The 115,343-nt window shown below is 42.4% G+C and carries 94 protein-coding genes and 1 pseudogene (2 of these 95 only partly in view); 58 read left to right on the plus strand and 37 right to left on the minus strand.

The annotated features are described in order from the left end of the window. The 3 genes from OCW38_RS17510 to OCW38_RS17520 all read left to right on the plus strand — a co-directional run. Positions 1-994: the 3' portion of a methyl-accepting chemotaxis protein gene (locus OCW38_RS17510; RefSeq protein ID WP_016788221.1), read on the plus strand. The gene continues 620 nt to the left of window position 1, outside the view; only the last 994 of its 1,614 coding nucleotides appear in the window; its start codon lies off the left edge, out of view; the stop codon is at positions 992-994. A gap of 130 nt (positions 995-1,124) precedes the next feature. Beyond that, positions 1,125-2,273 carry a hypothetical protein gene (locus tag OCW38_RS17515; protein WP_016797994.1) on the plus strand — a complete coding sequence of 383 codons (1,149 nt, stop codon included), beginning with the start codon at positions 1,125-1,127 and terminating at the stop codon, positions 2,271-2,273. A gap of 9 nt (positions 2,274-2,282) precedes the next feature. Beyond that, positions 2,283-2,693 carry a type 2 periplasmic-binding domain-containing protein gene (locus tag OCW38_RS17520; RefSeq protein ID WP_010429368.1) on the plus strand — a complete coding sequence of 137 codons (411 nt, stop codon included), beginning with the start codon at positions 2,283-2,285 and terminating at the stop codon, positions 2,691-2,693. A 113-nt stretch (positions 2,694-2,806) separates the two neighbouring features. Here OCW38_RS17520 and OCW38_RS17525 read toward each other — a convergent pair whose 3' ends face one another. Together OCW38_RS17525 and OCW38_RS17530 are read right to left on the minus strand one after the other, a co-directional pair. Beyond that, positions 2,807-4,357, minus strand: a complete 1,551-nt coding sequence (locus OCW38_RS17525; protein ID WP_010429371.1) for a DHA2 family efflux MFS transporter permease subunit — start codon at positions 4,355-4,357, stop codon at positions 2,807-2,809. A 3-nt stretch (positions 4,358-4,360) separates the two neighbouring features. Continuing rightward, the gene (locus OCW38_RS17530) at positions 4,361-5,425 is read right to left on the minus strand and encodes an HlyD family secretion protein (protein ID WP_010429374.1); all 1,065 of its coding nucleotides are present in this window, start codon (positions 5,423-5,425) and stop codon (positions 4,361-4,363) included. 127 nt (positions 5,426-5,552) lie between these two features. Between OCW38_RS17530 and OCW38_RS17535 the strand changes: the two genes are divergently transcribed. Then, on the plus strand, positions 5,553-6,464 hold the full coding sequence (locus OCW38_RS17535; protein WP_010429377.1) for a LysR family transcriptional regulator: 912 nt from the start codon (positions 5,553-5,555) through the stop codon (positions 6,462-6,464). A gap of 172 nt (positions 6,465-6,636) precedes the next feature. Here the strand turns inward: OCW38_RS17535 and OCW38_RS17540 are convergent, their stop codons facing one another. Further along, positions 6,637-7,494 (minus strand): polysaccharide lyase family 7 protein, encoded by an 858-nt coding sequence (locus tag OCW38_RS17540; RefSeq protein WP_010429379.1) that lies wholly within the window; start codon positions 7,492-7,494, stop codon positions 6,637-6,639. Positions 7,495-7,859: 365 nt separating this feature from the next. On the opposite strand from OCW38_RS17540, the gene OCW38_RS17545 reads away from it, so the two are divergent. Together OCW38_RS17545 and OCW38_RS17550 are read left to right on the plus strand one after the other, a co-directional pair. Next, positions 7,860-8,393: a YbhB/YbcL family Raf kinase inhibitor-like protein gene (locus OCW38_RS17545; protein WP_016792793.1), complete on the plus strand. Its 534-nt coding sequence runs from the start codon at positions 7,860-7,862 to the stop codon at positions 8,391-8,393. 97 nt (positions 8,394-8,490) lie between these two features. After that, the gene (locus tag OCW38_RS17550) at positions 8,491-9,303 is read left to right on the plus strand and encodes a helix-turn-helix transcriptional regulator (protein WP_016768831.1); all 813 of its coding nucleotides are present in this window, start codon (positions 8,491-8,493) and stop codon (positions 9,301-9,303) included. A gap of 14 nt (positions 9,304-9,317) precedes the next feature. Here OCW38_RS17550 and OCW38_RS17555 read toward each other — a convergent pair whose 3' ends face one another. Continuing rightward, positions 9,318-10,511 (minus strand): MFS transporter, encoded by a 1,194-nt coding sequence (locus tag OCW38_RS17555; RefSeq protein ID WP_010429385.1) that lies wholly within the window; start codon positions 10,509-10,511, stop codon positions 9,318-9,320. Positions 10,512-10,644: 133 nt separating this feature from the next. Here OCW38_RS17555 and OCW38_RS17560 point away from each other — a divergent pair, with 133 nt between their 5' ends. The 7 genes from OCW38_RS17560 (at position 10,645) to OCW38_RS17590 (ending at position 17,659) form a co-directional block, all read left to right on the plus strand. After that, positions 10,645-11,976, plus strand: a complete 1,332-nt coding sequence (locus OCW38_RS17560) for a D-serine ammonia-lyase (RefSeq protein WP_016768833.1) — start codon at positions 10,645-10,647, stop codon at positions 11,974-11,976. A 254-nt stretch (positions 11,977-12,230) separates the two neighbouring features. Then, on the plus strand, positions 12,231-13,031 hold the full coding sequence (locus OCW38_RS17565) for a hypothetical protein (protein WP_016768834.1): 801 nt from the start codon (positions 12,231-12,233) through the stop codon (positions 13,029-13,031). Between the two features lie 257 nt (positions 13,032-13,288). Continuing rightward, positions 13,289-14,353 (plus strand): tryptophan--tRNA ligase, encoded by a 1,065-nt coding sequence (trpS, locus tag OCW38_RS17570; protein ID WP_010429395.1) that lies wholly within the window; start codon positions 13,289-13,291, stop codon positions 14,351-14,353. 199 nt (positions 14,354-14,552) lie between these two features. After that, a complete protein-coding gene (locus OCW38_RS17575; RefSeq protein ID WP_016768835.1) occupies positions 14,553-14,954 on the plus strand; it encodes a YbbD family protein in 402 nt (133 codons plus the stop codon). 133 nt (positions 14,955-15,087) lie between these two features. Then, positions 15,088-15,567 (plus strand): hypothetical protein, encoded by a 480-nt coding sequence (locus OCW38_RS17580; RefSeq protein ID WP_016768836.1) that lies wholly within the window; start codon positions 15,088-15,090, stop codon positions 15,565-15,567. 358 nt (positions 15,568-15,925) lie between these two features. Further along, entirely contained in the window at positions 15,926-16,786 is an 861-nt protein-coding gene (locus OCW38_RS17585; RefSeq protein ID WP_016797995.1) for a delta-class carbonic anhydrase, read from the plus strand. Between the two features lie 246 nt (positions 16,787-17,032). After that, positions 17,033-17,659, plus strand: a complete 627-nt coding sequence (locus OCW38_RS17590) for a LysE family translocator (RefSeq protein ID WP_016784203.1) — start codon at positions 17,033-17,035, stop codon at positions 17,657-17,659. 144 nt (positions 17,660-17,803) lie between these two features. On the opposite strand, the gene OCW38_RS17595 is transcribed toward OCW38_RS17590, so the two are convergent. Further along, the gene (locus tag OCW38_RS17595; RefSeq protein ID WP_010429409.1) at positions 17,804-18,409 is read right to left on the minus strand and encodes a short chain dehydrogenase; all 606 of its coding nucleotides are present in this window, start codon (positions 18,407-18,409) and stop codon (positions 17,804-17,806) included. A gap of 153 nt (positions 18,410-18,562) precedes the next feature. Between OCW38_RS17595 and OCW38_RS17600 the strand changes: the two genes are divergently transcribed. The 3 genes from OCW38_RS17600 (at position 18,563) to OCW38_RS17610 (ending at position 22,312) form a co-directional block, all read left to right on the plus strand. Then, positions 18,563-19,447, plus strand: a complete 885-nt coding sequence (locus OCW38_RS17600) for a LysR family transcriptional regulator (protein ID WP_010429411.1) — start codon at positions 18,563-18,565, stop codon at positions 19,445-19,447. Between the two features lie 411 nt (positions 19,448-19,858). Then, the gene (locus tag OCW38_RS17605) at positions 19,859-21,385 is read left to right on the plus strand and encodes a methyl-accepting chemotaxis protein (RefSeq protein ID WP_016768838.1); all 1,527 of its coding nucleotides are present in this window, start codon (positions 19,859-19,861) and stop codon (positions 21,383-21,385) included. Positions 21,386-21,769: 384 nt separating this feature from the next. After that, positions 21,770-22,312, plus strand: coding sequence for a type II secretion system protein (locus OCW38_RS17610; RefSeq protein WP_261896359.1), 543 nt, complete (start codon positions 21,770-21,772; stop codon positions 22,310-22,312). A gap of 97 nt (positions 22,313-22,409) precedes the next feature. Here OCW38_RS17610 and OCW38_RS17615 read toward each other — a convergent pair whose 3' ends face one another. Next, positions 22,410-23,792, minus strand: coding sequence for an MATE family efflux transporter (locus OCW38_RS17615; RefSeq protein ID WP_261896361.1), 1,383 nt, complete (start codon positions 23,790-23,792; stop codon positions 22,410-22,412). 389 nt (positions 23,793-24,181) lie between these two features. Between OCW38_RS17615 and OCW38_RS17620 the strand changes: the two genes are divergently transcribed. Together OCW38_RS17620 and OCW38_RS17625 are read left to right on the plus strand one after the other, a co-directional pair. Further along, a complete protein-coding gene (locus OCW38_RS17620) occupies positions 24,182-24,838 on the plus strand; it encodes a hypothetical protein (protein WP_261896363.1) in 657 nt (218 codons plus the stop codon). Between the two features lie 60 nt (positions 24,839-24,898). Beyond that, entirely contained in the window at positions 24,899-25,852 is a 954-nt protein-coding gene (locus OCW38_RS17625; protein WP_261896365.1) for a PIN domain-containing protein, read from the plus strand. 351 nt (positions 25,853-26,203) lie between these two features. Here OCW38_RS17625 and gcvP read toward each other — a convergent pair whose 3' ends face one another. From gcvP to OCW38_RS17640, 3 genes are all read right to left on the minus strand, one after another. After that, on the minus strand, positions 26,204-29,083 hold the full coding sequence (gcvP, locus tag OCW38_RS17630) for an aminomethyl-transferring glycine dehydrogenase (protein ID WP_016789847.1): 2,880 nt from the start codon (positions 29,081-29,083) through the stop codon (positions 26,204-26,206). 89 nt (positions 29,084-29,172) lie between these two features. Beyond that, the gene (gene gcvH / locus OCW38_RS17635) at positions 29,173-29,553 is read right to left on the minus strand and encodes a glycine cleavage system protein GcvH (RefSeq protein WP_004730871.1); all 381 of its coding nucleotides are present in this window, start codon (positions 29,551-29,553) and stop codon (positions 29,173-29,175) included. A 51-nt stretch (positions 29,554-29,604) separates the two neighbouring features. Then, entirely contained in the window at positions 29,605-30,897 is a 1,293-nt protein-coding gene (locus OCW38_RS17640; RefSeq protein WP_261896368.1) for a serine hydroxymethyltransferase, read from the minus strand. Between the two features lie 441 nt (positions 30,898-31,338). Here OCW38_RS17640 and OCW38_RS17645 point away from each other — a divergent pair, with 441 nt between their 5' ends. The 3 genes from OCW38_RS17645 to OCW38_RS17655 all read left to right on the plus strand — a co-directional run bounded on the left by OCW38_RS17645 (position 31,339) and on the right by OCW38_RS17655 (position 34,871). Next, the gene (locus tag OCW38_RS17645) at positions 31,339-31,962 is read left to right on the plus strand and encodes a helix-turn-helix domain-containing protein (RefSeq protein WP_010429452.1); all 624 of its coding nucleotides are present in this window, start codon (positions 31,339-31,341) and stop codon (positions 31,960-31,962) included. A 447-nt stretch (positions 31,963-32,409) separates the two neighbouring features. Continuing rightward, the gene (gcvT, locus tag OCW38_RS17650; protein WP_016797999.1) at positions 32,410-33,543 is read left to right on the plus strand and encodes a glycine cleavage system aminomethyltransferase GcvT; all 1,134 of its coding nucleotides are present in this window, start codon (positions 32,410-32,412) and stop codon (positions 33,541-33,543) included. A gap of 251 nt (positions 33,544-33,794) precedes the next feature. Next, positions 33,795-34,871, plus strand: coding sequence for a S1 family peptidase (locus tag OCW38_RS17655; RefSeq protein WP_016798000.1), 1,077 nt, complete (start codon positions 33,795-33,797; stop codon positions 34,869-34,871). Between the two features lie 108 nt (positions 34,872-34,979). Here OCW38_RS17655 and OCW38_RS17660 read toward each other — a convergent pair whose 3' ends face one another. Continuing rightward, positions 34,980-35,303, minus strand: coding sequence for a hypothetical protein (locus OCW38_RS17660; protein WP_016798001.1), 324 nt, complete (start codon positions 35,301-35,303; stop codon positions 34,980-34,982). Between the two features lie 199 nt (positions 35,304-35,502). Here OCW38_RS17660 and OCW38_RS17665 point away from each other — a divergent pair, with 199 nt between their 5' ends. Beyond that, the gene (locus tag OCW38_RS17665; protein ID WP_010429462.1) at positions 35,503-35,820 is read left to right on the plus strand and encodes a helix-turn-helix transcriptional regulator; all 318 of its coding nucleotides are present in this window, start codon (positions 35,503-35,505) and stop codon (positions 35,818-35,820) included. Positions 35,821-35,962: 142 nt separating this feature from the next. On the opposite strand, the gene arfB is transcribed toward OCW38_RS17665, so the two are convergent. Continuing rightward, positions 35,963-36,373, minus strand: coding sequence for an alternative ribosome rescue aminoacyl-tRNA hydrolase ArfB (gene arfB / locus OCW38_RS17670; RefSeq protein WP_016768716.1), 411 nt, complete (start codon positions 36,371-36,373; stop codon positions 35,963-35,965). Positions 36,374-36,460: 87 nt separating this feature from the next. Between arfB and OCW38_RS17675 the strand changes: the two genes are divergently transcribed. Continuing rightward, positions 36,461-37,066, plus strand: coding sequence for a beta-phosphoglucomutase family hydrolase (locus OCW38_RS17675; RefSeq protein ID WP_010429466.1), 606 nt, complete (start codon positions 36,461-36,463; stop codon positions 37,064-37,066). A 65-nt stretch (positions 37,067-37,131) separates the two neighbouring features. Here the strand turns inward: OCW38_RS17675 and OCW38_RS17680 are convergent, their stop codons facing one another. The 4 genes from OCW38_RS17680 to OCW38_RS17695 all read right to left on the minus strand — a co-directional run bounded on the left by OCW38_RS17680 (position 37,132) and on the right by OCW38_RS17695 (position 43,248). Next, complete coding sequence (locus OCW38_RS17680) at positions 37,132-39,036, minus strand: sensor domain-containing diguanylate cyclase (RefSeq protein WP_010429468.1); 1,905 nt, start codon at positions 39,034-39,036, stop codon at positions 37,132-37,134. Positions 39,037-39,290: 254 nt separating this feature from the next. After that, a complete protein-coding gene (locus tag OCW38_RS17685; RefSeq protein WP_016796507.1) occupies positions 39,291-41,039 on the minus strand; it encodes a formate--tetrahydrofolate ligase in 1,749 nt (582 codons plus the stop codon). Positions 41,040-41,323: 284 nt separating this feature from the next. Beyond that, on the minus strand, positions 41,324-42,628 hold the full coding sequence (locus OCW38_RS17690; protein ID WP_010429474.1) for an inosine/guanosine kinase: 1,305 nt from the start codon (positions 42,626-42,628) through the stop codon (positions 41,324-41,326). Positions 42,629-42,771: 143 nt separating this feature from the next. After that, on the minus strand, positions 42,772-43,248 hold the full coding sequence (locus tag OCW38_RS17695; RefSeq protein WP_010429477.1) for a CreA family protein: 477 nt from the start codon (positions 43,246-43,248) through the stop codon (positions 42,772-42,774). A 248-nt stretch (positions 43,249-43,496) separates the two neighbouring features. Between OCW38_RS17695 and OCW38_RS17700 the strand changes: the two genes are divergently transcribed. The 3 genes from OCW38_RS17700 (at position 43,497) to OCW38_RS17710 (ending at position 46,983) form a co-directional block, all read left to right on the plus strand. Next, positions 43,497-43,991 (plus strand): hypothetical protein, encoded by a 495-nt coding sequence (locus OCW38_RS17700; RefSeq protein ID WP_010429480.1) that lies wholly within the window; start codon positions 43,497-43,499, stop codon positions 43,989-43,991. A gap of 60 nt (positions 43,992-44,051) precedes the next feature. Beyond that, positions 44,052-45,932: an HD domain-containing phosphohydrolase gene (locus OCW38_RS17705; protein WP_016788236.1), complete on the plus strand. Its 1,881-nt coding sequence runs from the start codon at positions 44,052-44,054 to the stop codon at positions 45,930-45,932. A gap of 325 nt (positions 45,933-46,257) precedes the next feature. Continuing rightward, on the plus strand, positions 46,258-46,983 hold the full coding sequence (locus OCW38_RS17710; RefSeq protein WP_016768765.1) for an HAD-IA family hydrolase: 726 nt from the start codon (positions 46,258-46,260) through the stop codon (positions 46,981-46,983). 595 nt (positions 46,984-47,578) lie between these two features. On the opposite strand, the gene OCW38_RS17715 is transcribed toward OCW38_RS17710, so the two are convergent. Both OCW38_RS17715 and OCW38_RS17720 read right to left on the minus strand, forming a co-directional pair. Then, the gene (locus tag OCW38_RS17715; RefSeq protein WP_261896374.1) at positions 47,579-49,003 is read right to left on the minus strand and encodes a methyl-accepting chemotaxis protein; all 1,425 of its coding nucleotides are present in this window, start codon (positions 49,001-49,003) and stop codon (positions 47,579-47,581) included. 148 nt (positions 49,004-49,151) lie between these two features. Further along, complete coding sequence (locus OCW38_RS17720; RefSeq protein WP_016793676.1) at positions 49,152-50,375, minus strand: aromatic amino acid transport family protein; 1,224 nt, start codon at positions 50,373-50,375, stop codon at positions 49,152-49,154. Positions 50,376-50,822: 447 nt separating this feature from the next. On the opposite strand from OCW38_RS17720, the gene OCW38_RS17725 reads away from it, so the two are divergent. From OCW38_RS17725 to OCW38_RS17735, 3 genes are all read left to right on the plus strand, one after another. Beyond that, the gene (locus OCW38_RS17725; RefSeq protein WP_010429500.1) at positions 50,823-50,951 is read left to right on the plus strand and encodes a hypothetical protein; all 129 of its coding nucleotides are present in this window, start codon (positions 50,823-50,825) and stop codon (positions 50,949-50,951) included. A gap of 191 nt (positions 50,952-51,142) precedes the next feature. After that, positions 51,143-51,754 (plus strand): acyl carrier protein phosphodiesterase, encoded by a 612-nt coding sequence (locus OCW38_RS17730; RefSeq protein ID WP_010429502.1) that lies wholly within the window; start codon positions 51,143-51,145, stop codon positions 51,752-51,754. Between the two features lie 57 nt (positions 51,755-51,811). After that, positions 51,812-53,083, plus strand: a complete 1,272-nt coding sequence (locus OCW38_RS17735) for a DEAD/DEAH box helicase (protein WP_010429504.1) — start codon at positions 51,812-51,814, stop codon at positions 53,081-53,083. A 146-nt stretch (positions 53,084-53,229) separates the two neighbouring features. On the opposite strand, the gene OCW38_RS17740 is transcribed toward OCW38_RS17735, so the two are convergent. After that, positions 53,230-53,958 carry a TetR/AcrR family transcriptional regulator gene (locus tag OCW38_RS17740; protein WP_016785211.1) on the minus strand — a complete coding sequence of 243 codons (729 nt, stop codon included), beginning with the start codon at positions 53,956-53,958 and terminating at the stop codon, positions 53,230-53,232. 156 nt (positions 53,959-54,114) lie between these two features. Between OCW38_RS17740 and OCW38_RS17745 the strand changes: the two genes are divergently transcribed. The 3 genes from OCW38_RS17745 to OCW38_RS17755 are packed head-to-tail and all read left to right on the plus strand — an operon-like array spanning position 54,115 to position 59,314. Beyond that, complete coding sequence (locus OCW38_RS17745) at positions 54,115-55,203, plus strand: efflux RND transporter periplasmic adaptor subunit (RefSeq protein ID WP_016768768.1); 1,089 nt, start codon at positions 54,115-54,117, stop codon at positions 55,201-55,203. After that, complete coding sequence (locus OCW38_RS17750; protein WP_010429514.1) at positions 55,203-56,258, plus strand: efflux RND transporter periplasmic adaptor subunit; 1,056 nt, start codon at positions 55,203-55,205, stop codon at positions 56,256-56,258. Before OCW38_RS17745 ends, OCW38_RS17750 begins: the two co-directional genes overlap by 1 nt. After that, positions 56,255-59,314 (plus strand): efflux RND transporter permease subunit, encoded by a 3,060-nt coding sequence (locus tag OCW38_RS17755; protein WP_261896378.1) that lies wholly within the window; start codon positions 56,255-56,257, stop codon positions 59,312-59,314. Before OCW38_RS17750 ends, OCW38_RS17755 begins: the two co-directional genes overlap by 4 nt. Before the next feature lie 189 nt (positions 59,315-59,503). Here the strand turns inward: OCW38_RS17755 and OCW38_RS17760 are convergent, their stop codons facing one another. Then, positions 59,504-60,241, minus strand: a complete 738-nt coding sequence (locus OCW38_RS17760; RefSeq protein ID WP_010429519.1) for an EAL domain-containing protein — start codon at positions 60,239-60,241, stop codon at positions 59,504-59,506. 574 nt (positions 60,242-60,815) lie between these two features. Then, positions 60,816-61,451, minus strand: a complete 636-nt coding sequence (locus OCW38_RS17765) for a hypothetical protein (protein ID WP_010429523.1) — start codon at positions 61,449-61,451, stop codon at positions 60,816-60,818. A gap of 307 nt (positions 61,452-61,758) precedes the next feature. On the opposite strand from OCW38_RS17765, the gene OCW38_RS17770 reads away from it, so the two are divergent. From OCW38_RS17770 to OCW38_RS17780, 3 genes are all read left to right on the plus strand, one after another. Next, on the plus strand, positions 61,759-62,004 hold the full coding sequence (locus OCW38_RS17770; RefSeq protein ID WP_010429527.1) for a DUF2164 domain-containing protein: 246 nt from the start codon (positions 61,759-61,761) through the stop codon (positions 62,002-62,004). Between the two features lie 192 nt (positions 62,005-62,196). Continuing rightward, on the plus strand, positions 62,197-62,736 hold the full coding sequence (locus OCW38_RS17775) for a cytochrome b (RefSeq protein ID WP_010429530.1): 540 nt from the start codon (positions 62,197-62,199) through the stop codon (positions 62,734-62,736). Beyond that, positions 62,733-63,302, plus strand: coding sequence for a YceI family protein (locus OCW38_RS17780; protein WP_010429532.1), 570 nt, complete (start codon positions 62,733-62,735; stop codon positions 63,300-63,302). The genes OCW38_RS17775 and OCW38_RS17780 overlap by 4 nt, the downstream gene beginning before the upstream one ends. A gap of 307 nt (positions 63,303-63,609) precedes the next feature. On the opposite strand, the gene focA is transcribed toward OCW38_RS17780, so the two are convergent. Further along, a complete protein-coding gene (focA, locus tag OCW38_RS17785; RefSeq protein WP_016798003.1) occupies positions 63,610-65,061 on the minus strand; it encodes a formate transporter FocA in 1,452 nt (483 codons plus the stop codon). A 259-nt stretch (positions 65,062-65,320) separates the two neighbouring features. Between focA and OCW38_RS17790 the strand changes: the two genes are divergently transcribed. After that, positions 65,321-66,226 carry a LysR substrate-binding domain-containing protein gene (locus OCW38_RS17790; protein ID WP_010429535.1) on the plus strand — a complete coding sequence of 302 codons (906 nt, stop codon included), beginning with the start codon at positions 65,321-65,323 and terminating at the stop codon, positions 66,224-66,226. 203 nt (positions 66,227-66,429) lie between these two features. Beyond that, a complete protein-coding gene (locus tag OCW38_RS17795; protein ID WP_010429538.1) occupies positions 66,430-66,924 on the plus strand; it encodes a DUF1097 domain-containing protein in 495 nt (164 codons plus the stop codon). 229 nt (positions 66,925-67,153) lie between these two features. Here OCW38_RS17795 and OCW38_RS17800 read toward each other — a convergent pair whose 3' ends face one another. Further along, complete coding sequence (locus OCW38_RS17800; RefSeq protein ID WP_016767453.1) at positions 67,154-68,899, minus strand: ATP-dependent endonuclease; 1,746 nt, start codon at positions 68,897-68,899, stop codon at positions 67,154-67,156. Between the two features lie 238 nt (positions 68,900-69,137). Between OCW38_RS17800 and OCW38_RS17805 the strand changes: the two genes are divergently transcribed. The 6 genes from OCW38_RS17805 to OCW38_RS17830 all read left to right on the plus strand — a co-directional run bounded on the left by OCW38_RS17805 (position 69,138) and on the right by OCW38_RS17830 (position 77,286). After that, positions 69,138-70,877, plus strand: coding sequence for a bifunctional metallophosphatase/5'-nucleotidase (locus OCW38_RS17805; RefSeq protein ID WP_016767452.1), 1,740 nt, complete (start codon positions 69,138-69,140; stop codon positions 70,875-70,877). A gap of 648 nt (positions 70,878-71,525) precedes the next feature. Further along, the gene (locus OCW38_RS17810) at positions 71,526-72,527 is read left to right on the plus strand and encodes a TerC/Alx family metal homeostasis membrane protein (protein WP_016794776.1); all 1,002 of its coding nucleotides are present in this window, start codon (positions 71,526-71,528) and stop codon (positions 72,525-72,527) included. A 312-nt stretch (positions 72,528-72,839) separates the two neighbouring features. After that, entirely contained in the window at positions 72,840-73,028 is a 189-nt protein-coding gene (locus tag OCW38_RS17815; protein ID WP_010429554.1) for a hypothetical protein, read from the plus strand. Positions 73,029-73,210: 182 nt separating this feature from the next. Next, the gene (locus tag OCW38_RS17820; RefSeq protein WP_261896384.1) at positions 73,211-73,951 is read left to right on the plus strand and encodes a DUF1223 domain-containing protein; all 741 of its coding nucleotides are present in this window, start codon (positions 73,211-73,213) and stop codon (positions 73,949-73,951) included. Between the two features lie 143 nt (positions 73,952-74,094). Beyond that, complete coding sequence (locus OCW38_RS17825) at positions 74,095-75,381, plus strand: DEAD/DEAH box helicase (protein WP_016785217.1); 1,287 nt, start codon at positions 74,095-74,097, stop codon at positions 75,379-75,381. A gap of 186 nt (positions 75,382-75,567) precedes the next feature. Further along, entirely contained in the window at positions 75,568-77,286 is a 1,719-nt protein-coding gene (locus OCW38_RS17830) for an autotransporter assembly complex protein TamA (RefSeq protein WP_016798004.1), read from the plus strand. Positions 77,287-77,586: 300 nt separating this feature from the next. Here OCW38_RS17830 and OCW38_RS17835 read toward each other — a convergent pair whose 3' ends face one another. The 6 genes from OCW38_RS17835 to OCW38_RS17860 form a co-directional block, all read right to left on the minus strand. Continuing rightward, positions 77,587-79,038: a phospholipase D family protein gene (locus OCW38_RS17835; RefSeq protein WP_261896387.1), complete on the minus strand. Its 1,452-nt coding sequence runs from the start codon at positions 79,036-79,038 to the stop codon at positions 77,587-77,589. Between the two features lie 81 nt (positions 79,039-79,119). After that, positions 79,120-81,216 (minus strand): carboxylesterase family protein, encoded by a 2,097-nt coding sequence (locus tag OCW38_RS17840; protein ID WP_016798007.1) that lies wholly within the window; start codon positions 81,214-81,216, stop codon positions 79,120-79,122. Positions 81,217-81,345: 129 nt separating this feature from the next. Continuing rightward, the gene (locus OCW38_RS17845; protein WP_261896390.1) at positions 81,346-83,004 is read right to left on the minus strand and encodes a hypothetical protein; all 1,659 of its coding nucleotides are present in this window, start codon (positions 83,002-83,004) and stop codon (positions 81,346-81,348) included. A gap of 321 nt (positions 83,005-83,325) precedes the next feature. Then, complete coding sequence (locus OCW38_RS17850) at positions 83,326-84,681, minus strand: FUSC family protein (RefSeq protein ID WP_010429570.1); 1,356 nt, start codon at positions 84,679-84,681, stop codon at positions 83,326-83,328. 9 nt (positions 84,682-84,690) lie between these two features. Further along, positions 84,691-85,557, minus strand: coding sequence for an HlyD family secretion protein (locus OCW38_RS17855; RefSeq protein WP_016785222.1), 867 nt, complete (start codon positions 85,555-85,557; stop codon positions 84,691-84,693). Between the two features lie 10 nt (positions 85,558-85,567). Then, complete coding sequence (locus OCW38_RS17860) at positions 85,568-85,780, minus strand: DUF1656 domain-containing protein (RefSeq protein WP_010429574.1); 213 nt, start codon at positions 85,778-85,780, stop codon at positions 85,568-85,570. A gap of 472 nt (positions 85,781-86,252) precedes the next feature. Between OCW38_RS17860 and aspT the strand changes: the two genes are divergently transcribed. From aspT to OCW38_RS17895, 7 genes and pseudogenes are all read left to right on the plus strand, one after another. Then, positions 86,253-87,968 carry an aspartate-alanine antiporter gene (aspT, locus tag OCW38_RS17865; RefSeq protein WP_010429578.1) on the plus strand — a complete coding sequence of 572 codons (1,716 nt, stop codon included), beginning with the start codon at positions 86,253-86,255 and terminating at the stop codon, positions 87,966-87,968. 163 nt (positions 87,969-88,131) lie between these two features. Further along, positions 88,132-89,730, plus strand: coding sequence for a bifunctional aspartate transaminase/aspartate 4-decarboxylase (locus OCW38_RS17870; protein WP_016793687.1), 1,599 nt, complete (start codon positions 88,132-88,134; stop codon positions 89,728-89,730). 211 nt (positions 89,731-89,941) lie between these two features. After that, a complete protein-coding gene (pdxY, locus tag OCW38_RS17875) occupies positions 89,942-90,799 on the plus strand; it encodes a pyridoxal kinase PdxY (protein ID WP_016788242.1) in 858 nt (285 codons plus the stop codon). A 218-nt stretch (positions 90,800-91,017) separates the two neighbouring features. After that, positions 91,018-92,190 (plus strand): patatin-like phospholipase family protein, encoded by a 1,173-nt coding sequence (locus OCW38_RS17880; protein WP_016798008.1) that lies wholly within the window; start codon positions 91,018-91,020, stop codon positions 92,188-92,190. A 16-nt stretch (positions 92,191-92,206) separates the two neighbouring features. Then, a pseudogene (locus OCW38_RS17885) lies at positions 92,207-92,633 on the plus strand (hypothetical protein). 155 nt (positions 92,634-92,788) lie between these two features. Beyond that, positions 92,789-93,694 (plus strand): LysR family transcriptional regulator, encoded by a 906-nt coding sequence (locus OCW38_RS17890; RefSeq protein WP_016798010.1) that lies wholly within the window; start codon positions 92,789-92,791, stop codon positions 93,692-93,694. A 260-nt stretch (positions 93,695-93,954) separates the two neighbouring features. After that, positions 93,955-95,115 carry a BamA/TamA family outer membrane protein gene (locus tag OCW38_RS17895; RefSeq protein ID WP_016798011.1) on the plus strand — a complete coding sequence of 387 codons (1,161 nt, stop codon included), beginning with the start codon at positions 93,955-93,957 and terminating at the stop codon, positions 95,113-95,115. Between the two features lie 89 nt (positions 95,116-95,204). Here OCW38_RS17895 and OCW38_RS17900 read toward each other — a convergent pair whose 3' ends face one another. The 3 genes from OCW38_RS17900 to OCW38_RS17910 all read right to left on the minus strand — a co-directional run bounded on the left by OCW38_RS17900 (position 95,205) and on the right by OCW38_RS17910 (position 99,781). Next, positions 95,205-95,762: a PhnA domain-containing protein gene (locus OCW38_RS17900; protein WP_004730927.1), complete on the minus strand. Its 558-nt coding sequence runs from the start codon at positions 95,760-95,762 to the stop codon at positions 95,205-95,207. A 227-nt stretch (positions 95,763-95,989) separates the two neighbouring features. Next, entirely contained in the window at positions 95,990-98,509 is a 2,520-nt protein-coding gene (locus tag OCW38_RS17905; protein WP_261896396.1) for a VolA/Pla-1 family phospholipase, read from the minus strand. An 18-nt stretch (positions 98,510-98,527) separates the two neighbouring features. After that, positions 98,528-99,781 carry an outer membrane protein transport protein gene (locus tag OCW38_RS17910; RefSeq protein WP_102265335.1) on the minus strand — a complete coding sequence of 418 codons (1,254 nt, stop codon included), beginning with the start codon at positions 99,779-99,781 and terminating at the stop codon, positions 98,528-98,530. A 356-nt stretch (positions 99,782-100,137) separates the two neighbouring features. Here OCW38_RS17910 and OCW38_RS17915 point away from each other — a divergent pair, with 356 nt between their 5' ends. Further along, on the plus strand, positions 100,138-101,220 hold the full coding sequence (locus OCW38_RS17915; protein ID WP_010429606.1) for a site-2 protease family protein: 1,083 nt from the start codon (positions 100,138-100,140) through the stop codon (positions 101,218-101,220). Between the two features lie 103 nt (positions 101,221-101,323). On the opposite strand, the gene OCW38_RS17920 is transcribed toward OCW38_RS17915, so the two are convergent. Further along, positions 101,324-102,112, minus strand: a complete 789-nt coding sequence (locus tag OCW38_RS17920; protein WP_016767433.1) for a M48 family metallopeptidase — start codon at positions 102,110-102,112, stop codon at positions 101,324-101,326. A 138-nt stretch (positions 102,113-102,250) separates the two neighbouring features. Here OCW38_RS17920 and OCW38_RS17925 point away from each other — a divergent pair, with 138 nt between their 5' ends. From OCW38_RS17925 to OCW38_RS17945, 5 genes are all read left to right on the plus strand, one after another. Further along, positions 102,251-102,676 (plus strand): hotdog fold thioesterase, encoded by a 426-nt coding sequence (locus OCW38_RS17925; protein WP_010429610.1) that lies wholly within the window; start codon positions 102,251-102,253, stop codon positions 102,674-102,676. 86 nt (positions 102,677-102,762) lie between these two features. Further along, on the plus strand, positions 102,763-102,996 hold the full coding sequence (locus tag OCW38_RS17930; protein WP_016798013.1) for a DUF3389 domain-containing protein: 234 nt from the start codon (positions 102,763-102,765) through the stop codon (positions 102,994-102,996). 163 nt (positions 102,997-103,159) lie between these two features. Then, positions 103,160-104,851, plus strand: a complete 1,692-nt coding sequence (locus OCW38_RS17935) for an SgrR family transcriptional regulator (protein WP_016798014.1) — start codon at positions 103,160-103,162, stop codon at positions 104,849-104,851. Between the two features lie 30 nt (positions 104,852-104,881). Further along, complete coding sequence (locus OCW38_RS17940; RefSeq protein WP_010429614.1) at positions 104,882-105,802, plus strand: DMT family transporter; 921 nt, start codon at positions 104,882-104,884, stop codon at positions 105,800-105,802. A 21-nt stretch (positions 105,803-105,823) separates the two neighbouring features. Further along, positions 105,824-106,075, plus strand: a complete 252-nt coding sequence (locus OCW38_RS17945) for a hypothetical protein (protein WP_010429617.1) — start codon at positions 105,824-105,826, stop codon at positions 106,073-106,075. A gap of 107 nt (positions 106,076-106,182) precedes the next feature. On the opposite strand, the gene OCW38_RS17950 is transcribed toward OCW38_RS17945, so the two are convergent. Next, entirely contained in the window at positions 106,183-106,791 is a 609-nt protein-coding gene (locus OCW38_RS17950; RefSeq protein WP_016785230.1) for a DUF2238 domain-containing protein, read from the minus strand. 201 nt (positions 106,792-106,992) lie between these two features. Here OCW38_RS17950 and OCW38_RS17955 point away from each other — a divergent pair, with 201 nt between their 5' ends. Continuing rightward, positions 106,993-107,832 (plus strand): isopenicillin N synthase family dioxygenase, encoded by an 840-nt coding sequence (locus OCW38_RS17955; RefSeq protein ID WP_010429622.1) that lies wholly within the window; start codon positions 106,993-106,995, stop codon positions 107,830-107,832. Between the two features lie 157 nt (positions 107,833-107,989). Further along, on the plus strand, positions 107,990-108,628 hold the full coding sequence (locus tag OCW38_RS17960) for a DNA-J related domain-containing protein (protein ID WP_016767430.1): 639 nt from the start codon (positions 107,990-107,992) through the stop codon (positions 108,626-108,628). A gap of 145 nt (positions 108,629-108,773) precedes the next feature. Here OCW38_RS17960 and mrdA read toward each other — a convergent pair whose 3' ends face one another. The 4 genes from mrdA to fabV form a co-directional block, all read right to left on the minus strand. Next, positions 108,774-110,672, minus strand: coding sequence for a penicillin-binding protein 2 (gene mrdA / locus OCW38_RS17965; RefSeq protein WP_016767429.1), 1,899 nt, complete (start codon positions 110,670-110,672; stop codon positions 108,774-108,776). A 235-nt stretch (positions 110,673-110,907) separates the two neighbouring features. Further along, complete coding sequence (locus tag OCW38_RS17970; protein WP_010429631.1) at positions 110,908-112,563, minus strand: ABC-ATPase domain-containing protein; 1,656 nt, start codon at positions 112,561-112,563, stop codon at positions 110,908-110,910. Positions 112,564-112,682: 119 nt separating this feature from the next. Further along, complete coding sequence (locus OCW38_RS17975) at positions 112,683-114,590, minus strand: sensor domain-containing phosphodiesterase (protein ID WP_016767428.1); 1,908 nt, start codon at positions 114,588-114,590, stop codon at positions 112,683-112,685. A gap of 176 nt (positions 114,591-114,766) precedes the next feature. Next, positions 114,767-115,343, minus strand: partial view of an enoyl-ACP reductase FabV gene (gene fabV, locus OCW38_RS17980; protein WP_016785951.1) — the final stretch only. It continues 623 nt past the right edge of the window; only the last 577 of its 1,200 coding nucleotides appear in the window; its start codon lies off the right edge, out of view; its stop codon occupies positions 114,767-114,769.

Genomic DNA, 115,343 nt, shown 5'->3' on the forward strand with positions numbered 1-115,343 from the left:
ACGTAAAGACTTAGCCAATATCAGTGACAAAATGAGAGACATAGCAGAAGGCGAAGGTGATCTAACAGTTAGGCTGAAGCATGAGAAAAACGATGAACTTAAACCACTAGTTGATTCGTTTAATTCATTTGTTTCTCACTTACAACGTAATGTGACAGACACCATTGAAAACGTGGTGGCGTTGGATTCTATTTCGCGTTCTTTAGTGAGCACAAGCCAAAACACGCGCACTTTGTCCAAGAATCAACACTTGGCTATTGAAGAAGTATCCCAATCGTTACAGCAGCTATTTAGCGCGGCTAAAGATATTGCTCACAATGCAAGTGATGCATCTTTGTCTGCTACAAGTGCGAGCGAGCAAGCGTCTATGGGCGAAGTGCAAGTCAAGAGTACTATTCTTGCGGTACAAGAACTCACCACAGATGTACGTCAAGCTTCTCAAGTGGTTGGGCAACTCGATACCAATACGCAAAGTGCAGGATCGATACTAGATTCAATTAGCGCGATCGCAGAGCAAACTAACCTACTTGCATTAAACGCGGCTATCGAAGCGGCCAGAGCGGGTGAGCAGGGCAGAGGCTTTGCTGTTGTGGCTGATGAAGTTCGTACATTAGCATCAAGAACACAAAGCTCTACGCAAGAGATCCAGTCCGTGCTGTCTCAGCTGCAAGAGCAAGCTAAAATGGCGTCAAAAATTATCTCGGAAAGTGCAATCAAAGCTGAGAATTGTGTTGAACAGTCGTTGGTGGCGGAGAAATCTCTTATTCAGATCACCAATGATGTGATGGAAATTAGTCAACGTAACGATAGCATTGCATCGGCAACTGAAGAGCAAGAACAAACCTCTTCTCGTATTGAAATGTTTGTAACGGATATCCGTGATATGGCTGAAGGTACTACTGACAGTGTTCAACAAGTGGATTCAGTCGCTCAGGATATTCAAAAAATCACACGAAACCTATCTGAACTAACGGGTCACTTTAAGATCCGTTAGCTTTCCTCAATTCTTCCTGCTGTTTTTTTAAGTGACGTTTTTCTTGATTTTCACCAAGAAGAACAGCGGAGTTTGCCTCGAATTTGGGGCTGAAAATAATAAAAACTAAAACATAACTGTGGAGTTCGTTATGAAAAAGACACTAATTGCTGCTTTGGTGAGTGTTGCTTGTGGTGCAAATGCTGCAAGTATGGAAGATATTAATATTAGTGGTTTTGGTTCGGTTGGAATCGGTAAAGCGAACAATGATGTCAATTATGCGGGATACACCAGCGATAATCTGCAATGGGAGCAAGAGACGCTTGCTGGACTTCAGTTTGACTTTAATGTGAATGAGAAAGCTAAATTTGTAACGCAGATTGTTGCGAATAGTCGTTATGAATACGAACCAAAGATCGAGATGGCGTATGCATCATACGACTTTGAACGTTTTACTGCTCGTGCTGGTAAGCTACGCCTACCGCTGTTTTTCTACTCAGATTACACGGATCTTGGTTACGCTTATCCGATGATTCGTCCTTCGCAAGAGCTGTACGAAAATATCGTTTTAAAAAGCTATACCGGTGCTGATCTCTTGATCCCAGTAGAATTCGATAATTCAAGTTTATTGATTCAACCCGTTATTGGTGTTGGCACCATTGACGAAGACGACTCTATTGTTGGCGAAGTTAAATTAGACAAATTGATGGGTGTGAGTGCGAACTGGAACGTAGGGGATATGACGTTCCGTGGTTCTTACTTTGTTGCTGAATCGAACCCATCTTGTAACTTTAACGACGATAGTTTGTTTGCTGACCCATATTGTCGAATGGGCAAAATGTTAGACAGTAAAGACGGTCAGTTTATTTCACTTGGTGCACAGTATGACAACGGTGATTTAATCGCTAACATCGAAGGTGCGGATGTGCAGCTAGATGGTGAGTTCTATGACTATCAATCTATTTCTGCTTTAGTTGGCTATAGAGTCAATGAGTTTACTCCTTATTTATCAATCAACTGGGTAGAAACGACTGACAATGAAGAGCGTACTAATATGACAGGCGTTCAGTCTGCTCTTAGAGAGGCTTTAAACTACGAGCGTCTATCTTACTCTGTTGGTTCACGTTGGGATTTTGCTAAGAATATGTCACTTAAAGTTGATGTTACTTACGTTGACTACAAAGGTACTAGCGGCGGCTTCCAAGAGAATATCGAAACAGTCGGTACATATTTCGCAACAGGCAATTTCTTTGAAGATGACTCAATCTTGTATTCAGCTAAGTTAGACTTCGTATTCTAAGGTATCAGTATGAAAAAGTTACTAACGCTTATGGCAGCAACGTTTATTTCGTTTAATACTGCTGCGGGTATGGTTGTTATCGGCAATAGCGCAGGTGTTGATGCGTTAACCAATGCTGATGTGAAAAAATTATTCATGGGTAAATCAAACCAACTGGGTAATGGCAGTAAAGTTCAAATTGTTGAGCTTGTTGATGGCGCTGAAGGTCGTATTGCTTTTCATGAAGTAGCAACGGGTCGTTCAGAGTCCCAACTGCAATCCGCTTGGGCTCGCTTAGTGTTCACTGGTAAAGCTGAAGCGCCGGTCCAAGTTGCTGATTACAGTGCCGTAATCAATCAAGTCGCTTCAAACACGAACGCGATTGGTTATGTTGATGAAGCTGCACTTACTGGCGATGTCAAAGTACTTCTTAAGTACTAATTTCTGGCGATACAACATAGCTCAATAAAGATCTACAAAGCCCGATAACGAGTGCGGTATCGGGCTTTCGTGTTTCTATGCTAGGTAAACCTGAATGATGGGCCAGTTTACTTTTAATCGCGCATGTTCAAAATTAGAACCGCAGCTAATGCCAAAAACGCTGTCATCATTAGGAATACGTCGTTGTAGGCCATGATTGCGGCGTCACGTTGCATGGTTCCTAACAGGCTAGCCTGAGCTTGTTGCATTGCTGTTGCGGCATCGCTTCCTGATTGGATAAAGAACGCTTGTTGATCTTTGAGTGTTTGCCAACCTAATTGACTAACAGAAGGCAGTGATTCCTTAATATGAGCCAAATGCTCACGTGTTTTATTATCAAGTAGCGTCGCAATAATCGCGATACTAAAAGCACCACCTAAGTTACGCATCACATTGGTTAAGGTCGAAGCATCAGGTGTATCCATTTTACTGATGTTCTTCATCGCAACCAAAGACAGTGGAACCATAATAAATGGGCTGCCAATCGCGCGTAGAACCATCGATAGAATCAGCTGCTGACCACCAAAATCGATTGTCATGTGTGTGTTTACGTAACAACTTAAACCAAACATTGCGAAACCGAAGGTCACTAGGTATTTAGGTTTAATTATCTGTGTGAGCTTAGGTACAATCGGGAAAATCAGTAGCTGTGGAAACCCCATCCACATGAGCACCTGACCAATTTCCATCGCGTTATACTGTTGTATTTGTGTTAAGTACAATGGCAAAACATAAATGGACCCGAGTAACGCCATTCCTAAAATCAGGTAGGCGATACACGACATGGCAAATTGAGCATCCCGCAATAGCCGCAAATTAACCAAGGGCTTTTTGTGTTGGAGTTCGTTTATCACGAAGTAAACCAGACTCACCGCCGACACAATACTCAAGCCAATGATGAAACTTGAGCTGAACCACTCCTCGCGGTTACCTTCTTCCAGCACCACTTCTAAGCAACCCAATCCGAGTGCCATGGTGGCGATACCAAACCAATCGGCCTTTTTAAGGGTACCAAGATCGAGTTTTTCATCGTCTAAGCCATAGCGGATCATGGTGATCACGAGTAGGGCTGGCGGAATGTTGATGTAGAAAATATAGTGCCAAGAGAAGTTCTCCGTCAGCCAACCACCAAATGTCGGGCCGATCGATGGAGCAAAGGTCGCGGTTACACCAAACAATGCCATACCCACAGCCCGTTTGTTAACCGGCAGTAACTGAATCACCAATGAGAATGCGAGCGGGATTAAAGCACCACCACTGAAGCCTTGCATCGCACGGAACACGATCATCGAGGTCATATTCCAAGAAAATGAACACAGCAAAGATGAAATGGTGAAGATAGCCGTCGTCCACGTTATGTAACGGCGTTTACCGAGCGCTTTAGAAAGCCAACCACTGAGTGGGATAGCGATCATCTCTGCAACTAGGTAAGACGTAGAGATCCAAGAGCTTTCATCCAAAGTGGCAGATAGTGCGCCTTGAATGTCTTTAAGAGACGAGTTGGTGATCTGAATATCTAAGATCGCCATGAACGCGCCAACTAGCCCGCCAAATAGGGCAATCCAATGGCGAGTGGATACCTCGTGATCATCATTAGTTTGGGTGACAACACCAGCGTTGCTCATGGTCTAGCCTCGTTTGTCTATGGTCGCTACCACAGATAAACCAGGAAGAAGACGACCTTTTAACCCTTGCTGATCTGGAATCGTAATTTTTACTGGGACACGTTGAACAATCTTGGTGAAGTTACCCGTTGCATTCTCTGGTGGAAGCAGCGCGAATTTAGCACCAGTAGCAGGGGAGAAGCTATCGACCACGCCCTCAAGCGGCTGACCCGGAAAAGCGTCTAGCTCTACTTCAACTGTTTGACCTTTGTGTATACCACTGAGTTGTGTCTCTTTGAAGTTGGCTTCAATCCACACTTGATTATTTGGCACTAAACTCATCAACGGTGCTCCAGCTTGAATCAACAAACCTTCACGCACACTGCGTTTACCAATAACACCGTCGGTAGGAGCGTACACTTTAGTATAATCAAGGTTTAACTGTGCTTGTTCTCTTTGTGCTTGAGCTTCTGTTACCGATGCATTGGCTTGCTCTATCTCACTCGCAATTACAATTAACTGATCATTGGTCGCAACGAGATTAGCTTTTGCTTCTTCCAAATCGGCTTGGGTCACTTTTTGTTGTGCTACCATGCTGTCGACTTCATCTTGAGAGGCGTAATTGCGTTTTAATAGGCTACGAGAACGAACTACTTGTTGAGTCGCACGTTCGTATTCAGCTTGTGCGGAATCAACACGGCTTTCAGCTTGGTTTATTTTGCTACGTTGTAACGTCTGTTGTGCTACAAGGTTTTTCACATCGGATTGAACGACAGATAAATGGGCACTGGCCTGAGCAAGAGCCGATTGGTAATCACGGTCATCAATTTGCACCAACAAATCACCAGCTTTTACCGATTGGTTGTCACTCACGTAAGACTTTACAATATAGCCTGAGACTTTAGGGCTAATGTTAGTAATGTCGCCTTGAAGGTAGGCATTGTCGGTTGATTCAAAGTACTGACCATAACCGTACCAATATCCCGCGCCTGCTAAACCCAATGACAGCATGATCGCAGTGGCAATAAGCGGAGCTTTTTTACGTCTTGTTTTGCTTACTGTGTGCGAAGCGTTGTTTTTCTCTGTCATTTCTTTTTCTCATTTTGTTTTTATTTAGATGTAACGAATTGTAAATGAATATCATTAATTGATAAGATAGGAAAAAAGAGAAACACTGTTGCAAAAATTTTACTAATGATAGTTTTAGGAATACGTGATGGACTTAAATGCTGTAACTGTTTTTACACAAGTTGTTGATTGTGGGAGTTTTACGCAGGCTGCTGAAACACTTAACATGACTAAGTCGACCGTAAGCCGAAAATTGGCAGAGTTAGAACAGCATTTAGGTGTGAGGTTGATCACTCGATCGACCAGAAGTTTGCTGCTAACACCAGAGGGAGAACGATTTTATCAATCAAGTATTCAAATGCATGAAATCATGAGCCAAGCCGAACTCGAAGTATCCGCAAATCAAGATCTGATTCGTGGCCCTTTAAATGTGGTACTCCCCGTCGAACTAGGTCACCAAGTGTTGGCTAAATATATACACAGTTTCTTGAAAGAACATCCAAATGTCACATTGAATTTAGAGCTGACGAATCGCGAAGTTGATATCATTTCGGAAGGTATCGACCTTTACGCGCAAATTGGTGAGCTAGTGGATTCAAGTTTGGTTTCTCGATATCTGACAACATCAAAACGTGTACTGGTAGCGAGTCCTGAATATTTAGAACAGTTTGGTGATATCAAAACTCCTACAGATCTAAAATCACCATTTAGGTTGATTGAAGTCGTTAACAAAGCAGCACGCTTACCTAAATGGCATTTGCAGCTGGAGGATGGAGAGTCGATTTTGATAGAGTTGCCGTGTCAGTTGAGGGTAAACACGATTACAGCCTGCCTTACTGCTTGTGTCGATGGGTTGGGGATAGCCGTTTTACCGGAGTTCATCTGTCGAGATCACTTTCAAACAGGCAAATTAGTACGACTATTGCCTGAGTATGACATGCCTGAGGTATCCGTGAGTTTGGTGTATGCAGACAGGCAGTTGATGCCAAAACGCAAGAAAGTCTTTATCGATTACCTATTAACAGCCTTTCAAAATAGAGTTAACGAAAGAACTGAATAAAGGCATATTGTATTGGAAGCAACAAAAGTAATCGGCTGCTTAACTCTAGCTATCTAGATATTCGGGTTAACTCATTAACAATGCTCAACAGCGCTCACAGAAAAACGAACTTTCTAACAAGTCCGTTTTTCTGTTTCTGATGACTCAATGTGGTTGTAAGCCAAATTTTAAATTAGCTCTTTTTCTCTGTGTACTCTAGCTTGTAGAAGTGAGCTTCACTTTGTCCATTTGTAAATTGGTTATATACGCCAGCTTTGAAGTAGCTTAATAGGTGGCGCCAATAATCAATATCCTGCTCAACTTTACGTTCACCGTTTACGTCAACAATGAGTTTCTTATCACCAACGATTAGGTCAAATGCTGTTGGTTTGCCTTCTGGCGCTTTACCTAAGTCGAACTGAGAATATGCTACGTCTGATTTGCACATTTCCTTATCTTTGTTCTTCTTACCAAACGTTCCTTTACAAATGACAGCGTTGTTTTTAACGATTGCCCAGAAATGCCCTTCAATACCATTATTGTCACGTTTCCACACAACACGCAGCAAAGGGTGAGGGACATTGTGAGTACCGAGGTTATCTAGGCCTTTGTTGTGTACTTGTAGAAAAGTAATCTCGTCTTGTTTAGAGTCTGAGTTCTTCATCGACTCTTCAGGGTTTATGATCTCCACTTCCGAACTCAATATGTATGTTTCATTTGCTAAGTCTGTGCGGAAGTTCTCCTGAACGCGTAGCTCGTTACGCAGGTGGTCATTTTTCATGGTAAAGACTAGCGCTTCACTTTCTTTGTCGACATAGAAATTGTTGTTCACTATGCCGTCGTAGTTATTATCGAGTGCAAAATAGCCTTTGTTGCCTTTCTTTCCGTTAGGATCTGAAATTTGAAGTTCAGATTCTGACAAAACATTTTGGTATTGAGAGTAATTAGAAGGTTCGCCTAAAGCTCCTTCTGGGTTCGAAAACTGAACATTAGCCGTTGCCGCAGAAGAAAAAGCAAGAAGGGCGTAGCAAGCGAGTAGGGTCTTATTCATCAAAAATATCTCTTTTGTATTATTATCGGTCAATATTGATATTGATATCACTTTTGAGGTTTATGTGAAAATATCTGTGTTTGAAATTGTGGTCGGTATCCAATTTTCTTGCACAAAAATAGAGAGAATTAGGTCTCGATAGGGATTGATGCTTGAAAGCCAAAAGGTGGATTTTTGCTTTAGTTAAATCGTGGTTGAGATAAGCGAGGTTATAGAGCCTGTTAAACGGAATATTTTCCAAAGAAAACTGGAATATACAGTAAGTATCATCTTAATGAATTAAACTAGATAATTGTGTACTTACTGTCATTATCTAACGGATGGAGGGGACTATACTGGGATCATACCTAATCAGAGGAACCACCATGAAAACACTCAACAAATCAGTATTGGCACTTAGTATCTTAACAGCTGGCTCGGCTCAGGCATTTGAATTAACGAGTAATGATATTCAAGAAGGTCACCCAATGGCGAAGACGTTTGAATATTCAAGTTGGGGTTGTAACGGCGAGAACTTGTCACCGCAGTTGATGTGGAAAGATGCTCCAGCAGGAACCAAAAGCTTTGCAATCACGGCTTATGATCCAGATGCTCCGACTGAAAGTGGTTTCTGGCACTGGGTCGTGTTTGATATTCCAGCAACAGTGAGCGAGCTCCCTCGTGGTGTCGACATCTCTAAAGTGGGTGGCAAAGAAGGCCGCATAGATTATGGAACGGTAGATTTCGGTGGCGCTTGTCCTCCTGAAAAAGATGGCATGCACCGCTACCAGTTCACGGTTTGGGCATTGCCAACGGATAAGCTCAACTTAGACGAAAACACGCCGTCGGCTGTGGTTGGATTCACGTTGAACAGCATGGCTCTAGACAAAGCGAAACTGACGGCAACTTATACACGTTAATAGCTTTATACACGTTGATAATTTACACACGCTAATAAAGCGACCAGTTATTGATGCGATAGCTGGTCGTTGATAATAAGTAAACAAGGGGGATGAGATGAATCATCAATATCAAGTGACGATCTTTCGTGCAGAGCAGTTACAAAAGCTACGTAATGTGAGGATTCTATCTCCTAGTATCATTCAGATCATTACAGGCAGTAAGCGCCTGTTTTGGAAAGATTCAGCGGCAGAACTCTCACATTCTGAGCTGTTGTTGTGTGAGGCATCAGCTTCACTAAGTTTTGAGAACATGCCCCACAAAGGGCGCTTCTTATCACGAGTGTTCAGCTTTCAATTCCAACCTTCTCAGGCGATGCTTGGTTTAAGTGAGGAACGCTCGAATGATCTGGGGCTGCCGACAGTACAAGCGGACAGAAGCTTACAAGACTCACTCAACGCTCTGTTTTCCTTTGATAGACAAAGCATGAGTAAAGAGACCCAACAGTTTTGGTTGCAGGGCTTATACCAGCAATTAGCCGAAAAAGGGGTATTGCATCGATTGTTTGCCAGTGCCAACGTTTCGTTTAGCCAAAAGCTCAGTCATTACCTTTCTCATTCACCTGATGAGAAACATCCGCTAGAGTCGGTAGCGGAACGCTTTGCGATGAGCCGCGCCACGCTTATCCGTAAATTGAAACTTGAAGGAATGCAATATCGTGAGGTACTGGCTGAAGTTCGGTTGAGTCATGCGCTTTATCTGATGCAAAACGGACAGCAGAATGTTGCTGTGTTGGCTCAATCTTGCGGTTACCAATCAGAAGGTCGTTTTAGTCAGCGCTTTAAAGGCAAATTTGGTTTGTCGCCAAGCGAATACATCAAGACAGTCGTCAGCAATAGAGTCGCGAGCAATAAAGTCGCGACGCCATAACCATTCGGTTTGTCCTAAACGCTCACTTTCTTATCTCGTGCTGCCAATGCCGCAAAAATCGTGCACGCGAAAGCAACAGATGCGATCAGCAGAATGGGAACACTCCAAGAATCGGTTTGAGCATGAAGCTTACCCACTAGCGTTGGGCCTGTTGCCGCTAAAGCATAACCAATTCCTTGAGCCATACCAGACAACGAAGCCGCTTGACTGCTATTCGATGTTCTCAGGCCAACAAAAGAGAGCGCGATAATAAACGTAGAGCAGTTGGCTAATCCAAAGAGTCCCACCCAAAAGATTGCAAACTCAGGCAAATACAACAGCCCAATTAATCCAAGAAATACACTCGAAGTACAAAGCGTGATGAGCCATTGTTGGTTATCGCTTTTACCTAAGAACGGCAGTAACAGCAATCCCGGAACCATGGTCGAAAATTGTAGAAATCCATAAATGTAGCCCGCGTCGATTTCGCTGTAGCCAAGGTCGTTCAAGATCTGTGGAAGCCAGCCTGCCAAAGAATAGAAGGTAAATGAGTTAAGCCCAAGAGCTAGTGTCACTTGCCATGCAACGCCACTCTTGATCATCTTCTGCATCGGAATAGGCTTTTCTTGATACTTGTTATTGGTTGCTGAAGAAGAGCGCTTTCTGATCTTAGGCAACCAAATCATCAAAGCTAATATTGGGAATATTAGGTTCATTAACAGTGCTAATTGCCAACCCGTAATCGTGAATAAGGTTAGATTCGAAAACGGCACCATCAAACTTGAGCCTAACGTCGAACCGATGCCCATCGTAAAAATGTACAAAGAAGTGACTGTCGCAATACGAGTAGGGAAGCTAATTTTCACTACTACGGGCAACAACACATTACCAATCGCGATACCAAGTCCAATCATTACTGTGCCGATGTATAACGTCGGAATTGCTCCAAAAGAACGCAGTGTAATACCCGTAGTGATCAAAACTAAGCCTAAGAGCAAGCTTGGTTCTAGACCAATTCGTTCGGATATTTTGGTGACTAATGGTGAAAATAAGGCAAAAGTTAACAGTGGCAAAGCTGTTAAGAAGCCAGCAGCCGACGACGTAAGGTTGAGGCCTTCCATAACCTGAGAAAGCACAGGAGCTAAGCTCGTAAAAGGCCCACGCAGGTTAAGTGCTAGAAATAGAATCCCTAACATGACGAAAATGCTATTACGAAGAGAGACGCTCATAGGTTGTTCTACTGTTTGCTTATGAGAAGAAAAGCTAGCCTACAGGTCATTGAATGATTACACAAATACCGTTTAAATAGGTTTACTAATGATTGAACGTGCGCAGTACGCGCTTTACCAGAGAAGGTCACCCATGACTGAATTGAATATCGATAAACTCATCTCACATTTCCCATTACTTCAACAAGTGATTGCATTGGAAGAAGTGGTTTGGTTTAACCCAAATGTGACGACTCTGGAGCGCGGTTTACCTTATGTGGGATTGGGCGAGCAAGATATTCATGATGCGAGTTTGAGGTTACAAAGGTTTGCCCCTTATCTGGCGAAGGCATTTCCTGAAACTCATGTGACGAATGGCATCATCGAATCTGAGCTTATCGATATCCCTGCAATGAAGTTGGCATTAGAAACTCATTATCAGCAGCCAATAAAAGGGCGTTTGATGATGAAGAAAGACAGCCATTTGCCGATTTCAGGTTCAATCAAAGCGCGCGGAGGTATTTATGAAGTACTAACGCATGCCGAGAAGCTTGCGATTGAAGCCGGGTTACTGTGTGAGAGCGATGACTACAGTAAGTTGCTCGAACCTGAGTTTCGTAACTTCTTCCAACAATACAGCATTGCGGTAGGTTCAACGGGTAACCTAGGTATGTCGATCGGTATCATGAGTGCCAAATTGGGCTTTACGGTCTCTGTTCACATGTCGGCAGACGCGAGAGCTTGGAAGAAAAGTAAACTGCGAGAGCACGGTGTTAACGTAGTCGAGTATCAACAAGATTATGGCGTTGCAGTAGAACAAGGACGGAAAGAGGCAGAACAAGATCCTCGATGCTTTTTCATTGATGATGAAAACTCACAAACACTGTTCCTTGGTTACTCTGTCGCAGGAGAAAGGCTTAAGCAGCAATTCGAGTTACAGGGGATTGTGGTTAATGAACAGCATCCTTTGTTTGTTTACTTGCCATGTGGAGTAGGTGGTGGCCCCGGTGGTGTCGCATTTGGATTGAAAATGGCTTTTGGTGATCACGTGCACTGTATTTTTGCTGAGCCGACTCATTCGCCTTGCATGTTGCTCGGTGTTCACTCGGGTTTGCATGATGAGATCGCAGTGCAAGATCTGGGTATTGATAACCTCACCGCCGCAGACGGTTTAGCGGTTGGTCGGGCTTCAGGTTTCGTGGGTCGTGCGATGGAGCGTTTGCTTGATGGTTACTACACATTAACCGACGAGCACATGTATCAATTACTAAGTGAACTGAATCAAGCCGAGGGGATTCAACTAGAGCCTTCAGCACTCGCGGGCATGCCGGGCGTGATTCATGTTGAGCAAAATAGCGAATACCTTGCTCGTCTACAAATTGATGAGTCGACGCTAGCGAATGCAACGCATCTTGTGTGGGCAACTGGCGGAGGCATGGTGCCGAAAGAAGAAATGGCCGCTTACTTGGAAAAATTGTCGGTTTAGCCCTAAAGCGTTTATAAGCTCGCTGTTTGTTGATGCTTAGCTGTTACAAATATAAGCATTTAAAAAGATCAGTCATGATAGAAGAGTGTTGTTTATCGGTTGAACGCACTCTTTGTTACTCCTAAATCCAGTCGTTATTCAAACAATAACTTGCGCAGATCGTTATCCGAAACACATATTTTATAAATTAGGCTTCTTAGGTGTTCTAACTATCAGTTAGGTTGAGTGGCATTCAACTTGATAGGGATTTAGCAATGCAAACGGATAAAGTGATGCAGACAAGACACATAAACACACCAGAAAAATTACTCCAGCGTTTAGATGCGATTGGGGAGTCTTTGGAAGCATCAGGTAAGGCTCATGCTTTACTGGGATTGGGCTCCGTAGGTATTGAAACGGAGCGACTTGATCAGTATTCAGATGTCGATTTTTTCGCGATAGTACAAACGGGACATAAGCAGTATTTCTTAGACAGCTTGCATTGGCTATCTGATATTCACCCAATCGACTACGCAGTGAGAAACACCGTCGATGGCTATAAAGTCTTATACGCTGACGGAATCTTTTGCGAATTTGCGGTGTTTGAATCCCATGAGTTAGCGCATATTCCATTTGCTGAAGGGCGCATTGTTTGGCAGCAACCTGAATTTGATACGCAGTGTTGTGTTCCACCAGTAAAAGGGGAGGCACACGCAAACTCTCAAGAGTGGATCATTGGTGAGGCACTAACCAATCTTTATGTCGGCATGTCTCGTTATAACCGAGGCGAAAAGCTGTCGGGCAGTCGGTTCGTTCAATCTTACGCACTCGATCGTTTGATCGATCTTGTGGATCAAACTGAACAATCTGAGCCTGAATTCGTTGATGAGTTTATGTCGGATAGAAGGCTAGAAGCACGCTTTCCTAAGTTTGCTCAATTGCTACCAACCTTTACACAAGGTTACGAGCGCACGGCTGAATCGGCACTTGCCCAATTAGCATTTCTCAACACCCACTTCACGGTCAATCAAGCCATGTGTGACCGAATTACTGAACTGTGTTCCGGTAAAGATTAAGCCTATAACCTGTTAATCTTAAGACCTATTTTCCTGGTGCGCGTAAATAACAGTTGTCGCTCGTCTGTATTGTTGATAGGTTTTAACCATGAAATTTAATTCTGCTTCAACTTCAACTTCAATTTTCTTTTGGTGGTGCTCTCAATAGAGCAGCACGGAATACTTACATTCTTTAGCTGCTGGACGGTAGCTAAGAATGTCATCAAAAATGTCGCCTCTTTTTATCTCCAGTAGCCTTTTTAACTTGGAGATACACCATGAATACCAACTCAAAAAGCCATATCGACAGCAACAATAATACTGGCAGTAAGAACAATACCAACAAGCCTGAAATCATTCTGACTGGGGATAGGGCAACTGGGCCTTTGCATTTGGGTCATTATGTCGGTTCACTTAAACAGAGAGTCTCTTTGCAGCATATTCACAACCAAACGATCTTGGTCGCTGATATGCAAGGGCTTACCGACAATGCCCATAATCCCTCGAAGGTTTCTTCCAACATTCTCAATGTAGTCGCTGACTATCTTGCGGTGGGTATCGACCCGACCAAGACCACGATTTGTCTGCAATCACAACTGCCTGTGTTAGCTGAGCTCACGATGTTCTACAGCAATCTTGTTTCTATCGCTCGTTTGGAACGTAATCCAACGGTCAAAAGCGAGATTCAAAACAAAGCATTTGGACGCTCAATTCCAGCAGGCTTTCTCACTTATCCCATATCTCAGGCGGCAGACATCACCGCTTTCAACGCAACTTTAGTACCTGTCGGCGATGACCAACTACCGATGTTAGAACAAACCAATGAGATAGTGAGGAAAATGAATTCGTTGGCGGGTAAGCCAATCTTGAATGAATGCAGGCCACTTCTCAGTAATGCATCTCGTCTCCCTAGTACTGACGGTAAAAGTAAGATGTCTAAATCGATGGGCAACGCCATTAATTTGGGTGCGACAGAGAAAGAGATCAGAGCTGCCGTTAAATCCATGTATACCGACCCAAATCACCTACGAATTGAAGACCCTGGCAAGGTAGAAGGGAATATCGTGTTCACTTATCTTGATGCTTTTCACGCAGACGCTAATTATGTCAGTCAACTAAAAGAGCATTATCAAAAAGGTGGGCTGGGCGATGGTCAAACCAAAAAAGTATTGGAGGAGTGCTTGCAAGAAATGCTTCGTCCGATTCGCGAAAGAAGATCTGAGTTGCTGAATGACAAAGCGCAACTCATCGATATTTTACGCAGTGGCACCCAAGTCTCCAGAGAAAGAACGCAAAAGGTATTGTTCGATGTGAGAGAGGTATTCGGTTTAAATATACTTTAGCATACGGGCTTAAATTATCGATAAGGTATGAGTGCTTTTACTAGCAGGTTCCGTAATTCTAGCGACTGATATGTAAATAAAGTCAATTGATTTGAATGAAGAGGGCGATTGATTTATAAAATCGCCTTTGTGATTAGTTCTTGATGTTGATATGACCAAGCACACTGTCAAAGCCATATCTTCAAGTGTTGGTAATTAAATGAAAAATAAGGCATTACTCTCCATCTCATTTTCGGTTCTGGCTTTAATGTCTGGCTGTTCAGATGTCGTTAGGAGTGAATATGCGACTTATGCGCAAGCCAAAAAAGAGCGATTATTTGATAGAGGTTGGTTACCCGACATTCTTCCTGCCTCAACTAAAAAGATTGAAGTGAACAACAACCTAGATAGCAACACATCAGATGGGCGCTTTATTATCAATGATCCTGAATTATCGGAATTTATTGCAACATTGGAACCGAATGAATCTAACAGCGAATTTCAGTTTATCAAAGGCGACAATGTTTGGGTATTCAAGGTTGGAGACGACGATTTAATTACCTATACACTTGGTAAGCTCGAAGATCCTGAAAGCAATCTGATTGAGGACTCTCATTATTAAGCTTAATAATGAGCACTAAACCCGTATACTCTTTCGAAAGCGGACTTTTCATATTTACTTGTCTTATCACTGGATGTCGTCAACTAAATAAAATACAATCGAACAATGTTTTATTGATTCATGCGTTGTCATTATGGTGAGAAACTTAACCACATTCATCGTTAGCCTGTTTTTCTTAACTGCTTGTTCGACTGCGAGTAATAACAAGCTCGAAGACAAGGCTCTGAGCAACGAAGATACTGTGTCAAAAGGTGTAGTAGAGGAAGAAAGTCATCTCGATGTCATAAAGATACATGCTGACACAAGTGTTGCGCTTTTACATGACGAGGTAGCTAGCCACGATTCTAATGTGACTTTAGACTCCAACACGCAGTCTGACTCAAAGCAAGACTCTAATTCAAATACAAATACAGAAGCTGAATCTGTCGAAAACTCTCAAGCCGATGCGAAACTGGCCTCAGAAGATAGTGTTGAAGCTGGAAGTGAAAAAGGTATCGGAAGTTACTTTTTGCGCAATAACACACCGACCCAGAAAGTGATTAAATCTCTAGAAGGCGTGACAGACGCATTGAACGTCATGACATTTGGGATATTTGCTACAGGTCACGGGTAGCGGTTACACATTAGCTCCAACTCTACAGAACAAATCAAACGATGAAAGCGAGCCATGGGTTCGCTTTTTAGATCTTACCATTCTTTTTCATTGCTCTAATTGGTTTTCGTCAATCAGTGTTCTACGAGTTTGAGTCACGAGACCGTCAACGAAAGTAGGAATTTATTCGTTATGGAAGGGACTCGCGGAATTTGCTGCACTTGACTTGTTATATGCATCAAGGGTTCTAATATTCCTCCCTAATTAAGCAATGAAATCTAATCTTACAGAGACAACCCTTATATTCATTGGTGAGCATAGTAAAATCTTTGCTGTAACGTGTATTTGGGTTTAGTTATCAATATTCTAGGGAAGAGATATGAAGAATAAGAGTCTATTTTTAAGTGTCGCGATGGTGATGTTGTCAGCTCAAGCGAGCGCATCAGATGCGAGTCATGAGTCTGTGGCAGACAGTGTTATCGCTGAACAAAGAGCGAACCTGTCCGAAAATACTCAAGGGAAAGGTTTCGGTCCGCAAGCCCCCCGTGATTTGGGGTCTTTAAAGGGGACCAACGCACGTTTGTTTTCGGATGCACCAGATTCTACCGCAATGAACTTGTGTAATATTCACTTCCACAAAAACGCTGAGCACAAAGGTGGAGAGTTTACTCAATACGCCGGCAACGGTGATGGTAAGGGCTTCCAAAGTGGTTTCAAATACACAGGTAAGCTAAGTGCGGCTGAACTTAAACCATTCGATCAAAAGGTTTGTCCAAGTGACCATGGTTCTCTTCACTCGGGAGATACTATTGAGGTGCATTACGTATATTCAACGGCGCAAGTTGAACCGGGTGAAACATTGGGCGCTTGTTTTAATAATGCAATTACCAACCCGCAGCTGCGTGTAGAAACCCAAGTTTTCGTGCTAGTCAATGACGGCAAAGCTCTCGACTTCGAAGCATTAGCGAAGCACTCTAAAGTCAACGGTTTAAACCAAGCTCCAAATATTCCACAAAATACGGGGTCAGCTATTCAATACGCAGGCTCTACAACGGGCCCTGGCTATAATGAACAAGGTTCGCCGTTCCAAGTAACATGGAGCGTGAGACCACAAGTAGCGAAAGTAAACATTGCGACGGTTGGCAGCTGGTGTGAAGGCAATGACTTCAACGAAGATCACGCGCATGGAGTGAGAAACATAGTTGTAAACCCAGAGTTGTTGTCACCAATAGCGAACTAATCTTGTCACGTTGATTTGTAATCAATATTTTTCAAAGGCGAGCCACTAGGTTTGCCTTTTTATGTCTTAACGAAAAATACCTTGGTTCTTGCTTACTAGACATGCTTACTGGGTAAATTACGTGTGACACTTATTCAAAACATGCGCAGCGCGAATCGTTGTTAGTCAAAAACGTTCTTTACCAGAATCAAGGCTGCATGGTACGTTCTGGATCAATCATGCTGACTTATAAGTAAGGACAAGCCGATGTCATTGGAAGGTGCAGTTACATTCTTTATTGCCATGTTTATATTTGGTATCACTCCAGGACCTGGAGTCTTTGCCATTTTAGCTCGTGGCATGGTTCAGGGATGGCGAAAATGCATCACTCTTTCGTTAGGAATGATATGCAGTGATCTTATTTATCTTACGCTTGCCTGTTTTGGTCTCGCGACGATTGCTGAGAATTGGTCGTTTTCTTTCGAGGTGATTCGCTACGTTGGTGCCGCTTATTTGATTTACTTAGGCTACAAGATGTTTAAGAGCCTACCTGAAGTGCAAGGTTCAGCGGAGCTCGCGGCCAAGCAAAGTCAGAAATCAGAACTCGCCAGTTTTGCGCAAGGGTTTTTAATTTCGGCATCAAATCCCAAAGTAATTTTGTTCTATATTTCGTTCTTGCCAACTTTCGTTGATCTAACGGTTTTGCGTTCACAAGATATCGTCTTGGTTTCTGTTTTAGCATCTGTTGCTCTGATGTCCGGTTTAATGCTAATTGCAATGGGGGCGGGCAGAATGGCAAGTTTACTTAAAACGCCACGCGCACATAAAAGATTAAACCAAAGTGCAGGTGGAATAATGATTGCGGCTGGATCATATTTGGCGATAAATCGATAAACATGACTTTTTAAGCACGATTTTCAAACAAGAAGGCGAACCAAATGGTTCGCCTTTTTTGTTAGACATAGACGGATTATTAGGTATCGATCAAAGCAATTTTCATAAAAATCTAGCGCTTACAAAAACGTTTACTGACGAGATCTAAGCGTCTACGAAAATTACTTCACCAGTAAGGAAGCCATCGACTGAACGCTCGAAGGCTTTGCCTACTAATTTGCTTGGTACAGGTTCAAAGCCTGGCATCATTTCACCGTAAACATCCCATGCTTCAGCAAGAACGGTCGGGTTAATGACATTGATACGAGTATTTCTTGGCATTTCATAAGCGACACACTTTACGAAGGTGTCTATCGCACCGCTGGTGGTTGCGTCGGCAATTGCAAAAGGGATTGGTTTAACGTTCAATATGCCACTAATCAGCGTAAATGAACCACCGTCAGCGATGTACTTTTGGCCGATACGAACAAGGTTAATTTGTCCCATCATCTTGCTCATTACCGTGGTCATCCACTGTTCTTCCGTCATATCCGCAAAGGTATTGTATTCGCAGAGGCCAACGGTGTTCACAACCGCATCAAAGTGTCCAACGTTCTTGTACAGCGCTTCAATTGATTGTGGGTCAGTGATGTCAACAATATGGTCTACATCGCCAGAGCGACCCGCAGTGATAACGTTATGATTGCCTAAGCCCATTAATGCTGCTTGACCCATCTTGCCACGTGCGCCAATTAGAATGATTGTTTTCATGTTGTTCTCCGATCTGTATGTGTTTCGTTTCGATGGAAGAACTTTAACCAAATAACTAAACAAGTAGAAACAAAGCTTAATTGTGAGTGTTACTGGTTTTTCTTGTGCAGTGTTACACTCACAAAGAATCCAATTTCAGAGCGGTAGGTAAGTTTGAGCAAATTAGACCGATTAGACATAAAGCAACTCAGGGTTTTCCAAGCGCTAATACGTGAAGAGAACGCATCCAAAGCCGCCAATCAATTGGGGCTGACTCAGCAAGCTGTTAGTGAGCATTTGAAGAAACTAAGAGAAGTGTTCGACGATAGGTTATTTGTAAGGAAAACTAATGGCTTTGTCCCGACGACGTTTGCACAAGAGCTATCGATAGGAGTGGATCGTTTACTTATCGATTTCAATTTGTTGTTATCAAAGACCAACTTTGTGCCGGAGAAAGCTAACGGGACGTTTGTGATTGCGGCGACGGATTATGCCCAGCAGATCATCCTACCAAGCTTAATTGCAAAGCTAAGGGAGCAAGCGCCAAAGTTAAAGTTGATTGTGCGTGACTTCGAAATCGATAATCTGCAGGAGCTAATGGAAAGCGGTAAGGTGAACTTAGCCATCGCATTCCCTGATTACATTCCAGATAGTTATAAAGTCATTAAGCTGTTTGAAGAGAACCATGTGTGTGTTACTTCACCTCATTCATCTATCGCACAAACCACGCCTTCATTAGAAGAGGTTGCAAGTTATCCAACCATAATTGCGTCACCATCACGTCCAAACTTTAAAGGGTCGATTGACGAATGGTTTGGGAAGTTCGGATTAAAGCGCAATGTCGTAGTATCCGCCCCGTGTTTCTCGATTGTACCTATGTATTTAAACACCACTGACTCGATTGCTTTCTTACCATCCAGAGCGATAGAAGGGCTGAACCTAGTCAAACTTCCAATGGAACAATCGCCTGAGAGTTTCGATGTGATAGCCGCTTGGCACCCGAGATATAATGACGATCCGCTACAAAAATGGGTTACATCTTTATTAGAAATCGATTAGTGGGAAGAGTGTCTTTGTATCGCAACGCATCAAGGAAGGCTCTTATTGGGCTGTCTATGTGATTTGATTATGTTGTTCCTACCTGAACTGACGCTACATTAACGGGTGTTTTTGCACTTATTTATTAAGCGATATTTCTTCCCTTTAACTTGATATCCAACTACTTGATTTCCAATTAATTGACTTTTTTGAATGATTTTTCGTGTTGCACAAATGTGATCAGCATATATTTTTTATATTCTTCAGCTAAAGTTATCGGGCTTTTAACAGATAAAGGAATAGTGGTGAGCTTGAACACGAGAGAAAACGTGCGAGCTTTGGTTTCATTTTTTGAAACCTTTAGAGAAATTTTAACAAACTTGCGTCGAGACAACCGAAATGAAGAAAACAATCCTATTTGCCGTTTTTATAATGTTTGGCATTGCCGTCGCTGCGAGTATGGCGTCAACTTATTTCATCTCAAGCGAAAAAATTGATGAGATAATATTGAACAAATCTCAAGTTCAAGCTGAGTTCTTGGCTGGGAACGCTGGGTATATCTTAGAGAATTCGGACAACCCAGTTCAAGATTTACAAAAGCTGGTGGGTGAACTGAAACAGCGATCTGATGTGACTTATGCCATTGTTATTGATAGCAACGTAAGTGCTATCGCACACAGCGATAAAAATAAGCTCAATAAAGTTTATGAAGATAGTTATACCGTTGAAGGTGCAACCAAAGGCGTACAACAGTATTCGAAGTGGTACGCAGATGTTCAACAAGTGTGGGTGTTTGACATCATGGCACCTATCTACGTCAACGGTGAGCTGTACGGTACTTTTGATATCGGTATCCCTATCACAGAGGTTAGCCAAGCAACGAATGGCATTATTAGCTATCAGCTCGCTTCGATGGTTTTCATTTTTGTTGTTTGTCTCGTTGTTCTATCGTTTCTTCTGAACAAACTGATGCAGCCTCTCTTGGTACTAAAAAACACACTACGAGATATTTCTGAAGGTGATGGCGATCTATCAGTACGTCTGCCGATCAAAGGGAATGATGAAGTTGCTCAAATCTCAACGGCTTTCAATGTGTTTGTTGGTAAGGTCCACGAGATAATTACCCAAACGGTGAATACGGGTGTTGAATTAAATAGCACCGCTATTGGTCTTCGTGAGCAATCGCAGCAAGCATTGCAAAGAGGACAAGAACAGAACGAACAAACTATGTTGGTCGTGACGTCTATGAATGAAATGATTGCCACGGTCAATGAAATTGCATCTAGCGCGGCCAGTGCGGCCAGTGCGGCAAATATGGCTGCGAGTGAAACTCAAGAAGGTCATAAGACAATCGAAAAAACGTCGACTTCAATTTTGAATCTTGAAGCAGAGATGAATAGTGCTTCTGACATCATCGTGAGCCTTGCTGATAATACACAGTCCATCGGTACGATTCTTGACGTTATTCGAGGTATCTCTGAGCAAACAAACTTGCTTGCACTAAACGCTGCAATTGAAGCTGCGCGTGCTGGTGAGGCTGGCCGAGGCTTCGCTGTCGTTGCTGATGAAGTTCGTAATCTTGCGACAAAAACTGCGCAGTCTACCGATGAAATTGACAACATGATCAACCAACTTCAAACCGAAGCTAAGAACGCTGTTAGCTCGATGAGTAATAGTAAGAGCTTAATTGAAGACGGTACGACTGAAACAGAAATGGCTCGCCAAGCTTTGGAGAAAATTTCTACACAAGTTTTGGCCATTCTCGATATTAACACTCAAGTTGCCACAGCAACTGAGCAGCAATCAGCGGTGGCGAATGAAATTAATATGAACATGGATACGGTTAATAGCTCAGTCAAAAACGGTTTGAGCGCAAGTGAGAAGTTAGAGCAATCAAGCCAGCAGCTGGCAGAGTTGTCACAAGTTCTCGATCGTTATGTTGGTTCATTTAAAATCTAGACTTCCCAACATACCTCTTTAAGAGATGTGTGAGTCTCCAGTTATTGAATAGCGCTTATGTCATACATGAGCGCTATTTTTTTGCGATATGCAGACGCAGATACTCCGATAGAGCGCAACAGAAATGAAGAATGTACCTGCAGTGTAATATCGTGACAATTTGCTCATTCAAAACAACGCGATCAAATAAGACAGCGACAACAAGGCGTTAATTTTCATCCTCTCATGCGCAAGGTCTAAAAATCGACTAAACAACAACTCTGACGCGACACATAAGGTGTCCCGCATCTCATCACGATGTATAGTTATTGATAATTCATTCAGTAATTGTATCTGTAGTTGTCAGTTGATGTGGGTGTTATGAAGAAAAACGGATTTACTTTAATGGAATTAATCATTGTGATCGTGATACTTGGAGTATTGGCCGTTACAACAGCCCCGAGGTTCCTCAATATTCAAGAGTCAGCGAGAGAAGCAGTACTTGAAGGTGTTGCGGGTGCGATGGAAGGCGTGATCACGCAGGTGACTTCTAAAGCTATTATCGCAGGGCTTGATCCTGACGCATCAAATCCAGGTGATCAGAGTAACTATGTAATCGATTTTGGTATCGGTAGCGTTGAGGTTGATTGGGGAACGCTTTGCCCAGAGAGCCGGGGAGAGTCGGGCGACAAATTGACGATGATCGACTTTATGACTTTGTCAGATGATGACAGCTTAACTTCTGATTTTGGTAATCGACACACTGTGGTCGGGTATGACTACGACTTTACCCAAGCTGAATTAGATAGTACGAACATAACTGACGCGGATCTAGAAACGCGCCAAGGTTGCTTTGTTCTTTATGACTCTTTTGGCCGAACAAATGGCAGCCAATGTCCTGATGAAGGATGCGAGTGTACAGTTCGTATTGTTAACAACAATTGTTAAACCGAACCCTTTAACTGATTTTTAGACTTCGAATAAAAAGCGCGTTATTACCAGTTGGTAGTAACGCGCTTTTTTTGTGTTTGCTTGATGCTCTGTCTTAGTTTGCCAATGGAGCACTTGTTGGTGGCAAGTCACGCTTCTTAATCACGTATCGCAAGCGAAGTAACATCAGCGTCGCTGAAACGCTCAATCCCGTTAGGATACCAATCCAAAAGCCTTCTTCACCCATTGCAGGTACAATGTGGTCTGTTAAGCCCAACACCATGCCCAGTGGTAGTGCCAAGCCCCAATATGAAGCGATAGCTAAGATCATCGGGATCTTAGTGTCTTTATAGCCACGCAGTGCGCCGTTAGCAGACGTTTGCAATGCATCGCTGAATTGATACATAGCTGTAAAGGTCAACAATACCGCTGCCGTTGCGCTTATCGCAGGGTCGGTGGTGTAAAGCCTAATGATCCACTCAGGGAACAGAAGGAACATCGCAACTGAAAGTAATGAAATCAACGCCGCAACCAAGATGCCGACTTTGCTGCGTTCAATTGCGCCTAGTTCGTCCTTCTCGCCTAGTGCATGTCCAACACGAATCGTAATGCCAAATGAGATACTCATAGGAATCACGTAAGTCAGGCTCGAGATGTTAAGTGCAATTTGCGCGGCTGCCACGTTCTCTGCACCAATACGGCCAATCATCAACGCGATTACCGCAAAGATACTGCCACATACCGCGATGTTCATCCCGATAGGTAAACCTAATCTTAGAAGGTGAAGCATCTCTTTTGCTTTTGGTTTAGCGTCTGCAAAACTAATAATGGTTTTGTAGTGGTGATGACCTTTAATGTAGGAATAGAGCATTCCCGACATTAACCAATACACTAAGCTTGTTGCCCAGCCACAACCCACAGCGCCCATTTCAGGGAAGCCAAACTTACCGTAAATAAGCACGTAGTTGACTGGAATATTAATCAGCAAACCTATTACCGAAATGATCATCGGTACTTTGGTGTTGTTCATACCTTCACAGAAGCCGTTCAAGGTGTAGAACAGGGCAATACCCGGTACACCAAAGGCTAGGGCAAACGCATAGTCACTGCCAATTGGAATGATCTCAGCGGCTACGCCAATCCATTCTAAAATCGGTTTCGCACTCACCAAGTAAGCGATAAGCAGTACGCTAGCAATTAATGCCAACCAAACCATCTGGAAGAACTCGACAGAGATACTTTGAAAGTCGCGTGCGCCGCGGTGGTAAGCGACAACAGGCGTTAACGCCATAATCACCCCACGCAGTAGCAGCAACACAGGAATCCAAAGGCTGGTGCCAAGTGCAATAGCGGCGAGATCGGCAGGGCTTACTTGGCCAGCCATTGTCGTATCGACAAATCCCATCGCTTGGGTCGCTATTTGAGTCAAAATGATTGGAATCGAAAGATGCATAAGCGCACCCGATTCACGAGTAAAAGGACGAAATTTCGTTAGCATGGAAGTTCACAACACCAATATAAATACACGAATGATGGCAGGATAGCCGGTGTGTATTTTAGGATGTGCCCGTTGGGCGGGCGACAATATAAACACCTTACCGTATAGGGTCAAGCATTGGATTTATAGAGTTTAATTTGCTCTGACATTCGGATAGGTTCTGATGGTTACAACACGGGTTTAACGCGCGTAAGTTAATGATTTAGTGGGAATCATACTAGAAAAATAAATTCTATATTTGCCACGCTAATCACTAAAGTGACGGTATAAGTGATTGTTATGGAAAGACAAAGACCAGTACAATTGGTAGCATAAGGAACTAGATAGAAAATTCTGTATTTAAGCGCAAAATCTTTCTATCTAATAGCTGTTAGGGTTATGGAGGAAAAATGAAGCAGCCATATGAGAATATCTATATTGGAAATTTTATCTTTTCATTGGGGCACTACAGCGCTAGCGCTGGGAATGGATTAAGTAACAAAGCAGTTCAATTAGTGCAGCAAACGCCAGATGAAAAGAAGCTGAATGACTTGTTTGTAAACTGGTCAGGGAAGAATTATATTTTTGAGTTCAAACGCAATCCTGACAGTATCAAAACAGAGTTGTATAAAGAACCTAAAAGAAAGCTTAACCAAGCTCTTAATAATAGTTACAACATAGAAATGAGAGAGTTAGCAGATAAAGGTCATTTTTTAGGCTTTGGTTTGAATGACGGCATTGGCTTTATTTCTTATAGTGATGTGGACAAACCGCTAGACAGATACTGTCCACTTAATAAATTTTGTCCTGCATTATTGAAAGGTAGTTTTGGGCAAACATATGATGAGTTCTGTAGATATATACGATTTATTGAACAATCGACAGAGTCAAAGTCTGAGGGTTGTGGTGGGTTTGTGTTAAACATATCTAAAGACGGTGATTTGAATATGCTACCTTTTGAAAACGTAGAATTACTATCAAAGTCGCTGGATGTCAAAGCTGACCCTCCTGCACCAACTCCTCCTGCACCTTCTCCTTACGACGATTTTAGCCCTGGTGGGTGGTGATGGTATAACCCTAACAAAGCGTTAAGCGTAATTCAGTTGGTAATAAATAGGAAAATAATAATGAACGTTTTTATTGATACGAATATCTATTTCACATTTTATAATCTTAGTTCAGAGAGCATAGAAGAGCTCAAGAAAGCGCTGATTTTACATAAGGAGAAGAAGATTACGTTATGGTTACCAGAGCTTATTATTAATGAATTTTGGCGGAATAGAGCTGGTGAAATTGGACGATTAACGAAGGATTTCAAAAAGAACATTACACTACAAATACCTCAACTAGTATTAGCAGATGAAAAGTCTCCGGAGCTGATTGAAATACAAAAGCAGTTAAATAAAACCAAATCAGAAATCGCTAGAAACCTTGAAGATAAGATCCTGTCTGAAACTTTAGATGCAGATATAGCAGTCAAAGAAATATTTGAGGCTTCTAATCGTTTAGACAATACGGACAAGTTAGTTACGAAAAGCATTACTAGATTTGACCTTGGTAATCCTCCCGGGAAAAATGGGTCTTATGGTGACTCCGTTAATTGGGAATCGTTACTTGAAAACCTTCCTGATGACGAAGACCTTTATGTTGTTTCAAATGATGGGGATTACTATAGCCCTGTAGATACAAATGCGATTAATGAATATCTCGCTCATGAATGGCAAGCAAAGAAAGAATCAAAAGTGATTGCTTATCGTCGCTTATCTCAGTTTATAGCGGCACACTTCCCGGAAGCTAAAACGGCGGCAGAACTAGAGCGTAATATTGCAATTGATGTATTAGATGAATCTACATCATTTAGTGATGCGCATGACGCAATAAAAAGACTTACAGGTTTTGAGGAGTACACTCAAGCGCAAGTTGTCCGAATTATCAGTATTTACCATGACAACACTCAGGTTCGTTGGATCGCAACAGATACCGATATAAAAGCATTTGGTAAACACTTAATAGACACTTACCCAGAATATATTGAGGCTGAAGCTCTCGATAGATTTAGAGTGCTAATAAATTACGCTTAACAAACGGCTATGGTGCCAATACCAACTTGGCGCTATTTATCTTGTTCATACCATCACTTCTTAGCTTCAAACCTAGTGTGCATTAGCTTCTTACTGCCACAAAGCCAGCAGAAACACGAAAAGACCAATCCCAAGCGTGACTTTTAGAAGCAGGCCAAGAGGGGCTCCACCTTTTGGCGCTTTGTTACAACATCCCATAATTGATTCCTAATTCAATGTTGGTTTAGATCAACCTTAAACCTTTCCCTTACGGTAAGGTCAATGCATTTGTTTACCTTGAATTTCGGAAAACAAAAAGGCGAACCGTTTGGTTCGCCTTTGTTATGTTTCGCTGCTTAGCTCCGCTACTAATTAGTCTTCGTAGTTATCGATGCTTGGGCAAGAACAGATTAGGTTACGGTCGCCGTATACGTTGTCTACACGGTTAACTGTTGGCCAGTACTTCGAGTTCTTCGTTGCTTTCGATGGGAAGCAAGCCAGTTCGCGAGAGTAAGGGCGATCCCATTCTGCGCCTGAAAGGTCAACTTGTGTGTGCGGTGCGTTCACTAGAGGGTTGTTGTCTAGTGGCCATTCACCCGCTTTCACTGCTGCCATTTCGTGACGGATTGCGATCATCGCTTCACAGAAACGGTCTAGCTCTTCTAAATCTTCAGACTCAGTTGGCTCAACCATTAGTGTGCCAGCTACTGGGAAAGACATAGTAGGCGCGTGGAAACCGAAGTCCATTAGACGCTTAGCAATATCTTCTTCGCTGATGCCTGTGTCTTCTTTAAGTGGACGAATATCGATAATACATTCGTGCGCTACGCGGCCGTTAGTGCCACGGTAAAGAACAGGGTAGTGAGGACGTAGTTTCTCCATCACATAGTTCGCGTTAAGAATCGCTACTTTCGTTGCGTCTGTTAGGCCAGGTTCGCCCATCATTGCGATGTAAGCCCAAGAGATAGGTAAGATTGAAGCACTACCTAGATCTGCAGCTGATACCGCGTAGTCAGAACCTTGTACACCGTTTTCGATGTGACCTGGTAGGAAAGGTGCTAGGTGCGATTTAACACCGATAGGACCCATACCTGGACCGCCACCACCGTGTGGGATACAGAATGTTTTGTGTAGGTTCAAGTGAGATACGTCTGAACCGATGAAGCCAGGTGAAGTTAGACCTACTTGAGCGTTCATGTTCGCGCCGTCTAGGTAAACCTGACCGCCCGCTGCGTGTACTTGTTCACACACTTCTTTCACTTGCTCTTCGTATACGCCGTGCGTAGAAGGGTAAGTGATCATGATGCTTGATAGGTTGTCTTTGTGCTTCTCGATTTTCGCTGCTAGGTCAGTCATGTCGATGTTGCCATCTTCATCACACTTAACAACCACTACCTTCATTGAAACCATTGATGCTGTTGCAGGGTTAGTACCGTGCGCAGAGCTTGGAATCAGACAAACGTTACGGTGAGCTTCACCGCGGCTTGCGTGGTAACGTTGAATTGCGATTAGACCTGCGTATTCGCCAGATGCACCAGAGTTAGGCTGTAGTGAGAAATCGTCGTAACCAGTGATTTCACATAGCTTCTCTTTAAGATCTTTCGCTAGCGCTGTGTAACCAGCTGCTTGCTCTAGAGGTGCGAATGGGTGAATTGAACCAAACTCAGGCCATGTTACTGGAATCATCTCAGCAGCAGCGTTCAGCTTCATCGTACAGCTGCCCAGTGGGATCATGCCGTGCGTTAGTGAGAAGTCTTTGTTCTCAAGCTGTTTTAGGTAACGCATCATTTGCGTTTCGCTGTGGTGCGTATTGAATACTGGGTGAGTTAGGAACTCTGATTCACGACGGCAGTTTTCTGGAATTGCTGCAAACTCGTTTGATGCAATGTCAGAAGAGAGTGCTTGAACGTCTTCTTTCACGTCGAAGATTGCAAACAGTGAGTTCACGTCGTCGATCGTTGTAGTTTCATCTAAGCTGATACCGATTTTACCCTTGAGAAGGCGAAGGTTGATGTCTGCTGCTTGTGCTTTCGCATACAGTGCATCTGTCTTCTCTTCAGAGTTGATCGTGATGGTATCGAAGAAGCTGTTGTTTGTTAGCTCGTAACCCGCTTTAGTCAGGCCAGCCGCTAGGATAGCTGTCATGTGGTGTGTACGACGAGCAATAGTGCGTAGGCCTTCTGCACCGTGGTAAACCGCGTAGAAAGACGCCATGTTTGCTAGAAGTGCTTGAGCTGTACAGATGTTCGATGTCGCTTTCTCGCGGCGGATGTGTTGCTCACGAGTTTGCATTGCCATACGTAGTGCTTGGTTACCGTGAGTATCGATAGATACACCGATTACACGACCTGGCATTGTACGCTTATGCTTTTCACGAGTACCCATGAATGCAGCGTGTGGACCGCCGTAACCCATAGGAACGCCGAAACGTTGCGCTGAACCGATGACTACGTCTGCGCCCATTTCGCCAGCTGGCTTGAGTAGAGCTGAAGCAAGTAGGTCAGTAGCAACTGTTACCAGTGTTTTGTTAGCTTGAGCTTTCGCAATGATGTCTGTTAAGTCGCGAACTTCACCCGTTGTACTAGGGTATTGAAGAAGCGCACCAAATACGTCTTGCTCAGGAAGTGTTTCAAGAGCGCCAACCATTACTTCAAAACCGATGTACTCAGCACGAGTTTTAACAACTTCTAGTGTTTGAGGGTGAACATCGTCAGCAACGAAGAATACTTTGCTCTTGCTTTTGCCAGCACGCTTACACAGTGTCATTGCTTCGCCAGCCGCTGTCGCTTCATCAAGAAGGGATGCGTTCGCGATTTCCATACCTGTTAGATCCATTACCATTTGTTGGTAATTTAGTAGAGCTTCAAGACGACCTTGAGAAATCTCTGGTTGGTATGGTGTGTAAGCTGTGTACCAGCCTGGGTTCTCTAAAACGTTACGCAGAATAACGTTTGGAGTGAATGTGTTGTAGTAGCCTTGGCCAATGAAAGTACGTTTTACTTGGTTTAGGTTCGCGATCTCCTTAAGAGAGGTCAGCATGTCCATTTCGCTCAGTGGCGCAGCAAGTGTCATTGGTTTTTCAAGACGGATTTGTGCAGGAACCGTTTCATCGATCAGTGCGTCTAAGCTAGTCGCGTTGATCGCTTCAAGCATTTTTTGCTGGTCTGCTTTATTAGGGCCGTTATGACGAGCAACAAACTCGTTTTGAGTACCCAGGTCTTTCAGTAATTGGCTTTGAAGTAATTCAGTCATGATATGTTCTACTTTCTCTCTGGAGCCGTGAGCTAGCCCCTAAAATTAAGCTGCTCACAAGAGCAGCTTTATCGTAATGAGGTTACCTATTAATCTTCTTCGATAGAGCTTAGGTATTCTTCCGCATCTTTAAGGTTGTTTAGTTCAGACGCATCAGACATCTTCACTTTAACAATCCAGCCACCTTCATAAGATTCTTCGTTAATTAACTCAGGGCTATCTTCTAATTCTTCGTTGATTTCTACGATTTCGCCAGAGATTGGTGCGTAGATATCAGAAGCTGCTTTCACTGATTCAACGAGAGAGAAGCTTTCACCAGCTTCTATTTCGTCTCCAGTGTCAGGCAGGTCAACAAACACAACGTCACCTAGCATTTCTTGAGCGTGCTCAGAAATACCGATAGTCACAGTACCGTCACCGTTGTCTTTTACCCACTCGTGGCTGTCTGCAAACTTTAGTGTATTGTCCATTGCTTATTCTCCAAAAATTTATGAGGTTTTAATTTAAATCTTAAAAACGGTTTAACGGTAAAGAGGGAAGCGCTTGCAAAGCTCTTTAACTTGTTTGCGAACACGTTGCTCAACTTCAGCGTTGCCTTCAGGGCTCTCAACTAAGCCATCAAGTACATCACCGATCCATTCACCGATAAGTTTGAATTCTTCAGTGCCAAAACCACGACTGGTTCCAGCTGGCGTACCTAAACGGATACCAGAAGTAATCATAGGCTTCTCTGTATCGAATGGTATGCCATTTTTGTTACATGTGATCCCTGCACGTTCTAATGCTTCTTCAGTTACGTTACCTTTCAAGCCCTTAGGGCGAAGGTCAACCAACATCAGGTGCGTGTCTGTACCGCCAGTCACAATGTCACAACCGCGAGTTTGCAACACTTCAGCGAGAACTTTTGCGTTGTCGATCACTGAATCAATATAAGTATTAAATTCTGGGCCAAGAGCTTCGCCAAACGCCACAGCTTTAGCCGCGATAACGTGCATTAGTGGGCCGCCTTGAAGGCCAGGGAACACTGCAGAGTTGATCTTTTTGTTGATGTCTTCCTGGTTAGTAAGAATCATACCGCCGCGTGGGCCACGAAGTGTTTTGTGAGTTGTTGTAGTAACAACGTGTGCGTGTGGTAGTGGGCTAGGGTGAGCACCTGTTGCGATGAGGCCCGCGATGTGTGCCATATCTACCATTAGGATTGCGCCAACTTCGTCAGCGATTTCACGGAACTTGGCAAAATCAATAACGCGTGGGATAGCACTACCACCAGCAATAATCATTTTAGGTTGGCTTTCGATAGCTAAAGCGCGTACCGCTTCATAATCGATTTCTAGAGTATCGCGGTCTACACCGTATTGTACTGCGTTGAACCACTTGCCCGACATTGCAGGACGTGCACCGTGTGTAAGGTGACCACCAGCGTCTAGATACATACCTAGGATAGTGTCGCCAGGTTGAAGTAGCGCAAGTTTAACTGCTCCGTTTGCTTGAGCGCCAGAGTGAGGCTGCACGTTTACGTATTCACATTTGAACAGCTGTTTAGCGCGTTCAATCGCAATAGATTCAACGGTATCTACGTGCTCACAACCACCGTAATAACGACGGCCTGGATAACCTTCCGCGTATTTATTGGTTAGGCAAGTGCCTTGAGCTTGCATTACTGCTTTAGAAACGATGTTCTCAGAAGCAATAAGTTCGATTTGTTCGTTTTGACGAGTGTTCTCTGCTTGGATTCCAGCAAATACAGCGTCGTCAGTACCAGATAGGTTTGTAGAGAAAAAACTGTCTAAGCTATGGTTTTGGTAAGCGTTCATTGTCGAGACCTTTCATTAAGCTAATGGTGATTGTTTTTATAGTCCATTAGGTCTTACGTTGATTTCTGCATCGGTATCGTTTGCGCTATATAGGTATAAATAAACGTGAATAGCGTTATAAATATACTCTTACAGCGTCTAAGCGATCGTTGTAGGGTCAATGCAGCACGAATTGTTTCCCAAAAAAGTTCGGGTAAAAACAGCTCTTACAAATGTTAAATTTATCATTTGCAGCAAGCTGAAGTAGCATCTCTTCATCTAACAAGTCGATAACATAGCTCCGTTAAATTCAATTTTCAACAAAAATTTCCAATAGGAAACAACTTTTCTGGTTTTGCTACGGGGAGCACGCTTTATTTCTGTGTGCGCTCTTTAATCAACAAAGCGCTTCATGCAACAATGAGTTTAATAGACAGGAAGTAAGAAATTAATGAGGGACCTATGTCAGAAGACATTTATGATGAGTACCCATCTTTAACGTTGGCGAAAGAAACGTTAGACCAGAATATTGAACCACTTAGGCTCGGTCAGCGTATTAAAGATATTCGCAGCAAGCTTGGGATTACGCTAGAAGAGGCGAGTCAGCGTACTGGCTTAGCTCGTTCTACGCTCAGTAAAATCGAGAACGAACAAATTTCGCCAACCTTTCAAGCTATGCAAAAATTAGCGATGGGCTTGCAAATAGATATGCCGCAACTATTTGAACCACCTAGAAAAAAAGTTGCAACAGGTCGGCGAGATTTAACTAAAGTCGGTCAGGGTAAACCTCATCCAACCCCAACATACGAGCATGAACTGCTTGCAACAGAGCTGTCTAATAAGAAGATGATGCCATTTAAGAGCCGCGTGAGAGCTCGTACTTTTGAAGAGTACAATGATTGGGTTCGTCACGACGGTGAAGAGTTCTTAATGATTATCTCCGGCGATGTGATGTTCTACTCAGAATTCTACGAACCGGTGCCTATGAGTGAAGGTGATAGCATGTATTACGATGCCAATATGGGTCACATGCTTATCTCGACTAGCGCAGAAGACGCGCTCATTTTGTGGGTGACAGCAAAATAAATTAACAAAGATCGAATTTCTTATAGTGGATGCAAACGTTTGCTTTTGTTTCTAACGTTTGCCAAATGACGCGATATTGATGTGAAAATCATCAATATCGCGTTGTTGTATGCATCGAATAATTGTTTTTAAATTGTTAAATGTCACATTTTGAGCTGTTTTAATCTTGTTAAGGGTGTAAAACTGACTCAGCCTTGTTTATTATAGTGAACACGGTTTACTCATGTTGATTGAAGTTTACTGAAGTGAATTCTTAGAAAGTGAGTTGTAGAGTTTTTGTACTGCTGTCTGTTTTTATAACGCTAGCTTTATAAACCTATATAAAAGACATCACTTTTTACTATCTACTGTTTCTAACGGTAATCACTATCGTTAGGGCGACTCTAAATAGAGATATAAGCGGCAGATTCGATTTAGGAAAGCCTGCAACGCTTCATGGAGAATAAAATGACTCAAGAACACGCAAATCAAGACCTACTAAAAACACCACTGCATGCACTTCACGTTGAAGAGGGCGCAAAAATGGTTCCTTTCGCTGGCTATGACATGCCAGTTCAGTATCCATTAGGTGTAAAGAAAGAGCACTTACACACTCGTGATGCTGCCGGTCTTTTTGATGTTTCTCACATGGGGCAACTTCGTCTTCATGGTGAAAACGCAGCTGCTGTCTTAGAATCTTTGGTTCCTGTAGATATTATTGACCTTCCTTCTGGTAAGCAGCGCTACGCGTTCTTTACTAACGAGCAGGGCGGCATTATGGATGACCTGATGGTGGCAAACCTAGGTGACCACCTGTTTGTTGTCGTGAACGCAGCATGCAAGACACAAGATATCGACCACCTAACGGCGCACCTTCCAGCTGACGTGGAAATTGAAGTTATTGATGATCGCGCTTTATTAGCACTTCAAGGCCCTAAAGCGTCTGAAGTTCTTGCTCGTTTCCAACCTAGTGTTGCAGATATGCTTTTTATGGACGTTCAAAAAGTCGATATCGATGGCGTTGAATGCATCGTGAGCCGTAGTGGTTACACGGGCGAAGATGGCTACGAGATCTCTGTACCGAACGATCACGCAGAAGCGTTAGCGCGTAAGCTGACTTCAGAAGCTGAAGTTGAGTGGATCGGCCTTGGTGCTCGTGATTCACTTCGTCTTGAGTGTGGTCTTTGCCTATATGGTCACGATCTAGATACAACGACAACACCAGTAGAAGCTAGCCTTCTATGGGGTATCCAAAAAGTGCGTCGTACTGACGGTGAACGTGCTGGCGGTTTCCCTGGCGCTGGTATCATCCTTGAGCAAATCGCAACGAAAGACGTACAACGTAAGCGTGTTGGTCTTGTTGGTCAGACTAAAGCGCCAGTACGTGAAGGCGCTGAGTTGTTTGATGCTGAAGACAACAAGATTGGCGTAGTAACAAGTGGTACTGCGGGTCCTAACGCTGGTAAGCCAGTTTCTATGGCTTACGTTCGCACTGACCTAGCAGTTATCGGTACTGAAGTATTCGCTGAAGTTCGTGGTAAGAAGCTACCAATGACAGTAGAAAAAATGCCGTTTGTACCTCAGCGTTATTATCGTGGCTAATCTCTTCTGAGAGAATTATTCCACATTAACAAAAAGCCTATTGTGTTTTCTCTGGATGAAGAAATAAGACAATGGGCTTTTTTGTTATTTGTAGCGTATCTAATCCACTCAGCTTGGTTCGAAAATCAGCTTAAATAGTGAGATGTGTGACCATTTCGTTATAAATACTTACTATACTGATGGTTATGGCGTGTTATGGTGGCGACTCATCATTTTTGTGTATAAGTGGTAGGGGTTACAAGGAGTTAACTATGAATGTGAACCATACAATGAGCCCGGTTCGTAAGGCCGTTTTAGGACTTTTAGTACCATTGATTTACACATCCAGTGTAATGGCAACGGAAAGTGCGTTCGAAATTACTCCTGATGCAGGTGTAACACCTTATATTGTGAATGGCAGTAATGCATCAGTAACTGATTTCCCTTCGATGGCGAGCTTGTTCATTGATCGTATTGATTATGACGGTGTTTACTCTACAGGGCCTTACTGTGGAGCAACAATTTTAGATCCAACGCATATCTTAACGGCAGCGCACTGTATTTACGGCGATGAGAATGCTCAGTTGTTTACGGTTGTTGTCCCTCAACTTGAAGACACTTCTTTATTTCCAAATGGAAGCATTGAGAAAGTTCGAGTATCTGAGGTGTTTTATCCTAGCAACTACTCAAATAGCTTGAATGATTTGTTACGTAATGATGTTGCCATTTTAAAACTTGAAAGTGCGCTTAATATCGATTCAATTAATGATGTTGTGAAGCGCCCAGATGACGAAACTTATCGAAGTTCCTTACAGGCTTTTACGGCTGTGGGACATGGAGATACTGAATCTGGTGTCGATACTACTACTTTATTACAAAAAGCATCGCTGAATTATGTCGATAATACGACATGTGCAGCGGCATTTTTCTCAGGTTCGAACCTAACTGATAATCAAATATGCTTTATTGGTGACTATAGCGTTTTCTCTAGCTTATATGGCGGTACTTGTCAGGGTGACTCTGGTGGGCCTGTTTACTGGAAAGATGGTACTGATTATAAACAAGTCGGTATTACAAGTTTTGGTCCTGAAACGTGTGGTGGTGGCAACATTACTGAGGGCGTTACCGTCACATCAGTATTCACTGAAATCTATAATTATGAGAGTTGGATTGATAGTGTGATTGCAGGGACTGAAACTGCTAAATTTGTTTCAACAGACGCTAAGCGCGCGGCTTATGCTGGCACTAGTTCATCTGGTTCAAGCAGTGGTGGTAGTGTTTCATTTGGATTGCTCGGGATGCTGATGTTGCTTGCAGGCTTGAGATCTACTCTATCACGCAGAACTTAATATAATGTGTAAGTCGACATGATGTCTCTGGATATCGTCGACTTACCTGTTGTTCGCTTTTTCTCTCGACTATGCACCATCCCCAGATGGTAGCTCAAACCTTCTCTGTTAGTTCAATTCTAGGGTCGATTTACTGCCGTATTTCTCAATGATCTCATCGATCTCTTTAACAGTATCGTTAATTGTCTTGATACCACTCTTTACTAGCTGTTTCTCTGTTGAATTGAGTGCTTCAAAAGCTTGCTTCATTTCCTTGTCATCCAGCATACTCTGGTGAAGTAATACTTCTTTATAAGTTAGAAGCCTATGTTGTATTGCTCTGATCTCACTTAGCGCATACTTTGATTTTAAAGCCTGTTTGATACAAGAAAAAGCCAATTCATATTGACTCGCAATTTCCCATTCGACATTTTTTTTATTCGCAATTTGCAATTTTAACTACTTCCCAATACTCGAATATTCAAGTTTTTAGACTGCTCGTTCATCACGGTTAATGTGTGAAGGTTTATGAAACATAACGCTTTTTATAGGGCGAATAATATGCCTTTGATAGCTTATGTAAACTGTTGTTCGTCAATATGGTCTGTTTCTTGCTGAAATTAGGTCATAACTGTCCATTTAGGAATAGATAATGTCTCAAGAACCTATCGTGATAGCGCTGATTGAACGTAGAAAACAAGCCAATTTATCGCAAGAAAAATTAGCTTTCAGTTCTGGAATGAGTTTAAAAACGTACCAACGTATCGAGCGCGGTGAAGCGGATATCAAAATGTCTCAATATCGTTCGATTATGAGAACCTTGAAAGTAACGGATTTGGATGTCGTTCTTGATGTTGTTGGGGCATCTCAACCGACAGAGGCAGACGTAGCCGCGGCGAGTCGCTTGTTAAGCAGTGAAGAAAGAATGTTGTTAATCAAACTGATTTTGTCTGTCAAAAAGCAGCAGTAGTGTCGGTTTAGTTATTCTTAAGGAACGTTGATTTACTATGTTTAGATATTCAATATTAGTGATTGTGTTGATGGTTCGATTTACTTGAATAAACAGAGCTGTGCTGCAGTAGAGTGGTGTTCTATAGACGGCTTAGAATCGCCTAACTTACTCTTCCTCGGAGTTGTTTTGTTGTACTTCTTTGCTTCTTACTTTCCAAACGTCTCTTTTGAGATCCACGCGTCGGCTTAGTTGCTCTTCTGACTTTTTGCACTTTAGTCGCCTCCAAGATCAACTCCTTCAAACGCAATAGGGCATCATCTCGATTTTGTTCTTGAGTCCTATACTGTTGAGCTTTAATGATAATCACGCCATCTTTGGTGATGCGGTTATCTTTATGTGCTAACAGTTTTTCTTTATAGAAATCAGGTAGTGTTGAGTGGTTAATGTCAAAACGCAAGTGTATCGCGCTGGATACTTTATTGACGTTTTGACCGCCAGCTCCTTGTGCTCTGATCGCAGTTAACTGAATTTCCCAGTCTTGAATTGAAACAGAGTTTGAGATTTGTAACATAAACATCCATTTTGAACGGTAATATGGAGTCATGATACTGAATATTGGTTATGGTATCAGTAACTTTCTTAAAGAGTGGTAGTAGTGATGAAAATAGATTTGGCTGCATATGAAGGACTAATCTTTGATATGGACGGGACGCTGATCGATACGATGCCTGCCCATGTACAAGCATGGCAAAAAACGGCAGAGCAGTTCGGCTTTCATTTTGAGGCATCTTGGCTGCACAGTTTAGGCGGGATGCCTAGCTATAAAATAGCAGGTGAAGTGAACAGTAAATATGGCTTATCGCTTGACCCACAGGCTGTATCTACTTTTAAGATGGCTTCATTTGCGGCTATTGAAGACAAAGGCGATATTATTCCTTGTACGCATTCTTTGTTGTTAGAACACTTGGGTAGTAAGAAAATCGCTGTAGGGACGGGGAGCCAACGTAAAAGTGCCGAACAATTGTTAGAGAAAACCGATATTCTAAACAAGCTTGATATTTTAGTGACCGCCACGGACGTTAAAAATCACAAGCCAAACCCAGATACATTCCTTGATGCTTGTTTTGGAATGGGTTTGAAGCCGGAACAGTGTGTTGTGTTTGAAGACACAAATCTTGGTAAGCAGGCAGCTCACGCGGCGAACATGGACTGTATTCTTGTGGTCGAAGGGAATAACTTAGAGTTTTATCCTGCGCCAAATTGAATGAATTACTAATAGGTGGGCAAGCGCTTTGGTTAACAACCTAAAGGGACGGCCTTGATTTTCTGTTAGGCGATTTCACTCATCTCACTGTCTAGGAATAAACATACGTTGTTTCGACCCGCAGCTTTCGCTTCGTATAGGGCAAGATCAGCACACTTGTAATTGAGGGCAGGGTCGTTCGTTAGGTTGGTAATTCCACCACTAATGGTAACGACGTTGTCCAGTTCGATGCACACAGCGATTCTTAAACGGTTGAGTACGTATTCTGCTTCTTCGGTTGTGGTATGCGGCAGAATGATGCCAAATTCTTCACCGCCGATGCGCGCAACAACATCGGTTTCACGGCACTCACGTTGTAGTACCTGAGCGACTGTTTGAATGACGCGGTCACCGTAATCGTGCCCAAACCTGTCATTTATACGTTTGAAGTGATCAATATCTAAGATCGCCAAGCAAGATTGCTCTCGGGTTGGGTAACGGTTGACACGGGAACATTCATCGCGAAGTTCAAGATCGAATTTACGTCGATTCCAACACTCTGCTAGTGCATCTTTTTCACTCAGGTTTCGCAGCCTTTTCTCAAGTTCTTTGTGTTTACTGATATCAACAAAAGACGCGACATAAAATTGGATGACACCTTTAGAATCTTTAATGGTCTGAATTCGAAGTATTTCAGTAATTAAGGACCCGTCTTTGCGACGATTGACTACTTCACCTTCCCACATGCCTTTTTTCTGAATTACGCTCCACATTTTAATGTAAAACTCTTGATTATAGCGTCCAGAAGCAAACATTGATGGTTGGCGGCCTTTTACATCTTCCAGTTCGTAGCCACTGACACGAGTAAACTCTTGGTTCACCTTGATGATTCGGTTGTTTCTGTCGGTGATAACCAATGCAGACATACCGTTCATTGCTGCCTTGGCTAATTGGCTTTCAATACTATTTTTTTTATGGTTTATATTCCAAAGCACGAAACCGATTGAAATCATTGATATTAATACAACTAAAGTAATCGTCTGAACCAGGATTGAGTGTTGCTCTCGTTGGTATTGACTGTTTACTTGCTGATTTTTTATATGAAGAACCATATAAATAGGCCCTTCAAACTGTTTTATTTTTGGACTAATGTTTGAATGGAAATACCAGTTTTTGCCATCAAAATAGCTTGAAGAGCGATCATCTTGAATCGCTCGCCAAAGTTCTGGATAAAGCTTGGCGTAAGTTTTATCAGCACGAGACTCAATAAGGTGTCCAAATGATTCTTCAATATCGGGCCCCATGATGACATGCCCCGTTTGGTTGAGTATGACGGGAACAGCATACGATGTGCCGATTTGATACAGAAGGCGGTCGTATATTTCAAGCATGTTTAGGTTGGCAATAAAATATCCGAGAATACGGTTGCCTGAAGCAACTGGCGTCATTATTCGCAGTGCTGGGATCAGTGGGTGGACGATCTCACCATTTTCAATCTCCAGATCAATCCCATTAGAGCTAACTTCTCCAATTTTTAACTGCTGAAGTGTTTTAAAGTAACCACGAGCTGATTTGTCTTGTAACTTGTTATTTGGAACTATCTTTGCTTTTTTATTGTTGTAATTTATACGAAAAACTTCATTACCCTCTAGATCGAGATAGCGAAGTTGAGAGTAATATTGTTGGCCACGAGCCAGCATTACCCAAAGATCTTCTAATGTTTCTCTATTGATAGTTGAAGGCTCTTCAATTGCGCGTAGCAGTGTCCGTGAATCGGCAATGGCAGGAACAGAGTTTGAGATTTGATCGACAATAACAGCAAGCTCATTGAAGCTATATTCGATTTGATTTTGGCTAGACTGTTTAATATTTAACGCGTGCTGAGCCTCGACCCTATCAAGCTCGGAGTTAATATAGAGGGCAGGGACTAATCCTAGCGCAAATAAGGTGCACAGAAATTGACTGATTAGCTTTTTTATACTCGTATTCATCGCTGTCCTTAAAGAATCAGCGCAATACTATATATTTTATAGGGTTTTTAATGTGATCTTGACCCAGAACTTAAAACAAGATTTGCATATTATTATGGTTTTAGTGCAACTTTTTGCAATTGGGGTTGCTAATTGATTGATTAAGTAATAATAAACAACGCTAAATGATGCCTACTCGTAACAGGCTAATTCGTTAGATGGCGAGTAGGCAAATCGTTGGTGAGCTTCTCAATTGAACTAAGATATTGTATTGATTAACTTAACCCGATGATGTCCCCTTTGTCATCAATATCCAACGACATAAATGCAGGTTTATCAGGTAACCCAGGCATGGTCATCACATTGCCACACAAAGCATAAATAAAGCCCGCACCAGCACACAGTTTTAATTCTCTAACAGGAACGTCAAAATGAGCCGGCGCTCCTTTTATGTGTGCTTCTGTCGAGATAGACAACGGCGTTTTTGCCAAGCAAACCGATAGGCCGTTAAAGCCGTGTTTGTTAAATTCCTCAAGCTGTTGTTTCGCAAGAGCTGATAATGTAATGCTTGATGCCCCGTAGCCAACTTCAGCAACTGCCATCAGTTTCTCTTCCAAACTCTGTTCAGATTGATACAACGGCTTGAACTCATTGTTATCTTGGCAAGCTTTTACGACGGCATGCGCTAGTTGAGTGGCACCTTCACCGCCTTTGCCAAATGCTTCGCTTATTTCAACGCGAACACTTGGGTCAAAATCGATGATCATCTGTTTTAAAGCGTTTAGCTCTTGAATTGAGTCTTGTGGGAAGCGGTTGATTGCAATAACAATAGATACACCGTACTGTTTGACATTGTTGATATGCCATTTAAGGTTTTCAAAGCCTGCTATCAGCGCGTCTTGGTCATCACTAAAAATTGAATCTGGTAAGGGATTCCCTGGTCTTAAATCGTATAATCCAGAGTTCGCCTTTAAGCCGCGTAATGTTGCAACGACAACTGCGCAGTCAGGTTTCTTGTTCGACGCCTTCACTTTTATGTTGCACGCTTTTTCAAAGCCCATATCTGAGCCGAACCCACCTTCAGTTACAACAAAGTCACTAAGCTTCAATGCTATTTTATCGGCAATGATGGATGAGTTGCCATGTGCAATGTTTGCGAATGGCCCAGCGTGAATTAACGTAGGAACGCCTTCAAGGGTTTGCATCAATGTAGGCTCGATAGAATCTTTCATTGTTACGGTCATCGCCCCTGCAACGCTGAAGTCATCTGCCGTTAGCGGTAAGCCGTGCTGGTTATACGCAAGTACCACTCGACCGATACGTTTACGCAAGTCTTGAAGGTTATTCGCCAATGCGAGTATTGCCATTAACTCTGAAGCTGCTGAGATATCAAATCCGTCTTCACGCTCAAAGCCATTAATCGTTTTACCGGCTTCATTTTTTCCAACGGTGAGCATACGAAGTGCGCGGTCATTGTGATCGAGCACACGACGCCACACGATTCTGTTGGGATCGATATCTAAGGCTTTTAAGCCAGAGCGCGCTTCAAAAGCTCCTAAACCTTCACGTTGTTCGTGATACAAACGTGCGTCAATCGCGGCAGATGCGAGGTTGTGAGCAGCTGTTACAGCATGAATATCGCCAGTCAGATGCAGGTTTAATTGTTCCATTGGGGCTACTTGAGAATATCCACCGCCTGCAGCACCGCCTTTAACGCCGAATACTGGACCCATTGAAGGCTGACGAATACAGGCCATTGCCGATTGGTTAATCTTAGCGAGCCCTTGTGCTAGTCCGATTGTGGTAACGGTTTTACCTTCACCGAGCGGCGTCGGAGTAATCGCTGTTACGACAACCAACTTACCATCTTGTTGGTTAGCGAGACGCTCCAGTGACGTTAGAGACACCTTTGACTTATATTGCCCTAGTGGCTGGTGTTCGTTATTTTGTAAGCCAGCGTGTTTGGCAACCTCACTGATGTTTTTAAGGGGAGTTGAGCGACAAATATCAATATCAGATAGCATATTTGATCCTTATATCAGAACCGAAAGGTGGTACGTAAACGTTTGCGTGGCGATAGTACTGTATAAATTTGCCAAGTAAAGGCAAACCACACGAATTATGTGCTGGAAGATAACAGATCTAAAGAGTCATTGCGCGAGATCAAATCTTAAACGAGCAAAATATTCGATTTGATTACCTTCGGTTGTACTTACATTATCGTTTGATACTAAAAGGGCTGCATATAGCAGCCCTTTTAGTTCTGGAAAGTCTCACCAGCTAATAAAGCTAATTAGCTAAAGCCTGATTAACGATCCCAGTATGTTTCTTCTAAACTATCTTCGCGTTCTGGTAGCGCGCGAGAAAGGCGAGGAGAGTGCTGAGTCAACACTTCGTAGCTTACACGGTTTGCGTACTTACAAATTTGGGACAATGACGAGTACGTTAGGCACGTGTATTCATGTTTTTCTGAATTCGGCACGTTCACGTGGTGGTAGCTGTTCGCTGCCATATCGTGTAATAGAGCAGAAAGCGCGCCATCGCCAGCACCGTTGGTGTTTTTAATCTCTAGTGGACCACCTAAGTAAGGGCCGATGTGAGAGTATACTTTCACTGGGTCTTGGCAGTCTTGCTTACGCATTGCACGGCTGAATTCATACTTATTGAACTCTGGGATGTTACCAGGTAACAATGGCAGAGTCGTTTCACGCTTCGCTAACTCGTCTGTGTAGCCAGCCATGTAAAGACCGATTGGGCCAGCAGTACATAGCACTAGGTCTACCCATTCAAGTGCTTTATTAGCCGCAAGTAGAGGATCTTTCTCGCCAGTTAGAGCTTCACCCTCATCTTCGTTCATCGCAACGATAGTAACGTTTTCTTTTAGGTATTCTTGCCACCATTCAGCATTTCCTTCGATCACGTATTTAGTACCAAGCGTGAGTACAACAGGCACATTGTGCGATTTCGCGTATTCAATTGCTTTTTGCACGGCTTTTGGCATTGGATCTTCTGGCTTACCGCGCATTAAGTATGAAGAGACGACTAACGCTGAGGCCTTTTCGAAAACCTGCTCAGGAATGCTTTCAGGAAGCAGTTGATTCATGTGTCCTTCGTTGATCGCGAATGTACGTTCGCCATCTTCGGTAATGAGCGTATAACAACGACCAATAGGACCATCAACAGTTTGTAGGTGGTTTAAGTTCATACGAGAAGAAGTGCGGCATAGGTAACGATAACCAAATGAGCCAACTTCAATTTTCTTAGACATGACGCCAAGCAGAACAGATTTGCTGTCTGCGAGTACGGAATAATTGTGCAGTGTATTACCAATAGTATCGCCAGGGTATTGATGTGTGATCAAACCGCGCTCAACTAACTCTTCATATAGCGCATCTGCTTTACTTTCTTCCAATACTAGCGAGTGACCTTTACTCAGCTCGTATTTTTCTAAGAACGCGTTATCAACACGGGCTTCGATATCAACAATCGTTTGACCAACACCGACAATTGTTGCGCGGTGTAGCTTGGGTGTTTGTTGAATTTGGTTGACCAACGGATCACGTGCGTGAGTTGGAAAGTAGTGCTTAGATTTACGCTGTCCAGGAAACTTCATATGAAAAATACAGTGAAAAAATTTTGCCGCATGATATCACATTTTATTTCTGTTTCTTTCATTTTTATTACATTTTGAATCACCTGTACAATGTCTGTACAGGTGATTCGCTTGACTATTTACGTAAGACTATTCGCTTGTCGCTATTCTGTTGGTACTAACGTTGCGGGATCAACGTAAGCCTTTGTACCCCATAGCGGAACAGTTGAAAGGCTGTGTTTGAAGCTACCTTCTGTTTCCTTTGTAGTGTAAGACAAGTAGAGCAGTGATTGATTCTCTGCATCGTAAATACGGCGAACCTTCATTGTCTTGAAGAAAATACTCTTTGATTTCTTAAATACCACTTCGCCTGACTTGCTTTTGTCAATTTGAGCAATCATTTCTGGTGTGATTTCACCTGTTTGACGACAAGAAATAGAGCTATCACTTGGATCAGAAAGGCTGAGGTTTGCCTCTATTGATGCGATATGGCAAGTCACACCTGCGATCTTATCGTCATCTAAAGAAGACATCTTGATATCTTTCATTGTGAAGAAACCCAGTGAGACGTCGCCAACCTCGTTGTCCGAACAGCCAGTTAACATTGCGATGATACCTGCTGTTATTAAGGCTTTTTTCATAAGAAGTCCTTTTTATTTATATAGTTCTGTTTACTATAAGGATATTGAAAGCTTGAATACGAGTGTAGAGCTTTTCGTTAAGTTCTTAAAGGATGTTGTTGGATAATGAAAAAGATGAAGCATTTAAAGTACTTGTTGGCTTTGATCATGCTCTGTATCCTTTCTGCTTGTAGTTCGGCACCTCAGTCGACCATATGTCTTCCAAATAACTGTGATATTTGGGGATACTAACCGTGGGTACTAAAAGAATGAATAACGAAATACCTGAAATTGCACACCAGAAAAATAAATGGCTATTTAGTCAACTCGATATTGCATATCCTGCAAAAGAGAGCCTCCTCGGTCGAGACATCTATAAAAACCAACTTTCTCAAAAGACTTACCAACTCCTCCCGCAAGACCAAACTCCTACTCAAATTGATGAATTGCACAAAGTCGACTTCCATAAACTGACCGTACTTTTCTCTCTTAACCAAGCCAGTGCCTATCAAAATGAAACCGAAAGAGCGCACATGTTGGAATTCTTAAGCCAGATAATGCTGTCGGACGAACATGAGCTTTATGTAGGGACAACAAAAGGCGATGTTGTGGCGAGTGCGATTGTGACTCAAGGTGCAAGTTGTCTGTTGATATCGGATGTTGTTAATAAGAATGATCAAGATATCAACGGCTTTGCTAAACAGTTACATGATTTTTGGGCACAAGATCATGCTTCTGGCGATCAAGTATGGGTTGAGAACTAAAGATTCTTTGAGAAAGCGTTAATCTGAGTACAATACCCCATCTTTTAAAAAGGGTTTTGTATGTACAAGCTATTGATATCAATCGCTGTATTGTGTGTTAGCGCTTTTTCTCCTGTTACACATGCTAAAGACTGGGATATTAAACAAATTCTAGTTCTGCACTCCTACGAACCTTCCTACCAATGGACCGCGGATTTCCAAAAAGGAATCGAAAACGCGTTCAAACACTCAAAAGCTGAAATAAAGCTCTCTGTAGAATACTTAGATACCAAGCGTATCCATAGCCCTGAGTATTACGACGCTTTGGCAGCATACTTCGAAACTAAATATTCGGAGTATAAGTTTGATGGCGTCATTGTCACTGACGATAACGCAGCAAATTTTCTTAAGTCGTTAAGCTCAGTGATTGATCGTTCGACACCTGTTGTTGCTGCTGGTATCAATGATATTAGTACTGATATGTACGCGGTCACCGACAAGGCGACCGTGCTGTATGAGAATGACCATATTGATATTAATATTGCGCTTATTGCGCAATTAAGACCAAACCTTAAGAACTTATATTTTGTAAATGATTACAGTGTCACGTCTGAGTTGATACGAAAAGAAGTGCATAAAGTAATGGCTGGATTTCCGCATATCAACTTGATTGAAATTGGAAGTCAAACGCTTGAACAAGCGAGCCAATACTTAAAGACAATTTCTGTTGATGACGCTGTGTTACTCAGTCACTACAACACAGAGCTACATAAAGCAATTTACCACTCTTACAAAGAGGTAGCGGAGATCCTGTCAACTTCGAGCGCGGCACCTGTATTTGCGCTTTGGCAATTTAACATCTTAGGTGATGTATTCGGTGGCTATGTAAATCATTCACAAAGTATGGGGGAAGAGGCGGTCAATGCTTTGGATAAATACGTGCCGCTCGGATTTTCTGCCCCTTTAATTCCGGGTGATAATATACGTTTTGTCTTTAATTACCCTGCAATGAATAAGTTTGGTATTAACAAGAGTGCACTTCCTGAACAATCGGTAGTCATCAATGAACCAGCTTCTTTCATACGTAAGAATTTCCAAATACTGTTGGGTTTGATCATGGTGATTGCAGGGTTGAGTCTGATTATCGTAATGCAGTTCATTACTTTACGTCAGAAGAAAGAGTTAGCGAAGAAGAACAAACGAATCCTAGCCCTTCAGAAGCAGACACTAAATGTTCAAAAGGACATGATTCATGTATTGGGTGAGGCCATTGAAACCCGCTCTGGTGAGACAGGGAATCACGTTAAACGTGTCGCTAAATTATCAGCATTACTCGCCAAGCATCACGGCTTAAGTCATCGTGAGGTCGAGATGATTGAGATAATCAGCCCGATGCATGATGTCGGAAAAATTTCGGTACCGGAATCGATCTTGGATAAGCCTGGCAAGTTAACGCCACAAGAGTGGGAGGTGATGAAATTACATACTACAGCTGGCTACAACTTATTGAAAAGCGGTGCTGGTGACATTACTAACCTTGCTGCGATCATTGCTAACGAGCACCATGAGCGTTGGGACGGAGCGGGTTATCCTAGTGGTAAGGTTGGTGAGGAAATTCATCTGTTTGCTCGCATTACTGCAGTGGCTGATGTATTTGATGCACTACTTAGTACTCGTTGCTACAAAGAGCCATGGCCATTAGAGATGGTTGTGGACTTGTTTGAGCGAGAGTGTGGTTATCAATTCGACCCTAAGCTGACCAAGATCTTATTGAATCACTTAGCTGAGTTCGTCGCGATAAGAGATACTTATCCTGATACCGAGGATTCACGTCACGTGATCAATTTACAAGGTCCCGTTGATTTACACGATCCTGTTGATTTACAAGCTACTGTCGCTCCAAAAGATGCAACTGACCTACAGCAAACAGTGTCTGCAAAGAGTGAGTTAAGTACTGTGTAGGCGATTGCGGCCATCATTGGCTTAAGTAGATGCTCTCTTTAACCTTTATAACACTCTCCAGTTGGCCCTTTTCTTCAGAACATTAGCCAAGTCCCTTTATATTTTGAACTGATATTCATTTGCTTTTGTAAACATGGCAGCATTTGGTTCTAATAAAGTTGATTTAATTTGGTGAAACCTGTTGCTTAACTTTAGCTATTAAGTGATCAGCTGCATATTTTGCGAAGATAAATAAGTGCGCATCGGTAAACTGTTACCTAAGTCATCTCTAGCATTAAGATAACCCTATAGGATAAAGCTTGGATTTGATGTGAGTGAAATACCTATGCGGCTAGAACAGACTAAATGTGTGATTTTTGATTGTGATGGAACGCTGATTGATAGTGAGAAGCTTTGCTGCCAAGCTTTAGTGAATGTGTTTGCTGATTTTGGAGCTAGTTTAAACGTCAATGATTGTTATGCTCACTTTCAAGGCGGGAAGTTAGCCGATATATTGATGGATACACAGGAACGTTTAGGGCTTTCTATCTCGATCGATACGCTTGAGCCGTTATATCGAACAGAACTAGAAGCATTGTTCCAGCGCCATTTAAAGCCAATGGATGGTGCTATAGAGCTTATTGAATTCCTTAAGCGACAAGATATCGAATTTTGTATTGCTTCCAATGCACCTAAATCTCGAGTTGAATCTTCATTAGCGATGACAGGTATGCTTGACGACTTCAAAGGCAAAGTGTTTTCGGCTTTTGACGCCAATAGCTGGAAGCCAGAACCTGACCTTATTATGTATACAGCTATGAATATGGGCTTTTTACCCAATGAATGTATTTATGTGGATGACACTTTGAAGGGGATTGAGGCTGGTGTGCGTGCTGGTATTCAATCGTTCCGACTGCGCCCAAGTATTGAAGAATTAAGCGTATATCCAGAAGCCGGCTCTACAGAACTAGCGGCTCAGGATATATACAGTTTGGAAGAAATTTCGGTTTGGATTAATGGCAAGCACTGTTCAAGTGGGGGTATACCGAGTTCGGGAGCTTTGGTGGGGTAGAGCCGAGCTCAAGACTAATGACTTTACTAAATTGTTTGGTATGAAAACCGCAAGATGCGCAAGTAAACTTCTCTCCACTTTCTGAAAGCAGATATTCGTCGTGTTGGCATAAAGGGCACGTGATGTTTTCGGTGTTCGGTGCTTCTGTTTTATTCATTATGTGTCACCTGCAGCAAGAGGGTAAGCGAAAATAAGACCCGTACTATTAGATTACTCCTAAGCTCGATTATTAGACAGTTTTGACTGCTTATAATCTCTCCTTTGCGACTAACTTCATGGTAATGATAATCTGATAGTTAACGGGCATACAGGTGGCCATGTTGCATTGTTTTTACTCTGTGAGTTTTCTGAGTAATGGGTTGCTTAGCAGTCTAACGATGTCTCTTTGAAGCATTCTGGACCAATTTTTCTTGTTTATTTTCTGTTTCCTTTACCCGCTATATCCCCAGTACTTAGTATCTTGCGACGCTAAGCTTAGTTATCAATGGTTAATTAGATACAAAAACCCCAATAAAAAAGGACTCTTACGAGTCCTTTTGGGTTAACTGATTTTGGAACAAGTTGCTTCACGCTGCTTGTCTCGTATATCTCGTCGTTAAGTGCGGTATCTCGCTAGTGTCTGAGACAGAGAAACCGATGCTTCTGTCAGCTTAGATACACCATTTGAAGAATTCTGTGCGACGTCTTTAATTACATCAGATTGGCTGCGAATATCATTAAGCTCTGCAGCAATCGTGTTCGCAACATTACTTTGTTCATCGGCCGAGGTCGCTATTTGAATACTCATGTCCATTAACGCTTGCGCTGAGTCAGCGATAGAGTGAACGTCATGGCCAATATCCGAAATTAGATGACTACTGGTTTGTGCTTGGTCAACGGTTTGTTCGGTAATCTTTGCAATATTTTGGCTTTCTTGTTGAAGACGCTCAATCATTGTTTGGATCTCAACTGTAGCAGACTGAGTTCTACTTGCTAGGGTTCTTACTTCATCAGCAACAACAGCAAAACCACGACCTTGTTCACCCGCACGAGCCGCTTCAATCGCAGCATTTAATGCAAGTAAGTTAGTTTGCTCTGAAATAGCGTTGATCGTCGTGATGACTTCATTAATTTGACTAGTGTTTACGTTGAGGCTAGTAACAGAAGAAGAAGTTTGCTCAATCAAAGAAGAAAGGGTGGTGATCTCTGAGATGGCTTGCTGAACCTTAGCGTGGCTATCGTTAATTTGTTGTGCGTCTTGTTCTGTTTGTTCTGTTGAACGAGCTGAAATATTAGAAACTTCATTGGCTGACGCGGTCATTTGGTCCATTGCTGTTGCAACGGAATCCAGTGACGCGTTTTGGCTCATAATTTGAGTTTCACTGCGTTTCATCTCTGTTTCAAAAGATGCAGACGTTTCGCTTAGTGTCGCAGCGCTGTGGTATACATTGTCTACGAGCTCGCTAAGTGTGTCCATTGAGCGGTCGAGTGCACAACCAATCGTACCGAACTCATCACGGCCTGGGTGGAAACCAAGTCGTGAGGTTAAGTCACCGTCACCAATCTTTTGAGTGGTTGAATAAAGTACCCAAAGCGCGCCGCCTAAGAAGGTCGCTACCCAATAGCAGAAAATACCAAAAGGGACACACCATAAGAGACTGAGTAAGAAGGTGTATAGTGCTTGTTGCTTTTGATTTTGTGTATTGATATCGGAAACAGTCAGTGAGTAGTAGTTACCATCTTTCGCTAACGCGGTTGCCGTAACAGAACCATTGTTGAGTACATTGGTTTCTTGAGGGCGTGATTGTTGGCGAACTGAGTCGATAGAGGCAGGTGATTCTGATGCAGACAAAATACCTTTAAGTTGATACTCAACCTGCTGTTTTGCACTAGCGTCAATTTGGTCCATTTTACTGACGTAGTTTAAACCAGATAAGCTTACCACTGCGGCCAAAAATATTAAGAAAATGACCCAAAACTTATCGTTAATAGACATTTTGATAAACAACTTGTCTATCGTTCGAAACTGTACTTCTTTCATAAAAACTCCACGGTAAATCCTTTACCGTGGACTCTAAATAACCGACCCTAATAAAAATGTGATCTAATCCAGGTAACTGTGAAAATTAATGATATGGAGATATCAATTATGAGATATCGATCAACTTATTCAATCTCAGATCCCTTTATTAGCCAAGTGACGGTAATAACCCTACTGAAATCAAGATTTGGATAGCAATGATAAATATACCAATAGTGCCAGCTAAAAACAGTGCTTTGCTTCCACCTAATACTTGGTAAGTCGTTCCTGTCCCTTGCGATTGAACAGAGAAGTCAGTGTAACGAATCTTGTAAACCATGACGGTAGGTAAAAGGATTGCCAGCACAGAAAGCGCAATAGCTGCGTAGCCCAATGCTGTGATGAATCCTTGAGGGTAAAACAGAGCAAAACCAAGTGGTGGTAAGAAGGTGATAACCGCTGTTTTCGCACGTTTGCCGTTGCCAAGCTTATTGCTAAGAGAATCACCCATGAATTCAAATAACCCTAAACTTACGCCAATAAAAGAAGTCAGTAGTGCAAGGTCCGCGAATACACCGACGATCACGCTCAGGTTGGATTGGTGAACGGTTTGCGATAGAGATACTAAAAGCGCGCCCAAGCTTGTATCTGACAATAGTTGTTCTTGGCTAATCACACCTAAAGTCACACTCTGCCAGAAAACGTAGATAACTAAAGGTAGTGCTGAGCCAATAATCATTACTTTACGTAAAGAGCGAACATCGCCATCTAAATAGCGAACGATCGATGGAATGCTGCCGTGGAAACCGAAAGAAGTAAATACGACAGGAATTGCTGCAACAATAAGACCTTGCTGCAATGGCATACTCATTAGGTACTGAGAGGTAATGTTTGGTGCTAAGAAACTTAGAACTAAAACCATTGCGATTAGCTTTAACCCAAATAAAACGCGGTTAACTTTGTCGACACTGTGTGTACCAATAGTTACAACGCCTGCAACTAACAGTGTGAATAGAAGAGTGGTGATTTGAGAGTTGAGCTCGATACCCGCGATATCCGAAATACGTTGGTTAAACTGGGCACCACCGCCCGCGATGTATGCCGCACATAAAGCGTAAAACAGAAACATCACCGCGAAGCTCGCAATCCACTTTCCTTTTGTCCCTAAAATTGTGTGAGCTAAAGTGTGTAGGGTTGCGTCAGATTCTGCGAATTGATGAAGCTCTACCATTAATAGAGCCGTAAATGCCATTAATGCCCACAAACCCAACATCAAGAAAAGTGAAGTGGAAAAGCCGATACCTGCAGAAGCAAGGGGAAGAGCGAGCATGCCAGCACCAATCGTGGTACCAGCAATGATCAAAGTACTACCAAAAACCTTTGATTTATTCATTGTATATAATTCTTTACGTTAGAGTATATTTTCATTGTAATTCTTCTAGCTTAAGTGCATAAACCCAAAGAATATCTCGATTTTCAAGTATTCTGATTGAGTTTAATTCCAAATGCAATGCTTTGTGTAATTAAAAACATCCAGTGTAAATCTTGGTTTACACTGAGGCGTATTTTCAAAAACTTGATGGCCTAAGCAAACGTTTGACTATGATCTGGTTCAAAATTGTTAGAGTAAATGGTTGTACTTAGTGTAAGGTGGCAGTACATATGTCGTTCGCGTATACCCCTTTAGCGTAAAAAGGCGCTGATGACCGCGAGTAGCTTTAAGCTATAAATATGGAATGGGTAAAGTAGAGTGCGTTCATCAAAGTGACATAATATAAGTCCAAGATGGTGCACTAGTTAACAGGACATTATGTCCACACCAAGGAATAGAGGGGGCACTATGAGTGACCAATCTTTTAATGACGAAAGTCTTGAGTTGTTAGATGCCATGGAAATTGGTATTGATTTATCTGACTATGAGCAGACGGTTAAACAATTAGCAGAAGAACTTTTTAACTCTTCAAACTAAAGTTTTATTAAGTTTTGGGTATACTAAAGCTCAATACTTCCATAGCTCAATGTTTCCCAAATTAGACAACTCTTAAACTGAGCAAACCTCATTTGCTCACACGTCAATCAAAACTATCCTCATTAAAGTTCGCGAAGATAAACGAGTACGTTTACCATATTACTTAGTTCTCGATACTTTAATGAGGTTCAATGAACTTTCTCGCACATCTTCACATCGCGCAACATTGCAAGAGTAACTTGGCAGGAAATCTGTTAGGTGATTTTGTTAAAGGCGATCCGAATAAGCATTATTCAACTTCGCTTGCAAATGGCATCAGACTTCATCGATTCGTGGACAGTTACACCGACCTCCATGATGTGTCGCGCTCAGCCAAATCACTCTTTTCAGTTCAAACACGGCGCTTTGCTCCTATTGCTCTCGATGTATTTTGGGATCATTGCTTAGCCAATCATTGGGAGCAATTCTCACAACAGACACTGGAACGTTTTTGCCTGGATTCCCACCAACAAATTTTCGCACATCAAGAACCACATTGGCCTGAGAGTTTTATTACTATCCATCAGAAAATGGCGGAACAACGATGGTTAGAAAGTTATCAAGACATGTCTTCAATCGATATGGTACTGCAACGAATGGCTATAAGAAGGCCCAAACTAGGCATGCTCAAAAACTGTTATGCTGACCTTGAGTACCACTATGATACGTTGCAGTGTCACTTTAATGAGCTTTATCCATTGGTTTTAGAGCAAGCTAACCAGTTTAGTACGCTTCAATTGAAGAAAAATCAAAAGGAAAGGTAAACAGCGTAATGCAGGTTTGCTACAATCCGCGCCTATTTAATCGTTGAGCATCATACTATGTCTGAATCTACCAAATCTTTTAACCAACTTGGATTATCTGAGCACCTTCTTGCTACGTTAGCAGAGCTTAATTTTACGGCTCCTACCAGTGTTCAAGAACAAGCGATTCCATTGGTATTAGAAGGCAAAGATGTATTAGCTGGTGCTCAAACGGGTACAGGCAAAACAGCGGCATTTGGTTTGCCGATTATTCAAAGATTAATCGAGACCAAAGACAACATTATTCCAAATCCAAAATTAGTGCGTGCGCTTGTGTTAGTGCCAACGCGTGAATTAGCACAACAGGTGTTTGATAACGTAACCGAGTACGCAAAAGGTACCGATATTAAAGTCGTTGTGGCTTATGGAGGCGTTAGCATGAAGGTTCAAACTGATAACCTGCGCGGCGGCGCTGATATTCTTGTAGCGACGCCTGGTCGTCTTATTGACCATATGTTTACCAAGAACATCATGCTAAGCCATACCGAAGTATTGGTACTGGATGAAGCGGATCGCATGTTAGACATGGGCTTTATGCCGGACATTAAGCGCATTCTTTCTCGCATGAACGAAGTTCGTCAAACCTTGTTCTTCTCAGCAACGTTTGATAACAAAATCAAAGCGATTGCACATCGTATGATGCAGTCGCCAAGTGAAATTCAAGTCACGCCAAAAAACAGTACAGCAGAGACAGTTACCCAAATGGTTTACCCTGTAGATAAATCGCGTAAGAGTGAACTGTTGGCTTACTTAATCGGATCGAAGAACTGGCAACAAGTGTTGGTGTTCACGAAAACTAAGCAGGGCACTGATGCTCTAGTTAAAGAACTTAAGCTAGATGGCATTAAAGCGGCATCTATCAATGGTGATAAGAGCCAAGGCGCGCGCCAAAAAGCATTAGACGATTTTAAATCGGGTAAAGTACGAGCGCTTATTGCGACAGACGTAGCAGCTCGTGGTATCGATATTCAGCAGTTAGAACAAGTTGTGAATTATGACCTGCCATTCAAAGCAGAAGACTACGTTCACCGTATTGGACGAACTGGCCGTGCAGGCAACAGCGGTTTAGCGATATCTTTGATGAGTCAGGATGAAGCTTATCTCCTGGGTGACATTGAGCGATTACTTGATACACGCTTGCCTCAAGAGTGGTTAGAGGGCTTTGAACCAAGCCTTGAAAAAGACGTGGCACCAGAACGAGGGGGTCGTAGTAAGAGTCGTTCATCAGAAAAACGTAAGATGAAAGCAAAGCTAAAAATTCACCAAAACCGCGGTAAAGCGCGACGCTAGTCTTGTTGGAGTTGATGTTTATCGCGTTTATTAATTCGAAAGTATTAACCTGAGCCAATATAAAAATGCCCCATGACTGTCATCAGTCATGGGGCATTTTCGTATCAAGGCAATTTAAATGTCGAGTACAAAGGCCTCAGCGTTACTTAGTCTTGTTCGCACTTCCATACGCAAGGTACGTCATAAACTAATTCTTCGATCGAGGTAGGATTCAGTGCCCATTCTTCATTGATGTTGAACGTGCTGAGCATTTGTGTGTTGAATAACTGCCAATGTTTTAATAATGCTTCTTCAGGTGTTGACTGCATCTCGCCTTCGTTCCATGTGCTTTCCATGAACGGAGTTAGGCATACGGCTCCATGCGCGTACATGATCATTTGCCACTTAATCTCATAAATGTTGATCAAGTTTTCAGGATTCGCCTCATTATACTGCTCAGCTAGCATATTGATTTCTTTTTCAACATTGCCAACATTGTCGATAAAGTAATCAACTAAGTTATCTTTTTGGCGAACAGAGTCGGTGATAAGTTGCATCGGCTTACGTGAGTGAATCATGTTGCTAAAGAGGCGCATACTAAATAAATAGATAGTAATGTTTGGCGCTGCATCTTTTGGAAGCTCATCCATGATTTTAGCAATATAAGACTGAAAATAACCATGTAAACAATCGCTTATAGCATGCCAAATCTTTTCTTTGCTACCAAAGTGGTGGCGGATAAGGCTATGCGATACGCCTGCTTTTTCACTGATGTTACGAAGCGAAACGCTATCATAACCATGCTCACAGAACATATCCGCAGCAACCGTCATTATCAAAAATCGCGTCTCCTCCGCGTCTTTTGCACTTCTTCTACCTTGTTTCTTTTCTGTCATCTTTACTTCACACATTTACCTGATTACCACATTCTACACTGTTTTTATTAAAATAAAAAATACTGCACAGGTGGAAAGTAAAGCTTGAGAATTATCTAATTTTAAATATACTGCCCGCCTGTGTAATAAAACATAATAATTAAATGGAGAAGCATCATGCAATCCAATTTGTCTATCGAAACTAGTTTAAGAAAGAATGCGTTGCTAGCGATCGCCACGATCATGCTTGCGGGTTCTCTAACTGGGTGTAATAAAGCCCAGTCCGAAGAAACTATTCAAGTTGTTAAACCTGTAAAGCTTTTTGAAATTCCTCAACAAAGTGATGTTGACCTAGATAGCTTTATCGCCAAAGTTGACGCAACCGATCGTGCTGCGCTTTCTTTCCAAGTTAGTGGAGACATTGAAATATTTTCTGTTCGAATGGGGCAGGAAGTGAAGAAAGGCCAAGTATTAGCAGCGTTGGATGCAACGGATTACCGAATTGCGCTTGATGCGGCTCAAGCAAGATTTGACTTGGCGAATAGCCAGTTCAAACAAGCTTCAAAGTTATACGCGAAAAAGCTAGTAAGCACTGATTACTATGACCAAGCTTTAAATACATTTACTGCCGCTGAAGTTGAGTTGGACCAAGCAAAAACAAACCTTGGTTACACCACATTAGTTGCTCCATTCGATGGCGTAGTGTCTATGGTGTTCGGTAAGCAATACCAATTAATCGCAGAAAAGCAGCCAGTGCTTAACATTTTGAATCACAGCGAAATGGACGTGACGTTCTCTATCCCGGTATCAAAGCTTGAAGACCGTTCTATTCAAGACCTAACCAGTTCAAACATGTGGGTAGTGATGGATAGCCACCGAGGCATTCGTATTCCCACTCGTTTTAAAGAGATATCGACTCAGCCCGACGAAGACACCAACAGCTATCAAGCGGTTGTGTCTATCGTAAAACCTGACGGGATAAATCTGTTGTCCGGCATGACTGCCCAAGTTGAAGTTCAGAAAAGTAAATCTCAGCTAGGCATCGGAATCGTTGACTCTGCATGGTTAAGCAGAGAAACGAACCACGGCGAGCTTTGGCGTTATAGCCCAGAGTCTCAATTGATTTCTAAAGTACAAGTATCTCTTGACCCACAAGGCAACGTTATTGATGGCTTGTCTCCTGGCGACCTTATCGTTGAAGCGGGTGTCGATGTTTTATCTGAGGGCCAGCAAGTCAAGGCGTGGCAACGTGAGGGCGGTATTTAATGAACCTTTCTAAATTATCATTTGTCGTAGCATCTACTTTGTTTCTTCAAGCCTGTAACAGCGAGGCTGATCACCGCGAGCAACCTTCTCTTTTCGTTTCTACCTTTGAAGTTGGTGCTCCTCTCACTGAACAGTTCAGAAGCTTTAACGGTCAAGTGATGCCTGCTGAGTTAACGCCTTTATCTTTTAAGCTGCCTGGTGAAATTAAGCGAGTCTTGGTCGAGGCCGGAGACAGAGTAGAAAAAGGGCAATTGCTCGCAACGCTTGATAACGATACCTACCTGCAAGGTTTGACGGACGCTAAATCTCAATTTGAGCTAGCGAGTAAGCAACTTGCGCGTGGTACTGAGATGTTCAGCAGCAAGATGCTATCTCAATCTGAACACGATCAACTAACCGCTAACTACAAATTGGCATCGGCTAACTTGGCTGCGGCAGAGCGTAAGCTGAGTTACACCGAGCTTTTAGCACCATTTTCTGGAACGGTTTCAACAGTAGATAAACAGCGCTTTGAAAATGTAACACCGGGTGAAACTTTATTGAGCTTGTATCAAAACGAAAAGGTGTATGTGCGAATTCAAGTCTCAGATTCAATCTTAGCGTCAATCAGCCCAAATATGCGGTCAAACAGTTACCGCCCTCAAGCGACTTTCGGTGGGCATACTGGTCAATATCCATTGACGTATTTAGAACACACCAGTGAATTACACCCACAATCTCGTACTTATGAATTTTGGATGCAGATGCCACAACCTAAGAACGAAGTTTTACCAGGTACAAGTGTTACGGTAAATGTAGATATGGCTAAAGCGGGTCTAAGTGATGTTCAAGGCTATGAATTACCCATGACAACGCTACAAGCTGGGGGTGAAGCAACCCAGTTTTTTGTATGGAAACTCGAAGATGGACAAGCGTTCAAAAGCGAAGTTGAAGTTGAAAAGATCAGTGGTAAAGGCGCACTTGTCGCTCACGGTGTTGAGCAAGGTGATCAACTCGTAAATTCAAATTTAAGAAAACTCCGTGACGGAATCAAATTGTCAGGAAAAGCAGAATGAACATCGCAGAATATTCAATAAAGAACAAAGTAATCAGTTGGTTGTTTCTCGTCATTTTGGCCATCGGTGGTGTCACATCTTTTGGTAATCTATCCCGTTTAGAAGACCCAGCTTTTACCATCAAAGATGCCATGATTATTTCAACTTACCCTGGCGCCACATCAATGGAAGTTGAAGAAGAGCTGACGTATCCACTTGAAAAAGAGATAAGACAGCTCCCTTATATCGATAAGATTACGTCGACCTCATCGAGTGGCATGTCTCAAATAATGGTCAGTATGAAGATGGATTACGGTCCGGACGAGCTACCACAGATTTGGGATGAGATGCGTCGTAAAATTAATGATCTTCAACCTACGCTTCCAAGTGGTGTTAATTCTGTTCAGATTATCGACGATTTTGGTGATGTGTTCGGCGTCATGATTATGCTAACGGGGGACGGCTATGATTCTGTTGAATTGAAGCAATACGCTGACTATCTAACACGTGAAATTGAACTTGTAGAAGGCGTTGGGAAAGTCAGCATTGCCGGTGATCAACAAGAACAAATGTTTGTTGAAATGTCACTTGAACGCTTAGCTGCGTTGAACTTAGATATGTCGACCGTAACCTCTTTATTAGCACAGCAAAACAGTGTGGTATCGGCTGGTGAAGTGATGCTAAACGGTCAAAGCTTAACGATTAGACCTAATGGTACGCTCAATACCGTTGAAGAACTTGAAAACCTGATCATTCATGGTCGTGACACGGGTAACTTAATTCGCCTTAAAGATGTCGCTGATGTTACGCGTGGCATTCAAGAAAAGCCTGGCAATGTGCTTACTTACAACGGCAAGCAGGCTATAAACCTAGGTATCGCCTTTTCGTCAGGTGTAAACGTAGTCGAAATTGGCAATGCGCTTGATACGGAGTTGGATCGCTTAGAAAGCATTAAACCTGCCGGTGTAGAATTGAACTACTTCTATAACCAGGCACAAGAAGTAGACAAATCAGTTGCAGACTTTTTGATTAGCTTAGTTGAAGCGGTTGCTATCGTTATCATTGTGCTGCTGTTTGCAATGGGTTTACGCAGTGGCTTAATCATTGGTTTGGTACTTTTATTGACGGTGTTTGGTACCTTCATTCTTATGGACTACAACGATGTAGAACTGCACCGTATCTCACTGGGTGCACTGATTATCGCATTGGGTATGCTGGTGGATAATGCGATTGTTGTTGTTGAGGGTATTCTGGTTGGCTTGAAAAAAGGTAAGACCAAACTTCAAGCAGCGAAAGACATCGTGACACAAACACAATGGCCACTATTGGGTGCGACCATTATTGCTATCACAGCCTTTGCGCCTATCGGCTTGTCGAAAGATGCAACAGGTGAGTTCATGGGCTCGTTGTTCTGGGTACTGTGTTTCTCGCTATTCTTAAGTTGGGTAACGGCGCTAACATTAACGCCTTTCCTTGCTGAAATGTTGCTTAAAGAAGAAGACAAAGTTGATGAAAACGAAGACCCTTACAAAGGCATCTTGTTCGTTGTATTTGGTGTGTGTCTGAAAGTAGCGCTTCGATTTAGATGGCTTACTGTTGTCAGTATGGTTGCGCTATTAGCAGTTTCCGTAGTCGGCTTTGGGATGGTGAAACAGCAGTTCTTTCCACCATCAAACACACCAATGTTCTATGTAGACATGTGGATGCCGGAAGGCACTGATGTTCGTGAAACGATCAAGCAGACCGAAAAGGTTGAAAGTTATATTCGCCAGCAAGATAACGTGGAGTTTGTGACAACAACGGTTGGGCAGGGTATGCAACGTTTTGCGCTTACATATCAACCAGAGAAAAGTTACGAAGCGTACAGTCAGCTACAAATTCGAACGACTGACCGTGACACCATGTTTGAAGTGCTAGAAGAGTTAGACAAGGACTTAGCCAACCAATTTGAACAACCGACGTTCCAATTCAAATTGATTGAGTTTGGCCCGTCACCAGCTTCAAAAATAGAAGCACGTATTAGTGGCGCAGACCCACAGATACTTCGCAGCATCGCGGTTCAAGTAGAAGATATTTTGTTAGCGGATCCGGGATCTCGAAATGTTCGTCATGACTGGCGTGAACGTACTAAAGAGTTAGTGCCACTGTTCAATGAATCAAAGGCTCGTCGTCTTGGCATTTCAAAGACTGATTTGTCTGAGACGTTACAAATGGCATTTGGTGGTTACAACATTGGGTTACTGCGTGATGGTACTCATATGTTGCCTATCGTAGCGCGTTTGCCTGAAGCCGAACGTTTTGATTTTGAATCACTGAATAATGTGAAAATCTGGAGTCCATCGCTGCAAACATACATTCCCGTTGAACAAGTGATCGATGGGGTTGAACTTCAATGGTCTGAACCGCTGATTCAACGTCGTGACAGAAAACGCACGTTAACCGTACTTGCCGACCACGATGTGTTGGGTGACGAAACGCCAGCTAGCTTGTTCGCTAGGGTAAAACCAAAGGTTGAAGCACTCGTTCTACCTGCAGGTTACGAGATTAGTTGGGGTGGCGAGTACGAAAGTTCCAAAGATGCGCAAGAATCTCTATTTGGTTCACTACCAATGGGTTACTTGCTGATGTTTATCATCACAATGCTTCTGTTTAACTCGGTTCGTAAGCCGCTTGTGATTTGGTTTGCGGTTCCACTTTCAATCATTGGTGTTTCGATTGGTTTGTTAGGTACCAATATGCCATTCAGCTTCACTGCGTTCTTAGGCTTACTAAGTCTAAGTGGCATGATTTTGAAGAATGGTATTGTATTGCTTGACCAGATCAACACTGAATTATCAACCGGTAAAGACCCATACTTAGCGGTTGTGGATAGCGCGATCAGCCGTGTGCGACCGGTTTCTATGGCAGCGTTAACGACTATCTTAGGCATGATACCTTTGGTATTTGATGCATTTTTTGGCTCGATGGCGATCACCATCATGGCAGGCTTAGGTTTTGCTACAGTACTAACGCTAATAGTAGTACCAGTGATGTTCGCTATCCTTTATAGAATCAAACCGTCCACTGCGGGTTATTAGGGATTGATATAAAACAGATTCTTTTAAGCCAGCCCAGTCATCTTGACTGGGCTTTTTTATAAGTGCTAGATAAAAACACAAGACGAACGAAGTGCTAAGGCTAAGCGTTAGGTCTATAAAAGAGAGTTAACCAACAGGAGTTAAAAAGCCGCTAATCAATGGAAAAGCAGCTTCTATAGATAAGCGGTTTTAGATAGCGAGGCGTATATCCAACTCAATCGGCTCTGGCATGGCTAAGTGGTAGCCTTGATACATATCGAAGCCTAAACTTTGCATTGCAACGAGTTGTTGCTGAGTTTCAATTCCTTCAATTACGGTCTTGGCGCCAATTTGGTTAGCAAGCTCTAGTACTAAGGTCATTTCACGAGTGTTGCCTTTTTCGAAGTCGAGCATAACAGATCGGTCTATTTTTATTATATGAGGATTGATATGACGAACGCGTTGCTCGGTTGAAGCTTGTGTTCCAAAATCATCGACCGCGATTTGAAATCCATTTTGTGCGAGTGAGTGGGCGGCGTCTTTCAAGCGCTCTTCACTTTCTGCATTAAGTTCAACCAATTCCATTACTATTTGAGACGATGATAGGTTCAGTTCATGGAGGCGTTTAGCCAACAGACTGTCGCTTACTTTTTCTGCGGCAAACAGCTCACCAACGTTCGGGAGCACGTTCAAAAACAGGTGTAAGTGACGAATTTTTGATTGTGCAAAGTTGCGGATATGGATAGCTCTACTCAGCCTTTCTACATTGATCTTATCAACGCATAAAGTTTCGTCGGAATGGAAGAAGTGATCAGGACGAACAATTTCACCCTTGCCGTTCGATAGGCGAACTAAAGCCTCTACGCCTATCTGAGCCATAGAACAATCAAATATCGGTTGATAGACACTTTTAAGTGTTAGATCTTGGTATTTAGCAATAAACTGCATATCGGTATCCACGGATATACAGCTAATAAATTCACTTCTGTTTGATAGAATCATAGTCGTTAGTAAAGGTGTTTATTCAGTGACGAAAACATTCGCCATGGCTGTCACAATATTGACAGGTGTTAGTAAATTGTCAATTAATAAAAATTCATTTACAGCGTCAATATTTAAATAAATATAATTAACGAAAAATCAGGATGATAAATGATATCAGTAATTAGTCTCAATTATCACTTCCTGCCATTTCATTGCCGCAGTGAATTTAATGGCTAAGGAACCTATCGCATAGTAACCACAACTAATATAAGGCTAGAGCACCAGTACACCAGAGAAAAGTAGGGTTAAAGACTTAGATTTTGGGAGGGCATCAAAGTTAAGAATTAAAGAGACTGTACCAGTTACATAGAAATGATATCTATCTCTCATAATCGATAAAGTTAGCGTAAAGGTTATTAATCATTCAAAATTGACATTTGGATAATTAATGAACACAAGAAAAGTTTTCGGTTATAAAATACTTTGTGAAAGTCAAAAATTTACTTTAAATATTAAATTTAAAAATTGACTCGTATTCTTATTGCCATTGAAGTACTGCATAAAGTTGTAAGTATTTACGAACTAATTGTTGATTTCCTGACCGTTTTAAAGGATGTCCGAATTTAATAAAGCACGGGCTAATTCTAAAATTACGATTTAAATCAGTAGCAAACTGAGATTCGCTCTCTCTTAATGTGATGCCCTGTTGGTTGTATTCGGATATTTCGTCAGGCAACTCTCCCATCCACCAGTGCAAAAGCTCACCGCTAGTCTTACTTCTGCTGATCCAATGGTCAGAGACAATAATCAAAAGATCGTTAGGTTGAATGGCAAATCCGTACTCTGATTGCCATTTATGAATGTCTAGCATTAACTTTTTGCGGCACGTTTTTCCGGCGCTCACCATATGATGGCTAATCATCCAAACCGTACCAATTTCAGAAGAAATTCGGAAGTGACGAGGGCTATCACCAGAAGAGAACATTTCGAGTGGGCTGATGTTGCTCACATGATTAAAACTCACGAAGGTGTGTTCCATTCGTCGAGCAAACGCTTTTCCTATGTGGTGTTCACTGATCCCTTGGTTGTGTACGGTAGGGTAATGGTGTTCACAGAGCTTTAGACAGTCGTCTTGAAATTGATTAACGCTTTTAATCACGAGATCTAATAACAATGAAGTCCCTTATACATAGTTACTATCTTATTGATGGGCAATAGTACGGTAATTTGTGTGCCATTACCTATGAGCAAAACGTGAGTTCTTGATCCCTCTATCAAAATTAGCTATTCCAAGTCTTTTTTATGGATAGCACTGGCAGTCTAGTGGTCTGTCTTCTAAATTATGTGGAATTATAGTGAGTTACTAGGATTACAGTGAGCAACCAGAATTGTAGCCATCTCTCATTATCAATTGCGTTTAGCTCACCTAATCTTAGTCAGCTAATCACAGTTCTTCTACTCGTATTTATTCGGAAACATTTATGACTATTCAATTAGATTCAAAACAAAAGTCTGAGCTTACTGATGCTCTTCAAAAGTATCTGCAGGATGAGATCGATATAGAAGTAGGGCAATTTGATACCGAGTTTATAGTGGACTTCATCAGTAAAAAATTTGGTGCGATTTATTACAACAAAGGGATAGAAGATGCTCAAAAAGTGATGGAACGTAAAATGTTAGATATTGCAGATGAGCTTTACGAGATTGAACAAATCGTTGAAATTTAAAAACAATGCGCGTTGTTCAGGTAAAAGAGTGACTGGTTCAAGAAAATAGCCACTTGTTCAAAAAATTTGAATAACTCGTTTAGATTGAAATGATGTAACTAATGTAAAGCTTGGTAAATAATATGTTACACAAACTTGGTGTAGGGTACGCTTTTTAAAACTACACTACTCGTTAACATTCGGAAAAGATGCATGGACAACAACGTTAGAAATTACAACCCTTTAGCACGAGCGATGCATTGGATTTCAGCTCTAGCAATTTTTGGCTTATTTGGTGTGGGCCTGTGGATGGTTGATCTTTCGTACTACAGCGAGTGGTACAAAACAGCACCAGACTATCACCGTTCGGTAGGTATTCTTTTAGCTACAGTGACCGTTGTTCGCTTGCTTTGGAAACTAGTTACCACGTCACCCAAGGTGGAAGGTAAAAGCTATGAAGTCGCAGCTGCTAAGATTGCTCACGGTTTTATGTACATAAACTTAGCGGTTTTATTTATTTCAGGTTATTTGATTTCTACATCAGATGGTCGCGGGATAGAGGTATTCAATTGGTTCACTGTCCCAAGTATGGGCGAACTGTTTGCAAACCAATCTGATCTTGCAGGAACGATTCACTACTACGCTGCATGGGTACTGATCATTATGGCATCAGTACACGCCTTAGCGGCGATAAAACACCACGTTATCGACAAAGACGATACGCTACGAAAAATGATAGGAGCTTCAAAATGAATAAGTCAATTATCGCTACAGGATTAGCATTTGCTATGGCAATGCCTTTCGCTGCGAACGCCGCTGATTACGTGATTGATACAAAAGGCGCACATGCTTCAGTTAATTTTAAAGTTAGCCACTTAGGTTACAGCTTTATCCAGGGTCGTTTTAATACGTTCTCAGGTGATTTTTCATTTGATGAAAGCAATATTGAAGCATCAAAAATAAATGTAACTATTGATACAACAAGCCTAGATTCAAACCACGCAGAACGTGATAAGCACATCCGTAGCTCTGACTTCATTGATGCAAGCAAATTTTCAGATGCCACTTTCAACAGCACAAAAGTGGTTGATAAAGGCGACGGCAAACTTGAAGTAATGGGTGACCTTAAACTTCATGGTGTCACTAAGCCTATCGTTATCGAAGCTGAATTCATTGGCGCTGGCCAAGACCCATGGGGTGGTGAGCGTGCTGGTTTTGTTGGTACGACTCGCCTAGAACTTGCTGACTTCAATATTCCTGTAATGGGCGCTTCAAGCTATGTCGATATGGATCTGCACGTTGAAGGTGTAAAGAAGTAATCTAGCTATTCACAATGGTCGTCTGATATCAACATTTTAAAAAGTATCAAAAGTTTAATTGATATCAAGAAAGCGACAGTTAGAAATAGAGAAAGGCGCAAAGTTTTCACTTTGCGCCTTTTTTATTGAGATAAATGGCAACGCGTTTAGGTCTGTTTTGTGTCAAACCTTTTATTACGTCAAAAGCCACCATTTGCCTCTAGCCAGTCAACGTTGCTATGACTGAGTTATCCAGTTGAACTACTAATCCCTAATAGTTCAGCTTTAGATTCGTTAATCTGTTTCTAGCTTTGCAAGTAGCCGTTAGTTAAGCCGTTTCTAGCTCAGCTTGTGGAACCACGTTTAGTCGGTCGCCATAGATAGGACGCAGTGCTTGCATAACTTCAATGCGAGTCAGTACACCTACCATCACGCCATTTTCTAGCACTGGAAGCATGTGTGGTTGGCTTACTTTCATCGCTTTTGCACGCTCTTCTAGAGAAAGAGAAGTCAGGCGAGTGGCGAAGCCCATACTTGTTGTTGGGTATAGTTGCTCTTTGTCGATACATAAGAACTCAGCAACATCGACTAGCTTGTCGTTAGCATCGATAGCGACTACGTCACGACTCATTAGGTCTACCACTTTTTGACCTTTAGTAGGGATGTAATCCTGGCACCATAGGTCAACCATTACGTCATGAACAGAGAAGATACCTACAAGGCGGCTTTCAACATCACAAACAGGAGCGCTAACAAGTTGAGCGTCTAAAAGTGTATCAATTGCAACAGAGGTAGGCATTTCTACGCTAAGTGTTATTGGTTGAGTGTTCATGATTTGCTTGATAGTAGTTGCTGTGTTCATAGTGATTTCCTTAACTGACGTGATTTCTGTTGTTTGTGTAATTGCTGTAATTTTTGCTGCTTTAAGTTGTGGGCGACGGTAGATGCTCCAATTAGCTAAGCCGACTAATACCGAGCCACCTACGATGTTGCCTATTGTCACTGGTATTAAGTTTGCGGTAACAAATTGCACGACATTAAGGTCTGCGTACTGAGCTGGTGTCGCGCCAATCTGCATCCAAAAACTCTCTGGTGCGAACGCTTGAATCGTGATGCCTAGTGGAACCATGAACATATTTGCCACACAGTGTTCAAAGCCTGAGCTAACGAACATCGCTACGGGTAATACGGTCATCATTGCTTTAGTCATCGCATTCGCAGAACTAAACGTTAACCAAATTGCTAAACACACCAGTAAGTTACAAAGCACACCCAAAGCAAAAGCTTGAACAGGGCTGTGGTGTAGCTTGTGCTGAGCAATGTTAAGGGCGTTTAAGCCCCACTGTCCGCCATCAAGTTGATACAAGCCTGCGGCGCTGACTAACGCCAAAAGGAACATCGCACCAACAAAGTTACCTACGTAAACCTTGCCCCAGATTGAAAGCATCTTGGTGAAAGTAATCTGCTTGTTTGCCCATGAGATGCTTGATAACACCGAACTGGTAAACAGCTCACCACCACAAATAACAATTAAGATTAAACCCATACTGAATGCTAGGCCGCCAGCTAAGCGACTTAATCCCCATCCCGCATCAGCGCTACCGGTGGTAACCGTGATGTAGAATAAAAAAGCAAGCCCTATGAATGCACCAGCCATGATTGCCAAACTCAATGTCATGCTGCTGGTTTTACTTGCCTTACTTAGTGCAAACTTCTCTGCTTCCGCCATCATTTCTGTTGGTGAGAACAGTTGATGATTTTCAGAAGTGCCTGTTGCCATATTCCCCCCTTGAACAATCCGTCATGTTTAATTCCTAGTGTTAATGACTGAGTTAATCAGTAGTGTTTTACAGGGCTCGTTGTGTCCTGCCATTACAGATTAGGGGGTTGAGAGGTAGAGGTAAAATTGATAATTTTTAGAAACCACATCAAATTTATTGATATAGATTTGGTTACGCGTAGAATGAAATTGATTGCTCATCGGCTTTATAAAAAACGAGCATTTGGACACAAATAATTAGAAGCATTAAGGATCAATTTTGCGTTATTCATTGAAGCAACTCGCGGTATTTGATGCAGTAGCAGATTCCGGGAGTGTTAGTCAGGCAGCAGACAAGTTGGCGTTAACTCAGTCGGCGACAAGTATGTCTCTTGCACAGTTGGAAAAAATGCTTGGCAGGCCTTTGTTTGAAAGGCAAGGCAAGCAAATGGCCCTTACTCATTGGGGCATGTGGTTGAGACCAAAAGCGAAGCGTTTACTGCAAGATGCGCAGCAAATTGAGATGGGTTTTTATGAGCAGCATTTACTAAGTGGTGAGCTCAAATTAGGTGCAAGCCAAACCCCTGCGGAACACCTCGTCCCAGATCTCATCAGTATTATTGATAACGACTTTCCTGAGATGCGAATCTCACTTGGGGTGCAAAGTACGGATGCAGTAATAGATGGCGTATTAGATTATCAATACGACTTGGGCGTAATCGAAGGTCGTTGTGACGACAACCGTGTTCACCAAGAAGTATGGTGTACTGACCATTTAACGGTGGTTGCGTCGGCTCATCACCCGTTTGCCAAGCGAGAACGAGTAAGTTTGGCGCAATTAGAGCAAGCGAAGTGGGTATTACGCGAGCACGGCTCAGGTACCCGCAAAGTTTTTGATAGCTCTATTCATCATTTAATTGGCGATCTCGACGTTTGGCGAGAGTACGAACACGTTCCTGTTTTAAGAAGTTTGGTTGCAAACGGCCCATATTTAACGTGTTTACCTTATCTAGATGTCGAACAATTTGTTGAGTCAGGCCAACTGGTGACGTTGAATGTTCCTGAGCTAGAAATGGAAAGAACGCTGTCTTTTATTTGGCGTGCTGACATGGCAGAGAACCCACTCGCTGAGTGCATTAAGCGTGAAGGTAAACGCATGATGAAAGGTAAACGGTCGGTTCTGTAACCTAGATTTGATAAAATACTAATAACCAAATATGTTGAATAAGCGATTTCGGTCTCTATATAGTGATAAATGCACATTCGCATACATTATTAATGTGATCATGATCGGCTAAATCAGAGCTCTCTTCACATAATATACTCACTTGATTTTAAGTGAGGCTAAATCCGGTTGTAGAAACCCTACAGTTAGGCTTTAGAAATAGTATGAGTACATTAGTCGCGATTTCATTAACAACAGGTATCTTGTCAGGTCTATGGGGGTGGATTGCTATCTCTTTCGGTCTGTTGTCATGGGCAGGTTTCTTAGGTTGCACCAGTTACTTTGCTTCGCCAACGGGCGGTGTAAAAGGGCTAGCAAGCAGCTTATTAACCAATATGACAGGTGTATTCTGGGCAATGGTGATTATCGAAAGCTCAACCTTCGCAGGTCTAGAGATTTTAGGCTATATGATTACCGCTATCGTTGCTTTCTTTATGTGTATTCAAGCGAAACAAGCGTGGCTAGGTTATATCCCCGGCACCTTTATTGGTTGTTGTGCTACGTTTGCTGCAGGTGGCGATTGGCAACTTGTAGTGCCGTCTTTGCTGCTTGGTGGTGTATTCGGATACTTGATGAAAGCAACGGGGCTATGGCTTCACGAGAAATCGACTCAATCTTCGGAAGTTGTTGAACAACACGCTAAACAGGCAAAGGCTTAATAAATACGTTAAGTATTGACGCTTTAGTCACGGTTAACTCTTGCAAGATAATCCCCAATTAATTTGTATATCGATTTATACAGGCACACCGTTTGGTGTGCCTTTTTTGTTTGATTGTTATTGTGATAATAAGCTTAAGTATTTGTTTAAAATTGAAATTATAACATCGATCAGACAAATTGAATGCTAGGTGCTAGGTGCTAGGTGCTAGGTGCTAGGTGCTAGTTATTTAAGTATTCCCGTTTGCCATAGTGATGACGCGTTTTAGGGTCCACCTCAGCAATAATGGAATACATTCTTGCCCCTGATTTTCGCAATGAGAAACTATCGCCAATGCAAGGTCGGGTTTTGCGTGTTTTTTGAGTACCTTAGCGACTACTTTCTTTGGAGGAATAGGGTGATCGTATGGAATTTTCACCATGTCACGGAAAAAGTTCTCGAAGCCGTTCATATACAAGTAATGTTCTATGTCTTTATCAGGTAATTCAGTTAAGCGGTGTCGTTCTTGGTCATTACCAAGCTTTGATAAAACGGTCGCTGCGTATTTTTTACCTGCCGCGTCGCCATCGGTCACTACATGCCAGTCGATACCAAACTCTTGTGCAACCTTAATGAGCGCTTTAAGACCTGACTGAGCGAACTCGATAATTTGAACACCTTCAGCGGCAAGGTTATAGCCACATTGGTTAGCTAATTCGTTGAATAACCAAACTTCGGTTTCACCTTCCACTAATAACCAGCAGCGGGCAAACAATGCACCAGAGCGGTGGAAACGAATATGGAAACCAATTCGTCTCAACTCATCTTTGCTGAAGTGATTCATGTTGAGTTGGTTAGCGATGGTTTTGTCTGAATGGCGAACCAATCGACGAATCGATTGTAGAGGTACCGCAGCTAGAAGGTCACCACTGTTGGTGGTGAGGATTTTCTGCATCGGTAATTTCTGCATCAAGCTCCAAGCCCTTGCCAAGTGCGTTGGGTGTAAGCGGCCTTCTGGATCTTCGAGGATCAAAAGGGGGCGTGCACATCGCCTTAATTCATTCGGCCCTTTTGCTTGAAGGTAGGCATTGAGCAAACCCATGAATAATAGGCGAGTTTGTTTGTTTTTAGTTTCTTCTACAAGCTGATGAATGCTCTTATCGTTTGCGCCTGCAGAGTAGAGTAAACCGTCCCTCGGTTTTCTAGGGTTGCGGCGAGCAGTGCTTTTGAAAGAAAAGTAATGCTCAATTAGGCTTTGCATAGACTCTAGACTGCTACGCATTTCGCCTTTGTTTACATGGCCAGGGATTGCCATCAATCGTCGGCATGTATTATCAATTCGTTTCTCTATTCGAGCTTGACGCCCATTGCTATTGTGCCCGTTTCCATGACCAGTACTGGCGTGGCTATTCGCGCTACCATTTTCGTTGTTGCCGTTACCATTATGCCCATTGGTATGGAGATGAGCATTGTGGTTGAGTGATTTACTATTGAAAGGACGATCAAAATGTCTTGCATCACGCAGACGGATCACTGGGTGCAATGTCATCAACTCTTGAGCGAGCTTTTCAGAATGGTGCAACTTTAGTGGGTTTCCCTCTATATTTAAGAAAGCATAATGAGTGGTGGCTTCATATTGCTCTAACGTCGCACTGATTCGGTAATAGATACGGAACACACCGAACTCATCTTGAACCCAAATGGGTTTTAGTTTGCGATAACGCCCGGCATTTAGTTCACTTTTATCGCTGGCTTTTAATGCGAGAACTATTTGGAGGTGTTGAGATTGTGGGTGTGAAACAGAGTAATCGACATGAAAATCGGTCATTTTAAAATGATATGGAACGCCATCTGATGGAAGTACGACGGATAGAGCATCCAATAATGAAGACTTGCCCCAAGTGTTTTCACCAATCAGCGTGGTTAACTCATCAAACGCAAGAGACATGCGCTTTATACCTCGAAAGCCAGAAATCTCGATTCTTTCTAGTTGCATAGGCTTACTCCTAACGGAAGGCTCTGCTAATTGTTTGAAAGCTAACAGATATCTTTAATCATAATCGAAAAACACGTGTTCAGTATGTTCGCTTGTCACAAAAACCGCTCTTTATTAATACGGTGCAAAATCAGATTTTTGATCTATATCGAGTATTTTTTTGCAGTGCAGTTTCATAAAATTCACGATTCTGTCATGATTCTCGACCTAGTATGAAGGGACAAAGAGAGAACACAATATGACTAAAAATAATAAGCCGACCAAAATAGTGTTGGCACACATTAACGACACCCACTCATACTTTGAACCAACGTCATTACAGCTATCACTTAAAATGAATAACCACATCATTGAACCTTATGTCAGTGCTGGTGGCTTTGCTCGAATCTCAACGCGCTTTAAACAAATAGAACAAGATGCGCAACGACAAAAGGTTGGAACCTTGTTTTTGCATGCTGGAGACTGCTTCCAGGGCACCTTATACTTTTCATTATTTAAGGGGAAAGCAAACGCCGATCTGTTGAATGCTCTTAATATTGACGCCATGACGCTCGGTAATCATGAACTTGATATGGGTAACGAGCCAGTTGCAATCTTCGCCAAACGAATCAAATTCCCACTGTTGGCGGGTAACTGGAACTTATCGAATGAGGATATCAATAAAATTCATACTTTAGCGGACAACGACATTGTTAAGCCTTTCCTGACTGAAACCCGAAGTGCTTCTTTTATAACGAAAGAGTTTGATGGAGAGAAAGTTGCGATATTCGGTTTAAGCATCGACAAGATGGCGGGTATCGCTAACCCTGATATTGACACACCATTTGAAAATGCATTAGAAACGGCAAAAGCCACAATAGAGCAAATTCACCAAACGGGTATTAATAAGATCGTATTACTCAGTCACCTTGGTTATGAAGCTGATTTAGAATTAGCGGCAAACGTTACAGGCATTGGCGTGATTGTTGGTGGTCATAGTCACCGCCTGCAAGGTGACTTCTCTGATATTGGTTTAGTTAAAGATGACGATTATGGTGTGAAAGTTGGCGACACGTATGTGGTTCAATCTGGTTTTCACGCAATGAGCCTAGGGCACTGTGAAATCGAGTTCGATTCTAAAGGTAAGGTGACTCACTTTAATGGCAAAAACGAATTGCTGTTGGGGCGTCGACTGTTTATAGACGCTAAATTAAGTGAAGTAGGTCAAGACGATGCCCATGATATGGCGTGTGAGTTCTTGAACAACCACCAGAATATTGCGGTATGTAAAAAAGATCCTGAACTGCAAAGCATACTTACTGACAAATATCAGCCTAGAGTTCGAAAACTGCAGAAACAGGTTATTGCTCATGCAGATACGAAACTGCGTCATGTGCGCATTCCTGATGAAAAAGGGCCAAGCCAACTGGCACCGTTGGTTGCTCAGTCTTTCCATTACTTGATGAACGAAAAAGGTCATCAAGTAGACTTCGCTATTCACAATTCTGGCGGCGTTAGAAATTCGCTCAACAGTGGTGATGTTTCGGTTGCCGATATTGCCGGAAAACTGCTACCGTTTGCCGTACCTATTGGTGTATATGACGTAAAAGGTGAAACGATCGCGGGTATGTTAGAAGGTGCGATCAATAATGCGTTAGACAATGGCGTTGTTGGTACTGGCTCAGGTAGCTTTCCTTATACTCACAACTTGAGATTTTGTTATCACAAAGAGGCGCCATTAGGGCACCGAATTCACCACCTAGAAATACACACTGATGAGGCTGGTTGGCAAGATGTTGATCGTGAACAGGTATACCGCGGCGCATCGTCTGCCTACACAATGAAAGGTAAAGAAGGTTATGATGCAGTATTAGATATGATAGGGAATGGTACAGTGACCACCGATTCAATGTCAGACTGTTTTATTGCGTTTCTTCAAGACAACCCAGAGTCACTTCAGCAGAGCGAAATATTGAATTGCATGGAGTGTTTTAGGTAATCCCATTTAGCCTATTTAGACGTATTATTATTGCTTAAGTAAATCTATAAAATTGGCACTGTTTATGCTTAGTTTTCCATGTAACTTTCTGTGGAGGCAAAGCATGGATAAGAAAGATTGGTTCGACGCTGCAGCTGTTGTCGGTTGGGTGTCTGTTTGGTCTGCATTGGTGTACTTAGTACCTACTGCAGGTTTATAACTTGTCGATTTTATAACTTAACAAAGCTATAAGATGATTCGGTTTGAACGCGATTTTCAAACCACAACAACATAAGGGTTGCAGGCTTGGAATGACACTCAGTTTCAAAAATCGGTGAACCTCTTAGGGGGATTATTTGAATCAATACAAGTGTCGCTTTGATAAGCTTACAGCAATAAAAAAGGAGCCTTGTGCTCCTTTTTTATTTATTTTTAAAATTTATCTAGACGAAACAATGTTAGAGGAATATTATCCACGCGTTTGGGGAGTAGTTAGCGCAAGTTTACATATCGTCATCTCGTTAGGCCAAGAGTCTATCCGGTATGTAAAGGTGAAATCCCATATTTCACTTCAACGAGACCAACGCAATCACAATCAAGATCCGTCGTGGAGCTTGATATGTTTTGTTTGCGGAAGGTCTTTGTAAAGTTCTTCCGCCCGGAGGAATAATGAACTCAACTCAATCTCTATTATCTACCAATAGTGAATCCTTTTTTTCATCGCCAATCATGACGACATATGCGGGCTTTTTCCTGCTGACTGTGATTCTTGTTTCTATTGATATCTATCAGACTCGCGGAGGTAATGTCACCATCAAGAAAGCGGTGATCTGGAGTGTTTTCTGGTTTGTGCTCGCATTTTTGTTCGCTGGTTCTATTTACTTGTTTTGGGACCTCTATGCGCCGAATAGTGAATACACAGCTCAAAAAGCAACCGTGTCATTCATTACCGGTTACTTGCTAGAAAAATCCCTTAGCGTAGACAACCTATTTATATTCGCGATGATATTCGCTCAGTATCAAGTTCCAGAGCACTTAAGACCGCGTGCGCTTCTTTGGGGGGTTATTGGTGCGTTGGTACTTCGTGCAATCATGATCGCGTTAGGCGCGCAATTATTAGCTGAATACCACTGGGTACTTTATGTATTTGCTGCGTTTTTGATTGGGACTGGTATCAAACTGGCGTTAGATAAAGACGAAGAAGAGAGTATAAATACGCTACCTGAAAAGCTATTACGTAAAGTGATGCCGGTTACTGAAGACTTCCACGGCCTTGCATTAATGATTAAACAGGGCACTAAATGGGTCCTAACACCAATGATGCTGGTGATCGGTGCAATTGCAGTGATGGACGTAATGTTTGCATTGGATTCGATTCCTGCGATTTTCGCCGTTACGCGAGAGCCATTCTTAGTGCTGGCTGCAAACGTTTTTGCGTTACTTGGCCTTCGTTCACTGTACTTCGTACTCCAAGGTATGATGGACAAGTTCATCTACTTGAAGCCAGCGCTTTCATTCATCATGGTCTTTATTGGTGTGAAAATGCTGCTAGTTGATAGTGAGTGGGCAATCCCTACGCATTGGTCACTTTTGGTACTTATCTCTACGATGGCCATTGCTATTATAGCGTCGATTTATGCGAAGAAACCTGCCATTGAACAAGTAAATTAAACCAAATATAATTTATCGAAAACTCGATAGTAAGTCCGTGGCCGATGAAGTGGATAATTTATTTATGTAAATTTTCTGTGACATCGTCCGCTTTGTATAGGGGGTTATTTGCTCTAAATGCATGATTTTAACGTCTAAGTGAATTTATAAGCATAGTGGGTGAATATATATTTTCCTGGCTTGTTAATGGTTTGTTTTATTAGAAAAACTAATCTGAATTTCCAATTTTAGTCATTTTTTAACGGGTAAAATATCACCTATTATTCTTGTCATCAGAACGAAATACTTAAACAAGTTTATAGAGAGGCAATCATGGCTCAAGCAATGCAAATGAATACTATCGCTGTTCCTAACTCTATGGATAAGAAGACCTACTCGGTTAACTTCAAAGGATTGATTGCACACATTTTCGATATTCTTTTCGTAGACAACTCTCCACGTAGTTACTACGCAAGCGACCTATCGGGTCACATGCAGCGCGATATCGGTATCAACCGTTAATCTCAGCGTAAATGCATAGAATTAAAGAAATACAGAATTAAGAAACGCCAGCTTTTGAAGCTGGCGTTTTTGTATCTGAAATAAACTCTATCTTTTCGCAAACTAAGCTCCTGAAAGAAAAAGCTAGGCGTAACGGTCTGTATTTGAGCGCCAATCAATTCGCTTTGTACAAGGAGCTCGGTATGTCACACGCCAAACTCAATCCATCATTGATTAAACTTTGTTTATTTGCCTTACCGATCAGTTTGTATTCCTCAGTGTCGCTTGCACAAACCTGGAGTAATGAAGGGCAACCTGCTCAGGTGATCGAACTGTTCACCTCTGAAGGTTGTTCGAGTTGTCCGCCTGCTGATGAATACCTCAGCACTTTTGAAGAACATCCGAAACTCTGGACACAAGTTATTCCGCTCGCTTATCACGTTGACTACTGGGATTACCTAGGTTGGGGAGACAAGTTTGCCAGCAAAGCGTTCAGTCAGAAGCAACGTTTATACAAAGCTTATGGGGTAACAAGTGGCGTTTATACGCCAGGCTTTATTGTCGACGGTAAAGAGTGGCGCGGTTATTTCAATTGGCTTGATAGAACGCTGCCTTCGCTCCCCCAACAAAATAACCCCAAGCTTACAGTCAATCATAAAGGCGACACGTTCAGTGTCAGTTATGAAGGAAAAGGGGACTATGTCGCTCATATTGCCTTGTTGGCGATGAACGAAGTCACCAGCGTTAAAGCGGGCGAGAACAGAGGTAAGAAACTTGAGCACGATTTTGTCGTGGTTTACGATGGCTACCAACGTGGTGAGTCTGAATGGCAATTCAATATCGACTTCTCCCCGTTAGTTGCCACACCTGACGCAGTAGCCGTGTGGTTAACAGAGCCTAACTCGTATGAACCGGAACAAACAGTAGCAGGGTGGCTGAACTAAATTTGCGATAACTTGGTATCTGGATGTGTTTTAGAGGGGCTTAATCGCTGAAACACGGGAGAAAGGGGCGATTTAGTTACGTAATACGGCTGAAATACGTTAGTATAGCGCGCTATTATTTTAGCTTTGAGTTCCTGCAATTAATGACTAACACCACAACACCAACCAACTTTTCTGATCTTGGCTTAATTTCACCATTGATGGCTCGTCTTACCGAGCTTGAATACCAACAGCCAACGCCTATCCAAGCGCAAGTTATTCCGAGTGTGTTAGCAGGACGCGACCTAATTGCAGGCGCAAATACCGGTTCAGGTAAAACCGCGGCATTTGCACTTCCACTATTACAGCAGATCCATGAAGATGCACCTTTAGACCGTCGTTCGGGCAAAGGTAACTATGTTTCTGGCCTTATCTTGGTTCCAACACGTGAGCTTGCTAAGCAAGTTGCCGATAGCGTTAAGTCTTACGCAGTGCATTTCAACGGTGCAATTAAAACCGTTTGTGTATTCGGTGGTGTGTCGGTGAACACTCAGATGCAAGCGCTACGTGGTGGTACAGATATCTTGGTGGCAACACCAGGCCGATTGCTTGACCTGATCTCAAGCAACGCTATCAAACTCGATAAAGCAAAAACGTTAGTACTTGATGAAGCTGACCGAATGTTAAGCCTTGGTTTTACAGAAGAACTAGACGCGATCTTGAAACTTCTGCCAAGCAAAAAACAAACCTTGTTGTTCTCTGCGACTTTCCCCGAGCAAGTTAAAACGCTGACTCACGAACTACTGAATGATCCAATTGAAGTTCAACTTCAAAGTGCTAATGCGAGCACATTGGTTCAGCGTGTATTCGAAGTAGAAAAAGGTCGTAAGACAGCATTGTTAGCGCACCTGATTCAACAGCACGAATGGCGCCAAGCTCTTATCTTCGTAAACGCGAAAAACAGCTGTGAGCACCTTGCAGACAAGCTATACAAGCGCGGTATCATCGCAGAAGTATTCCACGGCGATAAAGGGCAGGGTTCACGTACTCGTATTCTTGAAGATTTTAAATCTGGCGAGATTGACGTTCTTATCGCGACAGACATCGCGGCACGTGGTCTGGATATCGAAAAGCTACCAGTAGTAATCAACTTTGATTTACCGCGTAGCCCATCAGACTACATGCATCGTATTGGCCGAAGTGGTCGTGCGGGTGAGGTTGGTCTAGCGCTATCTTTGATCGACCACGAAGATTACCATCACTTCACAATCATTGAGAAGAAGAACAAAATCCGTCTTGAGCGTGAGCAAATCGAAGGCTTTGAAGTAGATTCCGAAGCGGTTGCTGAGCTGGTTGCAGCGCTCAAACCTGTTGCGCCACCTGCTGGCACAGGCAAGAAGAAAAAGAAGAAAGCACCTAAAAACCAAGATGTTTGGTTGAGAAATAACTAATATAGAGTCAGTAAAAAATAAAATTTATAAAGGCGCTTAATTGCGCCTTTTTTGTACTTACATTTTGGCTCTGGTAATAACCTAATCTTAGCAAAAAGCCCGGTCGCTAGTTCGTAGGGTCAGATCCTCCATAAGTGATTCAACGATTTAACGGTTTGCTCATAACCTGTTCGGGTTTTGAGCAAATTGGGTAACCGCGTGAAGACCTCGATTAAACAATTAGTGCTGGTAGCTTCATTTTTCCTGTTTACCCAACACTCTTCGAGAGCTGCTGAATTTGAGACTAAAGGGGTTAATAAAACTCTCACCGAAAACGTAGAATTATACTTAGAACCTTTGGTTGATGTTCCTGCTTCACAGCTATCGAAAACTAAGCTATCTAAACGTATTCAAGATGCGCTCAATCCTTATGGTTATTATCACCCTCAGCTAGATATCGAATTCAATGATTCTGATAACGTGATCATTAACATCGATTCTGGCCCTGTCATGCGCATCGCAGAATCGATAGTAAAAGTCACAGGCGAAGCGAGTAAAGATGAAGAGTTCATCAACATACTCAATCATAGCAAGTTAGGCTCAGGTTTAACTTTGTCTCATCAAGAATACGACCATACTAAGCGTGCGATTTTTTCTTTAGCGAAGCGGAAAGGTTATTTTGACGGTAGGTTTATCGAGTCAAAGATTGAAGTTATTCGCAGCGAGAACATCGCCAACATTTACCTGCACTTTTCAAGTGGGCCACGATACAAGTTTGGTTCTATAAGTATTCCAGATGATGGCGTTGATCCTACCCGTATCGAGAAAATACCAACTTTCAAAAAAGGTGACGACTTTGACACCATCAAGTTAGGTGAACTGCAATCCGATTTGTCTGACACTCAATGGTTTCGAAGTGTCATCGTACATGGTGACTTTGATAAGCTTGATGACAACCTAGAAGTTCCAATTGATATCATTGCCGAGCCAAGTTCTCGTAATATTGTGCAGGTGGGTGGCGGTTATTCTACCGATCTCGGTTTACGAGCCTCGCTCAGTTGGTCAAAACCTTGGTATAACCGAAGAGGCCACAGCTTTGAAACACAGACATATTTGTCTGAACAAGAGCAATCACTGCAGTTGGGGTACAAAATCCCAACGGAAAAGGTCACAACTGATTACTTTGGTATTCAGTTTGAATCGAAACGAATTGATCATCGAGACACCAATAGTCTTACAAACGATCTTAAGTTCGAACGTTACTGGCAATTAGACAGTGATTGGCAAAGCACCATTTACGTCAAGTACTTGCACGAACAGTACATTCAGGCGTCTGAGGAAGACCAATCGCAATTGTTGCTACCTGGCATCAGCTTCTCTCAGGTTGATCGTAAAAATGATCAATTGGAGATTAATCATCGACACATCTATTCTATTGAATATTCTGACCCTAATCTGTTCTCAGATTCAAGGCTGTTGCGGTTGGAAGGAAACAGTGTAGTTTCGTGGGATATTAGTGAGAATCAGAAGCTCCATTTCCGTTCAAACGTTGGCATTAACATTGCGAAATCATTGTTGGACGTACCGTCTTCACTGCGTTATTTTGCTGGTGGTGATGGAAGCTTAAGAGGTTATGGTTATGAATCGATTTCTCCGAAAGACGATAACGGCGAACTAACCGGCGCGCGCTACATGTTAACGGCAGGCCTTGAATATCAGCATCAGGTGTATCAGTCAATTTGGATGGGCGCGTTTCTCGATGTTGGTGATGCGTTTGATGATGAAGCAGATTGGAAGCGTGGCACAGGCCTTAGCTTGATTTGGAAATCACAATTCATTCCTGTAAAACTCGATTTTGCATACGGTTTAGATGCCCCTGAAGGTGATGAGTTTCTTATTCACTTTTCTTTGGGTACTCAATTCTGATGCTCGTACTTTGTTTGAGCTCTCGCTAATGGGTATTCAAGCCAATTAAAGAGTCGAACCCAGAGTTGAAAGTCGGTATTTATCAACGGCAGGAGGATGTGAGCATACTTACGAGGCGGACCTACTAAACTACGTTAGAATGGTCAATAACGTGGACAATAGAACCATTACACCAAGCATGTAAGATTAGTTTTTCTTCAGACAAAGAAACCGCGCATGTGACGCGGTTTCTTTGTTTTATGGTTCAGAGATTAGTTTACAGAGTTTTGCTCTAGCTAAGACAAGGATTCAGCCATTGGATTACAGCTCAAACTCGCCGTTCATTTTTCGAAACAACCAATCCGGAAATTTATTCAATGGACTGTAGTTTGGGCTCTTCGTGTGTGTTTGTTCGCCTGAAATCCAAATGGTCTCGCCTGATTGGGCTCGCGAAACAACCCAGAACAAATCCTCTTTCTGACGCGTTAAGTAGTGTGTCACTTGCTTCGCAAACTCTTCACTCTCAATCAACACACCAAACTCAACGTTCAAAAAGTCTGATCTTGGATCGAAGTTAGAAGAGCCAATATAGGTCACTCGTTCATCTAAAATGACGGTCTTGTTATGGTAGTAGGTATCAACATGAAAGTAGTGATCATCATTGATAGCTTGGCTTTTGTACTCATAGACACTTACGCCTTTGTCGAGTAAAGTCTCACGGTGTTTTTCGTAATACGCTGGCACAAAGCCTGAATCATTGGAAGCAGATGAGTTGGTTAGTAAGGTTACTTCAGCTTGGTTCTCTCTAAGCGCACCGACAAACACAAACTGGTTATCGCTTGGCACCATATAAGGCGTAGAAATTATAGCCTTAGATGGGGTCGCCACTTTTTGCTTCATTAAGTACTCTGTACGTTGACGAAAGTAGGGTTTGTTGTCATCGAGCTTCTTTAACGAATCAAATAGAGGAGTAACCGATGCCTCAATAAAGTTTGGTTCACCTAGGTGATTTATCTGTTTCTCAACATCGAACGTGATCTGTTCTTTATTCTTTTCGCCATTGTTCATTGCTTTAATAAATGCTTTGTATTGACCTTTGACTTTAATTCGTTCTTGAATTGGCACAACATATTCGCTCTCCCAAAGTGCTTGGTAGTTGCGATCGAAAGACGCTATTACCGTACCTCGAAATAGAACGTCCATATCAAAGAAATTGGCATTTTCGCTATAACCAAAGTAATCATTACCGATGTTTCTTCCGCCCAAAATCATCGATTGATGGTCAACATTGAAGTACTTCTCGTGAAGTCGATTATCCAGTCGCTTTTGGTGAGTCGAGAAGTTGAACGCACGGCCAACCCAGCCAGCTTTACGTGACTCAAAAGGGTTAAACAGTCGAATCTCAATATTGGGGTGTGAGTCCAATTCCGCTAACCATTTATCATTAAAAACCAGTAGGTCATCTAAGGTCAGTCGGATGTGAACCTCACGATCCGCTGCTTGCTTTAGCTCGTTTAGAAGCATCAAACCTAGCGTGTCACGTTCCCAAGAGAAGTAAGTCATATCTATCGAATGTTGTGCTCGGCGAACGAGGTCGATACGACGAGCGAAGGCTTCTGGCGCAGAAGGAATCAAATACACTTCTGCTTGGTGTTCGGTGCTTTGCCAGTTTGCTTCGAAGTCTGTTTCAACATCGGGGTAAGGTTGGGCACATCCTGTGACCAAAGCAATTAACATCATTGTGCATGCTGTTTTTAGTTTGCTAAGTGTCATAACTAACCTGCGTTTGAGCGTAAAATTGGATATAAAAACGGCCAGCGAGCTGGCCGTTAAAGTAGGAGGGGGGGAATATGTTTAGTTTAGGTACCAGTCCCAAGGCATAAGACCTTGCTCTGTTAGACCCGTTAAGCGACCTTCACGAAGCTTAGGATCAAAACCTGGGTTTGTGACATAGTCCCAGTCATAGGTTGTGTTATCGCTAAAGCCTTGAGATTCGATAACTAATACATTGTCGGCAGAATCGCTGTACTGGTAGTTAGTGAATAGTTCTTCGCTAAACCATAGGCGTGACATTTCGTTCATCAATGCCTTCTCATTACTTGTTGGGTGAATCTCACTACCGTCAAAACGTACAGCTTTGTTGAACATAAATGGTAGTTCTGAACCGTTACATGCACCGCTGATGCAACCAATCGTTTTGAATAGATCAATGATTGACAGTTGGTCGTATTCGCCCGTTTCTTCATTTAGAGCTGTTTTAAAGTTCCACATGTTAAAACTTGGTTTGTGCTCAAAGTAGTATAACGTTGCTTGTACTTCGCTGTTTGCTGCCATATAACGAGCAGGGCCATTGAATAGTGTGTCATTTAGCAAGGTTTTAAATTGCTTCATGTTCGCTGTTGCGTCGCCCAGAGTTGCTTCTGAGTTAGGGTAAAAATCAGTTAGAGCCAGAATGTCTTTGGTTTGTTGGTGGCTAGTTATATCAACAATGTCGACCAAGCAACCTAAGGTACCCGCAATATCACTGGTATCAATGCATCCAGTCATTTCAAGTAGATCTCCTTCTAGCTTGGCACCATAAAATAAACTCGTTACAGCGCTGTAAGCGCTGCTTGGCAATACAAGCTCTGCTGAAACTTCATCACTTGCTCGCTCAGATAGTTTTTGCTGAAGAAGAACGATGTTGTTTTGATCTTCTAACCAGTTAACCATTGCAAGTGCAAGCTGTGCTGGCTCTTCGTTAGTAAGCAGTTCAGGCTCATCATTTGCTAGTAGTTCAATGACTGTCGGAATCAAGAACGTTGTAGTAAAGAGCATGCCAAAGCTGTTCGCTTCATGTGCATTTTCACCGAGGACAGTAGGTACTGAGAAGCCTGCTTGTATTGGTGATTCTGCTGATTCGCTACAGCTACCAAGTAAGCTAGTTTTTTCACACAAGATGTAGGGAGCAAAAGGCATCAGGTTTGACATTGGAGTTTCATCTGCTGCTGGGCTCAGAATTGGGATTTGCAAAGAACCTAACAACCAATTTTTTAGCTGTTCAATACCATTCAAAGCTGTTTCTTGCGACGCCATGATCTCGTCGATCGAAGTGTTTGCATCAAAATCATTGTTGCGGTCCTTAGCCACGTCATAGCTAGCGTACTCAAAACCATACGGGTTGCTCTGCATGATGGAACGTTGGAAATATTGACCTGCGATATCGTCATCTTGCTGCAAGAAACCAATAGACATAGCACCTGAGCCTTGCCCAATAACGGTTACATTTTGAGCATTACCACCGAAATCGGTAATATTATTGTGTACCCACTCTAAGGCGCGCTTTTGGTCACCTAGGCCATAGTTGCCATCTTCGTTTGCGCCTTTAATCCATTGAGTACCTAACTGACCAAGACGGTAGTTCAAGCTTACATAGATGAAAGGCTTACCATCGTCGCTTCCTTGAGCAACCACGGTATCACCGTGCACAAGTGCTTCAGAACCTGAGCCATATTCAAAGTCACCGCCGTGGATGAATACATAAACCGGTAGATCTGCATCAGCATCTAAGTCTACTGGACGCCAAATGTTAAGGTTCAAACAGTCTTCAGATTGTGTCTGTGAAACGGTCTTCAATTGAGGGCAAGCATCACCAAACGCAGTCGCATCAATGTCAGTCACAAGATCGATAAGTTCACTGTGCTCAAAGCGCTCTGCCTCAGCAAATTTAATACCTTTAAAAGACTCAACAGAAGTCAGTTTGTTGTCTTCGGTATTTGAAGTAATAACCAGTTCTTCTTTGGTCGCTTTAATCGTTACGTCACCGATTTGAGCGGTAAAAGGTTCAACAGGTGCCGGAACTAGCGGTTCTGGTTTGTCTGGCAATGGAACTGTAGGGGCAGTATCAGTATCGCAACCTGCTAACGCAGCAGCAATAGTAAGGGCGATCATAGAGCGGTATGCAATAGTCATAAAATGAGTTTCCACAATAGTATTCGGCGTAGTCTGTTTAATCGTCATCTACGTAGATAACAGAGCTACAAAACTTCTTATCAAGAACAACTTAGTTTTGAGGTTAGGCTGGTATCCCAAGCTCAGTGACTAGAATCGGTAGCCAAGATTCAGCGTTACAGCCGAACGAGTTTCACCTTTGTTGTACAACACGGTCATGTTGTAATGCTTGCCGATCTGTTTGTTAACCCCTGTTAGGAATGCCCACTGATCGATGTCGACACCAACGTCATAATCAAATTCGATGTCATCAGTTTTTACAGTGCCTTGCATACGAGAATTTAAACCTTGGTATTCAGCGCCAACGAAAAACTGAGCTCGATAATCGACTAATTGATAACCCAACATAGGTTGAACCGTAACAATGCCATCGCCCCAATCATCCATTCCTTTCAGGCGTGTTTGTGAATAGGTACCTGTGACTGAGGCAAAGAACTCTTTGTAACCAACAGATAATGTGGTGCCCGCACCGCGTAAGTCATATTCAAGATGAAGTGGTACATTCAAACGGCCACTGTTACATAAGGCAGAGACACCTTCGCAAAGTGCGTTACCTAGCCCAGGTAATTTGTCATTGAGTTTGTCTTTTAGGTATTCACCTGCTGCGCCGGTATAAGCCGCATCCACATTCGCATCAACGTTTACCTTTCCTACATATCCGAATACATTCCAGAATGGCAGGATATTAACGTCACCACGTATAGAAAGACTCTCAGCCTTAACCGTCGCAACGCTATCTTCAGGATCAAATAAGTCGTTCAAGCGAACACCACCAATCACGTAATCAGTCATTGGAATGTCCATGTCTTGGTTGCGATAAGCCACTGATACGCCGAATGGAAGAGGTAAATCAATGCCTTGACGTCGTACCATGTCACCCATTAACGGAAAAACTCGGTCTAGCTTGACGCTCGCTTCTAACATTCTTGGGTCTGATACTTCTTGAAGCCTCGCTTCGTTGACCACTTGTACGCCGTTATCCTCTTCATAAAACGCGACTGGTTCGATGATGCTCGTCATCTTCATTGGCTTGTTCTTGGTTGTACCAACCACTTCAGTTGTTTTATTTGCGATGACTAACTTATCCGTCGGTAAAGTGTGAAACTCAATCTCTTGCTTATAGCTTTCTACCTTGTAGGTATGGTGTTTGAACGGCTTGTCATTGCTGATCAGCATTCGTTTTGGTTCACCGTCGACTAACTCAATGTCGACATTCAAAAAACGGAAATATGCGATATCTTGAGGGAGTCCATACTTCGAATAATCGAAGCTGATGATTACTTTGTTATCGTCGATTTCTTTTACTCGAACCGAAGATGAATCAAAGCTTTCTGCATAGTGACGTAAGCGATATTCGGTACGTGTGAAGGCTTCTATTTCATCGAGTAGGTTTTCGTTATCATCCAGCTCATCTGGGTTATATTTGATACGAAGGTCGATGTTGCCTTTAGTGTCGGTGTTCTTGACGAGGTAGACGCTTGAGTCACGAACATCATCACCAACTTGCAGTGTACGATGTGCGTGTTCAACTAGGTGCTGACCTTGTACTAGTGAGCTTATTGCTAGCTTTGGCAAGTCATGACTTATGCCATATTTGTCAAACAGTACTCGACCTTGCTCTTTGACTTCGGTGTAAGTCTTGGTTTTTGCTGCTGACGCAAAAGTGGGAGTAATAAGTAATAGGGCGCTCGCTAACATAGAAAGAGTATGGGTCTTACAGGCGCTGGTGCGTATTTCAAAAAAACTCATGACGGTTTCCACGCTGAGTGGCCTCAAACCTTCGAGACTCAAACAGTCGATGTAATACTGAACGTCGTGTTCAGTTGTTATGTATTTATCCGTTAGGATTGCTAGTGTGAATGTCGCGACTAAAAATGCATTGCGTCAATCAATGAGAGGATTTTAAGAGGAGGTGGCAGATCGCGTTAATCGCGTTTGATGGACGCTATCCTACTTTAATTAATAACTACTCTAACATTCTGATTTATATGATTTATATAAGATAAAAAACGGCCTGCTAAGTAAAATACTGGGCAGGCCGTATTGTTGAAGTGGTTTATGTATTGAGCTTTAAGCGGTGACCTTCACCCTAAATAGATCAGTAAACAGCTTGGCTATCATTAAAATGATTAAGATATTAACCAACATTAATAGCGGTGTTTCAATTTGGTAAACGGGCGTAAGGTTGAGAGCTCCAGATGTCAGTACGACTAACAAATTAACACCTAGTATTCGATGCACCATGAGTTTAGGCGTGGCGAACACTTTCCATATCACCATAATGTTAAGGAAGTAGAATAGACCGAGCGCCCATAACTCCGTCATTGAGGGCATCACAAAGATGTACTGCAACAGAATCACCGATCCTGTGCCCAAAACACCATAGAAGGCATCCTTAATAACGCTTGGTGGCATTGTCGGCACCATAGAAGAGAATACACCGGCTAACATAGGAAAGATAAACCCGCCCGGCACTGGAAGATAAATCCAAATCAATAGTGATGTGATAAACATCGACACGCCTTGCAGCACTTTGCGCCCATCTTCATTCAAATGTTCAACAAACGTGCGATGAGCATGATGCCAAGAAACTTCTTTATGATCGCCCATTACATTGAGTTCGCCTTCAACAAGAGATTGTTCTGGTGTTAAGACATCGAACGTCTTCAAGTTCTTAATAATAACCGACCACTGGATACCCAAGTTAGGTTCACTGTTACTTTGTTTGATTAATGCATCTTGGAGATGCGCCATTTCATCGATACGCAAACGCCATGTTTGGATGTTCTCTTTAAGATGATAACTTCCGGTCAGTGGTAAATCTAAAAGTTGATACAGCTTATCAATATTTGCGGTGTTGCTTTCAAGTGCGGCAATATCGATGTCGTCTGATTTTTCCATTGCATCTAACAACGCTTGTTTACTTGTTTCGAAACGTTGTACAAAGTTGAGCTCAGTATTCACAGGCCACACGATGCGATACACAAAAGAGAAGACCACAACTCCTAGTAGTGTCTCTTGAAGCCTAAGAACAGCAAAGTGAAAGGTGGTTTGGCTATCAAACCCGCCCATGCATGAAACAATTGAACACACGGCAAATCCAATTGAAAAGATATAACCGTACTTCTCGTCGCTCGACATGAAGATACACACCCCAAGGAACAGCGTAAAAAATGCTAGAAACAAGAAACGATCTTGAGAAAACATGGCGATAAGGAAAAAGGCATAACCGGTCCCTAACAAGGTTCCCATTAACCGGTTATGGCCTTTGTTTATTGAATGGGCGAAGCTTTCGTTCAATGTCATCACTGCAACGGCTATCGCAGCCCAATAGGGTTTTTCCCAGCCAAACCACAACGCTAGGCAGATTGCAATAACGATAGACAGTGCGGCTTTAATCGCGTCTTTAGTCGATGCAGTGAACATTAGAACCACCTAGCTATTTTTGATTATTTTAATCGAGGCAGTCATACCAACACGCAGTTGTACGTCCTCAGGTATTTTGTCTAACTTAACTTTGATAGGAATGCGTTGAGCGAGACGTATCCATTGGAAATTTGGATTCACATTTGGCAATAAATCATTACCAGTGCTGCCGTCTTGCTTGGCAATACCAAAGCCAATACTTTTGATATGTCCTTCTAGTTGAACATTGTTGTGCATCATTAAGGTCACATAGGCAGTGTCCTGAACGTCGACGCCGACTAAATCAGTCTCTTTGAAATAACCTTCAATCCAAAAGCTATCTTCATCAATTAGCGCAACCACAGGTGAATTTGCGACGACTTGAGAACCCACGCGTAGGGTCAGGTTAGTAATATAGCCGTTAGTAGGTGCATATACCTTGGTGTACTCAAGGTTAAGATGTGCTTCTTCTACGTTAGCTTTTGCCAGTTCGACATTCGCGGCGCTTGTTTCTACCGCGTTGTTTAAGTTGTTTAGAGTAAGCACGGGCACGGCACCGGGCGTTCTTTTCTCTAAATTCAAGGCGCGTTGTTCTTCATTTTTGGCTTTGGCGAGTAGGGCAAACGCTTGTTTTTGTGTGGCAAGTGCTTTTCTGTAGGTCGCCTTGTAAATACTCGGATCGATTTCAAAAAGAAGATCGCCTTTTTTCACTTTAGAGTTGTCTTCGACATGTACTTCAATCACTTGACCCGTTACTCGAGGTGTAATCGAGACAATATAAGCACTCACTTGCCCGTCTCTGGTCCACGGGTTACTTGAGTACGACTGGTAATAGCTATAAACCACAGTTCCCGCAGCAGCCAATAATAAAAGTGTGATGAGATAACGTTTGATCAAAGTAAGTGCCTCAAAAAATGGTAATAAAATGGCCGATAGCGCCAGTAAAAATCACGATCAAGCTCAGTTCTGCTATTGCAGGAAAGGCGACGTACTTATGAAGGCCAAACCTGGTAGCGATTGACCCTGTTAGCATTGTCAATATGTAAGCCAGTGCGATAACCAATAACAGCGGTGGGAAGTAGACTTCACCCCACACAAGTTCATGTGGCATTGTGTTCATGGTTCTTTTCTCTATTTGTTTGATGAATACAAAGATAACGGAATTCGATTTATTGTGATAATCGCGTATAGAGGACCGGATCCATCAAAAAATCGACTTTACTAGGTAGCTATGCCAGCCATGTCTTTCTTTAGTATCGCAAGCCATTAGAACAAGGCCAGGTAGGTTACCGTTCAGGGTTTAAAAACAATTAATCGCAATTTATTTCGAAAATAACTCATTTCTGCTGGTGCCAGATGAATGCAGTTAAAACAACGACTTTAGAAGTAAATTACGCTTTAAGAGTTATCCAAATAGTCAAAGTGATGATCTGATCCATCAAATGAGATTACATATTAAAACCTTTTGTTCTTAATATTCGGTTCGAAGCAACGAGATGCTTTATTTATTTTGAATAATCCAACAAATATCATTATTAAGTTATTCGTTAGATTATTTACTCCTTATATTTAGTAACAAGAGTAAATTTGTCATGGACATTATTTCTAATCTGTTTGACATGGCACCATTTGTCGCACTATTTATTACACTCTCATTGGGTTATATGGTTGGTAAAATTACTATCGGCCGATTTGTTTTAGGCGGGGTAGCCGGAACATTATTAATGGGTGTAATTATTGGGCAATTTGGTGTTCAGATTGATCCCGGCGTAAAAAGTATTTTCTTTGCGCTCTTTATTTATGCTGTGGGTTATCAAGGCGGCGCGCAATTTTTTAAAGCCCTTAACTTCAGAACCATTAACATTCTGCTCTCTGCGGTTGTTATGACGGTTTCAGGCTTATTGTGTGTGCTTGCTGCCGCGTGGTTATTTGATCTAGATAGAGGTACAGCTGCAGGTCTAGCGGCTGGTGGCTTAACTCAATCCGCGATCATTGGTACTGCAGGCGATGCGATTGCACGTTTAGGCGGCGCATCTGAAGAAGCCAAGCACCTGATGCAAACAAACGTAGCGGTTGGTTACGCGGTAACATACATCTTTGGTTCTTTAGGACCAATCTTGATGGTGACTTGGGTATTCCCAACACTGATGAAATGGGACATTCGAGCTGAAGCGATAGCCCTAGAAGAGAAAAACTCTAACGGCAAACGCGATTTAGCAGAAGGCGAATTTAACGCAGTCACCGCTCTAGTGACACGTGCTTTTAAAGTAACTCACGACGATAAATTGGTTGGGAAAACGCTAGCACAACTGAATCAATCATCACTTGCTGCGTGTATCGAACTTATTGAGCGCGATGGAAAAGAGCTAAGTGCAGACAAGTTCACTGCGCTTAAAGCCGGCGACCTTGTTGTGGTTACCGGCCGTAGAAATGCGGTTCATGAGCTACAGAGCAAGGCACAAAGCAATGAAGTAGCATTACCGGAAAGCTATGAAGTTATTGAAGAAAATCGTCAACTTATCGCTGATAACCGCAAGCTAATAGGTCGCTCGCTAAAAGAAATCAAAGACAGCTCAAACGAACGCTCATTCCGTGGCGTGTATGTGACAGACTACATGCGTGCAGGTACTTCAGTGGCGATTACTGAAGACCTTATTGTTGAGAAGAACGATGTTATCCAGCTAACGGGTACCGCTCAAGACATTAACCGAGTTGAAAAATACATCGGTAAGCGCATGGGTTCTGCGACTATGACTGACTTCATCGTACTGGGTTTCGGTATGGTGTTGGGCCTTCTTATTGGCTTAATTAGCTTCAAGATTGCAGGCATTCCCGTCACGATTGGTTCTGGTGCAGGTTGTTTGATCTCTGGTTTACTTGTTGGTTGGTTACGTAGCCGAAACCCACATGTGGCTCAGTTCCCAGTGGGTGCAGCAAACTTCATTCGTGACTTTGGTCTAGCGGCATTTGTAGGTATTGTTGGCCTACAAGCAGGCCCTCAAGCGGTTGATACCATCAAAGAACACGGAATGTCACTTCTGTTCTTGGGTATGGCAGTCACCATCATTCCACAGATTATTTCATTCTTCTTCTCGTACTTTGTGTTGAAGATCAAGAACCCAGTAGAAGCTTTAGGTTGTGTGACTGGTGGTCGAAGTGCAAACCCAGCATTCGCAGCATTGATGGAGAAAACAGGCAATGCAACGCCAGTATTTTCGTTCACCGTGACTTACGCTGTAGCCAACGTGTTACTGACTCTATGGGGACCAATTATCGTCGGCATTATTACCGTTAATGCGGGTATGTAATTGAACCTAAGAATTCATTACAGATTTAAAAGAGACTAAAAAATCATCACCTTATTAAAAGACCTGCCCAATAACGAAATAGGGTAGGCCTGAATAATCACACTTAAGTAAAACACTTCATTCTAATTGAAAGTGTTTAAAATTAAATTATTAGGTAAATATCATGACTACACAAAATACAACTATCGACTTTTCTAAATTCGCTGATTTAAGCCCGTTTGAATTAAAAGACAAATTAATTGAAGTTGCGCAAACAGTGCCAGACCGTACTTTATTAGATGCAGGTCGTGGTAATCCAAACTTCCTAGCAACATTGCCACGTAAAGCATTTATTCGCTTGGGTGAATTCGCAGTAATGGAAGCGGAGCGCACATACTCTTACTTAGACGGAAGTTTTGGCGGCATTCCAGATGGTGTTGGTATTGTTGAGCGCTTTGATTCTTACGCAAACAACAATCAACAGAACCCAGGTGTTCAATTCATTGAAAAAGCTCTGAGCTACGCAAAAGATCGCTTAGGTATCGAGAAGCAAGTGTTCTTAAATGAGCTAGTGAATGCGTATTTAGCGTGTAACTACCCAGTACCACCACGAATGCTGACGAATATCGAAAGCGTTGTAAAACAATACATTGCAGAAGAGATGTACGGTCCTATGCCAATGACGACAGATTTCGATCTGTTTGCAACGGAAGGTGGTACGGCATCAATGACGTACACATTCCAAACCATGTTTCACAACGGTCTACTAAAGAAAGGCGATAAGGTTGCGTTAATCACACCAATCTTCACACCTTACCTAGAAATCCCTGAGCTTTCAGAATACGAACTTGAGATTGTAGAACTTCGTTTAGATGAGACAACATGGCAGCTACCTATGTCTGAAATCGAGAAGCTTGAAGACAAAGACATCAAACTGCTATGTGTGGTAAACCCAGCAAACCCTGCATCAGTGAAGTTCTCTGATGAGACTCTGAATAACCTTTCAGACTTCGTTAACACACAACGTAGTGATCTGTTCATTATCACCGATGATGTATACGGTACATTCGCAGACGATTTCGTTTCACTGTTTGCCAAACTTCCATACAACACGCTTTGTGTTTACTCATTCTCTAAGTACTTTGGTGCGACAGGCTGGCGCCTTGGCTCGATTGCGATTCAGCACAACAACGTGTTCGATGATGCAATGCGCAGCCAACCAGAAACTCGTCAGCTGGAACTGGATGATCGCTACAAGACGCTAGACCCGGAACCACGCGGCATTAAGTTCATTGACCGTATCGTTGCAGACAGCCGAAGTGTTGCATTAAACCACACTGCCGGTCTTTCACTACCACAACAAGTTCAAATGGCGCTGTTCTCATTGAACTGCCTAATGGACTCAGAGCAAAACTACAAAGAAGCGTGCAAACGTATTATTCGCGAGCGTTACAAAACTTTGTACAAAAATATGGGTATTGAAATTGAAGAAAACAAAGACCGTGTGGACTACTACACATTGCTTGAGCTCGACACTTTGGGTGGCAAATTATATGGCCCAGCTTTCGTTGAATGGTTCAAAGCGAACGAGAAGGGTAAAGACTTCCTGTTCCGCCTTGCACACGAAACTGGCGTTATCTTGCTTCCTGGCAAAGGTTTCGATGTAGTGCACGCCTCTGTTCGTGTATCACTGGCTAACCTGACTCACCACGAGTACGAACTGATTGGCCGCGCAACACGCAAGGTGTTAGACGAACACTTCGCTGAGTTTCAAGGCGAATAAGTTTTAGTCAAACTTAAAACTGAAGACTCGATTTTAAGTCAATGACGTTCAACTCACTAAGAATAAGCCTCGGCGATGTCGAGGCTATTCCGACCAAATAAGCACAGTGGTTAGAAGGCAAAAACTGCCTATCTTGACGTTCCGTTGTGTTTATTTAGTCGTCTTACCCTAGTAATCCAAAATCTAATTAAAATTGAAAAAAGAGCGGCGTATGAAAAGCATTATTTCTATTCAATCTCACGTGGTTTATGGGCATGCAGGCAACAGCTCTGTGGTTTTTCCAATCCAAAGAATGGGGCTCGATGTGTGGCCAATCCATACTGTACAGTTCTCTAATCACACTCAATATGAACAAGGTTGGACGGGGCAAACATTTAGTTCGGACGATATTCGAAACTTAGTTCGAGGCTTAGACAACATCAGTGCGTTGAAAGATTGTGGGGCGGTCTTATCGGGCTATCAGGGAAGTGCAGACCAATGCAAAGCGGTTGCCGAGGCGGTGAACCTCATCAAAGAAAAGAACCACAGTGCGCTCTATATTTGTGACCCTGTAATGGGAGACCCGGACAAAGGTTGCATTGTTGATGTAGGCGTTAAAGCGGCTGTTGCTAAGCATTTGCTACCTATAGCTGATGTGATCGTACCAAACCAATTTGAGCTGAGTGAATTGACCGACACCAAAATTCACTCGCTTTATGATGCGGTTACAGCCTGTAAGAAAGCTCTGGAGCTTGGGCCAAAAATTGTGCTAGTGAAACATCTACACTCATTACCGGACGACGCATTCAGTATGATCCTCGCAACGAAAAAAGCATGCTATTTAGCTCAACGACCGAACATCGAATTTGATAAACAACCGGTTGGTGTTGGCGATCTTATTTCGGGCTTATTTACTGCAGGATTAATGAAAAAAATGTCTCCGGTGGCTGCACTCCGTCACGCAAACAACGCCGTCTACGGTGTATTGGAGCTGACTAAGAGCTATGGCACTTGGGAACTACAAACGATTAATGCTCAATATGAATTTGTTGAGCCTACTCACGACTTCAACGTAGTTAAAATAGGCTAGAGCGTTTAACTCCAACAGTGTTTAAGACGAAGGCTAACAGGGTGACTATTCGATGGATAGCGTCCTACAAACGAGATTACGAGTTAAGCCCGATTCTAGCTATATTACGACCACAAAGAGATGGACTTCACTTTATCCTATTTATTAACTTCTCTGCTTTTTAATTTTATTAAACAGAGTCTCTGAATCACGTTAGAGAAAATTAAATGAGCCTAAATATGAACCGTCTAATCTCTTCGGGTCTTACCGTTGCTTTGTCATTTCTAGTAGTGGCTTGTAGTTCACCTCACACACTGGATGTACGCGTAAACAAAGACAATTACAAAGACGTCATTGTAGAAGATGCATCATCAGTAGAAGAGCCACTGCGTATTTGGGCGAGTGAGGCGCCAGACTTCTTATACTCTGCGGACGATCAAACCACGCCGATTACCGTATCAGGCGATCAACTGAACATCTTGGCATTGTCAGGAGGTGGCGCAAACGGAGCTTTTGGTGCGGGTATCTTAATAGGGCTTGAAGAATCAGGCCAACTGAAGGACTACTCGATAGTGACTGGCATCAGCGCAGGAGCATTAATGGCACCGTTTGTGTTTATCGGGGGAGATGCGTTTTCGAAGATGAAAGAAGTAATGTTGAACATCAATGATAAATCAGTGCTTGGAAAAAAGAACTTTTTAAATACTGTCTTTAAAGATGCGTTTACCGATGGAGAACACTTGTACCAGTTTATTGCTGAGGCTTTCCCTGAACCGATGATTGAGCAAATTGCAACGCAACATCGCAGCGGCAAACGTCTGTTTATTGGCACCACACATTTTGATTCTGGCGAGCTTGTCATTTGGAATGTGGGCGCAATAGCAAACAGTGAAATGCCAAATAAGTCTGAACTCATTTATAAGGTCTTGGCGGCAAGCGCTTCCATTCCCGGAGTATTCCCACCGCAGTTTATCAATGTGGAACATGAAGGTGTAATTTTTGAAGAGTTGCATGTCGATGGCGGTTTAGCGACTCAAGTGTTCTTCAATCCATCTAACTTCGATTATCAACAGATCTCAGATTCACTTGGGTTAGAGACATCACCACAACTCGATATTATTCGAAATGGCTCGCTGAAAGCACCGTATCACTCACTCAGAGATAAGGGGCTCGATTTGGTAGCAAAGAGCGTATCAAGCCTGACTCTTGCTCAAACACGTGGTGACCTATATCGAATGAAATACATCTGCGAAATCAACAATATCGATATGCAATTTACTTATATGGAACAAGACTTTAGTTATGCAAAACGCACCAAAGACATGTTTGATGAACATTACCTATTAACCATATACAAATATGGTTATCACAAAGCAGCACGCGGGAAACCTTGGGTAACCGAATTACCTTAGTTAGGGATATTAGAAAATGAGAAAAACAACATTAGCGATACTTTTAATGACAACGTCTACCTGTGTAATGGCCCAAAACGCGACCTTAATGGAACAACAGAAAGTCGATAATGATATGCTACAACTGGCCGACGTTCAGCAAGAAGCGGCGTTGATCATAGTTGAAGAAAATTCAGACTATGTGGCGATTGATTACATTGGTCTGTGGGTTGAAGTGAACAATTACGTTACACACAAAGAAGCCAAGCAACGCCAGCTTCAAAAAAAACACCAAAAAATACATTTACTCGCAAACGGGTGAAACTCTAGAGTCCATTGAGCAGCGTATTGCTGAACATATTCAAGCGGATCAACCTAGATATTTTAGTGTCGATGTTTACCGCAATTACCACGGTGATTCAGGCAACTTTAACTACTTGGCACGAATTATCGAATACATTTAAGTATTCGTTACACGTCAATGATAGAACCTACTGACTTAAGTAGGTTTTTTTTTAAACCAGACAAATTCATTTCACTATTATTATTCTGACAAAGTAGATATTTCGTCAACCTGTGATAATTTAAATACATAACAACTAAAAGTAAGCACAACAAAATGAATTTCAGCATTGAACAACTTCTCGCGTTTGTGACTGTCTATGACCAACTGTCTTTTAGCAAGGCTGCGGTAAAGCTTAACAAGCACAGAACAACAATCGGCCAGGTTATTACTAACCTTGAAGACCAACTCGCGGTAAGTCTATTTGAAAGGATTGGAAGATCGGTTAAGCCAACAGAAGATGGGCACCATCTCTATCACTATGCTAAGCAAACGATTGAACAAGCACGCACTTTCGACAAGGTAGCCTTGAGCTTGTCTTATGGCGGTTTGGAAAACATTACTTTTGCTTATTCAAGTGTGATACCTCATCAAATCCTTGTGGATATTCGAAAGAAGTTGCGTCGTGATTTCCCGATGATGCGAGTGAATTTTCTTGTACGAAATAAAAAAGACATTAAGCAAGGCCTTCAGAGCGGTGAGTATCATTTTGGATTGGTCAACGTGCATGACAGTCGTGGAATACACAGTTTTGATGCCACCTTTTTAGGCCATATAGAATTTTTTCCTTTCGTTCAAAAAAATGGTGAGTTTTCATCTTTGGCAAAAGAAGATGTACTTTTAGCGCTAAGAAATGCGAAGCAGTTTGTCTTAAAATCCTTCATTGAAGAAGGAATGTCCGAAAAAATAACCGTTAGTTCTGACAATGAAGAAGTCGACCAATTAGCGCTAGTTATCAAAATGGTTGAAGCAGGTCTAGGATGGGCACTTCTACCAAAAACGTTCGCTCATTCTGAATTTTCGCATTACGACATCGAACCTATACAATCGTCTGAAATGGAACAAGGATTTAAATTTGGCTTTGCACTATGGTGCCCTCATTCTAAACAAATTAGCGAAGTTAAGTCATCAGTATTATCAGTTATCAAAGAAAACGTAGAGCGATTGCTAAAGCGAGATTAATGAACCAATAACACAGTTTACTTGTTCACAGAGGCTCATTTATATGAGCCTTTTTCGTATTTGTCATCTTTAGAATGATTTGATTTTGTAGGGCTAGATCCTCCATATGAGAGTAGGGCAATGCCACAGTTTGACCTACTCTAACCCAGTCGATTAAGGACCCCCTTTATTGGCAATAAGTGTTTAATTTCTATGTTTATTGCAAGGAAGCAAACTTTCGGCCGGGTAATTACCCGGCCTTTTTTATTGAGGCCAATCTTATGAATCGCTGCGGCGGCTTTGCTCTTTTTTCTTGCTCTTTGCTTACGATAACACCTTCCTTTGCATCGTTTTATGATCCTGTTGATAGTCAATTTGATATGGGACATCACATTGCAGAAAATGCAACGGGGTTTTTACCTATACCTATACTAATTACCGAGCCTGCGGTTGGTTATGGTGGTGGTGTTGCTGGGTTGTTTTTACACGAGGGCGAAGAAGAAAAACGAATCCGTAAAGAAGCAGCGTTAAAGGCTATTGATGGTGGTGCGCAACTTGTTCCATCTGCGATGAGTGTTGTTGGTGCTTTAGGAACAGAAAATGAAACCTGGTTTGTTTTTGGTGGCCACAGACGTTCATGGATGAATGATTCAATTCGTTATACCGGTGGCGGTGGTTTCGGTGTTGCGAATATCGATTTATATAAGCAACTTTCTTTTGGTGGCAAAGAATTAGACTTGAAATTTGGCACATCAACGTCGGTCGCGGGACTTTCACAAAAGGTGCAATTTAGAATCGGTGATACACCTTGGATGATAGGTTTGAAACAGTTATTCGCCAAGTCTAAAGTTGAATCTGATAATCGTTTGGTCGACAAACTCATGGAGTTTACCCTAGGCACTGAATCAGTGACATCTGGTTTAGGTATTGAAGCTGAGTTCGATACAAGGAACAATTTGTTTTATCCAACAAAAGGATATCGATTCTCTGCAGACTACATGGTATTTGACGAGGTGATTGGTAGTGATTCAAACTATCGAAACTTAAATATTGAAGGGGAAGGTTACATTCCAGTGTCAGAAAAGTGGACACTTGGGTTAGCGGGTAACTATCAAAATTATGAGCAAGGTGATGGATTTGTGTCTCCCACAGCTAAGCCCTATGTTGAATTAAGAGGTGTGTCTTCATTTCGCTATCAAGGGGATGAAGTTGAAACCCTTCAAGGGCAGCTGAGTTACAGTATCAATCATCGTTGGAAAGTATCAGGCTTCTATGGTTCAGGAAAAGCAACGGAGCGAGCTGATCAAAGTAACAAGGTGAATGCGGGTGGAGTGGGCTTCAGATATCAAATTGCGAGACGTTATGGTTTACACCTTGGTATGGACTACGCGCAAAGCCATGAAGAACGCGCTATCTACTTTAATATAGGCAGTGGTATCTAGAACTACTAAATCGGTTTGATTTTTTCTAATAAAAAAGGCGCTAATTATTCATTAGCGCCTTTTTAGATTTTGTTCAGCTAAAAGAATAATTACTTTTTACGGCAGAACTCAGCGATTACGTACATTGATTGACCGCCGTTTGTTTTACCAGAAACAAGCTTAGGATCGTCACCAACGCTGATACCACGGATAACAGTACCTTGCTTAATCACTTGGTTAGTACCTTTGATTGGCAGATCTTTAATTACTGTTACGTCGTCACCTTTTTTTAGTTCAACGCCGTTCACATCAAGAGGCTTGTCATCAGCAGACATACCGATTTGTGCCCAAACTGATGTTTCTTCTTCAAGGTACATCATATCTAGCGCGTCTTGAGCCCAGCTTTCAGAGTTCAGACGTGTTAGTTGACGCCACGCCATTACTTGAACTGGCGCTTCTTGGCTCCACATGCTGTCGCTTAGGCAACGCCAGTGGTTGATGTCTTTAGGATCGTCAATCTCACCAAGGCATTTGTCACATACCATGATGCCGTGATCCACTGTTACGTGGCTGTGTGGCGGCACTGCGTATGCAGTAAGAGAAGAATCAGAACCACATAGTTCACATTTAGATTGGCAGCGTTCTAGCATAGTAGCTTCAGAAGACATAATGGACTCACATTTATTAGGTATTAAATTACGAGGCTATTATCCACTTTATTTACAATAAAGAAAGAGGTCGTACGGTATTCTGTCTTGATTAATTTTAGCTGAGATCAACCATTTGTGTTTTAAGGTTCTATGCAAACGGTTAACGAGGGAGATTGTTCGAACGACAGATACAAAAATGCCAGCGGTTAAGCTGGCATTAGAGGGTGGTTTATCTCCGTATGCGTCTACTGAACATTTTTAGAAGCATCCAGTAGAGTATCGTCTACTGCTAACGTTCCAGTAGCGTTACCTTGAGTAAGAGTAAACTGGATGATTTGAGAGGTCATTTCTGTATTTGCAGCAACATCTGTACCAGTAGTGCTCGCTGAAATTACAGTTGAATGCCCAGCTGAAGAGTTTGCGTCAAAGTAAGAAGCAACTCTCGTCCCTGAAGCATCGATTGCAGTATTAACCAAGGATAATTTCTTAAACAGTGGTTCAGTTCCGGCTGTTGGAATCTCAGCAACAGAGTTTGGTATTGTTCCATCACCATCTGCTTGAATACCAAGTACAGGTCCGGTAGTTGTAGATGCAATATTATATGGGTCAACGTTATCTAGAACTGTTTGCGCAGCATACATGAATGAAGTAAGAGTAGAGTCAATTGTCGCTTTAATTGCTTTATCTGAACTAGACGCACTGTCACTACTTAAGGTCGTGTAATACTCATTAAAGCAAAGGCCACCAGATTTACTCACTGGAACACAGTTACTTGAATAGTGTGCTTGGTACTCTGTTACACTTGATAGGCTAACGGTATGCTTGATCTCAGGAGAGAAAGAACCTGAGTTAAGCAAGAAAGGAGCAATACCACCACCTGGGTTAGCAAGGGTTGCACTTGTATAACTAAACATAGAATCGATAGCAGGGTTCAACACAGTATTACCTACCGTGTAAGAGTTGATTCCTGTAATAGCCCCAATGGAATGCCCAAATAGAGATACATTTGTTTTATCTAGGTTACTGAATGCAGCATCGGTAGCTGAATTTAAAGCAAATCGAACCCCAAGCCCATCAATTGCACTTTGGCGAATATTGTCTCGAGCAACAGGCAAGTACTCAAGATTCATGTATACGGTAGGTGACGTTGGTGTCGTCACGGCATCCGCACTTAGTGCGCGTTGACCGTGAAGTGGTTGATCAATAGCGATAATTGCATAGGGTTTGTATGGCGCTGTTCCAGTAAGTGCGCCGCCAATATGCTGAATCGCGAAAGCATAAGCACTCTCTTTGATACTAGTGATACCGTGTTGATACTGTAAAATTGGTAAACTACTGTCGATAGCTACTCCTTCAGGCACAAACATAACGAACGGCACTGACGTTACTGCTCGAATTTGCGGTACAGCGCTGTATTTAGTCATGATACGCGCGCTGTCTAACTGTTCTCCATCTGCGAGGGTTAACTTTTCTCCAATGAGTAATTGTTGGTACTCTGCTTGATAGAGTTGAGTAGTAGGCTCAGTAATCCCTAAACCTGCTAGCTGTGTAGCAACGGCTGTTTTGTCCGCGTCACTTCCTGAGCTGAGTACACTCAAGATAGTTAAAACACTAGGCATAGCACTGCGCCAAGGCGTTGTTTTCCATTCATCGTCTGTTAATGAATTAGACAAGAAATATGGCAGTTCAACTGTTCCGCGATAAACTTGAATAGAAGCAGCAGCTGGTGCTGAGAAGTTAGCGTTGTAACCAGCCGCTAATTGTGTAGCAGCATCGTCACCAAATGCGCTCTTAAACATCGCGTCAGCTTGTACAGCTGTAGCAAAATCCTGTTTCGCTCCATCAACTGTAAAAGTATATAGCTTATCGAGATCAGCTACCGAAATATTATTTGGATTCGCTAGGTTCTTCCATATATCAGAAGGGGTAACTGTGGGACTAATCGTTTGTGCAATTGCAGCTTTAGCACCGTTCATAACGTTACCAGCTGAAGCAGTCGTAAACCAAGATGAATAGATGATCTCATCTGAACTTGACACTTCACCATAGCCAGCGAATAACGCTTCAACTTGATGGATGATTTTTTGTGGTAAATCGAGCGAGCCTGCTTGGTCTATATCTGTAGTTTTTAAAGACGCGTAGGAGCTTGATGTTCCTAGTGGTTCATCTGCGCTATCAACAATTGAGTCAGTTAATGCATAGATGTAGTCAGAGCTAGGATCTAAACCTTTAAGAGGTAAAACTTGTATGGTCTTAAAATCGTTAGATGCCACTAAATAGTCAACTCCAGCAGTTAGCGCAGTAAAGTTAGACATTACACCGGTGCCCAGATCAACATCCACTTTAGCGACTTTTACGCCAGCATTTAAGTGCGCGCTAAACGGTGTCGTCCCCATCATTACGACATCATTCTTCAACGTTCTGTCATTAGAAAGGTTCACATTGATGGTGAACGGCATGATAGTACTCCAACCATCTGCTTCTCCCATCGCTACTTTTGGATCATTCAATAACCCCGTTGAATTTGAATCTAACGGAATGTTCAATGTGTGATCATTGGTATCGAATAGAAAGAAAGAGGGAAGAGGAACATCCGCTTCACTACCTAAAAGCGTAAAGCTAATTTTAGAACTTCTAGCCAATGACTGATTGATTGCATCGGAATAAGGTGCAGCCGTTGAATCGCCAGAGCTTTCACTGTTGTCCCCACAGCCAGCAAGAAGTAAAGCTGAGCATACGAGAGATAAAGAAAATTTGTTATTCATGTAATTATTCCCGTACGGTTAGTTGAACGTGTAGTTAAGTTGTATCGCTGAAAGGTAAGCAACGCCTTCAGCATCAAATGTAAGCTTTTGTCCTGCTGCATCGGTTTCGGTAAACGAACCACTTTCACTTTGTACTAACGCAAATGCTGCATCGACAGTCATGTTTTCAGAAACTGCATAAGTTAAACCGGCTGAATACCACATACGGTCGCTATCGGGGATGCTTAACGTTGCTTCACCAGCTTGTTCGTCATATGCCAAACCGGCACGTAGAGTCCAGCTTTGGTTAACCATGTAAGTAGCACCTAAAGACCATCTTTGGTTGTCTTCGTAATGCTCGGTTTTTAAGAAACACTCATTATTTTTACAATCTGAACTCGTTGCTTTTAATTCTTTGAACTTACTCCATTTGGTTAATTGCCAACCATAATGTATTGCCCAAGCATCGCTAAGTTGATGAAAAGCAGATAGTTCAAAGATATCGGGTAGTTCAATTTCTAAGCGTCCGGTTGTCTTACCTGGAGCACCACTCTCCATTTTTAAGCCGGTGTAATCCGTGAACTCTCCGTCATCAAAATCAAGTTCAACAGATGAGCGATAGCCAAAACCAAAACGGTTATTTTCATTCAGTTCGTACAACGCACCCACATTCCAGCCAAAAGCGAACGTTTCACCAGTCATTGATATCAGTTTGTCACTTGGCGATCCGCCAACAGGCAGGCTGCCTTTGTGTCTATTTAACTCAGCTTCCGCATATACCAGATTGATACCAGCGCCAAGGCTTAAGCTTTCATTTACTCTGTAAGCAATGTTTGGATTTAGGTTTACGGACACCAAAGATGTGTCACCAGCTAAATCACCTGCATAAATATCGTCGGGATAATCAGTAGCAACGCCATATGTAGTGAACATGCCAATCCCCCATGCCCACTTTTCATTGATTGGACTGATGTAGTAAGCGGCCGGGACTATTTGCAAAGGGGCTACGTCAGAAGACTTCTGATTGAAATCGCTATCATTAATTTTGGTTTGAGTGACGTTAACCTCTGGATCAACGATAGAAACCGCGCCTGAAAATTGGGCTGTATCAAATAGGGTCATCGCGGCGGGGTTTCTCGCTAGTACACTTGCGTTGTCCGCTACCGCGCCTTCACCTGAAAATGCGCGACCAAGACCTGAGGCAGAGTGCTCAGCAACTTGGAAACCAGCCGCAAGTGAGTTACATGCAAATAGCACAGAAAGTGAAACGAGAGAGCGTTGTATTGTTTTCATCCTTGACCCTCCTAGGGCATCAAATCTCATTCTTATTGTTGAAAACACAGGGAGCATTCTTGTGAACGATGCTCTAATGTAAATAACATGTTAAATTCATGTTTCATGTAAAGTCAAAGAGTGAGTTGTCATTTTGTGAAGTTATATTTTTAGGGAGCGGGACTTTAACATCAATAATATGTATGCAATCAATGATTTATTCGTGGTTGGAGGTGTGACCAGAATGTTTATGCGCACTATCGGCATAAATAGTGTCCAATTGCTCAATATGTAACAGTTTTGTTTATGTTTACCGTTTATCACTAAATCGGCATAATGTTGATTCGTTTTGAAAGTCATTAGATTGGAATTTAAATTTGGAATTACTCGCTGTAGAATTTCTTGGGAAGCCACTTCGTTTAGAAGGGTCAATGGCAGGATGGCAGCAATTATTTTGGGACAATACGTTAGTGTCGCAACTTGATGCAACTACGGAGTTAGATAACGCTCGAATTCATACATTTACGCTACGTGCTGGTGAAGATACGTTGCAGTGTCACGTTGAAGCCTTGGTTCAATGGCAACCGTTTGAGATGACGTATAAAGCGTCAGTTAATGGCCAAACCATTACTGAAGGCACTCGTAATACTAAAGATATCGAGCAACAAACACCCGTTGTAGCACCTAAACCAGAGAAGCGTTTTAGCTTAATCGGTTTAGTATCACTTGGTATGAAAGCGCTCAAAAGCGCTAAGTTGATTAAAGTAGTTTTAGCCTCTGCAAGTTTAGCGGCTTATTCATGGTTGTTTTCTATTCAGTTCGCCTTGGCCTTGATCGCTTGTCTAATGTTTCATGAATATGGTCATATCAGAGCGATGAAGTACTTTGGTATGAAGACTAAAGGCATCTATTTAATACCATTCCTCGGTGGCTTGGCGCTCTCTGACGAAAAGATTAATACACGCTGGCAAGACGTGGTGATCTCGATTATGGGACCACTGTTTGGGTTGATATTGTCGTTGGTATTTATGGTGTTGTATTGGGCAACTGGTGAGATGTTCTTTGCCGGGCTTGCAGTATTTAATGCCTTGTTAAACTTATTCAATCTGCTACCGATCTTGCCTCTTGATGGCGGCCACGTGTTGAAAAGTATCAGCTTTTCGATGAACAGCGTGTTGGGTATTGTACTCTGTGTCGCAGCCGCCGTTGCAGGTGTCGTGTTGAGTTACCAATTGAACTTAACCCTGTTTGGTTTCCTATTAATTATGGGTAGTGTTGAGATTCTGTTCGAATGGAAAGGGCGTCATCACAGTCACTTGCTGCCGTTAGATAGGTATGGACAAGTAGTGTCATTCGTCTGGTATGTTGGTTTGGTGAGTAGCTTGATTGGCGTTATTTGGTATTTCGCGTCAACAGGTGATGAACTACTAAGCCTTCCGTTACAAATTCTAGGCACTTAATCTGTGAGTTGAACCAGTTCGAATAGCTCATGAAACCAACAAAAACGCCCTAACCAAAATGGATAGGGCGCTTTTGTATTAAGCCATGTTACTGATGGGTAAATTATGCTTTGCAATTTGGTTTCGTGGCACCAGACTGAGGTAACGTTTTGATGGTTGCTTGCAGATCCTTGATACGCGTGCTGTGAGAAGGGTGCGTAGACAACAGTTCTGGCGGTTGACTTCCACCTGATGCTTTTGCCATGTTTTGCCACAAGTCGACGCTCTGGTTAGGATCGAAGCCAGCCTGAGCCATATACTCTAAACCTACGACATCGGCTTCTGACTCTTGAGTTCGGCCATAAGGTAGAATAACACCGTATTGAACTCCTAAACCTAGGGCTGCCATCGTCATCCCTTGGTACTGTTTGTACTCCGAAGCTCCCAAGGCGACGCTAGTGATAGATAAACCTGTATTAGCTATTTGAGACTGAGAAAGACGCTCATTACTGTGATCCGCTAATACGTGTGCAACTTCGTGGCCGATAACTGTCGCCAATTGGTCTTGGTTAACCGCAACATTGAGCAAACCCGTGTATACGCCAATTTTTCCGCCAGGTAGCGCAAAGGCGTTCACTTGGTCGCTATCAAAAACAACGACTTCCCATTCACTAAAGCCTTGTTTAGGAATGTGTTGAGTAATACTGTTCGCTACACATTGAACGTACGCGTTGGTTTTTGCATCTTTACTGATTGGTTGTTCTTTCTTCATTTGTTCAAAAGACTGTGCTCCAAGCTGAGACATGTCTTGATCTGAAAAAAGCAGCAATTGGTTTCTTCCTGTCGGGGAAGCGCTACATGCGGTTAGGCCTGCAAGTGTGAGAAGCGAGGCAAACTTCATCCATGACGTCATACAATATCCTCTGTATATTCGGTTTTTATGCATGTTAACATCAACTTGCGTAATAACTAATAGTTGTAAGATAACTTATAGCTTTAAGACAAAAAAAGCGGCTCACGCGATAGCAAAATCAATAATTAAGGACCCAACATGACGATCTGGAAAAAGCCCGTTGACCTCGATATTTTCAACGCGACCTCAAAGAATACCTTAATTGAGCACCTCGACATTGTTTACACTGAAGTTAACGATCGTTCTTTAGTGGCAACGATGCCGGTTTGTCACTTTACGCACCAACCGCTGGGCATGCTTCATGGCGGTGCATCGGTAGTTTTAGCCGAAACGCTAGGTTCACTCGCAGCAAACTTCTGCGTTCCTGATGGTTACTATTGCGTTGGATTAGACATTAATGCCAACCACGTTCGTTCAATGCGTGAGGGCCATGTTATCGGCACTGCCGAGCCTATTCACCTTGGCGTGTCTACCCAAGTATGGCAGATAAACATTACTGATGAGCGTCAACGCTTAGTCTGTACAAGCCGGCTAACTATTGCAGTGAAGAAGCACAAACGTTAATTCGATAAGAAAGGCTGGGGACAGGAATCAATCCATCCTCAGCTTATTAACCTCATATAAACTGTTTATTTTAGTTAGAGAAATCCATGGTCATAACGTTTAAAAGTGGAAAAGTCATCGCAACAACACATGAGCTAGTTGTTCGTCTGAATGGTGAGCATAGAGTCACACTACAAGCGCAAGTTGATGCGATTCAACTGATCGGAAAAGGGGCAAACGTTATTTCTGCCAACGGTTCAGAATGTAAATGGTCGATTAAATTAGACAATGAACAACAGCTCCGTGACATCGCCAATGAAATTGGCTGCGATGTGATGTAATTACTGGCTATGACAGCGTTTATTCAAACCTTTCGCTTTCTGTTAAGGATACTAAACCGACTCACATTCATAATCTCTTCGTAATAAATCATAAGTTCGATTGATTTTGACTCGTAAAATAGGGAAACTGAATTCAATATCCTTTGAATAAGTTTTCCTCTTTATGAGTAGCCCAAGACTTCGTGTTCAATTTGAAACTCTATTTGAATATTTTGACGGTAAAGATTCTGATGTTCAGTTAGACGACATCACAGATGTCCTTTGTTGTACGCGCCGAAATGCCCGAATGGTTCTCAACAAGCTCGAAGAAGAAGGGTGGGTAGAGTGGTTACCTGCTGCGGGGCGGGGTAAATTATCTCAACTTATCTTTAAGCAGAATCGTTGTGATGTAAGCGAAAACTTAGCTACGCGCTATTTACAAGAAGGCAAAATTGGACAGGCACTTTCAGTGCTCGACCACAATGCTGCAAAACTCACTCAAGTTATACAGAACTATTTAGGTGTACAGTATCAAGAGGGTGAACAGGTCATACGTTTACCTTATTATCGTCCACTATCAATGCTCAACCCTACCAAATCAATGCGCCGTTCTGAACAACACATTGCTTGTCAGGTTTTTAGTGGTTTAACCCGCCTAGACGAAAATGATCAACTACAGCCGGATTTAGCTCACTCTTGGCAAAAAATAAATGACTATCAATGGCGATTTTTCTTGAGACCGGGGGTCCGCTTTCATAACGGAGAACCGCTATTAACTAATCATGTAGTGGATACGCTTTTACAACTTGAGCCGCTCAATATGTTCTCTCATATTAAAGATGTCTCATCGCCAGCAAATTGCGTCGTCGATGTTTTTTTAACGCGTCCGGATAGGCATTTCCCCCTCGCTCTCACTGAATCGGTTGCTAAAGTCACGTTACCGATGACTTTACGTGGCGAAGATTATGATATTAGACCTATCGGCACCGGCCCGTATCGCGTAGAGAAGAACGACGAAAAGCAACTCGTGTTAAATGCTTTTAATGGATACTTTGGTTTTAGGCCTCTGATAGACCGTGTTGAAGTTTGGGTTGTCGATGAGGCGTATTCATCAATGGTTTATCCAAGTCTTTCTAAGCCTGTGATGGCAGACCGTGGCGACAGTGATGAAGTTGAACTTGATCCTGGTTGTACGTATTTGTTACTGAACAGAAAAAAGGGTATTGCAAAAGATCCGGCGTGGGCAGAGTTTTTATCGAACACCTTGAATGCGGCTGATCTGTTTGTGCATATTCCCAAAGAAACTGTCATAGACCTGGGCGTACTTCACGCATATGGAATCAAGCCTGGTTGGTATGACATCAAATTGAAGACTCCAGTTTGTCCACCAGCAAACAGTAAACCGACTATAAGACTGGCGTACCAATGCCAGCATCCAATGTTTCCAACGTTAGCAAAAGCGATTGTCACAGTATTAAAGCAATACAATGTTGATGTTGAACTTCACGGTTACAAAACCGAACCACCACATGCCGATGACGTTGATATTTGGATCAACCCAATGGGTATTGCTAATAATCGAGACGATGCGTTGGCGGGTTGGTTGATGGATTACAGTTTTCTCGATGAATCTAGCCCAGCGGACGATTTTGACCAGTGGTGTCATATGATTGATCGTTGGCGGTCCGGTGAATTTGAGCAATTCCCTGCAAGACAACTTGGTAAACAACTCGTACAAAGTAATCAATTGATACCTATGTTCCATTGCTGGTTAGGTGTTAATAAAGATCAATGCGGTACGCTGCAAAATGCCAAGTGCAATGCACTTGGTTGGTTCGACTTTAGCCAAGTTTGGGTTAAGCCTGAAGTTGATTGAAATACTAGAAAATGCAATTAGGACAAAACAATGCAAACTGCGATGATCACACTTATTACGCTGGTGGCCTTTGCTGCCAATTCAGTCTTGTGTCGCTGGGCATTAATGGATCAAACGATTGATCCTTTGAGTTTTTCGATCGTGCGTATCTTGTCTGGTGCGGCGACACTTCTGATTTTATTAACCTTATCTTCCCAATCTAAATCGACATCTGAACCTAAGCTTGTGGAGTCAAAAACAAGTGCATCCGCTCTCACAAAGCTTAGGTCTCAATTTCAATTGACTTCAATATTGTCGCTGCTCGTTTATATGTTTGGTTTCTCGTTTGCTTACTTGGAACTTGGAGCCGGGCTTGGTGCTCTCGTGCTCTTTGTCGCTGTGCAATTTACTATGATTGCGGCACACTTGTTGTCAGGAAATAGAATGTCATCACTTGAGTGGGGGGGATGTCTATTGTCTGTCGCAGGTCTCGCTTACTTATTGATGCCGACAGGATCTGCTCGTTCACCAGATTTGCTCTCTATTGTATTGATGTCATTAGCAGGAATCGCGTGGGGTATTTACACGTTAGCAGGTAAAAAATCCACAGACGCTCTTCAATCAACGACTGCCAATTTTGCATTCGGTTCACTAGCCATTATCGTAGTGTTAAGTATATTAGTTGTTCTACCTAGCGTGTTACCTCAAATATCTATCACCGAACAAGGCATGATTTACGCGGTTATGTCAGGTTCTGTTGCTTCGGGAGTGGGTTATAGCGTGTGGTATTACGTCGTGAAAAAGCTCAATACTGTGGTTGCGTCGATCGCGCAGCTTTCTGTGCCAGTAATAGCAACGCTTGGAGGCGTATTATTACTATCTGAACCAGTAACCATGCAGTTTGTTGTTTCATCTACGGTTATTTTACTTGGGATCAGCTTGGTTCTTGTCGCACCTAAACTTAAGAAATAAAGAGTTGAATCATTAACTTCTATGGCTAAACCAAATAAGAAACAACCGATCAAAACGGTTCAGATTTTCTGTGCGAAATGTAAAACGCAACTTTTTAAGTATCGCAAAGGTGGCAAAGGTGCACTCGTGAAGTGTTTTAAGGAGCGTATTGTTGAAGACTTCACGACAGAGCCATGTGTGTGCCCTGAATGCGGGGTTGAATTTGCGCGAGACACCTTGGTTCGAGGGACGCCTGCTTACAAATTTGTTGGTGGAAAGGTCACAATGAAATAAACAGTCATTATCAAATACCAAGTATGATGACCCACTAAAAATGCCACAACACTGTTTGTGTTTGGCATTTCAACGTTGCTTTTGATACTCAGAATAAAAGATTGAGCTCAATAAGCTCTGACAATCCCTTGAAGCTTAAGAAGCAGTAGTGAAACAATTGCACCCGTGGTATCACACAGCATGTCTTTCTGTGCATCCCAAATATCACCTTGTGAACCAAGGAACGAGATACCTTCATCACCACCTGCAATCTCCGCGTACCACCACTCTATAATTTCATAACCTGCAGCCACACTCATGATCGCAAATAGCGCAAAGAAACAGGCCAATATCGGTTGAGCCAGCTTTTTACGAATCAAGTACTCAGCGAGTGGGTAAGCATAAAGACCAATAGAGAAGTGCGCCACGCGGTCAAAGTTGTTACGTTCAGAACCTATCATGTTATTGAACCAATCAAATGGCACTTCTGCGAAAGTATATTTCGCGCCAATCGTGTGCAAGATAAGCCAGATAAACATTAGAGCATAAGACGTTTTTGAGAAAGTAAGCTTAGTCGAAAGCCACCAAATACCAACGAGAATACATAATGCAGGTACAATTTCCGCTATCCACACAGCTCTCGAAGAAGGCGAAAATGCAGAGAATAGAAAGATAACCAAATAGAAGGCGGTTAACGTAAGTAAAGGTCTATTTTGAACAAGTGGTGTAGTTGTCATCATCAGATCCCAATATAAGTTTCATTAATAGTTACACAATTTTGAACGCTGTTCAATTGGGGGGTGTATTACCAAATTTGTTGAAAATTAGTGTTGTAGCCCAGTATCTAGACAAACGATTGCGAGAGTTTCACAAAAGTTTGATTTACAACAAAGCGAACCATAAAATCTCTCAATCACTACATAACAAGAAAGAAAGTCATGAAACTGGAAACTGTCGATTATCTTGCTGACGACGCAGCAGAACAATTTGTTCGCTCTCTACGTGAAACTGGATTTGGCGTACTAAAAAACCACCCAATCCCGAAAGAGCTTGTTGAGTCTATTTACGAAAACTGGTACCAATTTTTCATCTCTGAAGAGAAAGAGAACTTCCACTTTAATATTGAAACACAAGATGGATATTTTCCACCTTCAGTGTCTGAAGTTGCAAAGGGCCACACTGTAAAAGATATCAAAGAGTACTTTCACGTATACCCTTGGGGTCAGATTCCTGATCAGTTGAAAGAACAGATTCTAGATTACTACCAACGTGCTAACACTTTTGCTCAAGAGCTATTGGGTTGGGTTGAAGCGCATGCTCCTATAGAAGTACAAGAGAAATTTTCAATTGCTCTGTCTGAAATGATTAACGGTAGCGAGCAAACATTACTTCGCGTACTTCACTACCCACCAATGCAAGGTGACGAAGAGCCAGGCGCTATCCGTGCAGCTGCACACGAAGATATCAACCTACTGACTGTTCTTCCTGCTGCAAACGAGCCGGGCCTTCAAGTTAAAGCTCAAAATGACGAGTGGTTAGATGTTCCATGTGACTTCGGTAACATGATCATCAACATCGGCGACATGCTTCAAGAAGCGTCAGGCGGTTACTTCCCATCAACGACACATCGCGTGATTAACCCATCGGGCGAGCGCCAAGAGAAGTCACGTATCTCTCTTCCGCTATTCTTACACCCGAAACCAGAAGTGGTATTATCAGAAAAATACACTGCGAATGAATATTTAATGGAACGTCTACGAGAGCTTGGCGTTATCTAATTAAATAAGTTTTATTTTCTAAAGGGCCAGCGTAATGCTGGTCCTTTTGCTTATATACGTTTAACTGTTTGAATTTTTTTTATTTGAAACTCGACAAATTTCCATAAATCGCTTTCAATTAAAGAACTTCAGGTACTTGGCCACGGGCCCATTCATTATGCTAGACAAGCTAAATACATCGAGCAATCAAGACATAAGCTGTAGTTTCCAAGCTCATATGGAAAACCCTTTGCTTTGGCCAATTATGGAAGTACTCAAACATAAGCCAAGTGGCTGGAAAGTGCATACACTAGCAGCGCACCTCAATGACCTTGGGCTTGTTCCAGTGTTAGATGCTGTGGCTGAGAAAGAGTTGTTCAAAAAGAACTTCCTCATCATGAATGCGCTTTATCAGCTTCAAGAAACCTTACACCCTGATAGCTGGCTGCAAGTCCAAGCGATGGATATCGAATTGATGAATGGTCGTTATCACGAAAGCAGTCACTGCATCGATCATCAAGACCCACTTAGAGACTACTACATTAACTGGGTTAACTATGAAGCTGATGAAGGCGAAGTCAAAAGGCTGTTGAACGAATTTTGGACTCGATACAGGAAGTTTGTTGGTGGTGATGAGCTCGATATGGATCGAAACCGAGCGTTGAGCTTATTTGAGTTACCTTTAGACGCCACTCACCATGAGATTAGAAAACGATGGAGACAACTGGCGTTGAGATGGCATCCAGACAGAGACGAAGGCAACACGGCAAAATTTCAAACGCTCTGTGAAGCGTGGCATGTATTGCGAAGCTCGTAATCGAACGTAACTTTTTGATACCTAGTTGATTTGAAGCCCAAAATAGAAGGCCCTACCTAGTGAGTGAAACAAGTAGGGCTTTGTCGTCATTACGTCTATGTGCTTTAACATACGTTATGTGTTGGTGCTATTTTATTTGTTAGTGCTAGGAGTGATCTTTGTTCTGACCACTTTTATGCTCAAAAGCATAATCCAGAACTTTGCGGATATAAGGCGCACCTACTTTTGAACCACCGTTACCATGTTCAATTACAACAGTTGCGACATATTCAGGGTGTTCATAAGGTGCAAAGGCTGTGTAAAGAGCGTGGTCGAGTAGGTGCGTTGCGAGCTTTTTAGAGTTGTAAACTTGATCCTTCGCCAGATCAAACACCTGTGCCGTCCCTGATTTCCCACCACTAGTATAATTAGTTCCCTTAAATGCACGTCTGCCGCTGCCTCTACTACCGTGGTTTACGAGTCGCATTGCGTTGATCGGCACATCCCATATATTATCTGGCACCTCAGTGATAGACGGCATTGAATCAGATTTAACAAGTTGTTGCGTGTCAAAATCTTCTCCGTGATCTAACGTTGCTCGTAAAATATGGGGAGGCATGACTTTACCGTGATTAACCAAAACTGACGTTGCTTTAGCTAATTGTAGAGGTGTAGAAGTCCAGTAGCCCTGGCCAATACCGATTGGAACTGTATCACCTTGATACCAAGGCGTACGATAGCGCATCATTTTCCACTCACGTGTCGGCATATTGGCGTTACTCTCTTCATAGATATCAATTCCTGTTGGTTTGCCAAAGCCAAAGCGATTCATCCAAGTTGAAATACGATCGATGCCCAGATCAAAAGCGGTTTGATAAAAGAATGAATCAACCGATTCTTCAATCGCTTGTGTCACATCGACAGGACCATGTCCCCAACGCTTCCAATCTCGCCATGCTTTCGAATTGGATTTAGAACCTGGAATTCGCCATATACCATGATCATTACGAACGGTATTTTCTGAAATGACATGCTCTTGTAGCCCAGCAACGGCCATAAATGGTTTAACTGTAGAGGCGGGCGGGTACACGCCTAACGTTGTGCGATTCACCAAGGGATGAGCAGGATCGTTCAGTAATACTTGATAGTTTTTACTCGATATACCATCAACAAACAGATTTGGGTCATAACTAGGACTGGATGCCATCGCTAAAACACTGTTGTCTTTCGGATCAAGAATCACAGCACTACCAGTGCGATTTTCGAGTTGCTCGAACACGTACTTTTGTAACTCGATATCGATGTTGAGAACGATGTCTTTACCTGCGACGGGGGGGACGTATTGGATTGTTCTCACAACACGACCACGGCTATTGACTTCAACTTCTTGATAACCTTTTTGTCCGTGGAGTAAGTCTTCGTAATATCGCTCCACGCCGAGTTTACCTATGGTGGTAGTGGCTTGATAGTTAGCGTCTTTACCTTGTTCTTCTAGCTTTTTTAGATCGCTATCATTGATATGAGCAACATACCCTAAAACATGAGTTAGTATTTCACCGCTAGGGTAAAAACGTTTTAGGCTGGTATTGATGGATAAACCCGGAAATTGATATTGATGAACAGAAAACTTAGCGATTTCTTCTTCTGTGAGGTTTTCCAGTATTGTTACCGACTTAAAACGGCGAGTGTTCTTAAAGCGCTTTGTGAAACGAGCGATTTGTTCCTCATTTAGAGGAATAAACTTATTGAGCTTTTCGATCATCAACTCAACGTCATCCGTTTGTTCAGGAATCATTGTCAAATCATAGACGAGTTGGTTTTCAGCCAATAGCACACCATTGCGGTCGTATATCAGCCCACGAGTCGGAGCGATTGGCAGTACTTTGATTCGATTACCATCGGCGCGAGTTTGGTAGCTCTCAAAATTTTGGACTTGGAGTCTATAAAGATTTCCAATCAAGACGAGGGTGAAGATCACAATCCCGAAAAATGCCACGATGACACGATTTCTGAATAAATTTACTTCGCTTTTATGATCACGCATTTTTACGCGTTTGTGGTTCATCAAAACCTCAGTCAGTTACATTTAGTTACATTTGTCGAGGCAGGACTTTATCTGAATATCACCATGGCTTTGTAAAAGCTGTGTCATTATTTACAAGATTGTCTGATATTACGAATGCAATAAAGAAAACTGAATTAAATTAGACGGGGATCCACGAGAAATTTAGAGAATACACGCGAAAAAATGGCCCTCATGAGTGAGAGCCGAAGATATGTATTAGTGCTGTTGGGTATATCTAGTTCGAAGGTTTGAACTGAGATTTACGCATACGGTTTAGAGCCGCCATTACATCGAGTATTCTTGGTTTTGCTAAGTCACCATATTTCGGCATGTTTGCGTACCATTCATCACTTAGAATTGCGTTGAATTCTTTTGCAGGGTTGTTTGACCAACCCGGCGTTTGTGCAAACTGGAACCAAGCCCAACCAATCGCGTTCACTTCTGAAGTCGACTCTAATTGCTCTAATGCTGAAAGGTCTGCAAATTCCTTACCAAAACGCAGTGACTCTTTGCCTTTCGCGTTAACTCGGAATTTTCCGTCAGTAAGAATGTTCATTAGTGCAGCGCGGTTTAACGAGCGAGGAACAAACGTTTCTAATGCAGTCTCACATTCGTTAGTTCGCTGAGTAGGATGTTGAGCGATCACTTCTTGAGCTTTTTCAGTGACGTCTACGGCTTGGTAGTCGTGCATTTGAATCACAGTATCTGCCACATCTAAGTAATCGCCAGAACCACCCATTACTACGATAGTTGATATGTCCATCTCTTCGCGAAGTTGACCAATACGGTCAACAAGTGGAGTGATAGGCTCAGCCCCTTTTGATACCAGCGCTTGCATACGCTCGTCACGAATCATGAAATTAGTCGCTGACGTATCTTCATCGATAAGGAGCGTTTGTACACCCGCTTCAATCGATTCTTGTAACCAAGCAGCTTGAGATGTAGAGCCAGAAGCATCTTGAGTACTAAAATCAGACGTATCTTTTTGCATCGGTAAATGGTTGATGTAGTTAGATAAGTTCAAGTTATGTACGCATCGGCCATCTTCCGCTCGGATCTTCATTGTATCCGTAGCAGTAACAATGCCTTCACGACCATCACCAGGAATATGGTTGTAGATAGAACGTTCTACGGCGTTCAATAGTGTAGATTTACCATGGAAACCACCACCAACAATCAGTGTGATACCTTTTGGAATACCTAGGCCTGTCACATCACCTTGGTTTGGTGTGTTTAGCGTCACACTCAAAGACTCTGGTGCTAGGAAAGGAACCGCACCTTTCATTGGCAGGTCACAGTTACCTGCAATACGAGGTAATACACTGCCATTTGCAACGAATGCCGCTAGGTTGTTTTCTTCTAATTGAGCACGTAATGCGTCTTGGTCTTCAACAGCTTCACAATGTTTAATCATCGCTTCAATGTTGAGTTCGCGTTCAAGCGTTGCGCGACGAATAAACTTAGGCAAATAGAATGTAATGATGTTAATTGCTTTCTTTGCAAGAATACTGCGACCATCAGCAGGTAGGTTGATACGAAAACGAATTTCGATACCGTGATCAGTGAAAACAACAGCAGTATTGTCTAAAACGGTTTGACCTGTCAGTGCAATAGAGACCGTCGCTTCTTGCTTAGCAAACTCAGAGAAGCTGCGTGCAATAAAATCACGAGCTGCTACTTGGTATTCATAAGATTTTTCTTTAAGCCAATCTAACCCTGTTAACGACCAGGCGCGTGTTGCGCGAAAACGTGAAGATGATGCATACGGGTCACCTTGAACGTGGTCGATGTGTAATTCGAAATCAGCAAAGTCGTATTGACCTTTAATTTGTTGATATGCGCGGAAGTTTTGTTTTTCGAGCTTTTTAAGCTTTGCAGTCAACTGATCCATAACGAGGAATGCCTATATAAAGGGAAGATAAAAACAGAAAGGCGGCGATTATAAAAATCACCACCTTTAGAGTAAAGAGAAAGTAGGCCTAAATCCAAAACTAACTGATCTTTTTCGCTTTAAGCGTAACGAGTTGTCCCTAAATAGTTTTGATTGATTAAGCTGTGTTCGAATTCTTGGCTCGGCATTGGTCTACCGTAAAGATATCCTTGAGCCACATCACAACCCTCATCAATAATAAACTTCTCTTGAACTTCAGATTCTACTCCTTCAATCGTCACTTTTAAGTCGAGCTTTTTGGCTATTTGAACAATAGATCGGACAATTTCTGAGTCTTCATTTGAGTTGAGCATTTGGTCGATGAAACTCTTATCAATCTTAATAACATCAAACGGAAATTTCTTAAGGTAACTGAATGATGCGTAACCGGTACCAAAATCATCTAGTGACAATGTAACGCCAATGTCGTGTAGTGATTCCAATGTATTCTTGGCAACAACTTCATCTGCAATCAGTCCACTTTCAGTGACTTCCAGTTCTAATAAATAGGGCTCAAGGTGGTAAGTTTCTAATAGGTGAACGACTTGTTCTGCAAAGTGGACGTTCTTGAGTTGGACTGCTGACACATTAACAGCCATTTTGAAGTCTTGAACGTGTTCCGACCATTCTTTGGCTTTTTCGATCGCATGACGTAGAACAAAGCTACCGACTTCAAAAATCAAACCGTTTTGCTCAGCCATGTGTATCAAAGTTTCGTTGGAGATGTCTCCCAAAACTGGGTGACGCCAACGTAGTAGAGCCTCTGCACCAACCCAGCGATGAGTTAATGGACAGACTTTGGGTTGAAAATAGAGCATGAGGTCATCATTACGAACGGCCTGTAGTAGGTAACTCTCAATCTTATTGATGTGACTTTGTTCTTCGGCATGGGTTTGCGAGTAGTAAGCAAATTTTTGTCCTGAATCTTTACAAGCAAGCATCGCTTCTGATGACTTTTGCAATACACTTTCCGCATCGTCTTCACTATCCGTTACCGCAATCCCAATAAATGCATGTAAGTGAATTTTATCGTTTTCAATATCGAACTCGGAATGTCCCACTCTAACCAAAGTTTGACAAAGCTCTTCAAGGCGATGGTCTAAATCTTTAACACTGAACGCAAGTACGAGGTCAATCGAAGTAGGGCGCGCGGTTAATACCTCAAGATCGGCTATGCTGTCGATTCGTTGTCGATATTCTACGAGCACTTGATCTAATGCGTTGTAACCATAGCGTGCTTGGATGCGTCTTCCGTTAGTAAATCCAATATGGACGACAGCGAATGAACGGCCAGTTAGCGTTGTTTTGGCTGAAAGTTTGTTGTTTAAGCGGGATTCAAACGCATTGCGGTTTAAAAAACCGGTTCCTAAATCATGATTCTTTTGGAAATTGATCTTTTGCTCAGCGGCTTTTCGTTTATCAATTTCTTGATTTAAGGAATAGTTGAGGCTTGCGAGATCCTTGGTTCGAGTATAAACGCGATTTTTCAAGTCTCGATTCATTTGAGTCAGCTTAGCGTGTTGAAACAGGGTTTTTAGCTGAGATTCTATAGAGATTCGAAAGCTTTCTAACAGCTTGATGTAGGTAGGTGTGTAATGGTTTTCTTTAGAATCTAAAATACATATGGTGCCGAAAAGCTCACCATTAGGCCATAGCAGCGGAATACCACAGTAAGAAACTAAGCCGAGCTCGACATCTGGGTTGTTTTTCCATTTTGGATCGGCCAAAGCGTTGGGCACAACGAGCTGTTGTTGAGACTCCATAACGCTTTCACAATAAAGCCCGTTTCCCAATATTTCTGTATCGCCTTTCTTATATGGGTTGTTTTCACTGCTGCTAGTAGAGAATACTTCAAGGTAATTGGTGTGAACACGCATGATGAGTGCAGCGGGCACTTGAGTGATTTGAGCTAAAAGGTCAACAATATTTTGCCAACTAGACTCCATATCGTCTGGGATGTCTAAATCTAGAGTTTTGATTTTCTTCATATGACTCCGAGTCTATTATGCTAAATGCATCAACACATCCTGTGTCAATTATGATGAACCAAAAACTGTGAATCTTACGTAAACTAAGTATAAGAAATGTTATAGAAAAAAACCTCTGCAATTTCACAGAGGTTTTCAAATATGAATCTGGGTCTCAGTAATGAGATAAGTTTCAATTAAGGCTTTAACTTTATAAAATCTTCAGTGTTAAGTTTCTGATTATAGTCTACGGATGGCTGAGCAAATCCATTTAACTGCAGAAACTCCTCTTTAAACCCTTTGTAGTCACCCAGGGTTTGGAAGTTATTTCCATCCATAACATCAAGTAACTCTGCAACATGCGCTTGTGTCTCAGGATCTAACTCCCAATCATCCATTCTTATCAGGCGTTCACCATCAAGTGGTACTTTTGATTGGCCATATAATTTGCTGCTAAAAAGACGCTGCATCTGCTGGATACAACCTTCGTGTGTCTCCTTTTCTTTCATTACTTTATACAGAGCAAGTAGGTAAGGACTTAATCCTGGAATGAATACGCTTGCCTTAGTCACCAATGCCTTACAAACCGTCGCGTAAGCGTTACCATCAAAGTTTGCCAACTCAAGGTTGAGCGCGTGGCTGGTTTGGTGAAGATCTATCTTGGCACGACCTAAAGTGCCGTCTAGATAAATAGGGTGTGTCACTTCTGGGCCAACATAAGAAAACGCAATTGTCTTACACCCTGGGGCAATAGATTCTGCGTTAATGAGCTCA

It is taken from the genome of Vibrio cyclitrophicus (assembly GCF_024347435.1).
Lineage (GTDB): Bacteria > Pseudomonadota > Gammaproteobacteria > Enterobacterales > Vibrionaceae > Vibrio > Vibrio cyclitrophicus.

What these genes read in the sequence shown, in the direction of transcription:
- OCW38_RS17580 (WP_016768836.1), top strand. Translation starts at nt 15,088, where the DNA reads ATGGTGAGAAACTTAACCACATTCATCGTTAGCCTGTTTTTCTTAACT.
- arfB (WP_016768716.1), bottom strand. Translation starts at nt 36,373, where the DNA reads ATGTTACAAATCTCAAACTCTGTTTCAATTCAAGACTGGGAAATTCAG.
- OCW38_RS17625 (WP_261896365.1), top strand. Translation starts at nt 24,899, where the DNA reads ATGAACGTTTTTATTGATACGAATATCTATTTCACATTTTATAATCTT.
- OCW38_RS17910 (WP_102265335.1), bottom strand. Translation starts at nt 99,781, where the DNA reads ATGAAAACAATACAACGCTCTCTCGTTTCACTTTCTGTGCTATTTGCA.
- OCW38_RS17800 (WP_016767453.1), bottom strand. Translation starts at nt 68,899, where the DNA reads ATGCAACTAGAAAGAATCGAGATTTCTGGCTTTCGAGGTATAAAGCGC.
- gcvT (WP_016797999.1), top strand. Translation starts at nt 32,410, where the DNA reads ATGACTCAAGAACACGCAAATCAAGACCTACTAAAAACACCACTGCAT.
- OCW38_RS17615 (WP_261896361.1), bottom strand. Translation starts at nt 23,792, where the DNA reads ATGCTAACGAAATTTCGTCCTTTTACTCGTGAATCGGGTGCGCTTATG.
- OCW38_RS17665 (WP_010429462.1), top strand. Translation starts at nt 35,503, where the DNA reads ATGTCTCAAGAACCTATCGTGATAGCGCTGATTGAACGTAGAAAACAA.
- OCW38_RS17610 (WP_261896359.1), top strand. Translation starts at nt 21,770, where the DNA reads ATGGAATTAATCATTGTGATCGTGATACTTGGAGTATTGGCCGTTACA.
- OCW38_RS17715 (WP_261896374.1), bottom strand. Translation starts at nt 49,003, where the DNA reads ATGAAAGAAGTACAGTTTCGAACGATAGACAAGTTGTTTATCAAAATG.
- OCW38_RS17945 (WP_010429617.1), top strand. Translation starts at nt 105,824, where the DNA reads ATGGCTAAACCAAATAAGAAACAACCGATCAAAACGGTTCAGATTTTC.
- OCW38_RS17880 (WP_016798008.1), top strand. Translation starts at nt 91,018, where the DNA reads ATGAACCGTCTAATCTCTTCGGGTCTTACCGTTGCTTTGTCATTTCTA.
- OCW38_RS17840 (WP_016798007.1), bottom strand. Translation starts at nt 81,216, where the DNA reads ATGACTATTGCATACCGCTCTATGATCGCCCTTACTATTGCTGCTGCG.
- OCW38_RS17960 (WP_016767430.1), top strand. Translation starts at nt 107,990, where the DNA reads ATGCTAGACAAGCTAAATACATCGAGCAATCAAGACATAAGCTGTAGT.
- OCW38_RS17540 (WP_010429379.1), bottom strand. Translation starts at nt 7,494, where the DNA reads ATGAATAAGACCCTACTCGCTTGCTACGCCCTTCTTGCTTTTTCTTCT.
- OCW38_RS17750 (WP_010429514.1), top strand. Translation starts at nt 55,203, where the DNA reads ATGAACCTTTCTAAATTATCATTTGTCGTAGCATCTACTTTGTTTCTT.
- OCW38_RS17590 (WP_016784203.1), top strand. Translation starts at nt 17,033, where the DNA reads ATGTCATTGGAAGGTGCAGTTACATTCTTTATTGCCATGTTTATATTT.
- OCW38_RS17620 (WP_261896363.1), top strand. Translation starts at nt 24,182, where the DNA reads ATGAAGCAGCCATATGAGAATATCTATATTGGAAATTTTATCTTTTCA.
- OCW38_RS17730 (WP_010429502.1), top strand. Translation starts at nt 51,143, where the DNA reads ATGAACTTTCTCGCACATCTTCACATCGCGCAACATTGCAAGAGTAAC.
- OCW38_RS17815 (WP_010429554.1), top strand. Translation starts at nt 72,840, where the DNA reads ATGGCTCAAGCAATGCAAATGAATACTATCGCTGTTCCTAACTCTATG.
- OCW38_RS17545 (WP_016792793.1), top strand. Translation starts at nt 7,860, where the DNA reads ATGAAAACACTCAACAAATCAGTATTGGCACTTAGTATCTTAACAGCT.
- OCW38_RS17700 (WP_010429480.1), top strand. Translation starts at nt 43,497, where the DNA reads ATGAATAACGAAATACCTGAAATTGCACACCAGAAAAATAAATGGCTA.
- OCW38_RS17825 (WP_016785217.1), top strand. Translation starts at nt 74,095, where the DNA reads ATGACTAACACCACAACACCAACCAACTTTTCTGATCTTGGCTTAATT.
- OCW38_RS17955 (WP_010429622.1), top strand. Translation starts at nt 106,993, where the DNA reads ATGAAACTGGAAACTGTCGATTATCTTGCTGACGACGCAGCAGAACAA.
- OCW38_RS17640 (WP_261896368.1), bottom strand. Translation starts at nt 30,897, where the DNA reads ATGAACGCTTACCAAAACCATAGCTTAGACAGTTTTTTCTCTACAAAC.
- OCW38_RS17780 (WP_010429532.1), top strand. Translation starts at nt 62,733, where the DNA reads ATGAATAAGTCAATTATCGCTACAGGATTAGCATTTGCTATGGCAATG.
- OCW38_RS17850 (WP_010429570.1), bottom strand. Translation starts at nt 84,681, where the DNA reads ATGTTCACTGCATCGACTAAAGACGCGATTAAAGCCGCACTGTCTATC.
- OCW38_RS17805 (WP_016767452.1), top strand. Translation starts at nt 69,138, where the DNA reads ATGACTAAAAATAATAAGCCGACCAAAATAGTGTTGGCACACATTAAC.
- OCW38_RS17835 (WP_261896387.1), bottom strand. Translation starts at nt 79,038, where the DNA reads ATGACACTTAGCAAACTAAAAACAGCATGCACAATGATGTTAATTGCT.
- OCW38_RS17745 (WP_016768768.1), top strand. Translation starts at nt 54,115, where the DNA reads ATGCAATCCAATTTGTCTATCGAAACTAGTTTAAGAAAGAATGCGTTG.
- OCW38_RS17720 (WP_016793676.1), bottom strand. Translation starts at nt 50,375, where the DNA reads ATGAATAAATCAAAGGTTTTTGGTAGTACTTTGATCATTGCTGGTACC.
- OCW38_RS17845 (WP_261896390.1), bottom strand. Translation starts at nt 83,004, where the DNA reads ATGAGTTTTTTTGAAATACGCACCAGCGCCTGTAAGACCCATACTCTT.
- OCW38_RS17595 (WP_010429409.1), bottom strand. Translation starts at nt 18,409, where the DNA reads ATGAAAACAATCATTCTAATTGGCGCACGTGGCAAGATGGGTCAAGCA.
- OCW38_RS17550 (WP_016768831.1), top strand. Translation starts at nt 8,491, where the DNA reads ATGAATCATCAATATCAAGTGACGATCTTTCGTGCAGAGCAGTTACAA.
- OCW38_RS17935 (WP_016798014.1), top strand. Translation starts at nt 103,160, where the DNA reads ATGAGTAGCCCAAGACTTCGTGTTCAATTTGAAACTCTATTTGAATAT.
- OCW38_RS17555 (WP_010429385.1), bottom strand. Translation starts at nt 10,511, where the DNA reads ATGAGCGTCTCTCTTCGTAATAGCATTTTCGTCATGTTAGGGATTCTA.
- OCW38_RS17725 (WP_010429500.1), top strand. Translation starts at nt 50,823, where the DNA reads ATGAGTGACCAATCTTTTAATGACGAAAGTCTTGAGTTGTTAGATGCC.
- OCW38_RS17525 (WP_010429371.1), bottom strand. Translation starts at nt 4,357, where the DNA reads ATGAGCAACGCTGGTGTTGTCACCCAAACTAATGATGATCACGAGGTA.
- OCW38_RS17680 (WP_010429468.1), bottom strand. Translation starts at nt 39,036, where the DNA reads ATGAATACGAGTATAAAAAAGCTAATCAGTCAATTTCTGTGCACCTTA.
- OCW38_RS17820 (WP_261896384.1), top strand. Translation starts at nt 73,211, where the DNA reads ATGTCACACGCCAAACTCAATCCATCATTGATTAAACTTTGTTTATTT.
- pdxY (WP_016788242.1), top strand. Translation starts at nt 89,942, where the DNA reads ATGAAAAGCATTATTTCTATTCAATCTCACGTGGTTTATGGGCATGCA.
- trpS (WP_010429395.1), top strand. Translation starts at nt 13,289, where the DNA reads ATGAATACCAACTCAAAAAGCCATATCGACAGCAACAATAATACTGGC.
- gcvP (WP_016789847.1), bottom strand. Translation starts at nt 29,083, where the DNA reads ATGACTGAATTACTTCAAAGCCAATTACTGAAAGACCTGGGTACTCAA.
- OCW38_RS17690 (WP_010429474.1), bottom strand. Translation starts at nt 42,628, where the DNA reads ATGAAGTTTCCTGGACAGCGTAAATCTAAGCACTACTTTCCAACTCAC.
- OCW38_RS17775 (WP_010429530.1), top strand. Translation starts at nt 62,197, where the DNA reads ATGGACAACAACGTTAGAAATTACAACCCTTTAGCACGAGCGATGCAT.
- OCW38_RS17810 (WP_016794776.1), top strand. Translation starts at nt 71,526, where the DNA reads ATGAACTCAACTCAATCTCTATTATCTACCAATAGTGAATCCTTTTTT.
- OCW38_RS17740 (WP_016785211.1), bottom strand. Translation starts at nt 53,958, where the DNA reads ATGACAGAAAAGAAACAAGGTAGAAGAAGTGCAAAAGACGCGGAGGAG.
- OCW38_RS17535 (WP_010429377.1), top strand. Translation starts at nt 5,553, where the DNA reads ATGGACTTAAATGCTGTAACTGTTTTTACACAAGTTGTTGATTGTGGG.
- OCW38_RS17705 (WP_016788236.1), top strand. Translation starts at nt 44,052, where the DNA reads ATGTACAAGCTATTGATATCAATCGCTGTATTGTGTGTTAGCGCTTTT.
- OCW38_RS17565 (WP_016768834.1), top strand. Translation starts at nt 12,231, where the DNA reads ATGCAAACGGATAAAGTGATGCAGACAAGACACATAAACACACCAGAA.
- OCW38_RS17735 (WP_010429504.1), top strand. Translation starts at nt 51,812, where the DNA reads ATGTCTGAATCTACCAAATCTTTTAACCAACTTGGATTATCTGAGCAC.
- OCW38_RS17905 (WP_261896396.1), bottom strand. Translation starts at nt 98,509, where the DNA reads ATGAATAACAAATTTTCTTTATCTCTCGTATGCTCAGCTTTACTTCTT.
- OCW38_RS17900 (WP_004730927.1), bottom strand. Translation starts at nt 95,762, where the DNA reads ATGTCTTCTGAAGCTACTATGCTAGAACGCTGCCAATCTAAATGTGAA.
- OCW38_RS17890 (WP_016798010.1), top strand. Translation starts at nt 92,789, where the DNA reads ATGAATTTCAGCATTGAACAACTTCTCGCGTTTGTGACTGTCTATGAC.
- OCW38_RS17515 (WP_016797994.1), top strand. Translation starts at nt 1,125, where the DNA reads ATGAAAAAGACACTAATTGCTGCTTTGGTGAGTGTTGCTTGTGGTGCA.
- OCW38_RS17520 (WP_010429368.1), top strand. Translation starts at nt 2,283, where the DNA reads ATGAAAAAGTTACTAACGCTTATGGCAGCAACGTTTATTTCGTTTAAT.
- OCW38_RS17685 (WP_016796507.1), bottom strand. Translation starts at nt 41,039, where the DNA reads ATGCTATCTGATATTGATATTTGTCGCTCAACTCCCCTTAAAAACATC.
- focA (WP_016798003.1), bottom strand. Translation starts at nt 65,061, where the DNA reads ATGGCAACAGGCACTTCTGAAAATCATCAACTGTTCTCACCAACAGAA.
- OCW38_RS17560 (WP_016768833.1), top strand. Translation starts at nt 10,645, where the DNA reads ATGACTGAATTGAATATCGATAAACTCATCTCACATTTCCCATTACTT.
- OCW38_RS17655 (WP_016798000.1), top strand. Translation starts at nt 33,795, where the DNA reads ATGAATGTGAACCATACAATGAGCCCGGTTCGTAAGGCCGTTTTAGGA.
- OCW38_RS17795 (WP_010429538.1), top strand. Translation starts at nt 66,430, where the DNA reads ATGAGTACATTAGTCGCGATTTCATTAACAACAGGTATCTTGTCAGGT.
- OCW38_RS17575 (WP_016768835.1), top strand. Translation starts at nt 14,553, where the DNA reads ATGAAAAATAAGGCATTACTCTCCATCTCATTTTCGGTTCTGGCTTTA.
- OCW38_RS17975 (WP_016767428.1), bottom strand. Translation starts at nt 114,590, where the DNA reads ATGAAGAAAATCAAAACTCTAGATTTAGACATCCCAGACGATATGGAG.
- OCW38_RS17755 (WP_261896378.1), top strand. Translation starts at nt 56,255, where the DNA reads ATGAACATCGCAGAATATTCAATAAAGAACAAAGTAATCAGTTGGTTG.
- OCW38_RS17970 (WP_010429631.1), bottom strand. Translation starts at nt 112,563, where the DNA reads ATGGATCAGTTGACTGCAAAGCTTAAAAAGCTCGAAAAACAAAACTTC.
- OCW38_RS17760 (WP_010429519.1), bottom strand. Translation starts at nt 60,241, where the DNA reads ATGCAGTTTATTGCTAAATACCAAGATCTAACACTTAAAAGTGTCTAT.
- OCW38_RS17695 (WP_010429477.1), bottom strand. Translation starts at nt 43,248, where the DNA reads ATGAAAAAAGCCTTAATAACAGCAGGTATCATCGCAATGTTAACTGGC.
- OCW38_RS17710 (WP_016768765.1), top strand. Translation starts at nt 46,258, where the DNA reads ATGCGGCTAGAACAGACTAAATGTGTGATTTTTGATTGTGATGGAACG.
- OCW38_RS17940 (WP_010429614.1), top strand. Translation starts at nt 104,882, where the DNA reads ATGCAAACTGCGATGATCACACTTATTACGCTGGTGGCCTTTGCTGCC.
- OCW38_RS17645 (WP_010429452.1), top strand. Translation starts at nt 31,339, where the DNA reads ATGTCAGAAGACATTTATGATGAGTACCCATCTTTAACGTTGGCGAAA.
- OCW38_RS17605 (WP_016768838.1), top strand. Translation starts at nt 19,859, where the DNA reads ATGTTTGGCATTGCCGTCGCTGCGAGTATGGCGTCAACTTATTTCATC.
- OCW38_RS17925 (WP_010429610.1), top strand. Translation starts at nt 102,251, where the DNA reads ATGACGATCTGGAAAAAGCCCGTTGACCTCGATATTTTCAACGCGACC.
- OCW38_RS17675 (WP_010429466.1), top strand. Translation starts at nt 36,461, where the DNA reads ATGAAAATAGATTTGGCTGCATATGAAGGACTAATCTTTGATATGGAC.
- OCW38_RS17920 (WP_016767433.1), bottom strand. Translation starts at nt 102,112, where the DNA reads ATGACGTCATGGATGAAGTTTGCCTCGCTTCTCACACTTGCAGGCCTA.
- OCW38_RS17930 (WP_016798013.1), top strand. Translation starts at nt 102,763, where the DNA reads ATGGTCATAACGTTTAAAAGTGGAAAAGTCATCGCAACAACACATGAG.
- mrdA (WP_016767429.1), bottom strand. Translation starts at nt 110,672, where the DNA reads ATGAACCACAAACGCGTAAAAATGCGTGATCATAAAAGCGAAGTAAAT.
- OCW38_RS17530 (WP_010429374.1), bottom strand. Translation starts at nt 5,425, where the DNA reads ATGACAGAGAAAAACAACGCTTCGCACACAGTAAGCAAAACAAGACGT.
- aspT (WP_010429578.1), top strand. Translation starts at nt 86,253, where the DNA reads ATGGACATTATTTCTAATCTGTTTGACATGGCACCATTTGTCGCACTA.
- OCW38_RS17950 (WP_016785230.1), bottom strand. Translation starts at nt 106,791, where the DNA reads ATGACAACTACACCACTTGTTCAAAATAGACCTTTACTTACGTTAACC.
- gcvH (WP_004730871.1), bottom strand. Translation starts at nt 29,553, where the DNA reads ATGGACAATACACTAAAGTTTGCAGACAGCCACGAGTGGGTAAAAGAC.
- OCW38_RS17895 (WP_016798011.1), top strand. Translation starts at nt 93,955, where the DNA reads ATGAATCGCTGCGGCGGCTTTGCTCTTTTTTCTTGCTCTTTGCTTACG.
- OCW38_RS17870 (WP_016793687.1), top strand. Translation starts at nt 88,132, where the DNA reads ATGACTACACAAAATACAACTATCGACTTTTCTAAATTCGCTGATTTA.
- OCW38_RS17585 (WP_016797995.1), top strand. Translation starts at nt 15,926, where the DNA reads ATGAAGAATAAGAGTCTATTTTTAAGTGTCGCGATGGTGATGTTGTCA.
- OCW38_RS17770 (WP_010429527.1), top strand. Translation starts at nt 61,759, where the DNA reads ATGACTATTCAATTAGATTCAAAACAAAAGTCTGAGCTTACTGATGCT.
- OCW38_RS17860 (WP_010429574.1), bottom strand. Translation starts at nt 85,780, where the DNA reads ATGAACACAATGCCACATGAACTTGTGTGGGGTGAAGTCTACTTCCCA.